The organism is Schlesneria paludicola DSM 18645 (assembly GCF_000255655.1).
GTDB lineage: Bacteria > Planctomycetota > Planctomycetia > Planctomycetales > Planctomycetaceae > Schlesneria > Schlesneria paludicola.
This window is the reverse complement of sequence record NZ_JH636434.1, coordinates 108,977-224,319: the sequence shown is the minus strand read 5'-3', so window position 1 is coordinate 224,319 and position 115,343 is coordinate 108,977. Positions and strand designations below refer to the sequence as shown.

The 115,343-nt window shown below is 55.9% G+C and carries 77 protein-coding genes (1 of these 77 cut by a window edge); 37 read left to right on the top strand and 40 right to left on the bottom strand.

Features of this window, described 5'->3' with window-relative positions; translation table 11 throughout:
- The 9 genes from OSO_RS0101220 to OSO_RS41660 all read right to left on the bottom strand — a co-directional run.
- Positions 1-491, bottom strand: partial view of a metallophosphoesterase family protein gene (locus OSO_RS0101220; RefSeq protein WP_029246529.1) — the 5' portion only. It extends 253 nt beyond the left edge of the window; only the first 491 of its 744 coding nucleotides appear in the window; it begins with the start codon at positions 489-491; the stop codon falls past the left edge of the window.
- Between the two features lie 695 nt (positions 492-1,186).
- Complete coding sequence (gene rpoN / locus OSO_RS0101210; protein WP_010581764.1) at positions 1,187-2,671, bottom strand: RNA polymerase factor sigma-54; 1,485 nt, start codon at positions 2,669-2,671, stop codon at positions 1,187-1,189.
- Between the two features lie 237 nt (positions 2,672-2,908).
- A complete protein-coding gene (recR, locus tag OSO_RS0101205) occupies positions 2,909-3,532 on the bottom strand; it encodes a recombination mediator RecR (RefSeq protein ID WP_010581763.1) in 624 nt (207 codons plus the stop codon).
- 26 nt (positions 3,533-3,558) lie between these two features.
- Complete coding sequence (locus OSO_RS0101200; RefSeq protein WP_010581762.1) at positions 3,559-3,915, bottom strand: YbaB/EbfC family nucleoid-associated protein; 357 nt, start codon at positions 3,913-3,915, stop codon at positions 3,559-3,561.
- A gap of 5 nt (positions 3,916-3,920) precedes the next feature.
- Complete coding sequence (dnaX, locus tag OSO_RS49335) at positions 3,921-5,699, bottom strand: DNA polymerase III subunit gamma/tau (protein ID WP_010581761.1); 1,779 nt, start codon at positions 5,697-5,699, stop codon at positions 3,921-3,923.
- Between the two features lie 415 nt (positions 5,700-6,114).
- Positions 6,115-6,957, bottom strand: coding sequence for a ParA family protein (locus OSO_RS0101190; protein WP_010581760.1), 843 nt, complete (start codon positions 6,955-6,957; stop codon positions 6,115-6,117).
- 404 nt (positions 6,958-7,361) lie between these two features.
- On the bottom strand, positions 7,362-8,003 hold the full coding sequence (locus OSO_RS0101185) for a hypothetical protein (protein WP_010581759.1): 642 nt from the start codon (positions 8,001-8,003) through the stop codon (positions 7,362-7,364).
- A gap of 185 nt (positions 8,004-8,188) precedes the next feature.
- Positions 8,189-9,244 carry a protein arginine kinase gene (locus tag OSO_RS0101180; protein WP_040591764.1) on the bottom strand — a complete coding sequence of 352 codons (1,056 nt, stop codon included), beginning with the start codon at positions 9,242-9,244 and terminating at the stop codon, positions 8,189-8,191.
- A gap of 98 nt (positions 9,245-9,342) precedes the next feature.
- A complete protein-coding gene (locus OSO_RS41660; protein WP_040591561.1) occupies positions 9,343-9,867 on the bottom strand; it encodes a UvrB/UvrC motif-containing protein in 525 nt (174 codons plus the stop codon).
- Positions 9,868-10,342: 475 nt separating this feature from the next.
- Here OSO_RS41660 and OSO_RS0101165 point away from each other — a divergent pair, with 475 nt between their 5' ends.
- From OSO_RS0101165 to OSO_RS0101150, 3 genes are all read left to right on the top strand, one after another.
- On the top strand, positions 10,343-12,859 hold the full coding sequence (locus tag OSO_RS0101165; RefSeq protein WP_010581756.1) for an ATP-dependent Clp protease ATP-binding subunit: 2,517 nt from the start codon (positions 10,343-10,345) through the stop codon (positions 12,857-12,859).
- Positions 12,860-13,252: 393 nt separating this feature from the next.
- Positions 13,253-14,965 (top strand): hypothetical protein, encoded by a 1,713-nt coding sequence (locus tag OSO_RS0101155; RefSeq protein ID WP_010581755.1) that lies wholly within the window; start codon positions 13,253-13,255, stop codon positions 14,963-14,965.
- 74 nt (positions 14,966-15,039) lie between these two features.
- Entirely contained in the window at positions 15,040-15,738 is a 699-nt protein-coding gene (locus OSO_RS0101150) for a class I SAM-dependent methyltransferase (RefSeq protein ID WP_050985968.1), read from the top strand.
- 152 nt (positions 15,739-15,890) lie between these two features.
- Here the strand turns inward: OSO_RS0101150 and OSO_RS0101145 are convergent, their stop codons facing one another.
- The 7 genes from OSO_RS0101145 to OSO_RS41655 form a co-directional block, all read right to left on the bottom strand.
- Positions 15,891-16,412, bottom strand: coding sequence for a nucleotide exchange factor GrpE (locus OSO_RS0101145; protein WP_010581753.1), 522 nt, complete (start codon positions 16,410-16,412; stop codon positions 15,891-15,893).
- A 161-nt stretch (positions 16,413-16,573) separates the two neighbouring features.
- Entirely contained in the window at positions 16,574-17,713 is a 1,140-nt protein-coding gene (gene dnaJ, locus OSO_RS0101135; protein ID WP_010581752.1) for a molecular chaperone DnaJ, read from the bottom strand.
- A gap of 136 nt (positions 17,714-17,849) precedes the next feature.
- Positions 17,850-19,466 (bottom strand): chaperonin GroEL, encoded by a 1,617-nt coding sequence (gene groL / locus OSO_RS0101130; protein ID WP_010581751.1) that lies wholly within the window; start codon positions 19,464-19,466, stop codon positions 17,850-17,852.
- 143 nt (positions 19,467-19,609) lie between these two features.
- Positions 19,610-19,900 (bottom strand): co-chaperone GroES, encoded by a 291-nt coding sequence (gene groES / locus OSO_RS0101125; RefSeq protein ID WP_010581750.1) that lies wholly within the window; start codon positions 19,898-19,900, stop codon positions 19,610-19,612.
- Between the two features lie 159 nt (positions 19,901-20,059).
- Positions 20,060-21,769 (bottom strand): chaperonin GroEL, encoded by a 1,710-nt coding sequence (gene groL, locus OSO_RS0101120; protein ID WP_010581749.1) that lies wholly within the window; start codon positions 21,767-21,769, stop codon positions 20,060-20,062.
- A gap of 354 nt (positions 21,770-22,123) precedes the next feature.
- Positions 22,124-22,960: an enoyl-CoA hydratase gene (locus OSO_RS0101110; RefSeq protein WP_010581748.1), complete on the bottom strand. Its 837-nt coding sequence runs from the start codon at positions 22,958-22,960 to the stop codon at positions 22,124-22,126.
- A gap of 181 nt (positions 22,961-23,141) precedes the next feature.
- Positions 23,142-24,602 (bottom strand): DUF3748 domain-containing protein, encoded by a 1,461-nt coding sequence (locus tag OSO_RS41655; protein ID WP_010581747.1) that lies wholly within the window; start codon positions 24,600-24,602, stop codon positions 23,142-23,144.
- Between the two features lie 619 nt (positions 24,603-25,221).
- On the opposite strand from OSO_RS41655, the gene OSO_RS0101090 reads away from it, so the two are divergent.
- Positions 25,222-25,815 carry a sulfotransferase family protein gene (locus tag OSO_RS0101090; RefSeq protein ID WP_010581745.1) on the top strand — a complete coding sequence of 198 codons (594 nt, stop codon included), beginning with the start codon at positions 25,222-25,224 and terminating at the stop codon, positions 25,813-25,815.
- Between the two features lie 227 nt (positions 25,816-26,042).
- Here the strand turns inward: OSO_RS0101090 and OSO_RS41650 are convergent, their stop codons facing one another.
- Both OSO_RS41650 and OSO_RS0101070 read right to left on the bottom strand, forming a co-directional pair.
- Positions 26,043-27,620, bottom strand: a complete 1,578-nt coding sequence (locus OSO_RS41650) for an efflux transporter outer membrane subunit (RefSeq protein ID WP_010581744.1) — start codon at positions 27,618-27,620, stop codon at positions 26,043-26,045.
- 608 nt (positions 27,621-28,228) lie between these two features.
- Positions 28,229-29,350, bottom strand: coding sequence for an HlyD family secretion protein (locus OSO_RS0101070; protein WP_029246526.1), 1,122 nt, complete (start codon positions 29,348-29,350; stop codon positions 28,229-28,231).
- A 1,775-nt stretch (positions 29,351-31,125) separates the two neighbouring features.
- On the opposite strand from OSO_RS0101070, the gene OSO_RS47290 reads away from it, so the two are divergent.
- The 13 genes from OSO_RS47290 to OSO_RS0100990 all read left to right on the top strand — a co-directional run bounded on the left by OSO_RS47290 (position 31,126) and on the right by OSO_RS0100990 (position 58,339).
- Complete coding sequence (locus OSO_RS47290) at positions 31,126-40,488, top strand: type I polyketide synthase (RefSeq protein WP_010581741.1); 9,363 nt, start codon at positions 31,126-31,128, stop codon at positions 40,486-40,488.
- Positions 40,485-45,767 carry a type I polyketide synthase gene (locus tag OSO_RS47285; RefSeq protein WP_083842748.1) on the top strand — a complete coding sequence of 1,761 codons (5,283 nt, stop codon included), beginning with the start codon at positions 40,485-40,487 and terminating at the stop codon, positions 45,765-45,767. Before OSO_RS47290 ends, OSO_RS47285 begins: the two co-directional genes overlap by 4 nt.
- Positions 45,768-45,818: 51 nt before the next feature.
- On the top strand, positions 45,819-46,097 hold the full coding sequence (locus tag OSO_RS0101050; protein WP_010581739.1) for an acyl carrier protein: 279 nt from the start codon (positions 45,819-45,821) through the stop codon (positions 46,095-46,097).
- A 92-nt stretch (positions 46,098-46,189) separates the two neighbouring features.
- Entirely contained in the window at positions 46,190-47,794 is a 1,605-nt protein-coding gene (locus OSO_RS41635) for an alkaline phosphatase family protein (RefSeq protein WP_010581738.1), read from the top strand.
- Positions 47,795-47,887: 93 nt separating this feature from the next.
- Positions 47,888-48,772 (top strand): alpha/beta fold hydrolase, encoded by an 885-nt coding sequence (locus tag OSO_RS0101040; protein ID WP_083842747.1) that lies wholly within the window; start codon positions 47,888-47,890, stop codon positions 48,770-48,772.
- A complete protein-coding gene (locus tag OSO_RS47280) occupies positions 48,769-51,177 on the top strand; it encodes a hypothetical protein (RefSeq protein WP_010581736.1) in 2,409 nt (802 codons plus the stop codon). The genes OSO_RS0101040 and OSO_RS47280 overlap by 4 nt, the downstream gene beginning before the upstream one ends.
- An 11-nt stretch (positions 51,178-51,188) precedes the next feature.
- Complete coding sequence (locus OSO_RS0101030) at positions 51,189-52,085, top strand: class I SAM-dependent methyltransferase (protein WP_010581735.1); 897 nt, start codon at positions 51,189-51,191, stop codon at positions 52,083-52,085.
- Positions 52,082-52,915, top strand: a complete 834-nt coding sequence (locus OSO_RS0101025; protein WP_010581734.1) for an SDR family oxidoreductase — start codon at positions 52,082-52,084, stop codon at positions 52,913-52,915. Before OSO_RS0101030 ends, OSO_RS0101025 begins: the two co-directional genes overlap by 4 nt.
- The gene (locus OSO_RS41625; RefSeq protein WP_010581733.1) at positions 52,912-53,706 is read left to right on the top strand and encodes an SDR family oxidoreductase; all 795 of its coding nucleotides are present in this window, start codon (positions 52,912-52,914) and stop codon (positions 53,704-53,706) included. The genes OSO_RS0101025 and OSO_RS41625 overlap by 4 nt, the downstream gene beginning before the upstream one ends.
- Before the next feature lie 59 nt (positions 53,707-53,765).
- Positions 53,766-54,719 (top strand): CE1 family esterase, encoded by a 954-nt coding sequence (locus OSO_RS41620; RefSeq protein WP_010581732.1) that lies wholly within the window; start codon positions 53,766-53,768, stop codon positions 54,717-54,719.
- Between the two features lie 330 nt (positions 54,720-55,049).
- A complete protein-coding gene (locus OSO_RS0101000) occupies positions 55,050-55,982 on the top strand; it encodes a tetratricopeptide repeat protein (protein ID WP_083842746.1) in 933 nt (310 codons plus the stop codon).
- The gene (locus OSO_RS0100995) at positions 55,979-57,418 is read left to right on the top strand and encodes a hypothetical protein (protein WP_010581730.1); all 1,440 of its coding nucleotides are present in this window, start codon (positions 55,979-55,981) and stop codon (positions 57,416-57,418) included. Before OSO_RS0101000 ends, OSO_RS0100995 begins: the two co-directional genes overlap by 4 nt.
- A complete protein-coding gene (locus OSO_RS0100990; protein WP_010581729.1) occupies positions 57,419-58,339 on the top strand; it encodes a tetratricopeptide repeat protein in 921 nt (306 codons plus the stop codon).
- A gap of 6 nt (positions 58,340-58,345) precedes the next feature.
- Here the strand turns inward: OSO_RS0100990 and OSO_RS0100985 are convergent, their stop codons facing one another.
- Together OSO_RS0100985 and OSO_RS0100980 are read right to left on the bottom strand one after the other, a co-directional pair.
- A complete protein-coding gene (locus tag OSO_RS0100985) occupies positions 58,346-63,418 on the bottom strand; it encodes a DUF5724 domain-containing protein (protein WP_010581728.1) in 5,073 nt (1,690 codons plus the stop codon).
- Positions 63,419-63,420: 2 nt separating this feature from the next.
- Entirely contained in the window at positions 63,421-63,843 is a 423-nt protein-coding gene (locus OSO_RS0100980; protein ID WP_010581727.1) for a hypothetical protein, read from the bottom strand.
- Between the two features lie 434 nt (positions 63,844-64,277).
- Between OSO_RS0100980 and OSO_RS0100970 the strand changes: the two genes are divergently transcribed.
- Positions 64,278-64,715, top strand: a complete 438-nt coding sequence (locus OSO_RS0100970) for a dual specificity protein phosphatase family protein (RefSeq protein ID WP_010581725.1) — start codon at positions 64,278-64,280, stop codon at positions 64,713-64,715.
- 33 nt (positions 64,716-64,748) lie between these two features.
- On the opposite strand, the gene OSO_RS0100965 is transcribed toward OSO_RS0100970, so the two are convergent.
- From OSO_RS0100965 to OSO_RS41615, 3 genes are all read right to left on the bottom strand, one after another.
- On the bottom strand, positions 64,749-66,350 hold the full coding sequence (locus tag OSO_RS0100965; protein ID WP_010581724.1) for an ABC-F family ATP-binding cassette domain-containing protein: 1,602 nt from the start codon (positions 66,348-66,350) through the stop codon (positions 64,749-64,751).
- A 438-nt stretch (positions 66,351-66,788) separates the two neighbouring features.
- Entirely contained in the window at positions 66,789-67,283 is a 495-nt protein-coding gene (locus OSO_RS0100955; RefSeq protein ID WP_010581723.1) for a hypothetical protein, read from the bottom strand.
- Between the two features lie 305 nt (positions 67,284-67,588).
- Positions 67,589-68,668, bottom strand: coding sequence for a DUF1559 domain-containing protein (locus tag OSO_RS41615; protein ID WP_010581722.1), 1,080 nt, complete (start codon positions 68,666-68,668; stop codon positions 67,589-67,591).
- A gap of 1,394 nt (positions 68,669-70,062) precedes the next feature.
- Between OSO_RS41615 and OSO_RS0100930 the strand changes: the two genes are divergently transcribed.
- Both OSO_RS0100930 and OSO_RS0100920 read left to right on the top strand, forming a co-directional pair.
- Positions 70,063-70,341, top strand: a complete 279-nt coding sequence (locus OSO_RS0100930) for a hypothetical protein (RefSeq protein WP_029246522.1) — start codon at positions 70,063-70,065, stop codon at positions 70,339-70,341.
- A 311-nt stretch (positions 70,342-70,652) separates the two neighbouring features.
- Positions 70,653-71,114, top strand: coding sequence for a hypothetical protein (locus tag OSO_RS0100920; protein ID WP_010581719.1), 462 nt, complete (start codon positions 70,653-70,655; stop codon positions 71,112-71,114).
- A gap of 84 nt (positions 71,115-71,198) precedes the next feature.
- Here OSO_RS0100920 and OSO_RS0100915 read toward each other — a convergent pair whose 3' ends face one another.
- Positions 71,199-71,549 (bottom strand): hypothetical protein, encoded by a 351-nt coding sequence (locus OSO_RS0100915; RefSeq protein ID WP_010581718.1) that lies wholly within the window; start codon positions 71,547-71,549, stop codon positions 71,199-71,201.
- A gap of 547 nt (positions 71,550-72,096) precedes the next feature.
- On the opposite strand from OSO_RS0100915, the gene serS reads away from it, so the two are divergent.
- From serS to OSO_RS0100895, 3 genes are all read left to right on the top strand, one after another.
- Positions 72,097-73,374 carry a serine--tRNA ligase gene (serS, locus tag OSO_RS0100905; protein WP_010581716.1) on the top strand — a complete coding sequence of 426 codons (1,278 nt, stop codon included), beginning with the start codon at positions 72,097-72,099 and terminating at the stop codon, positions 73,372-73,374.
- 157 nt (positions 73,375-73,531) lie between these two features.
- Positions 73,532-74,560 (top strand): L-threonine 3-dehydrogenase, zinc-binding type, encoded by a 1,029-nt coding sequence (gene tdh / locus OSO_RS0100900; protein ID WP_010581715.1) that lies wholly within the window; start codon positions 73,532-73,534, stop codon positions 74,558-74,560.
- Between the two features lie 2 nt (positions 74,561-74,562).
- Positions 74,563-75,174, top strand: a complete 612-nt coding sequence (locus tag OSO_RS0100895; RefSeq protein ID WP_010581714.1) for a trimeric intracellular cation channel family protein — start codon at positions 74,563-74,565, stop codon at positions 75,172-75,174.
- A gap of 172 nt (positions 75,175-75,346) precedes the next feature.
- Here the strand turns inward: OSO_RS0100895 and OSO_RS0100890 are convergent, their stop codons facing one another.
- The 4 genes from OSO_RS0100890 to OSO_RS0100870 form a co-directional block, all read right to left on the bottom strand.
- Positions 75,347-76,285, bottom strand: coding sequence for a phytanoyl-CoA dioxygenase family protein (locus OSO_RS0100890; protein WP_010581713.1), 939 nt, complete (start codon positions 76,283-76,285; stop codon positions 75,347-75,349).
- Positions 76,286-76,422: 137 nt separating this feature from the next.
- Positions 76,423-77,172 (bottom strand): leucine-rich repeat domain-containing protein, encoded by a 750-nt coding sequence (locus tag OSO_RS47275; protein ID WP_010581712.1) that lies wholly within the window; start codon positions 77,170-77,172, stop codon positions 76,423-76,425.
- 201 nt (positions 77,173-77,373) lie between these two features.
- Entirely contained in the window at positions 77,374-78,843 is a 1,470-nt protein-coding gene (locus tag OSO_RS0100875; protein WP_010581711.1) for a DUF1501 domain-containing protein, read from the bottom strand.
- Between the two features lie 8 nt (positions 78,844-78,851).
- Positions 78,852-81,650, bottom strand: a complete 2,799-nt coding sequence (locus tag OSO_RS0100870; protein WP_010581710.1) for a PSD1 and planctomycete cytochrome C domain-containing protein — start codon at positions 81,648-81,650, stop codon at positions 78,852-78,854.
- Between the two features lie 328 nt (positions 81,651-81,978).
- On the opposite strand from OSO_RS0100870, the gene OSO_RS0100865 reads away from it, so the two are divergent.
- Together OSO_RS0100865 and OSO_RS47270 are read left to right on the top strand one after the other, a co-directional pair.
- Positions 81,979-82,818 (top strand): TIGR03067 domain-containing protein, encoded by an 840-nt coding sequence (locus OSO_RS0100865; RefSeq protein WP_010581709.1) that lies wholly within the window; start codon positions 81,979-81,981, stop codon positions 82,816-82,818.
- Positions 82,819-82,855: 37 nt separating this feature from the next.
- Positions 82,856-83,482 carry an HdeD family acid-resistance protein gene (locus OSO_RS47270; RefSeq protein WP_010581708.1) on the top strand — a complete coding sequence of 209 codons (627 nt, stop codon included), beginning with the start codon at positions 82,856-82,858 and terminating at the stop codon, positions 83,480-83,482.
- A 146-nt stretch (positions 83,483-83,628) separates the two neighbouring features.
- On the opposite strand, the gene OSO_RS50530 is transcribed toward OSO_RS47270, so the two are convergent.
- The 5 genes from OSO_RS50530 to OSO_RS0100835 form a co-directional block, all read right to left on the bottom strand.
- The gene (locus OSO_RS50530; protein ID WP_157604924.1) at positions 83,629-83,958 is read right to left on the bottom strand and encodes a hypothetical protein; all 330 of its coding nucleotides are present in this window, start codon (positions 83,956-83,958) and stop codon (positions 83,629-83,631) included.
- Between the two features lie 361 nt (positions 83,959-84,319).
- Entirely contained in the window at positions 84,320-85,426 is a 1,107-nt protein-coding gene (locus OSO_RS51540; protein ID WP_010581706.1) for a leucine-rich repeat domain-containing protein, read from the bottom strand.
- Positions 85,427-85,545: 119 nt separating this feature from the next.
- The gene (locus OSO_RS0100845; protein ID WP_010581705.1) at positions 85,546-86,340 is read right to left on the bottom strand and encodes a class I SAM-dependent methyltransferase; all 795 of its coding nucleotides are present in this window, start codon (positions 86,338-86,340) and stop codon (positions 85,546-85,548) included.
- Positions 86,341-86,537: 197 nt separating this feature from the next.
- Positions 86,538-87,731, bottom strand: coding sequence for a PepSY-associated TM helix domain-containing protein (locus tag OSO_RS0100840; protein WP_010581704.1), 1,194 nt, complete (start codon positions 87,729-87,731; stop codon positions 86,538-86,540).
- Between the two features lie 115 nt (positions 87,732-87,846).
- The gene (locus tag OSO_RS0100835) at positions 87,847-88,818 is read right to left on the bottom strand and encodes a DUF1559 domain-containing protein (protein WP_010581703.1); all 972 of its coding nucleotides are present in this window, start codon (positions 88,816-88,818) and stop codon (positions 87,847-87,849) included.
- 365 nt (positions 88,819-89,183) lie between these two features.
- On the opposite strand from OSO_RS0100835, the gene pyrE reads away from it, so the two are divergent.
- The gene (gene pyrE / locus OSO_RS0100825) at positions 89,184-89,741 is read left to right on the top strand and encodes an orotate phosphoribosyltransferase (RefSeq protein WP_029246516.1); all 558 of its coding nucleotides are present in this window, start codon (positions 89,184-89,186) and stop codon (positions 89,739-89,741) included.
- A gap of 248 nt (positions 89,742-89,989) precedes the next feature.
- Here the strand turns inward: pyrE and OSO_RS41590 are convergent, their stop codons facing one another.
- From OSO_RS41590 to dacB, 3 genes are all read right to left on the bottom strand, one after another.
- The gene (locus tag OSO_RS41590) at positions 89,990-91,573 is read right to left on the bottom strand and encodes a M81 family metallopeptidase (protein WP_010581701.1); all 1,584 of its coding nucleotides are present in this window, start codon (positions 91,571-91,573) and stop codon (positions 89,990-89,992) included.
- Positions 91,574-91,656: 83 nt separating this feature from the next.
- A complete protein-coding gene (locus OSO_RS0100815; RefSeq protein WP_010581700.1) occupies positions 91,657-92,082 on the bottom strand; it encodes a DoxX family protein in 426 nt (141 codons plus the stop codon).
- A 158-nt stretch (positions 92,083-92,240) separates the two neighbouring features.
- On the bottom strand, positions 92,241-93,854 hold the full coding sequence (gene dacB, locus OSO_RS41585) for a D-alanyl-D-alanine carboxypeptidase/D-alanyl-D-alanine endopeptidase (RefSeq protein ID WP_010581699.1): 1,614 nt from the start codon (positions 93,852-93,854) through the stop codon (positions 92,241-92,243).
- 263 nt (positions 93,855-94,117) lie between these two features.
- Between dacB and OSO_RS0100805 the strand changes: the two genes are divergently transcribed.
- The 4 genes from OSO_RS0100805 to hemL all read left to right on the top strand — a co-directional run bounded on the left by OSO_RS0100805 (position 94,118) and on the right by hemL (position 97,546).
- Positions 94,118-94,642 carry a hypothetical protein gene (locus OSO_RS0100805; protein WP_010581698.1) on the top strand — a complete coding sequence of 175 codons (525 nt, stop codon included), beginning with the start codon at positions 94,118-94,120 and terminating at the stop codon, positions 94,640-94,642.
- A 139-nt stretch (positions 94,643-94,781) separates the two neighbouring features.
- Positions 94,782-95,252, top strand: a complete 471-nt coding sequence (locus OSO_RS0100800) for a hypothetical protein (protein WP_010581697.1) — start codon at positions 94,782-94,784, stop codon at positions 95,250-95,252.
- 231 nt (positions 95,253-95,483) lie between these two features.
- On the top strand, positions 95,484-96,131 hold the full coding sequence (locus OSO_RS47265) for a hypothetical protein (RefSeq protein WP_010581696.1): 648 nt from the start codon (positions 95,484-95,486) through the stop codon (positions 96,129-96,131).
- A gap of 119 nt (positions 96,132-96,250) precedes the next feature.
- The gene (gene hemL / locus OSO_RS0100790; protein ID WP_010581695.1) at positions 96,251-97,546 is read left to right on the top strand and encodes a glutamate-1-semialdehyde 2,1-aminomutase; all 1,296 of its coding nucleotides are present in this window, start codon (positions 96,251-96,253) and stop codon (positions 97,544-97,546) included.
- An 86-nt stretch (positions 97,547-97,632) separates the two neighbouring features.
- Here the strand turns inward: hemL and OSO_RS0100785 are convergent, their stop codons facing one another.
- On the bottom strand, positions 97,633-98,568 hold the full coding sequence (locus OSO_RS0100785; RefSeq protein WP_157604922.1) for an MBL fold metallo-hydrolase: 936 nt from the start codon (positions 98,566-98,568) through the stop codon (positions 97,633-97,635).
- A 712-nt stretch (positions 98,569-99,280) separates the two neighbouring features.
- Between OSO_RS0100785 and OSO_RS0100775 the strand changes: the two genes are divergently transcribed.
- A complete protein-coding gene (locus OSO_RS0100775; protein ID WP_162130501.1) occupies positions 99,281-101,077 on the top strand; it encodes a hypothetical protein in 1,797 nt (598 codons plus the stop codon).
- A 17-nt stretch (positions 101,078-101,094) separates the two neighbouring features.
- On the opposite strand, the gene OSO_RS0100770 is transcribed toward OSO_RS0100775, so the two are convergent.
- Both OSO_RS0100770 and mch read right to left on the bottom strand, forming a co-directional pair.
- Positions 101,095-102,060 (bottom strand): ATP-grasp domain-containing protein, encoded by a 966-nt coding sequence (locus OSO_RS0100770; RefSeq protein ID WP_010581691.1) that lies wholly within the window; start codon positions 102,058-102,060, stop codon positions 101,095-101,097.
- 123 nt (positions 102,061-102,183) lie between these two features.
- Positions 102,184-103,137 carry a methenyltetrahydromethanopterin cyclohydrolase gene (gene mch / locus OSO_RS0100765; RefSeq protein WP_010581690.1) on the bottom strand — a complete coding sequence of 318 codons (954 nt, stop codon included), beginning with the start codon at positions 103,135-103,137 and terminating at the stop codon, positions 102,184-102,186.
- A 622-nt stretch (positions 103,138-103,759) separates the two neighbouring features.
- On the opposite strand from mch, the gene OSO_RS0100750 reads away from it, so the two are divergent.
- Positions 103,760-104,044: a hypothetical protein gene (locus OSO_RS0100750; RefSeq protein ID WP_010581688.1), complete on the top strand. Its 285-nt coding sequence runs from the start codon at positions 103,760-103,762 to the stop codon at positions 104,042-104,044.
- 254 nt (positions 104,045-104,298) lie between these two features.
- On the top strand, positions 104,299-105,042 hold the full coding sequence (locus OSO_RS0100740) for a class I SAM-dependent methyltransferase (RefSeq protein ID WP_010581686.1): 744 nt from the start codon (positions 104,299-104,301) through the stop codon (positions 105,040-105,042).
- Between the two features lie 254 nt (positions 105,043-105,296).
- On the opposite strand, the gene OSO_RS0100730 is transcribed toward OSO_RS0100740, so the two are convergent.
- Positions 105,297-107,495: a tetratricopeptide repeat protein gene (locus OSO_RS0100730; RefSeq protein ID WP_237729239.1), complete on the bottom strand. Its 2,199-nt coding sequence runs from the start codon at positions 107,493-107,495 to the stop codon at positions 105,297-105,299.
- A gap of 341 nt (positions 107,496-107,836) precedes the next feature.
- On the opposite strand from OSO_RS0100730, the gene OSO_RS0100720 reads away from it, so the two are divergent.
- From OSO_RS0100720 to OSO_RS0100705, 4 genes are all read left to right on the top strand, one after another.
- A complete protein-coding gene (locus OSO_RS0100720) occupies positions 107,837-109,168 on the top strand; it encodes an MFS transporter (protein WP_010581683.1) in 1,332 nt (443 codons plus the stop codon).
- The gene (locus tag OSO_RS0100715; protein WP_010581682.1) at positions 109,165-109,740 is read left to right on the top strand and encodes a peroxiredoxin family protein; all 576 of its coding nucleotides are present in this window, start codon (positions 109,165-109,167) and stop codon (positions 109,738-109,740) included. Before OSO_RS0100720 ends, OSO_RS0100715 begins: the two co-directional genes overlap by 4 nt.
- A gap of 525 nt (positions 109,741-110,265) precedes the next feature.
- Positions 110,266-113,349, top strand: a complete 3,084-nt coding sequence (locus OSO_RS49590; RefSeq protein WP_010581681.1) for a redoxin family protein — start codon at positions 110,266-110,268, stop codon at positions 113,347-113,349.
- Positions 113,350-113,371: 22 nt separating this feature from the next.
- Positions 113,372-115,276 (top strand): RDD family protein, encoded by a 1,905-nt coding sequence (locus OSO_RS0100705; protein ID WP_010581680.1) that lies wholly within the window; start codon positions 113,372-113,374, stop codon positions 115,274-115,276.
- Positions 115,277-115,343 lie beyond the last annotated feature (67 nt).

The following is a 115,343-nucleotide window of genomic DNA, read 5'->3' as shown; positions in this document are numbered from 1 at the left end:
GTGAACACACCGGGAATATGCGTATGCCCCTGAAAACAGTACTTCTCGACCAATGAGAAGATTCGCTCCATCTTCCGCTGGTTGTAGATGTCTTCGGGGAAGACATATTCATTCAGTGGATTGCGGGCAGAACCGTGTACGAACAGGTAATTCGGTTCACGATGAACTCGAGGTAACTCACCCAAGAAATCCCAGCGTTTATCCGCATCCGGCCCCGAACTCGATTCGAGGGTTTTTCGGGTCCAAAACACCGCACGCTCGGCACTGGCGTTGAATCCTTCTGGATCGAACAAGGCGGCCTGATCATGGTTCCCTAGCAACGTCAACTTGCAGGTCGACATCACCCGATCGATACACTCGCACGGATTGGGGCCATAACCGATGATGTCTCCCAGGCAGTAGATTTCGGAGATATTCTGCCCCCGGATGTCGGCCAGGACGGCTTCCAGCGCTTCGAGATTCGCGTGAATATCGCTAATGATGGCGCGCAACGCTGATTCCTCGCTGGATCGCAAAGGGACGGTGTAAAACTCGTGGCACAGCCATCCTGTTCTGACAGGTTCGTACGAATCGCCCGCAGGCTCATTGGCCTGCACGTTGCGAGTTCATCAACGTGTCAATTCAGGTTTGCAGCTCCACTTCAATGCGTGTAATTCGGTTGCTCGGTCCTGCAGGTATGCTCGCGTTGGAGAAGCCCTCATTCGCAACCGTGGGCTTTGACACAATTCAGAGTCCGCCCACCCTGATGACCAGATTCCGATTGATTGGCATCGCTTCAATCAGAATTTTTACTGTGCCCCGCCGCGCCGTCTCATGGCCAGCGTAACGCACCATCAATGAAAAATGGACGAGACCCTTAAAATGGATCATAAATCTGCCTGACACTCGCGGCAAGCAATGTCCATAATTTGACTTGCAATAAGTGAACTTCGCCGCCGGAAATTCCGACTGCGCATCCTGGAAAAGCGAGAAGTTCAGTGCTGCAACCACACGGCGAAACCGTCATTGCAGGACAACTTTGCCGGTGGCGACGGCAAGAACGCGCGTCAAACTCGGCACGATCGGCAACGTCAGAGAGCTGACGGGGTTCGCGCGATCGGGAAGAGAGAAGAAATCCGTCGGACGAAGCGAATTTCCGCTTCGCCCAACTGTCCATGCCGCGAGGCGGGACCTTTGGGAGAAGCCGTTAGTAGGCCCTGCGCTGGCGCGACGAAGGAATATCCAGCGCCTTGCGGTACTTTGTTACCGTTCGCCGTGCCAGAGTGTAACCAAATTTCTGCAGTTCATCGACGAGGGCATCGTCGCTCAGTGGATCGTTCTTATCCTCTTTATCAACGATTTCTTTCAGCTTAATTCTGATGATGTCCCAGGCGACTTCTTCTCCGCTTTCCGTGACTGTGCCCCCGCCAAAGAACCGCTTGAGCGGATAAAGGCCGCGTGGGGTTTGAATCCATTTGTCGTCGACGGCACGCGAGACGGTTGTCACGTGGACTTTCACGACGTCGGCAATCTCTTGCATTTTAAGCGGAACAATCGCTTCGGGGCCAAATTCGAGAAACGCCGTTTGCTTGTCGACGATCGATTGCGCCACGCGTTTGAGCGTGTTATGGCGCTGCTCAATGCTCTCGATCAACCATTTGGCGGAATCGATCTTCCGTTTGATGTATTCCTTCGTCTTGGGGTCAGCGCCGTCGCGAAGGATTTGCTGATACCGCTTGCTGATCCGCAATCGCGGGGTGTATTCATCCATCACCCTGACGATCCATTTGTCGTCCCCATTTTGCTCGACGAACACATCAGGCTTAACGGCTTGGGCTGGCCTCGCTTCGAATCCGCGGCCCGGAAACGGATTCATGTGACGCAGTTCTTCGTACGCCAACTTGATCGTCTCGATCGAGTACCCCGTCTTGCGCTCGATCAATGGCAAGCGATTTTGTGCCAGATCTTCAAGGTGCGAGGCAATCAGCGTCGCGAGGACATCTCGATAAGGTGCTTCCTCGCGCAGTTGCAGCAGCAGGCATTCTTTCGCATCGCGCGCTCCACAACCCGGTGGATCAAGGCGTTGAATAAGCTGCAGTGCCGCCTGCGCGTCAACGTCGGCGATCGACTTCCCATAGACCTGAATCAGGTCTGGCAGGCTACCCGGCAAGCGTCCGTTGTGATCCAGATTCTGAATGAGAAATTGCCCGAATTCGCGCACTTCGGCCGGAACGCTGAAAAATCCAAACTGTTCCAGCAAATAGTCATTCAGCGACTGCGGTCGGATCGCGATATTCGAGATCATATCGTGCTGCCGATCGCCGTCCTCTTCCATGCGATTGGATGACGGCTTACTACCCGACGTGTAATTGTCTTCGGGCCAGTCCTGCGACATCTCGAGCAGCCGTTCGAAGTCCGCTTCATTGTTGTGAGCGTCGTCGACTTTCAGCTCTTTTTCGGCAATATTCTTTTCGGTGGCTTCTTCGCGCGCTTCTTCGAGATTGTGCTGCAATTCCGGAGCGTCACGATCAGAACTCCGCATCTCCAGGCAGGGATTCTCGGACAGTTCCTGTTCGATCCTTTCATCCAGTGCCATCGTGGGCAACTGCAGGATCTCCATCGATTGAATCATTCGTGGAGCCAGCTTCATTTGCTGGCTCATCTTCATTTGTTGGGAGAAATTCAACTGCATATCGAGTGTCTCAATCGTTAGATTGGGTTTTGCGTTCTTCCGTTCTGCGAAGCCATTGGACTCCTTCGCATGAAACGACCTTTGGCACTGACAACGAGTGGCACAGCCACTCAGCCCTGGCAGGTTCGCGAGCGTCGCCCGCAGGTTCGTTGGCCTGCTCGAAGCGAATTCTTCGACTTGTCAAATCGGGTTTGAAGCTCCACAAGTCCTTATCAGGGAATCAAAGAGGTCAGGGAACTAAAAAGATTGTCTTCCTCGAATGGCATCCGCCAACATTTCACGATTAGCAAACTCTAACACACTCCCGGAGGCGATCCCGCGAGCAAGTCGCGTGATTTTTACCGGATCGTTCGCCAGCAGGTTTGAGATAAACAGTGACGTGCCGTCCCCTTCCAGAGTCGGGTTCGTCGCCATCAAAATCTCTTTAACCCCTCCCTGCCGAACACGTTTCACCAACGCACCAATATTCAGATCTTCAGGCCCCACGCCATTGAGTGGCGCCAGACGCCCTCCCAAAACGTGATAAACCCCATTGAAAATCGACGCCGCCTCGAGCGCAAGCAGGTCGCGAGGCTGCTCGACAACGCACACCGAGTGATGATCTCGACGGGTGTCACTGCAAATATTGCAAACGTCATTCTCAGTCAGATTGAAACAAACGGAACAGGGACGGACGACCGTTTTGACGCGGCGAATCGCTTCGGCCAAGGAATTGGCTTCTTCCTCTGAGCAATCCAATAAATGATTCGCGAGTCGCTCGGCAGACTTACGTCCGACCCCCGGCAATGTTGCGAGTCGTTCGATTAAGTTTCCCACTGCGGCCCCATAAGGATGCCGTGGAGGCTCCTCAATCCGTGCCATCAATACGTCTCCTGAACCACATTATTTCACGATTTTCCCAACCCCATACCACCCAGCATTTCACCCAGGCCGGGAAGATTCATCCCGCCGGTGATCGAACTCATCTCGGCCGCCTGTTGTTCCAACAGCTTTTCCATGGCCTGATTCGTCGCCGCAACCACCAGATCTTCAAGCATTTCCGTGTCGCCAGCCTGAACAAGCGTTGGATCGATTCGGCATGACAGAACGCGCATCGTGCCGCCCACTGTCACCGCGACCATCCCTCCCCCAGCGCTACCTTCACACTTCAGGTTTGCAATCCGTTCTTTCGACTCTGCAATCTTTCCCTGCATCCCTTGTGCCTGTTTCATCAAGGATGCAAATTGACCGAGTTCTTTGAACATTTTTGCTACTCCACACTCGTTTCGGCACGCGGATTGTCCGATGGCTCAGCAAGAAGCTCTCTGACCTTCCAGTTCTTGACACCAAACGTTCGCGTTACATCTTGGAGATAGGGATCTTCCGGATCTTCAATAATCTGGCTTCGCTGCATCGGCGCTGATGTGGCCGCGGCCTTCACCTTTGCCGCCGACTCCACAGCCTCGACCGTTCGAAATCGGATGCGAATTGGAATTCCCACCAATTCTTGGATGACAGACTCAAGTCGAGCAATCGTTTCGGGCCGGTCTAATGTCTTCCTCTCCACATCATAGTTCATGGGGAGCGAAAACTCCAATACATTTGGCCCAATAATTGCTAACGCTGTGCTGCGACGAACGGACGCACCGGTCATATCGTTCAGTCTGTCCGCGATGGCCAACTGCAAGTCATTGCCACACCCCTCTTTCCACTCGATCGTCGGCTGAATCGAGAGCGTCGGCGGAGGCGAAATCGCTTCGAGCGGTGCTGACGGACGCGTCAAGACGGCGAGTGGCTCACTTTTTTTTTGACCGGCGCTGGGTGCGGAAGGCGATGGGAGCTCTGTCGGAGCTGAAGAATTCGAGTGAGCGGGAGCACGCTGTGCCACAAGGGCGGGGGCCGAAACGACCACTCCTGCCTTAAGTTGAGAAATCAGATCGTCCAATCGATCCAAATCCTCCAAACACGAGATTCTTACCAGGGCCAGCTCGGCCAAGACTCGCCCATACGAAACACGCTGCATTCGACTTTTGGCTTCCGCCAGGATTTGCATTGCAGTTGTGATTGTCTGCAGGCCCCACCGCTGCGCCTGCTGTCGCAGTAGATCGCGGCAATCGGAGCCAACAGCCAGCAGCGGAATGGATGTCGCCTCGCACGCCGTTACCATCAGATCCCGAAAATACGCTACGAGTTGATCGGTAAACGCCTCAAGCTGGACACCCTCTCGCATTGCGGCGTCCAACCGCATCAAAGCATCCCCCTGGCGTCGCTCGATGAGCGCATCCACCATGCCCGTCAAACGGTCATCAGGGGCTGTGCCGAGCAGTCGATGGACGTCGGCGCTCGAGATTTGCTTCGAACCGAACGCCAGCAGTTGATCAAACAGCGACTGGCTATCACGCATCGAACCGGCGGCACGGCGAGCGACAAGTTCCAGCGCCGCCTCATCAACCTGAAAGCCTTCGGCCTCAGCCAGTTGCCTAAGCCGAATCGTAATATTGTCGGTCGAAATCGTGCCAAAGTCGAATCGCTGACAGCGCGACAAAATGGTGTCAGGAACCTTATTCGACTCGGTGGTGCAAAAAATGAATTTCACCATCGGCGGCGGTTCTTCGAGCGTTTTCAGCAAGGCGTTGAACGCCTCCTTCGTCAACATGTGAACTTCGTCGATGATGTAGATTTTGAATTTCGACCGCATCGACTTGATGTTGACGTTCGCCCTTAGCGATCGGATGTCATCAATCCCACGATTGGAGGCACCGTCGATCTCAGACACGTCGACATCTTGGCCAACCGAAATCCCTCGACATTGCTCACAGACATTGCAGGGCACGCCGTCGACGGCGTCCGGACAATTGAGTGCCTTGGCAAAAATCCGCGCCATGGACGTCTTGCCGACTCCGCGAGCCCCCGTGAATAAGTAGGCATGCGCTACGCGTCCGTCGTGGATGGCATTGCGCAATGTCTGAGCAACGCGTTCCTGCCCAACCACCTCAGTAAACGTCTGCGGGCGAAATCGGCGTGCAAGAACTGTGTACTGGGGCTCCATGGCGTAATTCTCAAGGTTGAAAGAATGACTTCTCGTCGAAAAGGGATAATACCCGACGGCAAGTCCGTTTAGCGACCATCGAATGCATTCTGGGCCTGACGATCGGCGAAACGGCCAACAAACCTGAGGATGCCAGCGCTTCGACGGCGAAGATCGCCCGGAATCCGCGCCCAGAAGGCTTCCAGGCGACCGGTGAACACGTCGTGTTCGTGGCAGATCTGGCGGTAAAGCGTGCCCGCGAAGAGCCGCCGAGAGGACAATCGACCGAGGGCACGCGACTATCGACCGCGCGATCTGAGCGCACGCTCGACGCCGGCCCCCTCCCCATTGATGGCGGGAGGGGAATGCGAGGCACCATCGCACGGCGATCGGCCACAGCGTATATCGTCTGGTCCGCCTTGGGCAGTCGTGCAAATTAAGCGGCGATCGGACCTGACGCTGGATCGACGGACGGGGGTGCAATCGCGACTTCGGCCGCAACGACCTCCGAGACGAGCGCGGCGTAATCCAGTGCTCCCGGGCTTTTTGCGGCGTAATCGAAGATTGACTGCCCGAAACTAGGAGCCTCTGCCAGCTTGATATTCCGGCGAATTCGGCTTTCGAAAATTCGTGCATTCTTCCAGGGGGCTTTGGGATCGCTCTGCTCGAGAAACCGCATCAAATCGTCGGTGATGTCGGCCGCAAGGCGTGTCGACGTTTCGTACAGGCACAGCACGATTCCGCTGACGACGAGATCACGATTCAATCGTCGTTTTACCAGCGCGGTGGTCTCGAACAGTTTGGACAAACCTTGCAACGCCAGAAAATGGGGCTGCAGCGGAATGAAGACCTCTTTCGCCGCGGTAAGTGCATTTACCGTCAAGACCCCCAGTGAGGGCGGGCAATCCATGACGATGTAGTCGAAAGGCTGCTGCTGGCAAAGCCGTTCAATGGCGCCACGCAGGATCATCTCTCGTCCCGGGGCATCAACCAACTCCACCTCGGTCGCCGCCAGATCCAGGTCCGACGGAACAACCCAGAGGTTGTCGACGGCGAGTTGTTTTACGTCTGCCAACGACTTCCTGCCCGAAAACACATCGTAAACGGTCGGTGTTTGCCCAAACGCGTCAACCCCCGTGTGCAGCGAAGCATGCCCTTGCGGGTCAAGATCGATCAAGCACACTTTGCGGCCCAGCTTGGCCAGGCCAGCGGCCAGATTGACACTGGTGGTCGTCTTTCCGACGCCACCCTTTTGATTCATCACACAAATGCTGCGCATCGGGCATCCTTTCCCGGACAGTCGAAATTCAGAACCCGGATTCAGTGTCGTCTAAGGACATGACGAGCAGCACACTCACGCGTCACTCCTCGCACAAACGACGAACGATCAACCGAGAGTTCCTCGCTTGCACTGCGGGCTAATATCAATCCATGAATAGTTCGGGCTACTTGAAGTTTAATGCAGGAATGAAAACCAGGAAAGACGGCTTTTTTTCAGAATATTGACGGCTCACCAGTCGCGAAAACCCAATACGCCAATCTCCGCAAAATGAGGGGAATCCACGTGCCCGCCGGTCGCCACTTGTCGAGCAGCATGGCTGAGCGGCCACGTCGAGGAATTCGCTGCGGGTCTGCGAACGATGCTCGTCAACGTGTCAGGGCAGGGTGGTTGGTCACATCTGCTCAGCCATCGACAGCCAACCCTTTCTCAATACGAATCCTGCGGACTTCTGCCAAAATCTGATCCACGACCTGCCCGTTTTGCTCAAGAGCCCGGAATTCCAGCCAATTCACAAGCAGATTGACCCCAATCGTTGCCATGGCAGCGATGAGATGAAGGTTGGCAAGCGAGACGCCTCCCCAGCTTTTCGCTTGCATCGGCGATGCCGGGTCGGCAGCCGCGCCAAACGCGCCGGTCACCACCAGCATTATGAAGCAGATCACCATCAGTGGAATCGTGCGGTACTTGATTCGGGCGCTTCTGGCATGAAACTCAGGGTTAAGCCGATACGCCTGGCTGGTCTCTTCGATCCACCGACCAGTTCCCATGAAATAGGTCAGCACAATGGCGTGAACCATGGTCGCCAGCACCAGCCCGGCCAGTGCGGCAAGAAAGTGGTACTGCACCCCCGCCTGAACCGCTGCGGATCTCACCTTGGGGTCATCGATCATCAACCCGAGCACCATTGCGACAATCAGCGAGGCTGAACTGATGAACGACAACGGCAGAAAGATTCGATCCACGATCACGACCACCTGAGTGAGGGTTGACGACGAATCCTGGCCACGATGGGCCGTAAGAGAGGTCTTGACGAACTCAATCACAACGATTCTTCACTCAGCACCCGCCCCGAGGACACCCTCAGGCGCTCCATCGCGGCGGAATGATCTCAATGGAACAATCGCCGGTGCCAATCTTCGCTGTGCAGGTCAACTTCCGTCAACCACGACAGGTCAGCATCCCGCTCAGATGCACTTTTGCGAAGCGATCGCCAGGAAACGAGCGAGATTTAGTTGCGCTCGTTCAATCGCTGCCGAATGTAATCGGCACGCGCAACGTTCCGATCAACGGTATCGAGCTTCTCGTGGCGAATCTTTTGCAAATGGGCAGGCTGAGTATGGATGAACAGCGCATTCACAGTCGGAATCTCGAGATCATCGATCAGGCCAAGGTTGATTCCGAGTCGAACGCTCGATAGTAAATCCATCGTTTCTTCGGAGCTAATTGTGCGTGCCGTCTTCAGGATGCCATACGCCCGCGACACCTGATCGTGCAGTCCCTGTCGCTTTTCGCTGACGAGGGCCTGGCGTACGCGGCGTTCATAAGAAACAATATTCGGCACCACGTCCTGAATCGTGCGAATCAGTTTGGCTTCGCTTTTGCCCAGCGTCACTTGATTGGAGATTTGATAAAAATCGCCCATCGCCTGACTGCCTTCGCCGTACAGGCCCCGAACCGCCAGATTAATCTTCTGCAGCGCCTGAAACACCTTCTGAATTTCTTTGGTGTGAACGAGCGCCGGAAGATGCATGAGCACGCTGACTCGAATTCCTGTGCCGCAATTGGTGGGGCAAGCCGTCAGATAGCCCAATTTGTCGCTAAACGCATATGTTCGCTCTGACTCAATTGCGTCGTCGATCGCGTCGATCTCGCTCCAGCACTCATCGAGCGCGAATCCGCTTCTTAATACCTGGATGCGTAGATGGTCTTCTTCATTGACCATCACGCTGATGTTTTCTTCGTCGCTGATGCCGACGCCGCGTTGCCCGTGGGACTCCGAATGCTCGCGGCTAATCAGCTGTCGCTCCACGAGCATTTGCCGGTCGATCAACTCCAGGGCACTGACCGAAATGTAATTCAGCTTGCGTCCGGCCGGATTCTTTTCAATGAGCGTGCGAAGCGACTCTTCAATTTCAGCTCGTACGGAATCGTCCGCGCGGCTGGGAAACGGATACTGAGCCAGATTGCGGGCAAGCCGAATCCGACTCGACATGACAATGTCAGAATCGGGGCCGGTCGCTTTCAGCCATTCGCCGCTGGTACGGGTCAAGGACTCAAGGTCCACATTGGTCCCTTCGATCAAACGCGTATTGGAATTTCTTTTGCGATCGCACCAGGCCGCGGGGCGGCGAGGTGTATCAATCTCGAGTCAGTCGTTACCTGTTACGGCTCAAACTCTTTCGGAATCTGAGTCGGCTCGGATTCGACTTCGCCTTCTTCAAGCTGGCGGATCGAATCACGAATCCGCGCAGCGTCTTCGTAGCGTTCTTCCTCAATCGACGATCGAAGCTCATTTCGCAGCTTGATCAACCTGAACTGCAATTGGCTTGACTGCGGCGATCGTTTCGGGATCTTTCCGACATGGTTCGTCTCGCCGTGGATATTTTCCAGCAGCGGCAGCAGCTGATCCTCAAACACAAGGTAGTCGTGTGGGCAGCCCAGACGACCTTGTGCGCGAAACTCTTTGAAGGCAATTCCGCAATTCGGACAGAGCTGCAGCTCCAGATCGTCCAAACTGGCCTCGTCACCGTCACTGTCAGGCTCGGGGACCGCGTCGGGCTTCGAGGGCTGTGCGTGGCTGAGATACTCTTTCGCGCAGCTCTCGCACAGATGCAACGCCTGGACTTCGCCTTGGCGCAGTTCGGTAATATGCAGTACAGCAGGTTTGGAGCAACGTCCGCATTTCATAACTGGCACGCGAGGCTGGAATGAGGATCGACGAAACCAAGGCGATTCTAGAAGCGAACCTCTGGAAAGGAAAGCTAGACCTTGTCGGCATTTCTGATGGATGACGGAGAACGCCCAACCGTCACGATTGCGTGCTTCGACAGGAGCAAGACGGGAAGCGACGGGGATCAGTCCCCGCGAGCCAAAAGAAAGCAAGCCCGTTCCCAGCCACTCGATGAGGAGATTGTGGTCTCCTTGCCCGAGAAGAGACACGCTACTAGAATTCGGCACAGGCTTGGATGGCCTGATGCGATTGCAACGTCTGGTCCAGTTTTACGGATTTTACCCTTCGTGATAGTCATTGATTCGCGACCGAATTTGTCCGTACCTGCCCAAAGTCGCGATCGAGCCTATGATCTGAACTAGATTTTCGAGTGACACCCCCGTTCGAAATCCGAGAGATGTTTCCGTCTCCCACAACCCTGGAGGCTTCGTGATGTACGAGCGATTCACTGATCGCGCCCGCAAAGTCATGCAACTGGCCAATCAAGAAGCCCAGCGATTCAACCACGAGTACATCGGCACCGAGCACATCCTGCTTGGTCTGGTGAAGGAAGGTTCCGGCGTTGCCGCGAACGTCCTGAAAAACCTCGAGGTGGATCTGCGAAAGATTCGGTTGGAAGTTGAGAAGATTGTTCAATCGGGACCTGACATGGTCACGATGGGCAAGCTGCCACAGACGCCGCGGGCGAAAAAAGTTGTTGAGTATGCCATGGAAGAGGCACGCAACTTAAACCACAACTACGTCGGTACCGAGCATCTGTTGCTCGGACTGATTCGAGAACAAGAAGGCGTCGCCGCCCAAGTCCTGATGAACCTGGGGCTGAAGTTGGAAGACGTCCGCGAAGAAGTCCTGAACCTGCTGGGCCATGGTGTCGAAGGAGCCGGTGAAGGCTCGTCGGAACGTGCGGGCAGTGGCCAGGCCGGTCCGTCAGGGAAAACTCCCAAAAGCAAAACGCCGGCACTGGACAGTTTTGGTCGCGACCTGACCGAGCTGGCTCGGCAGACAAAGCTTGACCCAGTCATCGGTCGATCGAACGAGATCGAACGCGTGATCCAGATCCTGTGCCGTCGCCAAAAGAACAACCCGGTGCTGCTTGGTGAAGCGGGCGTCGGTAAGACCGCCATCGTCGAAGGGTTCGCCCAGATGGTGGTCAACGGAGAAGTGCCAGAACTGTTGCGCGACAAGCGAATCGTGGTCCTCGACCTGGCGATGATGGTCGCTGGAACCAAGTACCGTGGGCAGTTCGAAGAACGCATCAAGGCCGTGATGAACGAAGTGAAGCGTGCGAAGAACACGATTCTGTTCATCGATGAGTTGCACACATTGGTCGGTGCCGGTGGTGCCGAAGGGGCCATCGACGCGTCCAACGTGCTGAAACCCGCCCTGAGCCGCGGTGAGATCCAGTGTATCGGTGCGACAACCCTCGATGAATACCGCAAGTACATCGAAAAAGACGGGGCGCTCGAACGACGATTCCAGACGGTCATTGTTGAGCCGCCGTCACCTGCACAGACCATCGAAATCCTGAAGGGACTGCGCGACCGCTACGAGCAACACCATCGGGTTCAGATCACCGACGATGCATTGGCCAAGGCCGTCGAATTGTCCACCCGGTACATCACAGCTCGCTGTCTGCCGGACAAGGCCATCGACGTCATCGACGAATCGGGCGCCCGCATCCGCTTGAAGTCGATGGTCCGACCGCCCGATCTCAAGGAGCTGGAAGAAGAAGTCGAACGCCTGAATACCGCGAAAGAAGAAGCGGTGGCGAACCAGGACTTCGAGAAAGCTGCTTCGCTGCGCGATCAAGCGGATAAGCTGAAGAAAAAGAAGGAAAATATCAACAAGGACTGGCGTGAGAAGTCCAAAGAGAAAGAGGGCGTCGTCGACGCGGAAGTGATCGCGGAAGTCGTCGCCAAGATGACGGGGATTCCGCTGACGCGTTTGTCGAGCGAAGACGCGGTCCGACTTCTCAAGATGGAAGAAGAGCTGCATCGTCGCGTTGTCAGCCAGAACGAAGCGATCAAGCAGGTTGCGAAGTGCGTTCGACGCAGTCGCAGTGGCCTGAAAGATCCGCGTCGTCCGACAGGGGTGTTCCTATTCGCCGGCCCGACCGGTGTGGGAAAGACCCTGACTGCCAAGACGCTGGCTGAGTTCATGTTCGGTGATCAGGATGCCCTGATCCAGATCGACATGAGCGAATATATGGAGAAGCACAACGTCAGCCGTCTGATCGGCGCTCCTCCTGGCTATGTTGGGTTCGAAGACGGTGGGCAATTGACGGAAAAAATCCGCCGACGACCTTACTCCGTCGTTCTGCTAGACGAAATTGAAAAAGCCCACCCGGACGTTTTCAACATGCTCCTGCAGATCATGGAAGAAGGGCACTTGACGGACAGCTTTGGCCGGAAAGTCGACTTCAAGAACACGATCTTGATTATGACCACCAACGCAGGTGCGGTTGCGATCAATAACGAGTTCGGGTTCGCTCCGAAGGACAACGACACCAGCTATGATCGCATGAAAGAACGTCTACAACACGAACTCGAACGTGAATTCAAACCTGAATTCATCGGTCGATTGGATGAAGTCGTCGTCTTCCGTTCGCTCACCGAAGAGAACCTGAAACAGATTGTTGAGATCGAGCTTGCCAAGGTTCGCGAACGCCTCACCGAAAAGGGTCTGTCCCTGATTCTGAGCAACGAAGCCAAGCAGTTCATCATCGAGAAGGGCAATGCCACGGAATACGGAGCTCGTCCGCTTCGTCGCGCTGTGGAGACCTATATCGAAGATCCAATGTCCGAAAACCTGTTGCAGGGGCTGTTTGAGGGCTCTAACACCATCACCGTCAAGGTGAAGGAAGTTGGCGACCAGAAACAGCTCGATTTCGAAGCCTCGACACAGGAAGTTGCACCGCCGACTGAACTTGTCGAAGCCGAATCGACTTAATTTCTGCCTCACACTGACTGCGGTTCGCTCAAATGGCGAAGAGCCCGATCGAGAACTCGATCGGGCTCTTTTTTTATTGCGACAGTAACTTATTGTGAATTCAGCAGATGGAACGATCCGACAATCGTCGTAGATTTACTTCGAGAAGGGTTGGACTTTGATTTGCGAGAGGGAAACAGAAACACCAACGCGGCTTCCCCAATTTGCCCTGCGTAGTTAGAATCCCGCGCGAACTTCGTGTGGCAAGATTCAACGAGGAGTCTCGGCGCGAAGGGTGTTTGGTGAAAGTTTATCACTGAATCTGGAAGAGGTTGCAGCAAGTTTCCTCAATGGAACTGAGGCGCTCTCAGGCTTGACGAAATCATTGCTGACCAAGGGATAAAGGAGTTCATAGTGGTCGTTCGAAAGCTTGCCCTGGTTCTCGGCTGTTTGCTAACGCTTTTCGCCGGCAGTGTTTCCGCACAGTCGGAAGCGAAAATCCGCGTTGTCGCGCCTAGTATCTCTCAAATTTACGACGACCTGCAGTGGCTCATCGAACAGAGTCCTACGGCCGATTTGAAAAAGCAATGGGCTGAACTCAAGAACAACCTGTTGGATGCCTTCACCCAAGGGGTTGATCTCAAGAAGCCGCTGGAAATCGACGTCGTTTTTCGAAAAAGCGATCTTTCGTACGACTGGCGCGTTCCAATCGACGTCTTGACAAAAAAGAATGTCGGATTCCTCGAAGGCATTGAGGGGATGGGTTTCAAGAAGAAAGAAATCACCCCAAAAGTTTATTACGAGTTCGCCGAGAAGAACAAGAAGCCCTATTACCTGCGTCACGACAAGGGTTACGCCTGGATTTCGATGGAGAAATCCGCCGTTCCCGGCAATCCGCCTCTTGCCACCCAGGACATGGCGGCCCTGCTTGCGCAGAACAAGGACATCGTTGCCGAGCTGAAAAACGACGCCGCTAGCATGACGAGCCGTCGCGACACCTTCAAAGAACTCCGTAAGCAATTTGAAGCGTTGATCAAGTTTCAGCGAAACGAAGACAAGAACGCCTTCGAACTGCGGAAGCTGGCCCTGATCCAGCAACTCAACGAAGCCGAGCGATTCATCGTTGAATCAGACACACTCGCCGTGGGCTGGACCACGACGACCAGCGGACCGAAGCCCACCGGCCGGGGTGACGTATCGGTGACCGCATTACCTGGGACCGATCTGCAAAAGAGCATCGAACAGTTCGCGGTCAAACCGAGCTACTTCGCGAATGTGGAATTGCATCCTGACGCATTGGCAACTGGCCGAATCACGTTCCCACTCGATCCAATGCGGATCAAACACGCCAAAGACTTCTACGCGGCTGTACGACCGACGTTGGAGATCGAGATCAAGGCTCGTGAGGGAAAGACCGACGACGAGAAAGTCGCGTTGAAACAAGGGATGAACAAGTTCCTTGACATGCTGGACGTCGGTGCGGATCTCGGTGTGGTCGACGCCTTTATTGACGTTCACGCCACGGCTCCCAAGAAGAATGTGATGGTTTGCGGGATTCGTGCGGCGGATGGCAAGGTCGCCGATGAGATCATCAATCTGCTTCCAAAGATGAAGTCCGACTGGCAGGTCAAGCCGCTTGAAGAATACGGCGGTGTCAGCATTTTCGAACTCACCATTCCTGAGACTCGGAAGGCTTCGTTCCAGCGAATCTTTGCCGGTGAAACGGCGTTGTACGTCGGAACGAGCAAAGACGCTGTGTGGGGTGCCGCCGGTGCTGAAGGCCTGGCTCAACTGAAGGTCGCCATCGACAAGACTGCCGCCCCCGCTTCGGAAAAGGTCGATCCGATCGTGATCAGCTATCTGTTCAACGTCTCGAAACTGATGACGCTGATGGAGATCGTCGAGAAGGAAACACCAAAACCAGTTGGCAAAGAGCAGATTCAGCGTCAGAAGGACCTCGAAAAATATCGCAACCTGGCGGACGCGTCGATGAAGGACTGCACCCCCTTGGTGACTGGCGAACTGAAGCGTACAGACAATAAGATCGAAGGATTCCTCGAACTGAACGAATGCGTGCTGAAATATATTGGCGCGATGATCGCCGATGGCACGAAGGCCCTGCAGTAACGGGAAACCTTAAAGGACCAGAGTCTGTGGCAAACTCGGGCGGTTTTTTTAATGATCTGAAAATCATTTGGCACATGGCCGTGACGGGTGGTCGCGGCCAGACCCATGAAGAACGGCTTGAGAATTTCTATTCCGGCCAGGCAGCGGGATACGATTCATTTCGCAAACGCCTGCTGCATGGACGCGAGCAACTGTTTCAATCGCTGCCCGCCCCCGCGGGCGGCGTCTGGGTCGATCTGGGAGCCGGAACCGGTGAGAACGCCGAGAACTGGGGCCCCCGGCTGAGTGAATTCTCAAACGCCTATCTGATCGACCTTTCATCCTCGCTCTTGAAAGTCGCAGAACAGCGGATTCAGGCGCGGGGCTGGAACAACGTCCACGCCGTTCACGGCGATGCGACGCAATTTGTCCCGCCCGAGGGTTCCGCAGACGTCGTCACCTGCTCGTACTCGCTCACGATGATTCCTGACTGGTTTTTGGCCATGGATCACGCGCTGCGAATCCTGAAACCTGGTGGAACATTCGGCGTTGTGGATTTCTTCGTTGCCCGGAAATGGCCCGCAGAGGGGCTGATCAAGCATGGCTGGTCGACACGAACGCTATGGCAGGCGTGGTTCGCCAACGACAATGTGTTCCTGAACCCAGACCACATTCCTTATCTGCAGAGCCACTTCGAAACCGTGTCGCTGAACCAAGAGCGAGGCAAGGTTCCCTATTTGCCATTTGTTCGAGCGCCCTACTATCGATTCGTCGGGCGGAAGCCGCTGAACTGACAATTCGATCAGCGCGGCTTCAGAACATCATCCGCTTCGGGCAAGATCTGGCACTCGCCGTTTCAAGCGAGTTGACCGACGACAAGGCGGAATTGTCCGTCGGTCAATTGCCCGCCAATCTCGCGCAACTCAAGCCGTCACCACAACAGCAGCTACTCAGTCGGCGGGGCCGCAGAGACCACAACCTTACTTGGCCGAATCACGCGGTCATGCAACGTATATCCACGCTCAACATCGTTCAGGACGGTCATCGGTGGATGGTCGGCTGACGGAACCTGACTGATCGCTTCGTGAAGGTTCGGATCGAATGGTTGTCCAACCGCAGTGATCGGCTTTGCTCCATGGCCCGCCAGAATCGATTCCCACTGCTTGAGCGTCAATTGCACGCCATTCAGAAGGTCATCAAAGTTCTTCGCCTGCGATGCCGCAAAGATGGCACGGTCGAGGCCGTCGAAAACTGGCAATAGCGATTTCAGAATCGGTGCGGCCTGGTACTTGCGCTCGTCGTCCATCTCACGATAAACGCGTTTGCGGAAGTTCTCGAGATCCGCCATGGCGCGGGCCCACTTATCCTTGAACTGATCACGCTCTTCATTGGCCGCCTGCAGTTGCTCTTTGAGCGTGGCGGGGGCAGAGGCATCAGCGGGGGTGGTTTCGTCTTTGGGTTCGGTCATTTTTATGAATCCTTTTGAGCGATATTCGAATGACGGAATGCTGTTGCTGACAACGTCGTGCAAAAGGCAGAGGCAGTGTCGATCTGGGCAGGCATCATGGGACCGGTTCCAATTGCGACCGACACCCTGATTATGATCTTTTGACGTGCCTCATCCTTTGCTCATTCCGCCTCTTCGTCCTTGGAAAAGAATGTTTTCAATGAGTCAAAAAACGTCTTACGCTGCGGTGAAACCTGCTTGTCATCCAGTTCCGCGAGCTGCCGCAGCAGTTCTTCCTGCTTCTTGTTGAGTTTCTTAGGCACTTCAACATGAAACTGAACGAGCAGATCACCGCGTGGTCCGCCGTGGGGATCGGGCATTCCCTGGCTTTTCAGCCGAAAGACTTCGCCCGGTTGGGTTCCGGGCGGAACCGTAATGTTGTGTTTTCCCGTCAGAATTGGAATATCGAGCTGGGTTCCGAGAGCGGCTTGAGCAAACGTGATCGGCACGTCACACATCAAGTTGCGTCCATCGCGGTTGAACAACGGATGCGTCTTCACGCGAATGTCGACGTAAAGATCTCCCGGTGGACCGCCACTTTCGCCGACTTCGCCCTCACCGCGAAGCACCAGTTGCATTCCGTTATCAATTCCGGCGGGGACTTTCACTTCCAGCTTGCTGGACTGGCTGATCACACGTTGGCCACGGCAATCAGGGCACTTCTCTCGGATTGACGTTCCGCGTCCGCGACATGACGGACAGGTCGTCTGAACGCGAAAAAAGCCCTGCGATTGAATGACCTGCCCTCGGCCATCGCAGTAGTCGCATTTGACCGGTTGCGTCCCCGGCTTGGCTCCTGAGCCATTGCAGGTGACGCACGAGACATGCTTTTCGATTTCGATCTCTCGGGTGCAACCGACGGCGGCGTCCAAAAGTTCGATGGTCAGCGACGTCTGAAGGCTGTCGCCTTTTCGTGGCCGCGGACCACCGCCCTGGCGGCGCCCACCGCCGCCGAAAATGTCGCCAAACATGTCTCCGAAGGCTTCGAAGATATCTCCGACGTCCTGAAAACCACCTCCGCCACCGGCCCCCATTTCGACGCCGGCATGGCCGAATCGATCGTAGCGGGCTCGCTTGTCGGGGTTGCTCAGGATATCGAACGCTTCGGCGGCCTCTTTGAATGCCGTCACCGCGGACGCATCACCTGGGTTTCGATCCGGATGGTACTTTCCGGCAAGCTTACGATAGGCGCGCTTGATCTCGTCGTCCGACGCCGACTTGGCAACACCCAGAACTTCATAAAAATCACGCTTGGTCGCCATCACGGCTCCGCTCCAAGTCCCTGGCCGACAGAAACACGCCGCCCCACATAGACAACGAACCGCCGGAGAATGCTCCGGCGGCTCGATCATTGTCATTCATTATCCAGATCGGACAAGTCGATTCGTCCGGTTCAGATTATCGAACCGAACCTTCGACCTTGGACTTTGCCTTACCATCGGTATCTTCGCTACGTGTCACGAGAACCTGAGTGGTCAGCATCAGGCCAGCGATCGACGATGCGTTGCGAAGTGCACTCTTCACAACCTTTGCGGGATCGATGATCCCGGCCTTGTACATATCGACGTACTTGCCGGCATTGGCATCATAACCCGTGTTCGTCGGCATGCCGCGGACTTCGTCCGCGATCACGCTGCCGTCCAGACCGCAGTTTGCGACGATCTGTCGAATCGGGCCTTCTAGAGCCTTGGCGATGATGTGAACGCCGATCTTCTCGTCGCCCTTCGCCTTGACTTCATTGACCGCGGTGATGGCTCGCAGCAATGCAACACCACCACCGGGCAGAATCCCTTCTTCGACGGCGGCACGGGTCGCATGCAATGCGTCTTCCATGCGGGCCTTCGTCTGCTTCATTTCTGCTTCCGTGGCCGCTCCGACCGAAATGATGGCGACACCGCCGGTCATCTTGGCCAATCGTTCCTGGAACTTTTCGCGATCGTATTCACTCTCGGTCGCTTCGATCTGTCGACGAATCTGATCAACACGAGCCTTAATCTGCTCTTTGTCGCCAGCGCCGTCGATGATCGTGCAGGTGTCCTTGGTGACTTCCACTTTCTTGGCGCGGCCAAGTTGTGACAGTTCCACGGCTTCCAGCTTGATTCCGAGGTCTTCGGAAATCAGCGTGCCGCCCGTCTGCACGGCCATATCACCCATCATGGCCTTGCGGCGATCGCCGAAGCCAGGTGCCTTTACGGCACAAATGTTGAGGACGCCACGCAACTTGTTGACGACCAGTGCCGTCAATGCTTCGCTGTCAACGTCTTCTGCGACGACGAGCAACGGCTTGCTGCGCTGGGCCACCTTCTCGAGCAGCGGAACGAATTCACGCAGGCTGGAGATCTTCTTTTCGAACAGCAGGATGTAGCAGTCTTCCAGGACGCACTGCATCGATTCCGGGCTGTTGACGAAGTAGGGGGAGATGTAACCCTTATCGAACTGAAGCCCTTCGGCCAGTTCGAGCGTCGTGGTGTTTCCCTTACCTTCTTCAACGGTGATCACGCCATCACGGCCGACCTTTTCCATCGCATCCGCGATCAAGTCGCCCACGACGCGGTCGTTGTTGGCCGAGATCGAACCGATCTGAGCGATCTCTTCCTTCTTTTCGACAGGCTTCGCCATCTTTTCGACGAACGCGATCGCCGCATCGACGGCCTTTTCGATTCCCTTGCGGACCACGGTGGGATTTGCACCGAGTGTCAGGCTGCGAAGCCCTTCGCTGTAAATCGATCGAGCAAGAACCGTTGCGGTTGTCGTCCCGTCGCCGGCGACGTCGCTGGTCTTCGAAGCGACTTCGTTGACGAGCTTCGCGCCCATGTTCTCGTATGGGTCTTCGAGTTCGACTTCTTTCGAAACCGTGACGCCGTCCTTGGTAACGACGGGGTTGCCGAACGATTTGTCGATGATGACGTTACGTCCAGTTGGACCCATCGTCACGGCAACAGCCTTTGCCAGCGTTTCCACGCCATGCAACAACTTGATGCGTGCACGATCTTCAAACAACAGTTGCTTAGCCACGACGGGGCTCCTGTGGAAAAATGAGTATGCGAAAATTCGTATGCAAGGACGTCCGCAACGGAATGGACTTCAAAAACGGTTCATGCGAGACAGTTTTCGGTCCTCGCATGAACCGCTCGAGTCAGTTGCGACTTCGTCCGTAATCAGGCGATCACCTTGGCGAGAATGTCCGACTCGCGCAGGATCTTGATATCCTTCTTGTCGACTTCGATTTCGGTCCCGCCGTACTTCGCGAACAGGACTTCATCGCCAATCGCGACGGCGATTGGTGATCGTTCACCACTGTCGAGCAACCGACCGGGACCGACGGCGATCACCTTTCCGCGCTGGGGCTTTTCCTTGGCGGTATCTGGCAGCACGATGCCGCCAGCGGTCTTTTCTTCGGCGGTCAGCGGTTCGACAACAACACGATCATCCAAAGGCTTCAATTTCATCGTTGACATCTCCTGCGTTTCGTTGGAGGAATTCCGTATCGAAAAGTCTGCGATCGATTCAGTCATCCGCAGACAGCGAAAATAGCGAACTGGCACATTGCGGGACATCCGGCGACTGGCCAAGGTTGCCCCGCATTCGCGAACGAACAGCACAACGGCTTAGAAGCCGCCCATGCCACCCATTCCGCCCATGCCTCCCATGCCCATTCCGCCCATGCCACCCATTCCCATTCCACCCATACCGCCGCCATCGTGATGGTCGTCGTGGTGGTGGTCGTCTTCTTTCGGCTTTGGAGCTTCAACAACGATCGAATCGGTCGTCAGGAGCAGGCAGGCCACGCTGGCGGCATTCTGCAGTGCGGAACGCACAACCTTCGTTGGGTCTACAACGCCGAAGTCAAACATGTCGCCATAGCGTTCGTTCAACGCGTCATAGCCGTAGGACTTTTCCTTCGACTTCTTCACGTTGTTCGCCACCACAGCACCATCCAGACCGGCGTTTTCAGCGATGGTTCGCAGCGGCATCTCAAGCACGCTCTTCACCAGCGTCACGCCGTGTTGTTCGTCGCCAGCCAGCTTCAGCTTTTCGACGGCGCCCAGACATCGCAACAGTGCCACACCACCGCCGGGAACGATCCCTTCTTCGATGGCAGCACGCGTTGCGGCCAACGCATCGTCGATCAGATCCTTGCGTTCCTTCATTTCGGTTTCGGTGTGAGCACCGACACTGATCTGAGCAACGCCGCCCGCGAGCTTCGCGAGACGTTCTTGGAGCTTTTCGCGATCGTATTCGCTGTCGGTCTTCGCGATTTCGGCGCGAATCAACGCAGCACGACCTTCGATTTCCGCCTTCTTACCGGCCCCTTGAACCACCGTGGTGTTCTCGGCGTCGATACGAATCTTCTTTGCGACACCCAGGTCGCTCAGTTCGACGTTTTCAAGCTTCAGCCCCAGGTCCTTGAAGACGGCCTTACCGTTTGTCAGCACGGCGATGTCTTCGAGCATGGCCTTACGGCGATCGCCGTAACCAGGAGCCTTCACGGCGGCGACCTTCAGAATCCCGCGCATCTTGTTGACCACGAGCGTCGCCAAGGCTTCGCCTTCGACGTCTTCGGCGATGATCAGCAAGGGCACGCCGGCCTTCGAGGTCTTTTCGAGCAATGGAACCAGCGACTTGGCGCTGCTGATTTTTTCCTCGTAAATCAGAACACGGCAGTTATCCAGCTCAACCGTCTGGCTGTCTTGATCGGTGACGAAATGCGGCGAGAGATAACCCCGCTCGAACTGCATCCCTTCGACCAATTCCACTTCCGTGGCGATCTGGCGGCCTTCTTCGACGGTGATGACGCCGTCTTTGCCAACCTTCATCAACGCTTCAGAAAGGATCTTGCCCACTTCTGGATCATTGTTTCCAGCGATGCTCGCGACTTCTGCCACGGCCTTCTTGTCGCTGGCATTCACAGACTTGGCAAGCTTCTTTAGCTCTTCGGTGACGGCGTCAACCGCCTTCTGAACACCCCGGCTGAGTGCCATTGGGTCCGAGCCACTGGCGACGAATCGCAAGCCATTCTTATAGATCGCTTCGGCCAGCACCGTCGCCGTCGTGGTGCCGTCGCCAGCTACATCGCCGGTTTTCGACGCCGCTTCTTTCACCAATTGCACGCCCATGTTCTGGAACTTGTCTTCCAGATCAATGTCTTGTGCAACGGTTACGCCGTCCTTCGTCACCTTGGGCGAACCCCACCCTTTATCGAGAACCGCGTTACGACCGCGAGGGCCGAGCGTGCTCTTCACGGCGCGCGACAACTTCGAAACGCCTTCCAACAGACTCTTACGAGCCTCTTCATCAAAACTGATCAGCTTGGCCACAGCGACTCCTCAACCAACAAGACAGACTTGGTGGGGCGACTCAATTTCCACGCAACACACCCACAGCGACACTACTCACGCCAAATTGCGGAACACGTCACCAGAGTGAAGTGAGCCGAACCATGCCAGCCCCGCCAACACGGCCGACAATTCGACACAAAGGAGCACTTAGCAAGCTCTGTGCCGACTGCACAAGAAACGTCGTAACTCATTTGTTCAAAACGAGTTTTAAATGTCGTGACAATTTCGGCATTTTGGAGCCCTGCCATGTTGGCAGCGAAATCGAGATTTCAGCAGGGGGGCGATGGCCCGCGAAATCAAAATACGTTGACGCCCAGACGCCGCGAATCGGTGTCAATTTCCCGTGAAGTTCGGTGGTCGTTTGTTCACAAAGTGCGCCACGCCTTCTTTGAAGTCGTCACACTGAAAGCTTTTCAGCATCTCCTCATTCGCGACATCAATCGCGACCTCCAATGTCTGAAACTGCGCTTCGTAAACCTGTCGTTTCATCACACGCAGTGACCGCGGCGAGACCTTATCCGCCAGTTCGCGCGCGTAGCTGCGGACTTCGGCCAGGAATTCAGATTGAGGCATCACTCGGCTGATCAAACCCATCCGAAGAGCTTCTGCCGAGTCAATAAGTCGCGCGGAGTAGAGAAGATCCAGGGCGTTTGCCATGCCGATCAACCGCGGCAGCATCCAACTGATACCGTGCTCTGCAATCAGCCCGCGACGTGAGAATGCCGTGCTGAACTTCGCCTGGTCGGATGCAAATCGCAGGTCACAGTAAAGCGAAATGGCAAACCCCAAGCCGACTGTTGGCCCGTTGAGTGCCCCGATGATCGGCTTCGAAATTGCTGGGAAGTACGAGTACGTCTTTCGAAAATCCGCACGAACGTCTGGCTGAGACAACTCGCCCGGCCCCGCCGCGAGCTGCGCCTTCAGCTGCGTCAAGACGTCACCACCTGTTGAGACGGCGTCAAGACTCTGCAGGTCGGCGCCCGCACAGAATCCGCGACCTGCGCCGGTCAGAATGATGACGCGTACGCCGGGATCGCAATCCGCCTGCTTGAGCGCTTCAAAGACCTCCGACTCCATGACCGGAGTCCACGCGTTCAACCGATCGGGCCGGTTCAGGGTGAGCGTGGCAATCCGTTCCGACACGTCGTACAGAATCTGTTCGTATGCCATGTGAATGGGCTCGCTTTGATGAATTGGCCGATGCAAGAGAGGATGGTGTGATTGAATCACTTCGTGCCGGACAGCACTGAATCGGCGTCCAGGCAATCGCCAAGCTATCGGTCTGACCAGCGTTCAGCAAGCCGTTCGAGATCATCGTCCGAAACGGTCGCGATTCGACAAGTGATCCACCCTATTGATGTCGATCCGTTCCGTTCAGGGACGCATCGAGGTCAATCACGCAGATTTGGTTTGTCGTCGCATCGCCGTCTCCCTTTGATCGCACGAAGGCGATCTGCAAACCATCGGGGGAAATGACGCTGGCCTCTTTTCGAACTTCGCCCAAAGGATGCGGCAATGCAGGCTTGAGTTCGGCTTCCACATCCGACTCTGCGGATTGCTTGGTTATCGGACGCGTTTCTCCTGTTCGCGAATCTGTCAGGCAGACATGGCCTGCCATACTGTGGGCGATCCAACGACCATTACGGCTCCAGGACATGGCAGAGCTGATGTCAAAGGCATTTCGTGTCAGTTGTTTCATCTCACCCGTTGCGGGGGAGACCGTCCAGATCTGCGAAACACCCGTGTCATCTTTCATCAGGAAGGCAATTCGAGAACCGTCCGGTGCGCTGCGCAACCAGTGTCGAGTCCCTTGAAGCCCCGGAAAACGACGATCGGCCGTTCGCGTTAAACGGCGCTGACTCACCCCTGGCAGTGTTTCTAGACGTCCTGCCCCGGTGAGTTGATTGAGCTTCGAGACATCGACGGGCAGTTGATCGGGAAGGTCGACCACAAAGACTTCCGTCACCTCCAGCCCGGCTTGCGTGACGACCTGGCCCTGGAACGCGATGGAGCGCTGCTGGCGTGTCCCGTCGGCGCGAACGTAGCCGCGGTTTCCAATCCAGCCTTCCTCGTTGGCTCGTTTGATTTCGTCCGAGCCAGGACGTGGGTTGGGAACAGTCTGAGTGACCAGGGTACAGAACCAGTCGGCGTCATGATTCCGCGGGTGTCCTGGTTTGACCTGCACCTTCTGATTCGGGACCGCCACACCAATGTCGCGTAGTCCGGGTTCCGTCAGGGCGTCATTATATGTGAAGGCGACCCAGTCTCCGTCCGAGTCCCAGACGTGAACATGGCTTCCCCCGCGCAGGGCACCGGGAGTCGGCGGCGCAACGAGATCTCGGGCATCCAGTCGCGAATACACTCCCGGTCTTCGAGTATCCACGACAACACCCTGTCGATGATTCGGTCCGTACCTCCAGTCAGCGGTGGGATGTTCGGGCCCCAGAATGAATACGACGAACGGTTGATGAGGATGATACGTTGCGACCCCGCACTTCGCTCCGTTCTGAGACTCGTAGACGACTCGCACATCCCCCGATTCGACATGCACCGCTTCAATGCGTGCACCGTCGAACTTGTCTCCTGCGGGGTCCGAGCGGACGTCATAAATCAGCCACTGGCTGTCGGGCGACCAGACCCCCGTGTTTGTGAGAATGCGTCCACCGGCACCGCGTGTTATCTGCCGTTCTTCGCCAAAGATTGGATTCACGTAATCAGCACCAGAGGTCGAGTGATTTGCCAGCACCACGAGTAAGAACCCCACACATCTCGCGGCGATCGATTCGTCGCACCGATCAGATCGTCGCCACATCCGCATCAATCCTGCATTCGTGATTGGTTTCCGCGAAGCATCGTTAGATCGACATTGCTTCCATAAGTTGACGGCAGGCCTAATTCACGCGGGGATGATGTCAGACTCATTCTGATCGTGCAACAGTCGTCCGAGGGGTGAGCGGATCAAAGATCGTGGCCCGTTGAAATATGGGGATTGGCTCCGCCCAAATTCGAAAACATCACGACGTTGTCTGAACCAAAATCCCCGTTTCTCATATTTCAAATCCAAGATCCCGAAATCAGGTCATTGACCCAAAAATCGTTGTTGACATCGCTGGCGCACCGTGGCTAGTTTTGTTTATCTACACGACCAGAGGCACTCTGCCGCGATTCATCTATGAATTCAGGTCATTCGCAGCGAACTGTATTCCATGAATCTGATCGCCTGCAGCCCATCAAATCAGACCGCATCGTCCATCCTAAAGATTCCCTCGTTGCCTGTTAAAGCAAACAAGTCAGGCACCTTGGAATGCGCAATAACATTACCACCATCATCACCGCGTTTTCGAATCTGGCCAGCGCCAGTTCCCGTGACTTCGATCACCATTCCAATGGCACTATAGCCCTCAACGACAATTTCTTTGTGGAGACATCGCATGCACACAACTAATGAGGTCATTACGATCGTAAGCGGGCTTCCTCGTTCCGGCACATCCATGATGATGCGAATGCTGGAAGCGGGGGGCCTTCCTCCGCTCATCGATCATATTCGCATCGCAAACGAAGATAATCCTGCGGGCTACTACGAATTCGAGCCCGTCAAACGAACCAAGCAGGATCCATCGTGGTTAGCGAAAGCGCCAGGGCACGCCGTCAAGATGGTTTATCGACTGCTGTACGATCTGCCTGCGACGAATCACTATCGAGTCTTGATGATGCGACGCGAGATCAGTGAAGTGCTTGCTTCACAGCGTACAATGCTCAAACGAGAAGATTTGGACGATCACGTTGCTGACGAGCAAATGGCCGCGGTGTTCAAAGCTGAGCTGGCCCGCACCGACAAATGGTTGGCACTACAGCCAAACTTTTCGGTGCTGAACGTCGATTACAATCGGATCGTGCTGGAGACGGGACCTGTTGTGGCGGAAATCGAAGCGTTTCTCAACGTGGGATTGAATCTGGACGACATGTGCAACGTCATCGATATGGGCTTGTATCGCAATCGTCGAGAGACGTCCGTGACTCGCTAGTCGTCCGGTGATATCGGGGGAAAGGGGGAGGGGGCCTTGTTTTTCACGATGTCATGGTGTTGTACCGCTCACAGTCCGAAGTGAGGGGGATTGTGAACGGTTACCCTGGTGTATTTGACTCGGTACGGAGCGAGCCCCCGTGGTATCAATAGGCTGCTCAAATGCCTCCATGAAGGCAGGGCCCTTTGCCTTCAATCTTGCTTGGATCGCTGAACACGGACTTGTTGTCACGGTTGGCAATCATATTCGCTTTCACCTTCGATATCGCCATCGGGATTGCGCAGTCGAACCTTTCCACATCGAAGTTCTTCCGTCTGGTCCACACCCAGTTCCCAACCGCCGCCGAGTGCTTGATAGACTTTCACCATTCCCAAAGCGATATTTCCCTGGGCACTGGTTTCTTCAATCTGTTGCTGCATCAGATTTTGCTCGACCAGCACGACACGGTTGAAATCAACCGCCCCGTCTTCGAACTGTGCAAGGGAAATCTCGACGGATCGTTTCGACGCTGCAACGGCCCGATCAAGATCTTTGGCGCGCTGCCATGATTTGATGTGTAAAATCAGTCCGTCTTCAACTTCTTCCTGTGCGAGTAAAACAGTTTGCTGGTAATTGGCGATCAACTCTTTGAACTTCGCTTCATTCTGCAGAATACCGTTCTTCAATCGACCGTAATTCAAAATCGCCCATTGAAACTCAGGTGAGATCGTCGACATGAATGATGGGGATGCCAGAAAGTTATTCAATCCTTTCGACGAATAACCAATCGAACCTGCGACACCGAGGTGTGGATACAGTTCGGATTCGGCGATCCCGATCAGTGCGCACTGCGATGCACACAAACGCTCTGCCCGACGGATATCGGGTCGTCGTTCCAGCAATTCGGCGGGGATTCCTACGCACAGTTGCGGCGGAGCCACCGGAATTTCACCTTCCCCAATTTGTTTCAGCATGTCTTCGGGAGGAGTGCCGTTCAAGGTGCATAGTCGCAAAACGCTTTCGCGCAGCACGATTTCGAGTTCTGGAATCGTCGATGACGTCCGCGAGAGATTTGCCATCGCCTGATCGACATCGAGTTCGCTGGTCGCCCCTTCCTCGTAGCGTGCTTTGGCCAACTCGTAGGTCTTTCGCTGAAGTTCGAAATTTTCCTTGGTGAGTTTCAGGGCTCGCTGGTAGGTTCGAATATGGACATAGGTTGCGGCCGTTTCTCCAATTAATGTCACGAGCACGTCGTCAAAGTCGTCGACCGATGCGTCGAGATCTGCATCTGCAGCTTCGACCCCGCGACGAAATCGGCCCCAGAAATCCAGCTCCCAGGCCATATTGAAGCCTGCGTCATACTGATTATAAAAGCGGTGTTGGATATTTCCCGTATTGGCTCGATTCTTACTATAGGCATTGTGTTGATAGTCGCCATACATGCCCTGCTGCTGTGGAAACAAATTCCCCGCGCGAATATTGCGTGTCGCACGTGCTTGCAGAATTCGAAAACCAGCCTGTCGCAAAGAGAGATTCTGACAGTAGACCGATTGGATCAAATCATTGAGGACGGGATCATTGAAAACGGTCCACCATGCCGCCGCCTCCGCTCGGTCGGTGGCAACGCGTTGATCGTCACCGTCAATCCAGTCAACCGCAACGGGTGAAGAGGGCTCGCAGTATTCGGGCCCGACCTTCAGCCCCTGCCGAAAATAACGCTTTACGCCCGTCGTGCACCCCTGAGGAACAAATGCCAAAAGGATTGACGCGACGAGGAACCGTCGTAATGGAGACACGAAGCTCGAATGGGTGGATACGTCAGCCACAATGGCTGGACTCCTTTCCAACGAATGCAACTGATTGTGGGTGGTAAGTCAGGAACAGGCAGGCGCGAATGCGGTGAAAGGAGTCGAATGCCCTTTCGATGGTTTGTCTACTTCGAAAGATCGGTCGAAGAGTGACTCAAATTGATCGCGCAAATTCAGTACGTAAAATCACATACAACCGGTTGAATTCGGCATAACGCGAAGAGATCGACGAACCCGCAAACCTCAACGAATGCGTCGGCGGAAGCCGCCGCACATCGCCGCATTGGAACGGGAGTCATCGAATTGTCGAGAAGAGACTTGTCGATTGAGGCAAGTACGACAACGCGCATTGGCCGAATTTTGGAAGATCGCCATCGCATGTCGTCGTTCGGCAAATTCAGCCTGCTTCACTTTGCGACGTCGTCAGTGATGACTTATCAAAGCCAAATCCCCCTGTGAGACACTCATTCACTTCCGACGGGTGCGTGCGCATCGCCGACAGGTCCTCTGGAGCTTCGTTGGGGCGAATGATCCAGCGACGAAAGTGGGGGCAGCCACCTTGTCATTCACGATGTCATGGTGTTTTTTAGCCACGGCGGATCCCGTTCCTGTGACTTCAGCGGCTGCTACGGCAACCATGACCAGACTTCGACGAGCACCAGTCGCCCCAGGTCCCGTGTCAACGCTCCCCAAAATGAATCTTCTGCAACAACGATCCGCGCTTCGCCGGTCATGCCTGGCATCAGTGATTCGCGTGCGGCGTTCTCGTCGAGTTTGACCATCACTTGAATGTATCGCCAATGGCTGTCTGGATAGCGTTGTTGCATCAACGTCGACTCGCGATCGGTACGAAATCCTTCTGTCGCCAATTTTCCTTCGTCGACGGCCGTCGCCACGATTCGTTCGACTCGGCCCGTAATGAGCCCACCATAATTGCCCCACAACCGTATCTTGACGGGCATCCCTTTCTTCACGTGATACGCCGCGGCCTCGTCCGCCATCACTTGAACCAAGAGTTGCTCTCGATCCTGAACGACGGCAATCAGATCTCCCGGAACCACGGTGTGTCCCGCAATGGCCTCAATCGCTGGCTTGCAGATTGTTCCGCGAATCGGACTTTTGATTTCTTTCAGCGCATTCTTTTTTGTCTGCAATTGCAGCTCCGCCTCAGCCTTCGCCAGTTTCGCCTTCGCTTCATCGATTTCTTCCTGGCGATAGCCTGCCTGCAATTTTGAAACGTTCTCTTTCACTGCCGCCATTTCGGATTTGAGTGAGTCACGACTGCTGATGCTCTTTTCATAGGCACTTTGCGCGACAGCCGACTTTCCCAGCAAGTTTGAGTTTCGATCGACTTGCTGTTCCGCATATGACAATTGGCTTGTCACGCTCTCCAGCTTGGACACGGCTGCCGCAATATCTTCGGGACGATACCCAGACTGCATTTGCTTGAGAAACGCCGTGGCGTATTCGACGTCTGCTCTGGCTTTTGCGAAATCCGCATCAACGTCACGTCCCACGAGTCGCGCGACAACCGAGCCGGCATCGACGAGATCACCGTCCCCGACGTAGACCATTGCGATCTCATCGGTCAATTGCGACCTTAGCCCTGCTTCGGACCTGGGAACAATGTGGCAGTGCCCGCAAATCTCGAAATTGTAGGGCAAACATCCCGCCGCAACGCCACCAAGGGCAACTGCGATTCGTACAGGATAGTTCAACCACTGTGTGCCGCCAAAACGTAGATTCATGGCAAAATCTCGCAAAGTCGTGGATGATTGATTGTTGATGGAACGTTGGAGCGGATACGACTGGACGCGACAGGTCGTCGCAGTTGCCAATGGCAGGAGTTGCGTCCGCTGAACAACGTGACGCGGCAGGTGACTTCGATGTCCCGCGCAGGAAGGTCTGTATAGTGTGAATAGAAGGTTGATGCACAGTCAACTGGAATCTATCAGTTTTTTATTTATAAACTCCTGTTACTACAGCACCTCATTGTTTTGATTCTCTTTGCGACATTGCTTTTCATTGAGCAACCGATCCCCGTCGAAGAACGGAGGAAGCAACCGTTCACGGACCGAAGAGAGGGGGACACGAAGAGAATTCGGACAGGCACATATTCTAAGTAGAATTGGAAACCACAGTTCATTGACGAGGGTAAACCTTTCCTTTAACGCGAGAACATGTGCCAGCCCCCGTTCTTGTGAACGGTGTCCCAGACCAGATGTGTCAATCCCCGTGCTGGATGTCAATTTCCACGTGGCGATGTCTACAATCGGAAACGCACATGTTTCGCATTTGCAACATCGGAAGCGCCGGCTACGCCTAGGCATGTGCAGAACACATTTGTCTGTGCTAGGTCTCTTCCTTTGCAAAATGCATTGCTGCATTGCACTTCCGGCATCTCGTCTGCGGAAGACCTTGCGCAAATGGACGTGCGGAGTGCGATTTGGCACGCCAACTGCATTTTCGCATTGCCACAGAGACCTCGCATCGCGACATGCGATCAAACACGGGTCACTGCCCTTCTCCAATCTGCCTTCTTCGCTGCTAACGCGACCATCCCCACGCTCCGCCAGTCGATTCGAACTCTCTCCAGTTCTTCGTTTCGCATTCCACAGCTGAAAACTCGGCCTGGCTGTCCTGGTCCGGCTTCATGAGACCCACACCGACTTCCACGCAACCACGCTCGTCATATTCGTTTTACCATCGCTTTTATCGATCGGATTGCTCTCGTAGGAAACTGGAGGGGCCAAATGCGAACGCAACTCCGCGCCGGCCTCACGAATGAATTCTCTTGTCGACGGCTAGAGACGTCGTACCGACACATGTCGCTCTCGCCAGCATTTATAAATGGTTCGGCATACGTACTCATTGTTCTTTTTGATTCACATATTGTTTATCGAGTCCTCGCGACAATTCAAAACTAAGCACTTGACTCAACAAGTGCGATCTCGTTGATGTTTCCATCATCGCTTCGTTTTACAAATCGTATTTAAGCAAGCTATTTGTCTGTTGCCGACACAATACCGTTGTGTTGAGGGCACTCGTTCGCCTGATTTCGAGTTAAACATCGCTGTAGCAAGGTTGCATACCCATTTAACACGCTGACATGCAATCAGATCGCGTTTGAACGAATCCTCGCCTCGCAACGGCAACGATGAATCGTATTTCGAAAGCCCTTCCAACCGCAGCGCTCGGCGGTTTTCACCATAAGACCATTTCATCCAGTCGCAACATCCGAGTCCTTGAATCAATCCGACAACCACGTTTGCCCAGCCAGATGTCCACTCACGAGTCAAAGTAAGTGACAGGCGTCCTGGTCGCACGACGTCATGGTGTTGCCGTATCGGTGCGGTTCCAGTCCTCGTGAGTGCAACAGGTGGTTGGCACACAGGCAGAAATCAACTCGTCAGTGGTTTGATTGGAACGCACTGCCGTTGCGCTGTGACGTACCGACACAACGAACCCCGCCGTCAGAACACCAGCACTCACTCTGTCAGCCCCACAAGGAAAGGCTTTGCCGATGCGAGCAGCGTCCCCGAATGCACGCCGAACATCCACTGAGTTTGAGTTTCTTGTCGCGTCCCTTCCGGGACAGGTTGCCGCGAGCTTGCCACTCGTTGCCGCGCGAGCGGGCGCCACTGGACTTCTAAATCTTTCTGCGGGGGTCGATTGGTCGCAAGTTCCCGTCGCAGTGGATCAACTACTTTCTGCGGGCCTCACCAATCGAATTGGAGTTATTCTTCAGTGTCCCTTGAGACAGCCGGAGGAATCCGTTCTCTCGCAACTGGAGACCAGCGAGGTCAACCAGAACAAGGCGACCTCTGAGTCGCAGCCGGCCCGTTATTGCGACGTGATTCTTCTTGCGCCAAATGAACCAGACACGGATTGCTCTGCCAATGTCGTCCGCTGTCGCCGTGTGTCCTCGCGGGTTGGAATTGTTGTCCGCAATCTCGGCGAGGCTCTAGCTGCACAGAACGCTGGTGCCGATTTGCTGGTCGCGAAAGGCTTTGAAGCGGGTGGATTCGTCGGGGAAGAGACGACGTTCGTTTTGCTGCAGCGTCTGCTTGCCGCTACGGATCTTCCAGTCATTGCCTGGGGCGGGGTTGGCTGGAATACGGTTTCCGCCTGTCGCGTGGCTGGATGCGAAGGTGTGATGCTCGATTGGCAGTTGGCGCTGATGCGTGAGTCATCCCTGCCTTCAAAGCTGCGTCGTCGTCTGGCAACGGTCGATGGTAGCGAGTCGACTGCGTTGACGCTGACATCAGGATACTACTTTCGTTTCTACTGGCAGCCAGGACAGCCCGCCAAGCCGCATCTTGAGGCAGCCATTGAAACGGCTCGCGCTGCCGACCGATCGGTCTTCGTGGCCTGTAAGGACGCACTGTTGCAAGAGCCCGACCCGGCGAATGGCGCGACGACGACGGAGCAGGTTGGGACAAGTGCGGTCGAGCCCGTCTGGCTGGCGGGCCAGGACATCGGATTCGCACCGCTTTGGGCCGCGAAATCGCCAAGCGTTGGACGCGCGCTCAGGCTGCTGCGATCCACCATGGACGAGCAAGTCTCTGCAGCGAGCCTTTCGAACGCCCTGGCGGCGGGATCACCTTTGGCCGCATCGCATGGCACACAGTTTCCGATAGTGCAAGGCCCAATGACCCGCGTCAGCGATGTGCCGACATTTTGCGATGCCGTGGCGACCGAAGGCGCACTACCGTTCCTGGCACTGGCTCTGATGGGCGAAACGCAAGTCCGGGAACTGCTTGAATCCACTCGCGACCGGCTGGGTACTCGCCCGTGGGGAGTGGGCATGCTGGGTTTCGTCCCGCAGGAGATCCGCGCCCAGCAATGGCCGGTGATCGAAGCCATTCGGCCACCATTCGCACTGATTGCGGGTGGACGTCCAGATCAGGCCGCGTCCCTTGAACGATGTGGAATTGCGACGTACTTGCATGTCCCGTCCCCCGGAATGCTGCATTCGTTTTTGCAAGACGGAGCGCGGCGGTTCGTCTTCGAAGGACGCGAGTGCGGCGGTCACGTCGGTCCCCGTACCAGCTTTGTGCTCTGGGAACTGATGATCCAGGTTCTGGCCTGTGCCAAACTGAGTTCTGAAGAATGCGCGAAAGTTCACGTGCTATTTGCTGGCGGAATTCACGACGGCCTCGGTGCGGCCATGGTCGCCGCCGCAGCTCAACCGTTGGCCGACCGTGGAATGAAAATTGGCGTATTGATGGGAACCGCTTATCTCTTCACCTCTGAAGCGGTCACCAGCGGTGCCATCATGCCTGCCTTTCAAAGCATCTGCCAACAAACGGCCAAATCCGTCGTCGTCGAGAGTGGCCCCGGACACGCAATCCGCTGTGCCGATACTCCATTCGTCCAACTGTTCGAAGTTGAAAAACAGCGATTGAAGGCTGAAAAATGGCCTCACGAAGAAATTCGCGAGCGACTGGAACACCTGAATCTGGGACGACTGCGAATTGCTGCAAAAGGCGTCGCACGCAGCAGCGAGCCGAACAGCTCACTGAATCAATTGGACGAAGCCGCACAGATCGAACAAGGCATGTACATGCTGGGCCAGGTCGCGGCCCTACGAAACGAAGTGTGCTCGATCCGAGATCTGCATCATGAGGTCAGTGATGGGGCGACCAGTCTCTTGTCGACATTCACGTCACAGCGGCAGATCCCACGCATGACGGCCAAAGAGCCACGCCCGCTCGACATTGCCATCATTGGCACCGCCTGTTTGGTCCCGGGAGCGGACGATCCCTCCATCCTTTGGCACAACGTCCTCTCGAAACTCGACCCCATCAGAGAAATTCCTTCCGATCGTTTCGACCATCAGAAATGGTTCGATCCCGATCGGAAGGCCCGTGACAAGATTTACAGCAAATGGGGCGGTTTCGTCGCAGACCTCGCGTTCGATCCCTTGAAGTACGGAATCCCACCGGCATCGCTAAAAAGCATCGAACCGATGCAGCTGTTGGCGCTGGAACTGGTCGCACGCGTCTTACGGGACGCTGGTTATGACGAATCAAACCCCTTGCGCGATCGAACCAGTGTGATATTGGGTGTTGGCGGTGGATCGGGAGAATTGGGTGCATCGTATTCCTTCCGCGCGATGGCACCCCGGTTTCTCACAAACCCCGATGAATCGCTCATGCAGCAACTGCCTGAGTGGACTGAGGACAGCTTCGCGGGAATCTTGTTGAACGTCGTCGCGGGACGAGTGGCCAATCGCTTCGACTTGGGAGGGATGAACTTCACCGTCGATGCGGCGTGTGCCTCATCACTCGCCGCGGTCTATGCGGCCTGCAATGAACTGGTGTCCGGGAACAGTGACATGATCGTCGTCGGTGGCTGCGACACGATTCAGAACTCGATGGGTTATCTCTGTTTCGCCACCGCCGGAGCACTCTCACCTCGAGGGCGTGCACGTGTCTTCGATGCGCAAGCCGATGGAATCGTCATCAGCGAAGGGCATGGCGCCATCATTCTCAAGCGTCGCGAAGACGCGGAACGGGACGGCGACAAGATCTATGCACTGATTCGTGGTATGGGTGCCGGCTCGGACGGCCGCAGTAAAGGAATGACTGCTCCCCGCCTGGAGGGCCAGATTCGCACATTGCAGCGAGCCTACGAGTCATCGGGTGTCGACCCCAAAAGTGTCGAGTTGTTCGAAGCACACGGGACCGGCACCGCGGTTGGTGACCAGACCGAATGCCAGGCACTTCAAACATTCTTGCAGTCGGCGGGTGCCGCGCCGCGTTCTGCTGCGGTCGGCAGCATTAAAAGCACGATCGGCCATACAAAATGCGCAGCGGGTGTCATCGGGCTGATCAAGATGGCCTTCGCACTGCAGCATCGTGTCTTGCCGCCGACGATGCATGTCGAACAACCCAATCCCAAAGCCGGGTTTGGTGAAGGCCCCCTTTACGTCAACAGCGAGACGCGAGCCTGGATCAAAGCGACCGGACCACGCAGGGCCGGAATTTCCTCGTTCGGATTCGGCGGAACCAACTTTCATGCCATCCTTGAAGAATACAGCCCTGAAGCACCGGTACAGGGCCGAAGCACTCGCCAGCAACTGCCAAGCGAATTGTTCGCATTCGGAACCGATTCGGAATCGACTTTACAATCGGTCATCGGGGCTTACGCAGATCAACTTGAAACCGCTCTCGCTGCCGGTCATCAACCGGCGCTGCATCGCCTGGCCTATGCCTTGCACTTGCGATACGGCAGCCTGAATAGTCGTTGGCGTGCCGCCTTCGTCGCGGCGGATACAGCAGAGTTGTTGAGCAAGCTCCGCGCATGGCAGGCGGCCTTTTCAGACGGGAAATCCCCGACTCATAAACTCCCGACGGGCATCTTCTATACTCGCGAACCGATGGGACAGGCGGGAGTCGCATTTGTATTTCCCGGGCAAGGCTCGCAAACGCCCGACATGCTACGCGATGTGGCGGTCGATTTCCGTGAAGTCTCTGCGACGTTCGAAGAAGCGGAACGGGTGTTGGCTCCGTTGTTTGGCGAATCGCTTGTCAATCGTGTGTTTCCGCCACCACCATTCTCCGACGTCGAAAAGACGCTCGCGGTCGAACGACTCAAAGCCACCCAGTTCGCTCAGCCCGCTCTTGGAGTCTGCGGGGTGGCGATGTTGAGATTGCTACGAGCGTTCGGTGTCCGGCCCACTGTGGCACTCGGTCATAGTTTTGGCGAACTGATCGCCCTGTGTGCCGCCGGCAGCCTGTCCGCCGGGCAACTGCACCGCCTCGCGGCAGCCCGTGGTCTGGCGATGTCGCAAGGCGCCACCTCGGATGTCGACACACCTCGATCTCGGGATGCGGGCCAAATGCTCGCGGTTGCTGCCGACGCCGCGACGGTTCAGAAACTGTTAGGGACGATTCCGGATGTCTGGCTGGCCAATCGTAATAGTCCGCGACAGACCGTCGTTAGTGGCACGCGAATCGGAATCTCGGCGGCCACGAACGCGCTGACCGACGTCGGAATCACAGTACGTTTACTTCCCGTCTCGGCGGCATTCCATAGCCCATTGATGGATGAAGCTCGACATCGATTCCGGACGGAACTCGAGAATGTCGCGTTTCAGGCACCCAAGTTCCCGGTTTACAGCAATATTACGGCCGAACAATATCCCCATGATCCCGTACAAATTCGCGAACTGCTTGCAGATCAGTTGCGACACGATGTGCGCTGGGTCGACGAAGTTGAATCGGCATACCGTGACGGCGCGAGGATCTTTGTCGAAGTCGGGCCCAGGTCCGTTCTCACAAACCTCGTCGGCGAAATTCTTGGTGATCGGCCCCATCTGGCGGTGGACACACAGCGCTCAGGAATTCATGGCGTCACAGCGCTCTGCCAAGCGTTGGGACAATTGTTCGCACACGGAGTCCCCGTCAATCTTGAGCGATTCTACGAAGATCGGAACATTGAACCTCTGAATCTGAAGCAACTGCCCGCCTCGGTGACGCCCGTTTACGCATCACACGTCTGGTTGGTCAATAGCGCCTACAGCCGGCCCGCCTCAGAACCACCGCGCGTTCCTCGACCGCAGTCTCAGTTAATCGAGTCCTTCGACGACTCAACGCCGATCACGGCAACATCCACTCGAAACCGCGTTCCGCAATCTGTCTCGAACATCATCCCATTGCCAGTGGGGGGAGATGGTGCGAGCGTTGCGGGGCCACTCGTTACTTCAACGAGCTCTGACGCAGGCCCCAATGACACTGACATCATACGCCTTCACCAAAACTCTCCAAGTCACATCACCGTTCATAACGGAGCGCAATCGATCGTGAATGCATCCGAACTTTCCCACGAAGCCGTGTCGAATTCGCCACCTCCTGCACCTAGTTCGACACCGGCATCAAGCAACTCGACGATCAGCGATGCCAGCGCTCCGACGCCCACGATGGAATATGTCGTGGCGTCAACCGATACCGCGTCGAATGAAGCAGATTCAACGAATCACCTGTTTGATCCCGATGCCTACGCTCTGTTTCAGAAAACGATGCGTCAATTCTTGACGACCCAAGAATCGGTCATGCGGACGTTACTAGGTGGCACGCCACAAACGGTCATCCCGCCACAACCGCCTTTCGATAGACCAACATTCGACACGACATCGCCTCAGTTGCCCGTCAATTCGAGTCCCTACGAGGTGAGCGAGAAGGGATCACTGACTCCAGTGTCCGTTCCCACTGGCATGAAAGGCTCCACACTCGTCTCGACCCCTGCGGCGTCCATGACAATCTCACCATCGGTCGAATTGAACTCCGCAAGTCCTACCGCGGCCCCAATCGCACCGACCGAAACGAAGCCGAAATTCTCGCTGGAGCGACTGACAAATTCGCTGTTGCAAGTGGTCACGGATCGGACAGGTTATCCGACTGAGCTACTCGATCTGGACGCCAATCTCGAGGCCGATCTAGGTATCGATTCGATCAAACGCGTCGAGATCATTGGCAGTTTCCGCCGAGACTCGCTTGTGGACGTGGTCGAACCACCGGCCAACTTCATGGAACGCCTGACGGCCTCGAAAAGCCTGCGGGCCATCCTTAACTGCGTGGTGGATCTGGTCGCCTCACCTGCATCAGAAGAAGCGGCTCAGACGTCTTCCGAGGCAGCGGCTGCCTCGACAGCGAAATCAGGATCGGCGAGCGGCAACGTCCTCTCGGCCGACACTCTCTTCGCAACTCTCGTACAAATCGTCGCGGACCGCACCGGCTATCCGGTGGAAATGCTCCCACCCGATGCGAACCTGGAAGCCGACCTGGGAATCGATTCCATCAAACGCGTTGAGATCATCGGTGCCTTCCGTCGCGAGGCATTGCCGCAGACAGCAGGGGGTGCCAGCGACTTCATGGAACAACTGACGGCATCGCGTTCGATGAACGACATTGTCCAATGTGTCCTGCGAGTGTTGTCGTCGTCGAATTCGAATGTTGCATCGGCTCCGCTACTCCCCGTGGGCGGTGCGGATGTTCAAACGGATTCGGCGGCGGCACTCGCGCTGGATGCGGACGATCTGCTCTTGGCGCTGGTTCAACTGGTCGCCGATCGGACCGGCTACCCCGTGGAGATGCTGGACGCCGCTGCCAAGCTTGAGGCTGATCTGGGAATCGATTCGATCAAGCGAGTCGAGATCATTTCCGCATTTCGCCGGTCGGCCCTGCAACATCTTCCCGACCCCGGAGACGGATTTGTCGAAAAACTGACAACGGCACGTTCGATGGCAGAGATCGTGCAATGTGCGTGCGACGCGTACAAGACATCTTCAACACCGAATACGGCGAATGCCGCCAAACCAGACAATGCATCAGCGTCAACCGTGCAAGTTCCTGCGTCTGCGGGAAAGAACGATGTCAACGAGCCGAAGACCTGTCCACGTTGCGTGGCCGTCTGCGTCGAAGTCCCGTTCCCTTCCGAGTTGGTCCCATGCGGTCCCGGTGCGATCCTGATCACAAATGACAATCGGGGATTCGCCGATGCCCTCGCGACGGGCCTTCAGCCAGGTCCTCACCCCGTGGTCAGGTTAACTGCTGACGACCTTCTCAATCGCGACCAACTTCAAAACACTATTGCTACGGCGCGAGCGCAGTACGGCCGAATTGCCGGGATCTTCCATCTCGTCGCAGCGGGCGATGCCCCCACCTTTCCGTCGATCTCGCCGGATGACTGGCAGTCCATTTCTGGCATTGAAGTCAAAGGTCTGCTGCACTTGCTGCAATCAATTCTTCCGGAACTCGGTGAGCACGACGGCCCCTCGATCCGTGTCCTGGCGGCGACCTATGGAGGTGGAGACTTTGGAACAAATGAGGATCATGAGAGCAGTCGTCCCTGGCGAGGTGGTATTGCAGGATTACTGAAAGTCGCCGCGGAAGAGTGGCCACGACACGCCTTTCGCGCCGTCGATCTCGACAACAGCGTTGATCCATCACTGCTGCTGCAAGAATTTTCCGCCGCAGGGCCTGTTGAGATCGGTCACCGCAATGGCAAACGCATGACCGTCATCGCCGAGCCAAGAGATTCCGCGTCCGCAGACGTTGGCCAACCTGCGATCACCAGTAACAGCATCGTGCTGGTCACTGGTGGGGCGCAGGGCATCACCGCCGAAATTGTCAAAGAAATGGCCCGCGACACTCCGGCGACGTTCATCCTGCTTGGCCGATCCGCAATCCCTGATTCCGTCGAATCGGCATCCACATCATCGATTACGGGTGATCCCTCGCTCCGTGCCAAGATCGTCGCCGACTTCAAGTCGCAAGGGCGTGCCCTGGCGGTCAGTGCAATCGAAAGTGAACTCAGTCGGATCAAGAGCGGTCGTGCCATTCGACAGACGCTCGCAGATCTCACCAGATGCGGAGCGAAAGCCGAGTATCACTCGTGCGACGTTCGCAGTGCGACAAGCCTCGGTCAGATCATTGCAGATGTGCAACAACGGCACGGCAAGATCGACGCGGTCATCCATGGCGCCGGAGTCATTGAGGACCGGCTGATCAAGGACAAGGCGACGGAATCGTTTGATCGGGTTATGGCCACGAAAGTGGATTCACTGATTCAAATCTTGAATGTCCTGCCGCCAGACCAGTTACGACTTGTGGTTCTGTTCGCGTCTGTCTCGGGATTCTTCGGGAATAGCGGGCAATGTGACTACGCTGCCGCGAATGAAATCCTGAACCGTTGCGGGCGGCGGCTGCAACTTCGAACCAACGCAAAAGTCATCTCGCTGAACTGGGGCCCCTGGGCCGATGTGGGAATGGTCACGCCTGAGGTCGCTGACAAGATGCGAGGTAACGGCGTCGCTTTGATCGATCCGGCGGCGGGACGATCTGCCGCATGGCGTGAGATTCAGTCGACTCCACGCGATGGCGCTCGCATCATTCTTGGTCCCGGGCCATGGGTCGCCAGTTCTCAATGGAATCACGCCACTGGCGCGGCGCCAAAGGACAGACCATCACTGACTCACGAACGCGCCCCAGAACTCTTGAAGGTCAAGACACCTCTGTTGGCCGGGCAGCACGTGGAACGCCACGCCGATGGCCACATCACGGCGCGAGTCGTGTTGAAAGCTGACGAGCAGAAGTTCCTGAGCGATCACGTGATTGACGGTCATCCTGTCGTTCCATTGGCAGTGGTTCTCTCGCTCGCCGCCGAAACAGCAATGGCGGGGCAACCACAGTGGCATGTTTCGAGTGTCGATGATCTGCACATGCTGGCGGGAATCATTCTGAAACAGAATCGGCAGGACATTGTCGTCAACGCAGAACGAATTGCGTTCGAGCAGGACACGGCGGACTGGAAGATCCTCATCACACTTGATGAAAGCCCTCGCACGTTCTATCGAGCACAGGTTCGAATGAAGCGAGCGGCTCGCGAGTCGCCCGTGGCGCCGGAGCTGGCATCACTACTGACCCCGACTCAGGTGACCATCTCCGAAGTCTACGAGAACATGCTGTTCCATGGCCCGACTTTCCAAATCATTGATGAGCTGATTGGTGGCGATGAGCAAGGGTTTGACGCCATCGTTCGACCATGCGGTCCTTCTGATGCCGTTGGGCATGTCACGAAAGAACCCTGGCTTATCGATGGAATCGTCATCGATGCGGGCGCCCAACTCGCGCTGGTCTGGTCGCAGCTCGTACACAAATCGCTGATGCTGCCCGTTCGAGTGGGACGCTATCACGCGTACGAATCGATCGGAACGGAACCGGTGACCCTGCGTCTACGTATGCGAGGCACAAGCGATCCTCATTCGTATCAAGCCGATCTGTGGATCGTGCGAAACGGACGATTGCTTGGACATGTGTCCGGTCTCGAGGGCGTCGGCAGTTCGAAGGTCGGTGGCATGATTGCTGGGGGTGTACGATGAACTCACTAGTAAGCTCAAGTCTCAATAGCCCCGAAGACATTGCCATCGTGGGGATGTCGTGTATGTTTCCCGGAGCCGACAGCCCAGGGCGGTTTTGGCAGAACGTGATTCACAAAGTCGATTGTGTGACGGATGCCCCTCCTGAATGGAATCCCGATTTCTTCTACGATCCAAGTCGTAAAGGGTTCGATCGGACGTACACGACGAAGGGTGGGTTCCTGGGCGATCTTTGCCGTTTCAATCCGATCAAGTACGGTGTGCCGCCGACGAACATTGAAGGGGCCGAGCCAGACCAGTTCATCGCGTTGCGCTGTGCCTACGAAGCGCTCGAAGATGCCGGAGTCCCCGAACTGGCACTGAATCGTCACAAGACTGGTGTGATCTTCGGACGCGGGATCTTCCTCAACCGCGGTTGGGCAACGGTTTATCAACGATCCATCTCTGTCGAACAAGTCATCCAGGTTTTGCGTCATCTTGAGCCGCAGCGGGATGAGCAGGATTTTGACTATATTCGTGGGGAACTGAGACGAGGTTTGCCTCCCTCGACTTCGGACACTTTTCCGGGTCTGGTGCACAGTGCCCTGGCCGGTCGGATTGCAAACCGCTTCGACCTTATGGGGCCTGCCTACAATGTTGACGCGGCCTGCTCGTCGACGTTGATTGCGGTTGAACATGGGATTCGCGAGCTACGCGCCGGAAGGTGTGACGCGGTGCTTGCCGGTGGCAGCCAAGTTTCGACACCCGGCCCCGTCCATGTCATGTTCTGCCAACTGCAGGCACTCAGCCAAACGGGCAAGATTGCACCGTTTTCTGCTGAGGCAAACGGCACGCTGCTTGGACAAGGCTGCGGACTGGTCGTCCTCAAACGCCGAAGCGACGCCGAGCGCGATGGCAATCGCATCTACGCAGTGATCAAGTCGATTGGAATCTCGTCGGACGGAAAAGGGGTCGGCTTGCTGGCTCCTCGTACCGAAGGACAGCAACTCGCGATCGCTCGTACGTACGGGGAAGCCAACGTTTCGACACAGACCGTCGGTTTGATCGAAGCACACGGCACGGGTATTCCCCTTGGCGACGCCACCGAGATTGAATCGCTGCGAGCAGGATTTGGTGCACCAGCCGATGGTCGTCCAGATATCGCGCTTGGAAGTGTCAAATCGATGTTGGGGCATCTCTTGCCGGCCTCTGGTGTTCCCGCACTCATCAAGACGGCACTTGCTCTGTACCATCGCGTGATTCCACCGATGCTGCACGCAGAAACTGCACAGGCGAGCCTGAAGCTTTCCGAATCGCGATTCTACCTGGCAAACGAAGCACGACCCTGGTTGCACCATCGCACCGATACCCCACGCCGGGCGGGTATCAATGCATTTGGTTTTGGCGGCATCAATGCCCACGCACTCTTGGAGGAAGTTTCGCACGACGAATTGCAAGCTCCGACACTCGAACGTGACTGGCCTTGTGAACTCGTCGTCGTGAGCGCCGCGTCTCGAGAGGCTCTCATCAAGCGACTTGTCGAACTGGCAACGTGGTTGCGAGCCGCATCCGGGGCGAGCCTGCTGGATATCGCGTATAGCTGCGCAATGCATGACCTTGATCGTGTCCGTGTTTCACTTGTGGCGAAGGATGTTCCTGACCTCATCCAGAAGTTGGATCACGCAGCCAAACTTTTGGCGCAACAGGAACGTTCACGAATCAATGACCGAGGCGGCGTCTTCTGGCAGGCAGAACCGCACGCCACGCAGGGACGTGTTGGTTTCATGTTCCCGGGCGAAGGTTGCCAGTATGTGAACATGCTGGGCGACCTGTGCCGCCAGTATCCGGAAGTGCGTCAAGAGTTTGAACTGACGGCGCGTGCACTCGGTGAGCGAGGTCGCCCATTCTCCCACTTGATCTATTGCCAACCGAACAATGCCGGCCAGGCAGAGTCAGAACTCTTCAAAATGGACACGGCTGTCGCGGCCGTCACCGCCGCGGCGCGTGGGCTATTGCGGCTGATGGATCGATTCGAGGTGCGAGCCGATGCGATGGTCGGTCACAGCAGCGGTGAATACGCCTCGTTGCTGGCGTCCGGTGCATGCGGTACCACCACTGCGGAAGGACTAACTCGAATCGTGGCCGAGGGAGTTGACTCGGCCTGCGAGCTTGAGAAATCAAAAATCGTTCCTGAGGCAACATTATTTTCGGCAGGTGGAGTGCCGGAAGACGAATTGAACCGCGCAGTCCAGGCGAGCGACGGACAGGTCGAAGTCGCGATGGACAACTGCCCAAATCAAAAAATTCTCGTCGGTTCCGAACGCGCCGTGGCAACGGTCCTCAATCGCCTTCAAGGTAAAGGGGGATTGTGCCAACGACTTCCGTGGAACCGGCCGTATCACACGGCTGCCTTTCGTCCCGCCGCCGACATCGTGGCGCGCTACATCGACATTCTCGATCTGAAGACTCCGAAGGTTGAGCTGTGGTCTTGTGCCTCCGCCGCGCGTTTTCCGAATGACCCGGCGGGAATTCGAGAACTGGCCGTTCGGCAGTGGTACAGCCCGGTTCGGTTCCGCGAAACGATTCAAGCGATGTATGACGCCAACGTCCGAGTTTTTGTCGACGTTGGGCCACGCGGAAACCTTGCGGCGTTCATTCCCGACATCTTGGGGGACAAGCCGCATACCGTTGTCTCGTTGGGCGCGACGAATAAGCCCGATTTGCTTCAGCTTTGTCACGCGATTGGACAATTGGTTGCCGCAGGCGTCTCGGTCAAACTCGATGAACTTTACCGTCGACGGTCGCCGCAACTATTTGATTTGACTGCGCAGCCACCTGTTGCACCACGTCCCGAACCTGTGCTTCGAACCGATCTACCGGACTTCCAACTGACGGACGAAGTGACCGATCGGTGGCAATCAATCGATCGCAATGTGCAACCGCACACCGAAGCTGGTGCATCACCCGTGTCGGAAACGCGACCGGCCCTCTCTGTTCCAGCCTCGAATCCATCCCGCTCGAACGTGAGTCACGCGGAAGGCCGGCCGGTGATCGATCGGCAAGTCCCACTCCATTCGAAGACGGCTGCGACGACCAACCTGGAGGCGGTGTCTGCCGCTTCAAACGGAAAGCCGCTTGCGGTACGAGCAGTCGAGCCCGCCCGGCAGGCCTTACCTGTTATTGCGACGTCGCGGAATCACGTGCACGACACTCGGACGAGAGCCATTTCTGACTTCCAGGCAACGATGTTGCAGTTTTTGAAGACACAGGAAGTCGTCACGGCTGCGTACGCGCAGCATCGAGTTGCCGGGAGGTTACAGGTCTTGAGTCAGCGGACCGTAGATGCGCCGCGTCCACGCATCGCCGAAGTCTTGAATCCGCAGACGACAGTTTCTCAAGCATCGTTGGCCCCCATCACACGGATTGAACCACGAGAAACGTCCCGCAAGAACGTCGCACAAGTGGAGTCACCCCGCGCCATCGCCCAGGCGCCAGCGGTTTCCCCTCCAGTTGCCGTTCCCACTCGCAACGCTCCTCATTCGAACCAGGGCCCGTCTCGCGCCTGGCCGTTCATTGAAACGGTTCTCGAGTTCAAATCAGGTGAACGACTTGTGGCCGAAGCGGAACTCAGCATTGCCAAGCATCCCTTCCTGGGGGACCACACATTCTTCGGTCGAAAGGTCTCGAAGAACCACCCCGAGTTGCGGGCGCTGCCCATCATGCCAATGGCCATGACATTTGAATTGATGGCGGAAGGGGCATTGACGCTGTTCCCAGACGCAACGGTTTCGGCGGTCACCGATATTCAGGCGATGAAATGGCTGACCTGCGCGAAACAGTCTCGTCGCGTGAGAATCGAAGCGACAACGATCGAAGAAGGACTTGTGCGCGCCACAATCTTCGTGGCGGATGTTGACGGTAACGAGGAAGTCGCCTCGGGCCATGTCGAACTGCAGCCTCGTCCACGCACACTGGGTGCACCTCGCTTCCCAGACCTCCAGCAGGCACCTGCACCTTGGGCGTCGAACGATGTCTATGATCACCTTATCTATCACGGGCCTTCGTTCCAAGGGATCGTCCACTTCGAAGACTTCGGACCGAATGGACTTCGCACGCAGGTTCGTCAACCAAACGTTCAGCTTCTGCGAGACTGGCCAAACAGCGCCCTCGCGTTACCCGTCGGACTGATTGATACGTCATCACAGATCGCGGGATTGGTGAACGCCAATTACCGACGGATTGGTCGGTACACGACGCTGGCCTTTCCGAACACGATTGAGCGTCTTGAGATCTCTGATGCCGCCTGGTTGGACGAACCAATGATCGCGAATGCCATGGTCGACCAGTCGACGGACAAGCTGATCTCGAACACCGAGGTTCGTCTGGCCAGCGGACAAGCGGTCATGCGATATCTGGGACGTGCCGAAGAGAAAGTTGACTTTCCACTGGAACTCTACCTTTATGCGTTGACCGAGTGGCCGATGCGATTGGCGACATCCCGAAACGAATTGTTTGCGGGCGTGCCTGGTATCGATCGCTGTCAGATCACGGAAGTCACAGGTGCCGGCGACACAATGCTCGTTCGATCACACTGGGCGCAGGTCCTCGCCGGTTTGGTCCTGAGTCCCGCTGAGCGACGCGCCGTTGAGCAACTTCATTTGGCTCCGGTTCAACTGGCGACCTGGCTTCTTAAACGCGTAGCCGTCAAAGAGGCGGTGGGACAGCTTGTCGACTCCAAACGACGACTCGCCGATATTGACGTGTCCGAAGATCCCACAGGCCCATGGCGGGTGAGCGACTCTGAGGGCCCCAAGTTGCAGATTCAGGTTGCAAACGAACTGTTTTTCGTCGTGTCCGTTGCGGCCCCCACGACGGAATTCCACGGTATTGGCCTCGCCGTCGAATCGCTTCGTCCAAGTGACGAAACGTGGATCGAGCAGAAGTTTACTCCCGACGAACAAGTGAAACTCTCCGCAATCGCGGTCCGCGATGGGGTGTCGCACGACCTGTTCTGGAGGGCTGCCCACGCCGCGAAGTTGGCATTCCTTCAGGCATGCCCTTCGTTGCAATCAAAGGGGAGGGACCACGTTCACTTCCACGGCTACTCGTCTGAAGTGGGAGCGTTCACCCTCAGCATGCCCGCCGTCGCCTCGTCCGCGGCAGTGTCCAAAAGCAAAACCGATGGTGATTCGAATCCACCCGTTACCGCGGTTGCCGTGGCGAGCGATAGCCGCGTCACGATCTCTGATGTCCATTACCGAGTGCACAACGGTCGCGTGCTCGCACTCTGCTTGCGCCCGTAGTCCTGTTTGATGTCCGATTCCTTACCGAACTGAAATTGAGAAAGACTATCCATGCCATCGATCGCTGAATGTGAACAAGACACCATCGCCACCTTGAAGGACCTGACTGAGGGTTGGGACTCCGCCGCCACAAGCAACATCCAAACGAGCACCTCGATCATCAACGATCTGGGATTTGAGTCATTGGACGTTGTCTATCTGGTCTCGGCCATTGAACAGCGCTATGGGCGACGTGATTTGCCCTTCGAACGCCTGTTGATGACGGAAGGCCGCTATGTCGACGACCTCAATGTTCATCAGATCGCACAATTCCTTCATCAGCATCTCTGAAAGAATCGCGGTCTTCCAACGCTCCGCGCTAGCGGCCCTTCTAATACGCAACATGATTCACTCCCCCTACCCGACAACGAGAGGTTGACTTCATGCGAACGGTACTTTTCGGTCTGGACGGTGCCACGTACACCGTGCTGGACTCACTGATGAAACAAGGCGTGATGCCGAATTTGAGTGCCTTCTGTCAACGTGGCGCTCGCGCAAACCTGACGTCGACTCCGCTGCCCATCACGCCGCAGGCGTGGACATCTCTCGCGACCGGGCGCAGCATGGGGCATCATGGCATCCACGACTTCGTGAGAATGGAGCAGACGGACCAGGGGGTGTTCTTGCGGTTCAACAATGCCCGCGACAACCACTGCCCAACGATCTTCAAACGCTTGTCAGATCAGGGAAAGCGTGTCACTGCGCTTAACTATTACGGAATGGCTCCGGCCGAACCGGTCAATGGGCACATCATGCCCGGATTCGTTCCGGGGCGCTATTTGAAACGGTCTAGCTATCCAGCGGATCTCTTCAACCGGTTGCAGAAGGTTCCACATTTTGACGTCTCGATTCTGGGCCTTGACCTGGACGTCGAGAAAGAAGGTCTCGCCGAGATGCCCGCCGAGCGCTGGGCCGAATGGATTCACCATCATATCGAACGAGAACGCGCCTGGTTCTCGACTCTTGAGTACTTGATGGAGCATGAGCCCAGTGACTTGACAGCGATCGTGTTTGACGGCGTCGATAAGATTCAGCACCTGGCATACCGATTCCTTGACCCGGCACATGCTCCAAAGAACCCCACGTCCTGGGAGGCCGAAGTTACGCAGTTGTGTCATGACTATTTCCGCCAGGCAGACGACTTTCTCGGTCGTACGTGTGAAATTGTCGGTGAAACCGGCCGAGTCTTCATCGCCTCAGATCATGGTTTCACGGCCACAACGGAAGTTGTCTACATCAACAAGTTTCTCAATGACATGGGCTACATGCATTGGAAAGGGCAGTCTGCAGAAGATCAAAAGGAATCGATCGTTGTCGAACGCCTGACACAATTTGTCGGAACGTATGACTGGGAGCGGACTCAGGCTGTCGCGTTGACAGCCAGTTGTAACGGCATCTACATCGTGAACGTTCCGGCTCAGCAATACGAGCAGTTCCGTGAGAGGCTTATCAATCAGCTTCATGCCCTTCGCGGTCCTGATGGCGGCAAGGTCATTACGGAAATCAAAAAGCGCGAAGAATGGTTCGCAGGACCATTCATGCACCGCGCGCCAGATCTGACGCTGACCTTGCGTGATTTTGGATTTATCTCGTCATTGAATGCCGCACAACAGGTCGTGACCCGCAAGTTGCCCGCGGGCACACATCATCCCGTGGGTGTTCTCCTTGGCGCAGGCCCAGGAATCAAGTCGGGCTGCGATGTGGGGACATTCAACATTCTCGATGTGGCCCCACTGCTGATGCACAGCGTTGGTGCAGGCATTCCAAGTGAGTTTGAAGGAGTCTTCCCCGACGCGTTCTACGAGCCGGCCGCCCTGGCGCAGGATCCCGTACGTGTTTGCTCTCAGGAGGGAGATACCGCACCGGGTTCATTTGCGGAAAGTGACACGGTCATCAGTCCGCAAAAAACCAGTGCTGATCCAGGAATGGATGCCGAAGAAGAGATGATGCTGACAAATCGGTTGCGAAGCCTGGGATACATCGACTGAGTCGCCACATCCAGAACACAGGTCAGCCGATTGCGTGTTGCAGGCTCGCTACGCATTTTGTCCTCGCATAACTCACAGCAGGCCCCGTTCAACATGTCTGTATTTCAGTGTTATCGAAACCGAGTCCGGTTAAGCGGACGCACCGTGGGCGACGAGACCACGGCGCGCACCGCGCTCTTGATTCATGGCTTGAATACCAACATGGCGTTTTGGCATCAGTGGTTGGTTCGATCGCTGAGTGCCTCACATCGACTGGTCATGTCCGATTTGCGTGGTCACGGATACAGCGACCTTTCCCCCGATGGCTACACCTGCGGAGAACTTTCCGATGATGCTGTCGCAATCCTGGATCACAATGGAGCCACAGTCGTTGATGTGATCGCACACAGTTTTGGTGCGGGCATCGCCTTACAACTGGCCCGGCGGTATCCCGAGCGCGTACGCAGCTTGACAATTCTGGACGGGCGACTGCGATGTGTTCAGCCCGATTTGCGCCTGGGCGAGTGGAACTGCTTTCCACGCTGGGCAGAACACTTCGCAAGAGGCGGGGTTCACCTCGATCCCAATTGGGAACTCGACTGTACCTTGCCGATGCGTCTGGACGGACTCGATTTGACGCAGGTCGATTCGCGCCTGGCTGCAGACGGTTTCTTCGTCGCGGTCTATAGCAAGCGGGCGATGGCCAAGTACCGTCAATTGCTGATGGAAACGACCGCGCTTGCCGATTTTCGAAACCCATCAGACCTGACTCGCGAGCAACTTCGCGAGGTCAAATGCCCCGTGGGACTGGTGTATGGAACGATTTCACCGTTCCTGGCGACCGGTGAGTGTCTGGCGGACGAATTCAACACCACCTTGGAGTTGGTCGAGGGATGCGGACACAACTTCCCATTCAACCACCCCGAACGGACGTTCGAGGCTATGGTCAAAGCGGGATGGCCTAACGCAACACCTTCCATTAAGGAACCCATCCGATGACCACCGCAACGGTGTCCTCCATGCCATCCACTTTCTCACCATTCGCCCCGTCCACGACCAAATCACCCGCAAAATCGCCACTGAGCCTTGGCAACTTCCGCCGCGTGGCCGAAGGGGGATTTGGCGATGGGAGCAACTCGTACGCGTATTCTTCGTGCTGGTTCGACGATCACCTCTATATCGGTTCGAATCGTGACATCCTGCCGCTGTTGATTTTGCGATTGCCCTTCGAACCACCCTTTAGTCAGCAACCTGTTCCCGTTCCGCCCGACCACTCGGGACTCGACCTGCGAGGACAAATCTGGAGGTACAGCCCGCGCACAAAAGTCTGGCAACGAGTCTACCAGGCACCGCTCGTCCCCGGTTTTGAAGGCCGCATGGTTCCCGAGGCATTCGGATTTCGTTCAATGGCCGTCTATCAAGGCGCCAGCGATGAACGTCCCGCGATTTACACTCTGCCGTTCGTCGGCCGCAACGCCATCGACGGCGTCGCCCTGCGTTCAATCGATGGCGTAACGTTTCATCGCGTTCCCGCACCACAAGTTCCGGGACTCGACGAATTGTTCGGTTCGTTTCGCTCGATGGTCGCCTTCAAAGGACGACTGTTCGCGTCACCTGCCAGTAGCAAGCCGGCACCCAAAGCGTCAGGTGTTACGGCAGATGGACGAGAAATCCATGTGACACTGGCCAACACCTCGCGCTGTTCCGCGGTCCTTTGCAGTTCCGATCCGGCCAATGGCAAATGGGAACTGAGTTCGCTGCCGCTGTTTGGCGATCGCACCAATTCCAGCATTTTCGATATGACGATTTGTGGCGATTACCTTTACTGCGGTGCCTTCAATCTTCGCTTCGGTTTCCAGCTGTATCGAACGCGCGCGGAAGGTCCACCGCCTCACGACTGGGAACTGGTATTGGATCTCGGCGCGGATCGCGGCGCATTGAATCAATCCGCGATTTCCATGGCCGAATTCCAGGGGTCGCTCTATGTCGGGACGTGCATTCAAAACAGCGGATATGACCAGCTTTATGAAGTCGGCCCGGCCGCCGGTGAAGTCATTCGTGTTCACCCCGACAAGACCTGGGATCTGGTCGTGGGCGAGCCTCGCATGACACGTCAAGGATTCAAAATCCCCACGAGCGGGATGCGTGCCGGATTCGACAATCCGCTCGCTGGATACTTGTGGCGAATGGGTGTTCACGATGGAACTTTGTACGTCGGTACCTGCGACAATAGTTCGTTCATCCCGTTTTCCAGAAACGACAAGTGGCCCGAGCATTCCAAGTTTCTGCTCGATTCGCCGTTTCTTGATCGTTACATGTCGATGGTCGGTGGTTGTGAACTCTGGAAAAGCACGAATGGTGACAACTGGACTCCCATTACGCGTAATGGCTTCGGAAACCGTTACAACCTCGGGGTACGCACCATTATCTCGACGCCAGCCGGACTATTCGTCGGAACGGCGAACTTTTTTGGCCCAAAGGTGGCCGTCCGGGGGCCGTCCGGCTGGCACTTCGAAGATAATCCTCGAGGCGGGCTAGAAATCTGGCACGGTTCACTCGAGCATTCCGATGAGCCGCACGAGAACCGAAATTTTCCAGTGGGAGTCTTCCAGGGTGAAACTCCCGACGCCGGTCCCTTCTATCGCTGCCGTCTGGCAACCTTCGAACCCACCATCTCACCGAATGATCCGATCCTGCGCCTTGCGGAAACTCCCAGCGATCTGGTTGGGTTGAGCGAGACCATCAGTGACGAATTGCGAGAGTACTTCACGGGAGAGTTGCAAAATGTCGGGTACTGGCCGACCAGAACGATCACCCCGTTCTCTGCAACGCGTGGGCTGATTGCGGAACTGTGCCGCATGTTGCCTTCGCCGCACGAAGGCGAATCGCGAAATTCGGTGCTTGCCATCGCAAAGGGCGAGTCAGAGCTCGCATCAGAACTGAGTGCCCATTTCACGGATGCGACGATCTGCTGTCGCCAGCTAGACCAACTACAAACCGTCGCGGAACGGCGATTTGACGTCGTGATCTGGATTGAAGGCCTGGAGCGTGCCGGACGAACGTCCTCGCTGGCGACTGCGATGACGATGCTTCGTCCCGGTGGATACCTGCTCATCGCTGACGGGCTTTCCAGTGCGCGAAGCAACGTCGTGCCTGAACCGTTGTCCGATCCGCTCGCAACCTACAAGACCGACCTTGACCAAGCGGGATTCCGTGAGCACCGCATCCTTGATGTCACCACCGAGACCTGGGTGCCCTTCTTTGCCCATAGCCGAAGCTTCTGGCTGGCCAAACTGCTGCTGCAACAGATCGACAGTGCTACTCAAGCCAGCATTCTCGCCGCCCTGCCCGGGGGCAACTCGCCGATTGTCCATTACGTTCTCGCCTGCACCTCCAAATCTTAGGAAACGCTTCGATGATCGAAATCTTACCAGTCAACACCACGTATGAACCATTTAGCCACGAACCGGAATATGTTGCGGCCAATCAAGGATTCGCCACACGAGTTCCACTGGGACACGTCAAAAGAATCCTGGACCTCGCATGTGGTACGGGGACCATCAGCGAAATTCTGATCAGTCTCGCTCCCGGAGCTCACCTGAACGGTGTGGATTACGATCCCGTCCAGATTGAACTCAGCTCAGATCGCTTCCGAAAACTCGGATTTGATGTGAGAACGGGCTTCGCGCTGACTGACGATGTCGTTGACGGTAAACCAGCACTGGTCTTTGGGTGTGGATCGGCAACCGACTTGCCATTTCCAGATGAAACATTCGACTGCATCACCATCGCCAACGCGATCCATGTCATTGACGATAAGGAAAAGTTGCTCAAAACCATTTCGCGACTTTTGAAACCAGGAGGCCTCTTCGGATTCAACTCGACGTTCTATTCTGGGTCCGTTCCCGAAGGAACCGATCGAATGTACATGGACTGGCTGATTCTGGCGGCGAAGTACATCGAAGAGAAAAACAAGAAGCTGGCGGCCGCGGGGGCACCGACGATCAAGCGTGTGCGTGGCACAACGCGCAAGGCGTTCACCAATCGCTGGTATAGCCCCTCCGAATGGTCCGACATGTTGGACAATGTGGGCTTGAAGACGGTGGATACCAACGAACGTCTGGTCGAACTCTCGGAACGATCCTTCACCTATGTTGGCGCGTACGGCGGACTTGCCGAAGTACTGATGAGCGGTTTCCCGGTCGAAGAAGCGGCCGAAGCCCTGCAGAATGCGGCCGGACCTGCGATGCGGGGCTGTGGAGCAACCGTGGCCCCACGAAACTATCTTGAAATGTGGGCGGTCAAATCATGACCTTCAGACCATTCGCGGACGCGGACAACGGCCCATCGGCTGCCGAATCATCCTTGGTAGGTCAGGTGGCCGTCGTCATCGGGGGAACGAGCGGAATCGGCCGTGCTCTGTCGTACGTCCTTTCTCAGCGAGGCTGTCGCGTCTATGCAGCAAGCCGATCAGGAGGCCGATCGGCATCAACAACGCAAGTGGACATGGATAACCGCTCCCAGAGAGAACCCGATGTTCCCATGATCACGGAATTGACGTGCGACGTGGCAAACCGCAGTGACGTTGATCGACTCTTTCAAAACATCGTCCATTCGCAAGGAACACTCGACATTGTTGTCAACAGTGCGGGCATTGGACGAGGCACACACAGCCGCAATGCGGTTGCAGCGGCCATGCATTTAGAAGAAAGCGAATGGCAGGAGGTCTGCGACACGAACATTCGGGGTATGTTCCTGGTTGCTCGTGCGGCTGCGGGATACATGATTCCGCAGGGGCGAGGTCAAATCGTCAATATCTCGTCGGCGCGATCCGCCCGACGTGGCCAGCCATTCGCATCCGCTTACTCTGCAACAAAAATGGCCGCCCTCGCCATGGTTCAGGCCCTGGGCGAGGAACTTGCCCCCTATGGAATTCGCGCCTGGTCGATGCTGCCCGACGCGGTCGCGACAGACCTGATCGCGAAGACGAATCTTGCAAAGCGGGGTGCAATGAACCCCATCCACCTGGGCCACGCGATCGCAGACCTGTTGAGTCTACCGTTCGATGCACGGTGGACCGAGCCGTTGTTGGCTCCATTTGGCTCAGAGTCTTTACCACATTCAACGGGAGTCATGTCGTGATCTCTTTTCAGAATATGTCCGTTGTCGTCACGGGCGGAGCCAGCGGCATTGGCCTGGCAACGGCTCGACTTCTGCTTGAGCAGGGGGCCAAGGTCCTCTTGGCGGATCTGCGCCAGAATGCCGTCGCCTTCGCGATGGCCCAACTTGCGGAATGTGTCCCGAACTACGAGGAGTCCCAGCTCTCAGGACAAGCATGCGACGTCCGTAATGCCGCCGACTGTGATAATCTGGCCGACAAGGCCCACGAACGATTCGGAACAGTCGATGCGGTTGTCCATTGTGCGGGAATTCTCCGCATGGCCAACAGCCGCCCATTACCTCTTCATGAACTGGAAGATTCGGAATACAACGCGGTCGTCGATACGAACCTCAAGGGAACGTTCCTTTGCAATCGAGCTTTCTTGCGAGGCATGACGAGTCGTCGGCATGGACAGATCGTCAATGTGTCGTCGACAAGCGGCCGTAAAGGCCGGGCGTTTGATTCTGTCTATTCCGCCTCAAAAGCAGGGGTGATTGCCCTGAGCGAATCGATGGCCGAAGAGGTACGCCCGTTTAATGTCCGCGTTCAGGTCATTTTGCCCGACGCCGTCGATACGCCTTTGTGGCAGCAGAACAATGTCGTGCAGTCGGCACCGGCGGGCGCACTTCCTCCCGAACGCGTGGCACAGATGATTCTCTTTTGCCTGAGTCTTCCACCTGACACAATCTGCGAGAATCTGGTGATCTCGCCGTTCCGATCGCGACTTGGAAAGCGTTCAGCCGGCGCTGCCCCGACGAGCAATTCCCCATGACGCGGCAACTGAGGACAAATTGAAGCCCGGAGATGTCACGACGTCAGGAGACTCTTCAAATGTCGAAATCACTGTTTCTGCTTGGACTCATTGTCGTGTCCTTCATCGCGTTTCGATCGTATTTGCGTGCTCAATCCCCGCGCGCCAAACAATCTGATTTCAGTCATTCGTTGAATCATGATGGCCGGACGCGGACTTATGAGGTCCATTTGCCCAGCCAGTATGACGCGAAGACCCCGTTACCGGTTGTCGTGAATTTGCACGGCGGAGGCGGAAATGCAACCGCCCATCGCAAGCAGACGCAGATGGATGCCTGTGCGGACAAGAATGGATTTCTCGTCGTTTATCCCGAAGGAACATCCGGTGGCGGTCGATTCTACACCTGGAACGCGGGGCTCTGCTGTGCTTATGCGGTGAAGTGGAAAATTGATGACGTCGGCTTTCTCGACAAGCTGCTTGATGATTTGCCCAAACAGTACGCCGTCGACACGCGTCGTATCTACCTGACGGGCATGAGCAACGGGTCGATGATGGCGTACCGATATGCATGCGAACGGCCTCAGCGTGTGACCGCGTTATGTGGTGTCGCGACGACATTGGGAGTTGACGGCCCAATGCCAACACGTCCGGTGCCGTTAATGCACATACACGGCCTGCTCGATCCCAATGCGCCGTTTGCTGGCGGTGTTGGCCCAAACGCGTTCTCAAAGATCAATCACCGCGCCGTGAAGGATGTCATTTCCTGGTGGTGCGGCGTAAATCATTGTGCCGTCAAGCCGTCGCTGACCGAAGACCAGCCCGACTTCCTCCACGAGCATTTTTCTCCACCTGAGGGTCAGACGGGCGCTCCGATCGAGCTATATATGTTGCGTGAAGGGGGCCATACGTGGCCTGGGGGAATCGATGTCACCCCGCGGTTGGGAACAGGAAAGCTGATTACCAACTTCGATGCCAACACACGCATGTGGAACTTTTTTAAGCAGTTCACACTGGATCAGCCGGGCTCCATGTAACCGACGGTTGAAATGAGAAGGGACAGCCACCCAGGTATCCAAAAGGCCAAGGTGCTATCTGGGTCTGAAAGGAGTCGATCGCCGTTTTCAACAGGCCGCTCTGGTTGCGAGATGGCCACCGAGAATCTTGATTTCCTGCATATTCACTACACCCGATACCTCGCCTCGTCGAAACGAGTGGTGATCTCACAAAAAATGTTGCGATCGAGTTTGCTTGCTCACTAACTTGGAACTCTTCATCGCTGACTCCAAGCAATCGACGAACCGACTCACAATCCACTCCGTAGTGTCAACTCGTTGAAATTCGAGCCCTCAAGTTCGAACCCTTCCATGCCGACAAAAACAAACTCCACAACACCGACCGCCGAGGTGGCGCAATCCGACTTGCGCGACGCGGTTCCGCACATCACCAGTCTATCGGGCTCGTCGCCGAGCAATCGACTAGGGATGGCGACCGCGCTCTTCCGCGATGGACAATTCGATCATGCGCGGGAAGAGTTATCGCGAGCCCTCGACGAAAATCCCGAGCTGGCGGAAGGCCAACTAGTGAAGGGACTGATGCTGGCGAGCTGCAAGCAGTTCGCGCGTGCCGTCGAACCGCTTCGGTTCTCGATTGAGTTAGATCCAGAGGCAGATATTCCGTACCTGGTGCTTATCAGCACTTACGACGAATTGAACGAGACCGAACTTGCCCTGGCCACTGTCAAGGCATTGCTGAACCGCCAGCCAGATCATGCCGCGGCCCTCGGATGGCAGGGCAAACTTTTGCAGAAGCTCGGCCGAAATGACGAGGCTCTTGCTGCCTGGACTAAAGCAACCCAAACATCAAAGCCAGAGGCACAATTTCATTTCGGTGCGGCCCAGATCCACCTTACCGCTAGCCGTTGGTCCGCGGCGGAAACAGAACTTGATTGTGCCCGTGCGCTCAATCCACGAGATCCAGAGGTTCTCACGGCACAGGGTGACGCGCTGTATGCCCTCGGCCGCAGTGACGAGGCGGCGGCGATCTATCGAGACGCGCTTTCGCATTCTCCGATGCACGCACCACTTTATCATCGTCTGGCCCGTTGGTTCTGGGAAAGGCACCACAAACCCGCTGCGATCGCGCTCCTCAGATCGGCCGTACAACTCGATCCCACTCTGAAAGAAGCCCACGCGCTCGTTGCCGACTACTATCAGTCATTCGATCGAGTGAATGAAGGAGTTCAATTCGCGGCCAGCTCACAAGTGGTTCGTTCCACATTTGATGCAGGTGGACAATGACACACATTCGCTTACCTGTCTCGTTGATTGCCGAAGCAGACTTCTTGCGTGATGGTCCGCGTAGTTTTCGCCTGCTGAATCGCCGGACAGGAACGCACTTTTCACTCGAAGCGCCTGAACGCTACATGGTTGGATTGCTCGGTAAATACGATTCGCCTGCCGACATTGCCCGAGAATACGAAGCGAAGTTTGGGGTTCCCTTGTTGGAAGAGACCATTTGGGAATTCGTAGGACAATTGCAACGTCTGGAGCTATTAAACCTTGCATCAATCCCAGCAGTTCCGAGGACATCTCTGACGGGGAATCCGAGCTCCACAGACGCCAGGAACGGCATCGAATCATCCAACAAGGTGGCGTCGTTGCGGCTGCCGGCTGGTACAGCATGCGTCGAATCGTCTGCTTCGCCAACCGGCGAATGCACCGTTCCGACACCGATTGCTCCTTTAGAAATTGATCCTGCAGAGACTGCCCGCGTCAACACCGCCTTCGATATTCTGGTGATGTTGTTCGGCTGGATTTTGCATCCGATTTGGCTGGTGCCAATGGTTCCGATTGTGATCATTGCCATTTGCATTCTGGTACGTCATTGGAATCAGCTCGGTGAAGAATCGACAATTTTCTGGGTGAGGTATCCGTTTGTGGAGCTGTTTCTGGCGAGTTACGTCCAGACGCAGTTTCTGATGAACCTGCCACTTGCCATCTTGACGGGGATGTGCTGTCGCTTGAATCGTGGCCGTATTCGGACATTCGGCATCAGCTATGGGAAATGGGTTCTGCCCACGGCATCATTTTCGATCGACATCGGCGATGCCTTCGTATTGATGGATTCACGTGGTCGTCGGATGCATATTGCGATCAGGCTGCTGACGCCACTCATACTGGGGGCGATCTACACCATTGCCTGGAAGGCGGGTAGCCGCGCGTCGCACATGTACCTGTTCTGGATGTGCATGGTCATGACGTCGATCGTCTTTTTCACATATCAGATCAACCCATTTTCACCCTACTCCAGCACTCATGCAGCATTGTCCTGGTACCTGGATGATTGGAAACTGCACGAGCGTGCCATGGACGAAACCTGGGCGTGGCTCTGCGGCATCCGTTCTCCTGAACCACTTGGATGGCGTGAACGTGTCAAATTGCGAACGTACGGAACCATTGCGTTTCTGATTCGTTTTTCGACCGACGTCGCGCTGTCAGTCATGGCTGTGTATTACTTGACGCGTTGGTTTGGCTCCGTCGGATTCGCCACATTTCTACTACTTGCGGGATGGTGGAATCGTGAACATCTCCGTCCAATTTGGGATTGGAGCGGATCGAGTCCACAAGAGCTGCATCGCCAGTTCACTTCCCTGCTGCACCGAAGTTCGATGGCCATTCATTCAAATGCCTCAACATCTGATACACCACACACCCACAACCAATCGTTCACCTAAATGATTGACCCGCTCTCCTTTCAGAATGTCTGCGGACAGACGGCCGCTGGCCACCTGCTGTTGGCCAAGGGGTTGTTTGAGTCTGGCCAGATTTCGGCGGCAGTCGTCGAAATGGATCGTGCGATCGAACATTCTGCGGAATTCGGAAAAGCCTACTTCTGGAAAGGAGTCATGCTGTACCTGCTCGCGCGACACGACGATGCACAAGCCTGCCTGGAACGGTCGATTTACCTGGAGCCAGAAGAGGCAACGGGTTGGTTTGCACTCGCACTGCTCCAACATGAACGCGGTCAAACCACTGCGGCCCTGCAATCCATTCGCCGCAGCCTGGCTCTCGACCCGAACAATCCTCGCGCTCACAACATGCTCGGCACGATCGCACAGAGCCAGGGAAACACTGACGAGGTCATCGCGGCCGATCGACAAGTGCTGAGACTGTCACCGGGACAGAGCCAGAATCGCCTTCGACTCGCCCATTCTCTCCAGAGTCAGGGAAACGAATCCGCCGCAATTGCAGAAGTTCTGACTTGCCTGCGGATGCAATCAATCGATGTCAATACTCGGATCTGCCTGATCAATCTGCTGTTGGCACTTGGTGAGGTCCGCACAGCGATAGCGGAATGTCACGCCGCAGCATTGTTGTTCCCAAAGAGCCCGCATCCGTTGTTGCGACTCGCCCAAATTCATGCGGAACGCAATGAAGACGACGCGGCAATCGGCGCCGCAAATGCGGCGATCCAGCGGACCCCGAAGCACCTTGAATGTGAAATGTTGCTGGGCAAGATTCGCCTTAAGCAAGGCAACCCCGACGCGGCGATCACTCACGCCCAAGCCGCGCTGGCCATTGATGCGGAACTGTTTGAAGCGCAAGAACTCATCAAAGAGGCCGAAGCTGCGGCAGCAACGATGCAATCGCAGTGACACACTTCAGCGACGCAGTTGTTCCAGGATCGAGGGATCTTGAATTTCTTGGTCCTTAGCCAAGAGAAGGACTTTGGAAACGATTTCGGCCGTGCGAGGGTCATCGTCGGCAAACGGTAGAAACAGACGTCCGCGATGCTGAGCCTGTACAGGGATGAGACACAGCGATCCACCGGGCATGCGATGTACGTTGCCGCTGCCCAGGTGGACCGCGTACTCGGCAAGTTGTCCCTTGATCAGCACGCGCGGTTGCTTGATCTTCACATTCTTGAGACCAAGTAGCAGGCAGGTTTCTTGTACAAGGGCTTCGCGCATTTCGACCGTCGATGCCGTCGCTTCTGGATCGACGCCGCCGCGATGCGCCACGCTGACGACAAGATCCAGATCGCGCATCACCTCGCTGAAGAGTCGCGGTGGCACATCGGCCAACTTGAGCGGCTTGACGTCGTCGCGGCGGTAAAACGAAATGAAATCGAGTGTCAGTCCCTCAACATCCAGTGGCGTCCCTGCCCCATACCGAAATGCGACGGACGTGGTGATGCCTTCTGCTGGAAACGCCTTAAAGACATCGTCCTGAGTGTGCCAGTTCCGCGCGTTCCAGAGCGCATTCGCCTGTTGCGGGTTTACTTGCTGCTCTGCATAACGGAACGAACGCGTTCCATCTTTGCGTTCCTGCTTCGTGACCACGTACAGTTCGCGAAAGACTTGTTTGAACGGTTGAACGCGTGCGGACTGAAAACAGTCGTGCTGCCACTTCGACCAGTCTCCGCGTTCCAGCAGGTCATGTGGATGAGCGATCCTCAGTTTGCTCCGTTTCTTGATTGCCGACGACTTTCCTGCAAAGTCGCGCAGCGCATTGCCACTTTTGTCCGGATAGCCGGCCTGAACCCCGGCAACCAGGATCAATCTCGACAGCAAGACTTTCAGCAACGCATGATCGCACAGTTGGACAAGTTCTTCTGGTTCGAACTCGTCGCCGCGACACATCGCCGCTTCGAGAGATTCCTTCATTCGAGACGCCTGCCGCCGAAGGTCAGTCACTCGTTCCAACAGCTCAACGATCCGTTTCTCTTTCTTGATTGCCGGTGGAATCGCCTTCAGTGGCTTCTCGTTCTTGACTGTCGTGACGACTGGACGCGCGAACTCGTCTAACGCGAGCGTCACAGTGACTCCCTCTTTACTGACCGAAACCGGTCCCCGTGCAAGGTCCTTCACCGCATCGGCTTCCATGGCCCATTCCAGACGCAGCGGATCAACAAACCCTGCAGTGCTGGCGAGATTTCGAAAGCCGATTTCCAGAGCCTGCATGGCCGCCGGTTTTGTGAGACTGCTCAATCCCTTTGCATACCGTCGATACTCGACCAGCATCTTGTATCGCTGAGTCAGGTCGGCGGCTTGCTTGGCCCCCGTGGCGAGCGGATAAAGCCCGATCAATCGAACCGACTCTTTCAGCTTCTTCTGTGTGACTTGGGCGAACAATTCCTTTCGGTTCGCCTTTCCCAGAAGGACCTCCCCCAGATAACTGGCTCGCTTCGCCTGGGCAGGATTTGCCGCGAACCGTGCGGCGAGTGCCAGCAAGTCCCAGCGTTTGGGTGTCAACTTCACATAGACCCGATGGAACCAGTCCACATCGATGGCACCATTGGCCCGTTCCTCGTCAGACAACGGTGTTCGCTCTGCGATCAACCGTTGCCAAGCGGATCGAGTCTGGCGATCGTCTTGCCCCTCTTGCGCCTGCTCGGCCTCGTACCCGCTGGCCGTCGCCGCCGATTCCGCATCCGCATTGATGTATTTCATGTGCGCCAGGAACCAGTACAGCCCTTCGCTGAGCCCCGACCATTGGAAATAACCCTCGACGAACTTGGTCCATTGCGGGGCAAGGAACATCAATTCAAGAATCGTTTGTTCGCGAAGCCCTGCTTTGAGACAGTCCGCGATGACGCGATTGAAATCCCCCTGCGTATCGCGTTCGAGTGGATAGGTGGAACGAACCATCTCCGTCAACGCGGGAAGTCGCGCCAATCGTGCGTCCGCCGAATAGCGATTCGTCACCTTGAATCCATTGGTGCCAATCAGTTGCAGGATTCGCCCAAGTGTCTCCACACCGAAATAACTCATCGACAACGCGGCTGAGGTCGCTGGGGTTGGTGTTTCCCCGCGTGCCAGTTCAATCTGCAAGACTCGCTCACGGCAGCGGTCTGCCAATGCCTGGATTTCTGGATGTGCCGCCAAGAGCTCACGCAATTCGCGACGCTGTTGCCGAGAGGTGATCTCGGCCAGTTCGCCAAAATGGATCGCTTGCCCACTTGAAATCCTCGGCCCCAACAACAAGTCTGTCAGATCGGTGAGCGTCGCCAATCCGGCCGCATAAGCGTGAATTGACATCTCGAGCCCCGGTCGCTGCTTTTCCGCTCCAGGAATTGGTTGGCTGTAGAAGCATGCCAAATTCCAACGTCGCTGAAATTGGGCGGGAGTTTCACGCACGTAAAGAAGCCGATTCGACAGAGCAGAATACCACTCTTCCGTCCCGTATTGATCTCTCCAATCAATCCGCACGCGATCGCGCTCGTACGGAGAAGGCGATTCGCCTGCCTCGGCGAGGATGACCAAGTCGTCATGACACGATTGTGGAACGAGCGCGAGATAGGTTTCCGCGGAATCCAGCAGATACTCTTCGACTCCTTCAGGGCGATGCAAGTAGTAGAGCCAACCTAACACGCTTTGAACAATTCCGTCATACTTCAATCGAACGGGCGATTTGCCGGATGAGATGTTCTTAATCCATTCTCGGCGATCAGGCTGTTTCGCGGCCCATTTGACCACGTCGTCCCACCAGTAGCCGCCAATCGAATCGACGAAGCGAATCGCACGCAAGAGTTCCAGCCCATCCTGGTCCTTCATCGACGAAGGTCGGTCGCGATACCACGTCTCCCAGACTTCGACAAGCGGTAGAGCCTCACGCTGCGTATCGATGGGCTCTGACAAGTTCGGCTGCGGCAGACCATAAGTCGCGCCCAGAACCTCTTCAGCCTCGACTCGATCCCAGCGTTTGTATCGAATGGGAGTCTCGCGATGCGCGTGTACCAATTGATCTAATGATTTAAGGATTTCCAACGTGGCATCAGTGAAGAACTGAACCGGCCTGACGCTGGGACGAGGCACCGGCGACAGCTCCTTCGGATTCATCAACCCGAAGGCGTCGTCAAGCGTCAGTCGCTCGGCGGGAGTCGTCAGGATCGCATCGAGTTGCGACTGTTCCTCTTTTGTTTTTTTAGAGTTCCACGAAGCATAGGCCTCGGCGCACTTCAAACAGGCCTGTCGTTCGCGGTTTGCGTCGAGCATCAGTCGAATCAGTTCGAGTCCTCCCAATCGGGTGAGGGCGTCCTTTGACTCCAGCAACCGCCCCGCAGTAGCCAATACCGCCTCGTCGGACTGATTTAAGAGCAACTTCAGTGCGCCGATCCGTAGATCGCTAGCCTTGCGAGAGAGCAAGCCCTCGATTCTCAATATCTCTGGTTCAGTCAACTCCGCACGATTGAGGGCGTCGATGGCCGCTTCACGAACATCGGGCGATGCGTTGCCAGTCAGTTCCAGCAACGTTTCGCGTGTCAACTTGTCCCACTTTTTCTGCTCCGCCAACATGCGAACAACGGCAACCCGATGATAACGGTGAACGGCCGAGAGATAGGGAAGTAAACGAGTCGGGGGAAGAGTTCCCAGAAGTCTGACCAACACGCCCGCAACATGCTCTCGTGTGGCCGCACGCCCTGTCCAAGGCCAGACAATGGGAGGCAGCATGACGGGCTTTTCGGGCATCCGGTGAAACAATTGCTCAATCAGCTCGAATCGCCTAGAGGCATGAGCTTCGAGTTCGACTGTGGCATCGTCCGCTTGAACATACTGACAACCGTCGAGCGCGACCAATGACACTTGCAAATCGTCATCGGCCAACATCGGTCGTAGAACAGATGCCACTTCGGGGAGCGCCAGTTGAAATAGAAGCTGGGCCGCCACAAAGCGCACTGTGGATGACTTGTGACTTCGAATTCGTTCTGCTGCAGAGATCGCAGCATGGGCGTCTTCGTACGCGACTGTCCAGAGCGCGAAATAGACCTCCTCGGCATCGTCGGACTTCAGGGCTTTCGACCTCGCGGTCGGTTGATCCATAAACTCGATGACACGATGAATCGCGGTGTTGATGGTTTTCAGTTGATCAGATTCATAGTTTAGTCCGCACCAGACATCGACTGCGCGTGCCACGGCACTGAAACGCGCCAGCTTCTCGTCATGGATCGTTTGCAGCATCCGCCGGAATGCCTGGGGATGAGCTTCGTCGACGGTTTCCAAAATGACCTGCCGAAGCCCTTCCTGCCTTTGGGCCGCCAGCAGCATCCGTTGCATCAAATCCCAGCCATCGGCTCGGTCCGACATCAGCAGCGCTCGCGCTGCCATGCGACTCATCCCCGCGATTTCGTGTTCGTTTCGCGCGGATTGACAAAGAATCTCGAAGACCTCATTCCCCTGAGCATCTCCGCGGTTGATGGCCGCGGCCAGAAACTGCGCCAGATAGCGATGCGAAAAGTGGTCCTCGAGATAGCTTCCCCAGATCGCCAACCATTGGGGCGTCAGCACATCAGGACGGATTCGACAGACACTGTTACTGAAGCTCTGCAGCCAATTCTTCCGGACTTCGAACGTCGACGACGTCTGATTTGGCGCCCGAAACGCACGTCGCTGATAACCCTCCTGGTAGGGTGACCGTTTCAATAGTTCCCAGGTCTCTTCCGCGATATCAGCCAGCGGTCCGAGCAGCGCCGTGAGCAGCTTGCGAAAGCGGGCCTGGGTCAGCTCGTCCAACAGCTTGAGCGTCTGCAAAGACCGTTTCTGATTCACTTGCCAGTCGGTGGTGAGAAAGCTTGTACCGTCTGCATTCCTGTCGAAAAATCCGAACCCAATTGCACGCAATTCTTTGGGAAGTTGCCGAATTGCGGCAAACACACGCGGTTCAGGCTGACCATTGTCAGACGAGGAAACCAAATATGGCTCTAAACGTTTGGCTACGACTTCCGCGGTCAGCATTCTCATCCCCCTGCCAAAAGCGTTAACCGTACGAACGTAATATGACTTTCGGGTTTCAGACTGCGACGTTCATCCAGCGACTGGACCTGCACGTCATCGATCACGACGAGATAAAGCCCATCCTGAAATGCCACGAGCGCGGTCTCGATGGCCGCGTCCACGTCGACGGGTTGCAGCGGAACGTCAGATTTCCCGGAATCGATCTTCCCGCGGTCGACTCCCGCGGAGATTTCCTTCTCCGTCAAGACGCGTAGAAACTGACCCTGTTGCTGACGATCTTCGAATTTGTGGACTTGTTCGCGTACGATTTGTGAAATCAACTCACGAACCGATTGCGGCTCGTCGGATGCCGAAGTGACCGGCACCCGAAAGTCATCAAACAGCGGACGTCGATGTCCCAATGACTTACCGTGAATGAATGGCATTCCATGCCTTCCTGAGTTAAGAGGGAGGACGAGCCAACGAACGATGCCTGCAGCTAAGTTTGGCGATTTGTATACACTGATCGCTAGCCGCGAGCAAATGACATTCAGTCTTCAGATTGACTGAGAACAGCGTTGTGTTGCACGCCATCCGATACAACTAAAAACAATTACGATCGTGCCAGCGGCTGTCCAAATTAAAGCACGATTGCCATTCGCATTCTTCAATAGTGCGAGGGTCGCTTCACGTTTGGCGTCGTCAGCCAATTCGACCGGTAGTAGGACTCGATCGAGCATGAAATGTGGCAGAGTTGGCTCAACGACGAGGCCGAAAAACACCAGAAATGCTCCCGTCGTTAACAGCCCAGCAAAACTTCTGCGTACAATGATGCCATTGTCAGTTTTCATGTAACGTCCTTGACTGAGAGAGGATCGCCATGCGAGAAATCATTCCGAATCTCCTCTGGCTCGGAAATGCTCGAGATATGCGTGATGTGTCGAAGGTCCTCGAACTGGAGATTATCGCTGTCGTCGATCTCGCTTTGGAAGAGGCGATGGTCAAGTATCCCCGAGAAATTGTCTATTGCCGTTTCCCGCTGTTGGATGGTGAAGGGAATTCGCATTCGATCCTACAGGTCGCAATCCAGACGATCGTGCTATTGATCAAGATCAAGGTCCCTACGCTTGTGGCCTGCGGAGCAGGCATGAGTCGATCACCGGCGATTGTCGCAACCGCGATCGCTCTAGTTCACGCAGTCCCCGCTGAGCACAGTCTTAATATGATCAGCGAGCATGGTCCACTGGATGTTGCTCCGGCACTATGGAATGAAGTGCAACAGTGCGTCAACGAAGCTTGGCACACGAATACGCAATAAATACTGACCGCGGTTTTCGACGAGTCTCAAGTCTCAAGTCAGCAGTTGCGGGGCGCGTGGAAGTTCGAGTCGTCGAGTGATTCCGATGGCGTTCAAAAACGGCTCGTCGTGGCTCACAACCAAAAGAGCGCCATCATAGGCCTGCAGCCCGGCTTCAACGGCTTCGATCGAGTCAATGTCGAGATGATTCGTGGGTTCATCAACAATCAAGAGCGGTGGAGGTGTCGCTCCGCCCAAGACACATGCCAGACCCGCACGCAGCAACTGGCCCCCGCTGAGCGTCGCCACATTCTGAAGTGCCGTATCGGCGCGGAACATGAATCGTGCCAGCGCCATTCGGCAGGCATTCTCATCAGACCCAGGGTTAAGCCGAAGATAGTTGTCACGAATCGACGTCGCAGGATCGAGAAGACACATCCGTTGATCCAGAATGGCATACGCCGTCAAAACCTCGACCGTCCCCTGCCACGGTTTCAATCCGGTCGAAGCGAGAGCGAGCACGGTTGTCTTGCCAGATCCATTGGGCCCCACAACGGCAATCCGCTCTGGACCGATAATACTGAATGACAAGTTGGTCAGGATCGGCCGATCAGGAAAATAGCCGACCGTGACCGATTCAAATTTCAGTACCGTTTTGCCAGCAGGCAAATGTGTTGGCGGTAGGCAGACCGTTAGCGGTTGGAGAATTTCAATCCGTTCACGAGCGACCTCTGCGTCATCCTGTGCTTGCTCACGACGTCGCTCGGCCAGACGCGCGTTCTCACCACTGGTTTTCTCGCTCCGGTCCTTTCTGGCACCCAGTAGGATTCGCGGTGCTCCACCTTTGGCGGCGTTGGCGTGACCAACTCCGCTGGTTCGTGCATGGCGTTCGGCGGTTGTCTGTGCAGTGCGGGCCACATCTGCCACACGCTTTTCCGCATCTTCCAGATCGTGTTTTGCCGCAGCGAGTTCTTGTGATTTGAGTTCACGGTAGGTACTCCAATTTCCGCCGTATCGCGTCGCGCCGAGTGACGTCAATTCGACGATCGAGTCCATGACTTCAAGCAGCTCGCGATCGTGGCTGACAACAATCACCCCTGACCGCCAGATGGTGACGAGATCAATCACCGCTTCGCGCCCTTCGCGATCAAGATTGTTTGTCGGTTCATCCAGTAAAAGAAACTGCGGCTCTTTAATGATGAGCGCTGCAAGTCCGACGCGCGTGCGCTGTCCACCCGACATCGTGGTCAGCAACGTGTCTGGCATTGCATCAAGTCCGACTCGCCCCAATGCGGCTGTCATCCGCGTTTCCAGGGTCCAGTCGATGTCAGCCAGTTCGTCGGCTGTCGCATCGCCACGCTCAGCGCGTTTCAGAATGGCCCAATCCGCCGTGACGCCGAAATGATCGGCAACCGTTTCGTTAGGGGGCACCTGAACTGTCTGCCGTAGGACGCCCAAGCTGCCATTAACGGAGATTCGTCCAGACAGCGGCTGCAGTTCACCGGATATCAGTTTGAGAAGTGTGGTCTTACCGACACCATTGCGACCGACGAGTCCTGTTCGGACCGGACCGAAGTTCAAACACAGTTTCGAAAAAAGCGGCGGCCTATCCGGTGCACACCAGGTGAGCTCTGACACATTGATGGAAGCGGGCATACGACGAATCCCTCCGATGACGAGGCGGCAGAACGTAAAACACAGCGAAGTCGTTGATTCGTCTTCATGATGTTGTCACAGCCTCCTCTCAATGGCAGGAATCGAACGCCGTCCAGACACGCAACCTTGATTCAGGTTCGCGCACTTCCGCGATGCCAATTTCGTCGTTTCGACGGGCCTACCTCGACTGAAATCCGACTTTTCTGAAGGTTCATGCGAGATTTGGCTCTCGACGCGGATGCCGACGCTGATCGCACAACCATCCGTCCAGCCATTGACGGCGGTTGTAACAGGCGCCAGGTTGTCGGTCGATTCCGGCGCGGCCGCTTCACGCCATCCAGGCGAAGGTGGAAACGAACAGGAGGGCTGACAGCCATTTGCGGCGATCAGCCCTCCTGAGTTTGTTTTTTAACAGCACCAAAAAGAACGGGGAGGTCGCTACTTGGCCCCTGCCTTGAAGGCTTCAGTCTCAAAGGCCGCGTTGACGTCGAACTTCGCTTGTGCAGGCGTTGCCTTGGGATCCTTGATTAGCGGGCCGGCCGACTTGGTCATCTGAAGTTTCAGCTGATTGTCATTGACCGCATCGACGTTTGCCTGGAGAGGCGAACTGCCGAAGTCTCCATAGATCTTGGGGTAGAGTCGCGGCGGCTCACCGGGATCGATTCCCACTGCCACCCGGTACTGTCCGGCGGGAAGTCCATCGCCTGTCTTGAGGGTCGTGAACGTAATCTTGCCCGACTTATCGACGGTGCCGACCGCCGAGCGATTTCCTTCCTTCAATGGGATCAATCGAATCGATGTGGGGCCGAATGGCTCACCGTCCAGCGATAGTTCGCCGGAGGCCGTGTAGATCTTGACGCCCCCACCCCCGCATCCCGCCATCGTCAGTAGCAGAGCGCATCCAAAAATCAACGAAATCGTTTGACGTTGCATTCTATATATCCATCTTGCAATAGAAACAGTTGGCAAAAACGGAACGGGCTCCTGGTCGCCCAGGAGCGTCTCGGTCATGTTCAAGTTCCGAGAGGGACCCATCCCGACTTTTGTGGGGGCCTCATGGCAATCGCTCGCAGCCTGTCGAAATAATGGGGATTGGCGGTGTACAGACTCAAAAACGCCATGGACTCTTGGATGCCAAGGTGCCTGTCCCCTTATTTCAACAAGCTGCTCGACGAAATTGATGCGATCGCAGTCGCCCGGGTGCGATTTCCGCTTGTGAAACCGATCCGGACCCACAATCAGAATTCCCCCGTCACTTCTCCGTTGTGGCTCGTATTGATCGAGTTCCACAGCACCCAGTCAATGTTGGCATTGATGAAACGGACCGACCCGTCGGACATGGTCACTTGAATCCCGCCAGTGTGAGGGCTCGATGCGCCTGGCCATTCTTCATTGATCCCGCTTTGAGAATTGAAGAACGGTGAAAGCATATAAGGAGCGGCTTTGAACCAATCTGACACGGGCGTACCATCAGGATGAACATACGCCAGCCCATTCAAATCCATACCACCGGCTTGCTGCGCATAAGTGAATGTCGCACCGACAAAGGCCGCTCGGAAAACGGCTTCACCCGCTCCCTTTCGAGGAGTCCCGGTTCCGTTCGTCTGGCTAGGGCCGTTCTTGTAGCTGTTTGAGGTCACTTCACCCAAAAGGACGGTATTCGACGTTCCATCCGTAATGTCTTTGATTCCTTGATTGACCAATGGGGTGAAGACACCGCCAGACCAATAAGGATGGGCGGTCGCATCACCGTCGTGATCGCGTGAACCCCGTGACCACCAGTCAAATCCATGAGCCGCGGCGTAGTTCGTGATCGAGACACCCCATGTTTGTCCGGGAGCGGTGAATGAGGGGGCATCAGATGGGCACAAGAACGCAGGAAGTACGGTCCCTTTGTAGTTCTGTCCCCACACCGGCTGATTGAAGTCGATCGTGTTATACAGGTTTCCCTGATCAAGATAAGGCAGGATTGAGGCGACCCAGGTGTGATGGTAGGGGAGGTAAGTCGCGCCGTTCAGGTAGCCATAGGTCGCCACCTGAGGGAATTTTCCCTGGACATCGACGTAGTTGTGCAATGCCAATCCCAATTGCTTCAGGTTGTTCTTGCATTGCGTCCGACGCGCGGCTTCGCGTGCCTGCTGGACTGCCGGAAGGAGCAAGGAAATTAGCACTGCGATAATGGCGATGACCACCAGCAGCTCGATCAGCGTAAAGCCGAGGCTGGACTTCATACCACGAGATGAACCGCGTTCGGCGGACATCAGGCCCTCAGACTGAAACTGAGGCTTCCTTCTGGGGTGAAACAGCGATGTTTTCATTCAGATACCCATTCTTTAAAAAGAAACGTAAACAAGAGACCCAAAGCGATAGAAGGCGATGCTCGAAGCCTTCACCAGAAATGGCATGATCGCCATTGTGATAATCAGGCAACTTGGGCCAGCCGCACAGGCAACTTCCTGTCGATGCGTCTTGGCACCACGCCATTTCCGAATGCCGATGCGTGGAAAATCACTCAGCAACCTAAAAGAAAACGGGAATGCAGGATTGATAAAACTTGTAAAAAGCTTTTCCACGACGTCAGAACGAGTGCAACTCAACGAAATGCACTCGTAAAATGTCAAGCCCGCGAATGACACTCTGACATGGCGCGCACACTCACTGTGCGTAACAAGACCGGGACTGGCACGAGGTCGCTCAGGAAAATCTCATAATTTTCAAGCTGAAGGCCGCCAATCCCTGTTTTGTCAGGTCCTCTAAAAACCGTATTCAAACTCGACATTTCACGATCCTGAGAGCAATCAGAATCGATTCTTCTCACCACGAAACCGCGCGAGCTCCCGTCGGCCCAACCCGGAACCTTCGTTGTATCACTCGAATTTGAAGCCAGATTATGAAGAGATTGCCACAAATTTAGTATATCTACCAATTTGCACACGTCAATACTTGGCTCTATCAGCAATGTCCTGACATGATGTTATAGCAAATGTTCATATGTTTGTGCTGATGTGGGCAGTCTTTGTATAGGTGTTGTTCACGTCGTTGTTCTTGCCTGTGTGATGTTTGCGTTACGTATGTTCACGTTGTCTCCGCCTTAAAGAAGTGACATCTTCGCAAGTACCGAACTCATTCAATGGTAAGAAACTCGCGAGTGTCGAAAGTTGGGAGCATGCCCCCGGCGTGCTTGCCACAGAGATCCAGGATCGGGCTGATGTTTTCAAACAAATGAAAACGTGTCGCGATGCTCCGATCCAATCGAGAGTTCAATGTTTGACAAATCTGCAAGGGACCGCTGATGTATGCGGCGACGCAGCGAGAAGAAGTGGGAGTCGGTCATTTCATCGAATCCGCGGTGCCGCGCTCTGGTGCGACTCTGGGTTAGCAGTATCAACAAGCAAATGCGGCAAGATTGCGTCGTTGATTGTCGTGGCCTTGACCCTCTGTTCTCGGCGATCTTAAGCGGGGCAGATCGAGAACACTCTGTCACATCGAACTCGGCGAGTGGGTGATCCAAGATTCGAACACAACTGTGTACCGTTCCTCGACGATGCGGGACCAAGGAATCGGCTGGCAATAATCACCAAACAAGAAACCGCAATGAACCGAGAAATTGGTGAAACTTTTGCAACGGCTGCAGAAGGTAAATGAAAGCCGATTGGTACAATGCCCTCGCACGCATGGTTTGTACGAGACATTCGGTCAACGAGGGAGTATCGTGGATTTCATCTTTCGAAAGAATCGACGTGTCGGCATGACACTACTCATCATGACCGTATTTTACACGGCCAACTATGCATACCCTTCCACGCGCTTGGGAAAATATTCGAGAGCAGCGTTGATCGTTTCGATGATCGTGGCTGCCCACGCGCTGGTACTGCTGGGAATATGGCTCAGGCATACGCTGTCTGAGAGTGCTCAATATCGACGTGCGTCGATTGCCTGCACCCTGTTGGCAATGACGTTTCTAATGTTTACGGTATTTCAAGGGCCCTAGTCTGCCTTTGGGTGTCTCAAAGGGGCGATGCGACTGGTTGTGGACATTTTTTGAAATCAAGGGGATCGAACCGAGCAACAACGTCAACGAGCGAGCGTTGCGTCCGGTCTTGATTTGGTGGAAACTTTTGTCGGCAGACAGAGTAAGCGCGGAAGCTGCGTTGTGAAAACAATCCCGACAATTGTCGAGACCTGCGGGCAGCAAATCAGGAGCGGTTTCGCCTTCATCTCCGAAGCGGTTCAAGCGTAATTGGCCCAACGATCCGCGCTGTCACTGCCGGTGCGGATGTAATTGACGACTTGGGGAGCACGATGATCGATCCGGTTTTCGATGTCACAGCGGCCCATCGATTGTTTGCTGCGAACTGCTTTAATGAGGCTTGGGAGTTTATCGAAAAACGCGACCGGACTCGGGACGACGAAGAGCAGATGCTGCTCTTGGCCTATGCTTCAATGTGGCACTGGAGCAAACGACCTGATTGCACTCCAGCGAAGAAATCGATTGGATGCTGGCAAGTCTCTCGAATCCATGCGATTTTGGGCCGAGCCGATGAATCGCGCCGATATGCGCAACTTTCGCTGGAACACAGCAGCGAGGAAGATCCGTTCTTGGTCGGCTACGCATATGAGGCCTTGGCCCGGGCAGAGTTGGTCGCCAACAATCTCGCAAAGTCAATGGAGTATTTGGCGGAGGCAAAACGTTACGCCGAAGTCGTGACCGACACAGAGGACAAGGAGTTACTCGTCAGCGACCTGCGATCTCTAACGTCGTGAAAAGACCACCGTCCCAGATTGGGAACGATGACATGGCGCTGTGTCCCTGGTGCCCCTTTCGTTTTCATCTATGTTTAATCTCGCTCATTGTGGCTCGCTCCCTACGACTGGTCGGGGGTTTGGAGCCGATTGAGGTTTCGAGAGAAAGAGCCATGCGGAAAGCAGGAGCAAACCGCCCACCAGAGAAAGATAAGGAATCGTCAGATGAACGACGGACGAATATCCACGGTGGGGAAAGTACCCATCCAAGTAATATCGAGTCTCGAAGCGAATTCCATCGGGGGATGACACAACGGCCTTCCCTACTGTGTAATCATTGATTGCAAGCTCATCACTGACGTAAAAGCTTCGCACCCAGCCAGCCGCAATCAGGCACGCCGCCAGCAGCATCACAACTCCGAATTTTCGTTTCCAACTCCTGAAGAACTCTCGCATGGTCGGGTTCCTCGCGTATGTGTGACGGTTTGTCTGTAGTCTGGCAGCGCAACAGGAGGAGGGCAAGAGTTGGGACGTTCCGAGAACCGTTCGAAGGATCGGAAATGTACTGAGACTGCTATCGAATATGAGCGACCCGACGGTCAGCTAAGGTTTGTGGGGGGGGGATTCTGCTCAATTGCATGGCGTGCATCTGTGTCCTCATTTTTTTTTATCGTCACGGCAGGCCTTTGTGCTGCTTTAAGTGCCTGATCGAGAAGTCGCCGTCCTGGCAGCGGATCGATGTACGAAATGAAATCGTCGTTGGGAGCGTGAGACGCAGAGTTTCGGATCGAGTTCGTCGTCATTGACGCGTGCGACGAGCCCATTGACACGAACATCGCCAGCAATGGTTTTGTCTGAGGAACTGGCATCAAACTCCAACCGATCGGCGAATTCTTTGACAGGGGGCTCCACTGGGCTCACTTCCCCGAAGGGGGGGCTTGGATTAACCTATGTCCACGTCATAACTAGGCCTGGATGCCGCCCTTTCACTGTTGGATTCACGATGCTCGATTTGCAATTTGTCTGCGATAATCTGGAGACGGTTCGCAAGAACTGTCAGGAACGTCATGTTGATGTCAATCTGGATGGTTTGCTGGAATTGCGTGAATCGCGAAGCCAGATGATTGTGGCGCTGGATCGCGACCGGCAGCGGCAGAACGAAATCGCCCAGGCGATTCCGAAAGAGAAGACGCCCGAAGCCCGTCAGGCACTGATCGAACAAGGCAAGGCCCTGAAGTTGTCGGTGCCGGGCCTGGAACTGCAGTTGAAAGAGATCGAAGCCAATATTCGATCGGTTCTGGTCACGATTCCGAACCTCACTCATCCCGATGCGCCTCGTGGGGATGAGGCCGATTCGAAGGCTGTTCGCACCTGGGGTGAGATTCCAAAGTTCGGCTTCAAGCCGCTGGACCATGTCGCACTGGCCGAAAAGCATGACCTGATTGACCTTGAGGGCGGTGCCCGAGTGGCCGGGCACGGGTTCTATTTCCTCAAGAACGAGGCGGTTCTGCTCGAACTGGCTTTGACGCAGTACACCGTTCAAAAGCTGATCCAGCACGGTTTCACGCTGCACACCACTCCCGACATGGCAAAGATGGAAGTGCTCGAAGGGACCGGTTATCAGCCTCGGGGAAATGAAACACAAATCTATTCGATCGCCGGAATGGATTTGTGCCTGGTCGCAACCGCCGAAATCACGCTCGGCGGACTGCTCAAGGATCACATCCTCGATGCCAGCCAGTTGCCGATCAAGATGGCTGGGATTTCGCATTGTTTCCGGACGGAAGCCGGGGCGCATGGAAAAGCCAGCCGTGGCATTTACCGCGTGCATCAGTTCACCAAGGTGGAAATGTTTGGATTTACCGCTCCTGACGTGGAAGCGTCGGACGCGCTGCATCGCGAAATTGTCGCCATCGAAGAAGAAGTCTTTCAGGGGCTTGGCATTCCCTATCGCGTACTCGATATCGCCTCGGGAGACCTGGGTGGTCCCGCCTATCGCAAGTTTGATCTCGAAGCCTGGATGCCAGGGCGTGGTGAAGCAGGCGAATGGGGCGAAGTGACTTCCGCTTCGAATTGCACCGACTTCCAGGCCCGGCGACTTGGGATTCGTTGCAAGTCGCCCGATTGGAAGGGAACCAAGTACGTTCATACGTTGAACGGGACGACCGTGGCCGTGACCCGGGCGATTATCGCGATACTGGAGAACTATCAGCAGGCGGATGGCAGCATTATTGTTCCTGAAGTTCTGCGTCCTTGGGTTGGGAAGGATCGGATTGGCTGACGCCATCAGCACGATTCCCGTTGGAGACGCTCGATCAGGCGAACCCTGGTCGGGCGCCTGTGTCCAACCCCTGACGACCTTCCGATCCAGTGATCTGCCGCGCTCAACCGGTCACGATGCCTTCTCACTTGATTTGAAAGCAGCCCCATTGAAAACCATGAAGGCCCTGGTCAAAGCAGAAGCAGCGCGTGGCTTGAAACTCACTTCCGTTCCGGTCCCGACGATCGGCATCAATGATGTCCTGATCAAAGTGGATCGAACGGGAATTTGTGGCACGGATGTGCACATCTATAAATGGGATGCCTGGGCTCAGAAAACAATTCCGGTGCCGATGGTTGTCGGGCATGAATTCGTGGGCGAGATTGTCGAGGTGGGGTCCAACGTCACGGACTTCCATCCCGGAGAGGTGGTCAGTGGCGAAGGCCACGTGGTGTGTGGCCGCTGTCGAAATTGCCTTGCTGGCCGCCGCCATCTGTGTAAAGACACGAAGGGGGTCGGGGTCAATCGCCCGGGGGCCTTTGCGGAATATCTGTCTCTGCCGATGACCAACGTCTGGCATCACCGGGATGACATCGACCGGGACGTGGCTTCGATCTACGATCCATTCGGAAATGCGGTCCACACCGCACTCTCGTTTCCTGTGCTGGGGGAAGATGTCTTGATTACCGGGGCAGGCCCCATCGGGATCATGGCCGCGGCCGTCGTGAAGCATGCTGGAGCGCGGTACGTCGTCATCACCGATGTGAACGAGTACCGACTGGAACTGGCTCGAAAGATGGGGGCGACCGTTGCGCTCAACGTGACGACTGGAACGCTGGCTGATGTTCAGCACGAGCTCGGCATGAAAGAAGGTTTTGACGTCGGCCTGGAAATGTCCGGAAATCCTCAAGCGTTTCAGGACATGTTGGCTAACATGGCCCATGGTGGCAAAATCGCCATGCTGGGGATTCCCGCCGAGCCGATTGCCATCGATTGGAATCTGGTCGTCTTCAACATGCTGACGATCAAGGGGATCTATGGGCGTGAAATGTACGAAACGTGGTACAAGATGGCCGTGATGCTTGAAAGCGGTCTGAACATTCGCCCGGTGATCACACACCGCTTCCACTACACCGAGTTCGAGAAAGGCTTCGATGTGATGATGTCGGGCCATTCGGGCAAAGTGGTCTTGAACTGGAAGGACTAGGTGTGTCGATTCAGCGTGTCGTCGAGCATGTGGCGACAGCCGTCGCAGCGGTTGCGGGCGCCTTGCCGGGACGCGGAAAATCGATCGACTTGTTCGGCGTCATCGTCCTGGCACAGGTGACCGCGCTGGGTGGCGGGACGCTGCGTGATGTGATTCTCGATGCTCGTCCGGTGTTCTGGGTCGCAGATCCCAGCTACGTCTTGACCGCGACGTTGTCGGCGATGGTTCTGTTCGTCGCGGCCCGCTTTTGGCGGATGCCTGAAAAATTCCTGCTGCTTGCCGATGCGGGAGGTCTCGCACTCTTTACCGCCCTGGGTGTTCACAAGTCACTCGCCCTGGGGGTATCGCCGCTGGTTTCGGTGGCAATGGGCGTGATGACCGGCGTGGCAGGAGGCATCATTCGTGATGTCTTGACTCGTGAGATTCCGTTGGTCTTTCGCCATGAAGTAACGCTCTATGCTACGGCCTCGTTTTGTGGGGCTTCTGTCTACGCCGCGCTGTATGGTCTGATTGACGGATCGACCGTCTGGGCGTTGGGGATTGCCACGACACTGCTGATTCGGCTGGCGGCAATTCAGTGGAAGTTGAAGTTGCCGTTGTTTCACGCCAAGTGACGTGAATTGTGCGGCGTCCGCGACCTGATTTGCTGAGCTGCGATCCGATGCGGATCGCGGTTTTGAGTCTCACGGAGCCGAGTTCGAGGTTATTTGAATGCGTGATCTGTGCGGGGGCGTATTCGCACCCTGCACCCCGTCGCCCCTTGGCTTCGAGTTCAACGCTTTGTGGTTAGCAGATCCGGCCGCGGCGCTGTGACGTCGCATGTCCGGGTGGAGTTTGACCGATCCATCGCTCGTCGATCGGCTGACTGGCGAGCTGATAGCGCGTGTCGGTTGAGAGGCGGATGCGGTCTGTTTGGTTGTCGAGGCTACCGTGAATCAACTTCATGTTGAAAATGACGGCGTCGCCCATCTGGAACTCGGGCGATGTCAACCAGCGTCCGCCAAGGCTTTTCTGCAGCCACACGGCATTCCTGGTGAGCGTGCCGTCCCACCACTTCCGGCCGGATGCATACTCGTCGGCGTCAGGGCGGTTGCTGCAATAGTTGTCCACGTCGCGTGAGAGATACGGATTCAACCGTTCGCTGTGATGATGCGATCCCTCGAGAACAAGCAATCCGCCCAGATCCAATTCGACATCCCCCAGCGGTACCCAGGTCGTGTAGAGGTCGTGTGTTCCGCGGCCCATGTAGACCAGATCACAGTGAATCGGGCTGCCCAGTCCCGGCCCCTTCGTTCGAAACCAGATAAAATCAAAGTGGGCGACCGGCCCTCCGAGAAAATTGTGAAAGAAGTCGGTGATGCGTTCGCCGAACACTAACTCGCGCAACACGGGATCATGTTGATTCAGGGGATTTCCCATGGCGCGACCGACCTCGCGATCACTAAAACGGGCTTCGTCAGTCGGCGTTCCCGGTCGCAAGAAGCCAAGGTCGTGCAGTTGTCTGGTGATGGAGTCCCGTACGGCCTGGACCTGCGCTCGATCCCAGAATTCACGCAAATAGAGATAGCCATCGTGCTCCATCTGCTCGCGCAGTTGCTCAACGGGAACGTCCAGATACGTTTCGCGAAGGAAGCCGAAACACGCGGGAGAGAGATCCAGCGGCTTACCCAGCGTGAACAGGGGTTTCGGTTTCGGATCGGCCGCCGGTTCCACAATCAGAGACATGGCGCGTTTTAACTTTCCGCAGCGGGTTGGGTTGGTGTTCGCATTCGCCGATGGCGGACTTGGGAGTGTGATGTTGGGGATGGCGAACAAAGCGTAATGTTGAGGGACTCAGAGAGTTTAGCGACTCACAAATCCATTCAGAAAACGCTCATCGGCAAGTGCATGTCAAATATGACGGGCAACTCGCAATTCGGCAGTGCTTGACGGAGTGAGACAAATCCTCGACGCGTCACGCGCGATTCGGCCAAATTGAGAATTTGCAATTCGTGCAGGTCGAACAAGACCTCAACACCAGCATCGCTCACCAGCGTATTCGACAGTTTTAGTATCTGAAGATGCGACATGGATTGCAGGTGTTTGACTCCTGCATCCGTGATCTTTGTCCCATCCAAGTGCAGTCCTTGCAGGCCCGTCAGTGGTCGCAAATAGCCGAGTCCAATGTCTGCAATCCCTGTGTGATTCAACCCCAGGCCGCGGAGTTGCGACAATCGTCCGAGTGACTTGAGACCTTCGTCGCTGACATCCGAAAGTTCCAAATCCAGCGTCTCGAGATGCTTCAGCAGGCACAAGCTGGGAACGACACGGTCGGTGTTCTTCCCACGGTTAAGATTGACGACGGTGATTCGATCAAACAGGGGGAACTGTGTTCGAAGCGATGGCGTCAGCCATTCGGGGCCGAAATATTCTGTACTGAAGGTTCCCCCCATCGATTCAACGTGTCGGGCCACGCGGCGTTCACTGAGGAAGGGAATCAGAATCGTCAGTGCGAGAAACACCGGAATCAACAGGACAACGCCCACGGTTCCAAACATCAAGGGCATGCGCCGCCGTGCGAGCCACGCAATCACTCGATTCGGTTCCACTCGGTTGAGATCTTCCCGTGACAATTCAACCTTCTTTCGTTGTCGATATTTTGAACATACCAAGGAGTTTAACAGCCTGTTGAAGCAAGGGGGACAGGCAACTTGGCGTTCACGATGTCATGGCGTTTTTTCATCTGGCCGGAGCCGGTCCCCGTTACTTCAATAGGCTGTGAAGCGGTGCCTCGCGACACGCAATCCACGCGACGTCGAAGATGTTTCCTGGTTTTATGAATGCGGCTCAATCAAATCATGAATCACTTTCGCGGGTAGGACGCCCGTCAGCTTTTCGCGGAGCCCGTGTTGATCGACGGACAGTTCATCATGATTCAGGCCAAGCAGGTGCAAAATCGTCGCATGCCAGTCGGGGACACTGACACGGTCTTCGACGGCGGCAAACCCCAATTCGTCTGTCACGCCATACGTGAAACCTTTTCGCACGCCGCCGCCCGCCATCCACAGGCAACCCGCGTTTTTATTGTGGTCACGGCCTGATTTTCGCTCGTCTTTATCGGCCGACAATTGGGCGATCGGAAGACGTCCGAACTCACCGCCCCAGATCACAAGTGTGTCCTCGAGCAAGCCGCGTTGTTTAAGATCCTGCAACAAGCCTGCAATGGGAAGATCGGTTCGATCGCAGGCCGCCTTCATATCGGTTGCCAATCCGGTGTGATTGTCCCAGATCTGGGCATTGATAAACAATTGGACGAACCGCACTCCGCGTTCAACCAAGCGTCGGGCGATCAGGCAGCGGCGGCCGTAGGAGTCGGTTGTCGGCTGTCCGATCCCGTACAGCGATTGAGTCGCTGCCGTTTCGGCGGATAAATCCAACGCTTCACTTGCTGAAAGCTGCATTCGCGCGGCGAGCTCGTACGTACTGATTCGTGCCTGAAGTTTGGGCTGATCGGGGCGACGACTGAGGTGCATTCGATCGAGCCGCCGCAGCAAATCACGCTGCATGTCTACCACGGCCCGCGGTTCTTCCTGTTCCGGGCGAAGATTGAGCACGGGCGAGCCGGTCGAGCGAAAGCGTGTTCCCTGATAAATGGGCGGCAAGAATCCCGAGTGCCAGTTCTCAGTTCCATTGATCGGCAATCCCAGCGGATCGTCGAGCACCACATACGCGGGCAGATTCTGCGATTCACTTCCGAGCCCATATGTAATCCAGGAGCCGAGCGTGGGATAGCCCGAGACCATGCGGTTCGTTTGAATCAGGTACAGAGCTGGCTCATGCGTGATATTGGTTGTATACATCGAACGAACCAAGGTCAGTTCGTCGACGTGTCGGGCGATATGAGGAAGTGCGTCCGAGACCCACATTCCAGATCCGCCATGTTGAGCAAACTTGAACGGGCTGCGCATCAGCGCGCCGGCATCCTTCACATTTTCGACTTCCCCTGCAATCTTGTCGAAATACGATTCACCGTGATGTCGATCCAGCTCAGGCTTTGGGTCAAACAGATCCATCTGACTCGGCCCGCCATTCATAAAGAGATGAATGACCGATTTCGCACGTGCGGGCAACGGCGGTCGACGAGGCCGCAGGTCCGCGACTTCCGAGGAGTCGTCTGAACGCAGGTCCTGTTGCAGGAGGTGTAGCAACGCCGCACCGCAAACACCTGTCCGGACGTGTGAAAAGAAGTCGCGCCGTGAAACAGGACAATGACCCGATTCAAAGATTCCCAAGTCGCGTTCCATTGAGGGCCTCAGTCGAGGTAAAGGAAATCGGCGGAGTTCAAAATCGTATGACACAGGGTCGCCAGGGCGCGGCGGGATGCCTCATCACGATTGGAGATTTTGTCTGACGTCGCCGATGATCGCCAGTTGTCGCGAAGCTGCGCGAGTGCCAGTTCGCACGCCGCAAGTTCGTCAGGGCGAGGCGTCCGAGTTAACGCGATGCGATAGACTTCCACGATTTGATCGGCGTCCGAGGCATTCGGATTCCGGTCATACACGTTCCGCCAGACGCGATCTGCAAACTGTGTGGCCAGGCGTCGAATCGCGGCATCGTTCCACAGATGGAGTGCTTGGGTGGGGACCAGAGAATCGGTTCTTTGCAGGCAATTCGGATTCATGGCGGGAAGATCGAAACTCTCCATGAGCGATGGCGGGTGCTTGCGAAGCTGTTCCGCGTAGATGCTGCGACGACGGCCGCTCAACACGAGTCCGTCCCCGCGAATCAGAACGGGCTCAGAAGGTCCGCCACCAGTTTCAATCAACTCTCCGGCAAGCAAGGCGATTGAATCTCGCAATTGTTCGGCATCGAGCCGCTGCAGCGGCATTCTTGACAGCAACCAGTTTGCCGAGTCAGCCACTTTGGCCACGGAGGAAATTGATGAACTCTGGCGATAGGTGGTCGTTGACACCAGTTCGCGATGCACGGATTTGAGGGACCATTCGTGACGAATGAAGTTGAGCGCGAGGTGGTCGAGTAATTCTGGATGCGTTGGACGATCACCGGTCTTTCCAAAATTTCCCAAACTGCGAACGATTCCCTGGCCGAAGTGATGTTTCCAGATTCGGTTGACCATCACTCGCGCGGTGAGCGGCTGTTGCGGTGCGATCAGCCACTTCGCAAAGGCCAGACGCCGTCCAGTCGATTTGGCGCCGGGCCAGGGGGGAGTGATTTCGAATGGAGTATCACCATTCAAAATGGCAGGAACGCCTGGAGCTACAAACGAACCGGGTGTCAGGTAATTCCCACGGCGGTACATGTAGGTCGGCGAAGGCTCGCCCCGATCCCACAGCGCCATGATCCGCGGTTCGGGTTGCCGTTTTGCTTCGAGATCTTTGATCTTCTGCTGTACGTCGGGTGTCGAAGGAGACTTCGCAAGTTCGTCCAGTTGTCGTTGAATTTCGGCTTGATGTGCCTCCCAGCGTTGCCGCTCGTCCGTGGTGACGTAGGGGAGCAATCGCTCGCCCATCCCGGCACTCATCGCACCGCCGAACGACTTGAGCTGTGGCTTCAGCCAGTCGTGTTCATCGTACGCCCCTTTAAAAATCGCGACCAGACGATAATAGTCGCGCTGGGGAATCGGATCGAATTTATGCGTGTGGCAGCGGGCACATTTAAAGGTCATTCCCATCACGCCGGCCGTCAGCACATCAATGGAATCGGCCGTGACTTCCAATCGATCCGGCACGAAGCCGGTCAAATTGGCCCAGGTTGGATCGGGAGCCAACCGTAGAAACGCCGTCGCGACCAGATTGTCTTCCAGTTGCTGCGTGATCCGGGGGGCGTGCTCGTAATCTGCCAGTTCATCTCCGGCGATCTGTTCGAGCAAGAAGCGATCGTATGGTTTGTCGTCATTCAATGATCGGATGACATAGTCACGATATCTCCAGGCGGCGGGACGAGGCAAATGCTGCTCGCGCCTTCCTTCGCAGTCGGCGTAACCCGCGACACCCAGCCAGTGCGTTCCCCACCGCTCGCCGTATCGTGGCGATGCCAGCAAGCGATCGATCAGTCGCTCGTAAGCGTCGGCCGACTGATCCGCAAGAAACTCATCGGTTTCTTCAGGGGTTGGCGGCAGACCGATCAGATCGAATGTCAAGCGTCGCAGCAGCGTCGCTCGGTCTGTGGATTCCGAGAGCGAAAGTGCCTTGGTTTGAAGTTGCTGAGCCACAAGTACGTCAATCGGTGACCTCAAAGGATTCGTGGCCGAGACGTTCGACAGACTACGCAAGGCGGGGATTGTGACGGGCTGGGGTGGGCGGAAGGACCAGAACTCTTTGTCCTGTTGGCGAACGAGTGGATCTTCTGGTGTTGCGGCGAGGTCAGGTGGTTCGTCAGCCAGCGGTGCGCCCGACTCAATCCAGCGCGTGATTATTTTGAGCTCTTCGAGTTCCATCGGTTTGACGGAAACTTCGGTTAAACGCTGATGCGGCGGCATTTCTTCAGCGCGGACTCGTTTAAGCAAGAGACTCTCGTCGGGCTTTCCCAAGACGATCGCGGGCCCCGATTTCCCCCCCTTAAGCATCGCCGCTCGATCACGAAGATCCAGTCCCCCCGATTGTTGGTGGCGCCCATGGCAGGCCGTACACCGCAGGAGCAAGATCGGGGTCACATCGTGCTGGGTGACGGCCCGCGGTTGCGTGGCCGCTTCCTGGCCAAATGATGCCCCGTCATCGATCCATCGGCGAATCAATTCCACTTCTGCTTCGGAAAGCGTGCCCTGCTGGTCGGGAGGCATTTCTCCGTGCTTCACGACCTCGAACAAGCGGCTTCCCGCCGAATTGCCGGCGAGCACCACCGCACCCGATTCGCTCCCTTTTTCGATCATCGCTGGCGTGTGCAGTGCCAGCTCGCCTTTCTGAGTCTGAGCGCCATGACACTTCCCACACTTGTCTTTGAGCAATGGCTGAATATCGGCGGAGAACGAAGGGGAATTTGCTGTGGCGGCTTCAGCTGACTGCTGCGCCAGCGCAAACCCTGACGACGTCATACCTGTGGCGACGACGATCAGTCCGATGAACACCAGATGGCTTTTCGGGCGAAGTCTCATAGGTCGATAACCAGGAAAGAGAATCAAAATCCCGACAGAGAATCGTAGTCGATCGTGGCTGGATTAGGGAATCGGAATCAGAATTGGGGCGACCGCAAAAGATTAACATTCGACGCGCGTGCTGCCGCGAGCAGAATTTTATGTGTGATCCACCTCGTAGCACTTTGGGACAAAGTGGATGTTCTGGTATACATTGCGTCTACTCGTCGGGAATTTGCGACGAGTGGGATTTCGGGATGGGCTCGTTCATGAATCAGGCATTCGTATTCGATCCCTCACGAACCCGTCGAAGCTTCAAATATTCTCATTCTAGAATGGAGTCTGACGAATGAAACGCGCTCTACAAATGTGTCTGATGTGCCTCGCGCTGGTGACGTCCCTGCGTGCCGCAGAGAATGACGCCGAACTGAAACCATTTCAGGGACACTGGGAGGTGATCGAACTAGTCGAAGATGGTCACGTCATTCCTCCCGATGCGATCCGAGAATGGCTTCCCTCCGGTGGTCGATTTGAGATCATCGACAACTCACTGACGTACAAGTCTCCCGAGGATGGAAAAAAGCACGCCCGAGTTTTTGAGATCGATCCCACGCAGTTCCCGAAAGGGATTGACCTGTTGAGCCGGGACAAAAAAGAAGTCCTGGGAATCTATCGATTTGATGAAGGCAAGCTTGTTGTCTGCCTGTCCGACGCCGCCGACGGTGCACAGCCAACAGAGTTTTCGGCCAAAAAGGGATCTAAGCGAATGCTGATGGTCCTGAAGAAAATGTCGGTCGCGGACGCGAGCGCGAAAGCACCGCACTCACCACCGCTGACGGGCGGCTCAAAAATTCTGTCGGACGAAGAACTGACGAAGATGCTGCCGGGGGCATGGCGGTATCGCGACGACATTGGATCGCTTGTGCTGACAATTCGCAGCAACGGCACCTGGTCGACGATCCGTGAAGTCCAAGAGTTGCGACTTTTCCAAAAGGTCTTCGTGCGAACGCCAGTTTCAAACGGAACTTGGGTGGTCAAACGAGGGACGCTGAGTCTGCTTTGTACGGCTTCATTGCATCCTGATCGCGTGAATCACACGATGCCATTTACGGTCCGCTCAATCTCTGAGAACGACTTGATCTTCGTGGACTACATGGGGCGACTTGGCCGCGCGTCGAAGGTGGAATAACTATTCGTGACGGTATTGAAATTTCAGGGAGAGGCCCATGTCGGAAGCTCCATTGCCAGATGATCCGATTGTGGAACACCGCGAAAAGCTGCGACAAGTGGCTTACGTCGCCAGGGAACGCGTCGGCGAACGCCTGAACGACGTGTGGTGGTGGTTCCTGATTCGGGGTGTGCTGGCGGTGGGGTTGGCGGTTGTCGCGCTGTTTTGGCCGCAGAAGACGATCAGTGTCCTGGTCAATATTCTGGGGGCATACTTCCTGTTCGACGGACTGCTTGGCGTGATCGGGGCATTCCGCTCGGGTGGTCGCAACGGATTTCCCCTGTTCTCGATCGTCAGTTTGATGGTCGGCGCGATCTTACTCTTTTGGACGACGCTCAGCGTGAGGGTCTTCCTGACGCTCGTCGGTGCTTGGGCGCTGCTGCAGGGGATTGGCCTGTTTCTGTCAAACCGAAGTCAAGGCGAGGATGCCGAATCAAGTCGCTTGTTCGCGATCCTTGGTGCGGTTCTCGTCCTGATCGGGTTGATCCTGGTCATTTGGCCAAGCACGGGCGTCGTGGCCATTTCGTGGCTGATTGCGGTGGTCGCGTTGATCCTAGGTGGAGTCCTCTTGTTCGTCGCCGAGCGACTACGACGTCTCTCTCGTCGTATTGATCAGCGGGTATGACGGACACCGTCTTCGCACGTGGGACGCAATGTTTTCTGGAATCCGCCCCGTTTTTTTGAAGAGAAGTTACCGTGGGACTCATCAAGTGATGCGGGTGGTTTTGAATCCGTGCGGAACCCGAGTCCCGTAGCCGTGTCGAATCAATTTCAGATGCGGTTATAGAAAAGTTCCCACACGGGAATTACCCGTCCATCGGGGGTGACCCGATACAGATATTCGAGGCGATCGCCTCGACGCGTGTGCAACTTCAGCTTCACGACGGACTCGCCTTGATTGCCGCGTCGGTTGATAAAAAACTCGACGCGTTTCCAATCTGTCTTGTCACCCCACAACTGAAATTGTCGATTGAGCGCTTCGATGTCGTGCTGTTCGCGGTCTTCATCCGGAACGGCTGTGAAACGGGCCGATTCCATGCTGACGGGATTGTCACCGAAGAGAACCTCGAACTTGTCCCTCATCCGTTCATCGTTTTCCATGAGCTCATCCAACGTCAGAAAGACGGCACGTTTGAGCGGGGGTTCGCACCTTTTCGGAAAGACGACGACGTGGAAGTGGTTTCGGTTGATCTTTTGCGGACGTGTGCCTTCAAGTCGGATCGCAATTTGTCGAATTTCCCAAACGAGGCCGACGATTGCGATCAGGCATATCGCACAAATGAAGAGCAAAACAGTTCGGCACCCAATGCGTTTTGGTTGTTCCATTCGGCATTGTCCCCAGATCTCGCGCGCTCTGTGTCAATAAAGGCATAATCTTCCTGTCACTTGTCATCTGTTGGAAATGACACGTTTAACAAGTCGCCGATATCCAGCCGATGAACTTCTCACAACAGCAGGATCTTCATCCATGACCGTTCATTGGGCTGTCTTCGGAACTTAAAGGTTCCGAGGGAATCATTTCTGATTTTCCGTATTTGTCTCGCAGTTGCAGAAACTCTGCGTTTTTGCGCTCGCTACCGAAAAACGCGCTCGCCCGTCGAAGGTTTGGATTGTTCAGTACGGGTAGAAGCTGCTGAGGAATTTGCTTACGTCCGTCGATGAGAAAAAACTCTTTAAGAGCTGGTGCTGTTTCCAACGCCGTGAAATCATGAAGTGCCTTGAGGTTTTCGATTCCAACCCGCCGCAGGCTTCTTGAATCGCTTAGCCGAGGAAGCTGGGCGATGTGCGGTAGAGATTGTAGAAAGAAGTATTGAAGGCCCGGCAGCGTCGAGATGAACTGAATGTCGTGTAGATCGCGGATCTGCCATAGCTCGAGATACTGAATGCTCTGCATCCCTTCGATCGCTTTGAAGTTTCGAATTCCACCGAGTTTGATCGCGAGCGAACGGAGCGTGGGTAATTTCGACAGGTAGCCAACGTCAGGTGTCGTGATGGATCTTAGTGTGACTTTCTCAAGATCTGGTAAGTCACTGATGACTTCAATGTCTTTGCAGTGCCCCTCGAGATAAAGATTTCGGAGCGAGCGAAATCGCCTTAAAGGGGCAAGGCTCGGTTTCTTCGATCGAGTTGCGGTGAGGCTCAGGGACGCCAATTTTGGCGAAATGCTTTCGAGGACGTTGAAGTCGTGAAGTTCGAAGATGCCAAGTGACAATGTTTCCAAATTTGGAATTAAGGCGATGCTCTCGATGCCACTCGCTTGCATCAGGCAGTCTGCCGCAAAACGGCGAACGTTTGGCAACAGGCGTACGAAGTTAAGATCACAATTCGCCGAATAATGACCATAAACTCTTATCTGAACATCCGGTCGCACTGTGCAGAAATGTTCGTTTAGCACACTCCACACCGCGTCGCGTACGGGGGCCGAGCATTGTAAGACCTCGAGTCGTGGCTGCTTCGCAAGCTCGTGAAAATCGCGCACCGATGCAGACGATTCAAGCTCGGCGCGAGTCGCATCGTGCATCTTAATTCCGCCAATGCGCACCGTCGTATTTGAGCCGAATAGATTCATGGCAAACCTCATCCGATCACCTATCTTACAAAAAAAAATGCCGGAAGGTGTTCCACTGCGATTCGGATGCAATGCGGCGTGGGGCGGTCGGTGGTCCAGAATCATCCGTTGTCTCGTTTTTAGAACGAAATCGGCATTCGGCCCTTTACGGCATTGGCTCGCGCCTGATAGGTAATCTGGCCGGTCGCGTCTGCCGGCAGATGCACCTCCATGCGTGATTTGAGGCTCGCAAGCTGGTCTGGTGGCATCGCGGAAAGTTGTCGACCGACGCTTGGACCCAAGTGGATTGTCGACCAATAGTCGTCGAAATCGGCGAACGTCCGCTGAACGGTGATCGCGTGTGTTTCGACGGAATCGAGACCTTCACTGATCCACAAGTCTCGAAGGTTGTCGATCCGCGACGCATCCGTGCTGGGCGGTGCCGGAACGGCCACGCCCAGAGCACGCATTTCCGCATGCAGCGCGTCATAAGGAAAGCCGCCGCCCACCATGTCCCACGCATAGGCAGAGACGGTTCCGCCAGGGCTGACGACTCGAGCCATTTCCGCAACCCCCTTGGCCGGATCGGGAACGAAGAAGATCACGAGCGGCATAACCGCTGCGTCGAATGCGGCGTCGGGAAATGGCAGTTTCATCGCGTCGCCGATGCGAAACTGCGCTTGCTGCAACGCGGGACGTATCCGGGCGAACGCGAGTTGTTCCTCAGACGGATCAATCCCCTGGACAGAGCGGGGTGCACATTTCTCGACGAGCATTTCCGTAAAGGCGCCGTTCCCGCAGCCAACGTCCAGCCATCGTAAACCGGGTTTGGCAGCAAGCCAGTCGAGGAACGCAGCGCCGACAAGCTGACTCCATTTTCCCATGTATCGTTCATAGCCCGCTCCATCAGTGAAGCGGATCTCGGTGGTCGACATTCGTATGATTCCGGTCTTGAAGGATGGGTGGCGCGTACGGCCTGCCTGACGTCTTGACTCAAGCGACAACCGACGAGAGGCTCGGTGTCCTGAGCAGAGTAATGACCGAACCGAAAAGTATAAATACCACCGATGGCTTCAAGCGTGCGAAAGTACCTTCCGAGTCATTCGAGAGCGGATTGACACCGCGATGCGGGTTACCGTGTCGAGGTCGCTTCATTTGCTGCGACCAGTTCGGACGAGTCATGTGCCGAACTGGCGAGTTGAGCGTCAGCAATCGTACGACGTGCCGCGGGAGGTTTGGTTCGTCGTCGCCACATCATGAAACCTGTCACGTAGAGAGTCGCGGGGACCAGTCCGGCCAGGCAGAAGAGCCAGCGGCCCCCAATGCCGAACGCATCGCCTGAATGCAGTGCCAACTGGATTCGAAAGAACGTGTCGGACGCCGTGAATTTGTTCCAATCGCGCGTGGCCAGGCAGGTGCCCTGGTACTGGTCGACCCAGACCCGACCGACGCCGCGAAGTTGCCCCACTTCACCGACTTGCCGAACGGACACGCGATACGAGTCGTCGGACTTGAGGGGCAGATCGACGGACATCAGGCGACAGTCAGGCATCGTTTCTAGCGCCACTTGCGCGGCCGCGTCTGGGCCGATGGGTGGCGTGCGGGGATCGGGAACGGTTGATTTGACCTTCCCGGGCAACTTCGTGACGGGCGAAATCGCGGTCACCACCGGCTTGATCAAGTCGGGCAGAGTCAGATAGACGCCCGTTGTGACAATCAACAGGAGAATCGGAGAGAACGAAGCCCCAAGGGACTTGTGCGTGTCGAAGACCCTCATTCTCTTCCGGATGCCGAAGCCGGTCCATAGGCTCTTCCGAACCAAGGGCCACCACAGCAACAAACCACTGGTCAGTGAAACGAGCGCCAGCATTGCCAGTCCACCAAGTAGACCTTGCCCGGTCTCGCCAGCAAGCAGTTTTGAGTGAAGGCGATAGATGACGGCCACCAAGCCACTCTCTCGCGGTCGTTGACCGAGAATCTCGGCCGTGACGGGATCGACGAAGACTTCCGTCGTGTCGGCCTTTTTCGAATTGTCTGGCTCGCGAAAGTACAGCGTAAAAGTGCCGTTGGAGACGCGCGGATAGTAGATATTCACGGCGCGTCCCGGGGCAGCAGCCCCCTTTTCTGCGGCCGCGAGAATCTTTGACAGCGGTAATGGCGATCCTTGATTCCGCGTCAGCATGATGCCGGAATTGAGCCATTCGTCGATGGCATGATCAAATACGATCAGGCTGCCGGTCAGTCCGCTGAGCGCAAACAAGAGCCCCGCCGTCAGCCCCAGCCAACGATGCACGATCAACCAAACTTTGCGCAATTGCAGTCGCATGCGGGGCTTTCCATGATGATGCCAGCGATCGCATGGAGCGGTCCTGCAAGCGGGCGAGGATGGATGTCTAACGTTGCTCGTCTTTGCCGAAGCGTCTTAGCAGCCTGTTGAACGATCAGAATTCGCCGACGATCGCTCCGTCCTGACAGGTGGCGAGCCGGCACGCCGTTTGAAAATCGACACTCTCTGAGAGAAACCGTACAGAACCATCGCCCAGCGCAATTTGTGCTCCGCCCGTATGGAAGCTGAAGAGATTTGAGCCACCTGCACCGCCGAAACAATTCACGATGCAAGGATCGAGTGTCGTGTTGCTGGCCGTCCCGTCCTTTTTGTAGTCGCGAAACGAGATTCGATTCTGGCCCGCCCAATTATGAAAGCGAAGCTTTTGTGACGTGCCGTCCTTGGCTCTGTTCGGTGTATAGTTGTCGGCACCACCGCACACTTCCCCGAGCATCATCGTATTGGACAGACCGTCCGTCACGTCTTGAAATCGCTTCGAAACCTCGGCGGGATTGGCGGACGTGTTGTAGTTCATCATTCCAATCCCCGAGAGCGGTGGAGTCGCGGTGTCGGGTGTGATCTGCGAATTCGCGATGCACGAGTACTCGCAGATTCCCCCGGAGTACTTGCCCGCGACGTCCGACGTGAAGAGTTGAGGGTCAAGCGTTCCCCCGGCCGACGTCCAGAGGCCGATGATGGGCGCCGGTGACGACGGACACTTGTAAGCGGGAATCGGCGTTCGATTCAGAACCGCATTCTGGCCAATACTGAAATTCTGCAGGTCGTTCCAGTTGTTTGTGATCGTGGCCAGATCCAGTTGCGGGAAGATTGCCCGTGTCCAGCAGGTGAGTGTGAGGTAATCCCCGGCGGGCTGTGAGTCGTACTGCGTGATCGGCAGGCGGTTATAGATGTCGTGGTAATTGTGCAGTGCCAGGCCAATCTGCTTGAGATTGTTCTTACATTGGGTCCGTCGAGCCGCCTCGCGTGCTTGCTGGACTGCGGGGAGCAGTAGGGCAATCAGGACCGCGATGATCGCGATGACCACAAGAAGTTCGATCAGCGTGAAACCGTGGCGGGAACGAAGCATGCCATCACCATGTCAGGAGCAGAAAAGTCGCGTCAACAACCTGTCCGTCGAGCTTTGGCTGCGCCAAGAAGGCAATGGCTAATCGCAAGAGGAAGCAAAGTTGAGACCGAGTCTCAACTTCCTGCGGGAGACGATATCAGGGCGGACAACGAGAATCAAACGGTTCTTGACTGAATATACGCTTGAACGTGGTCGCCGAGGCGAAGTGAGCTGCAACACCTCGTTGTCAAAGGGCGATGCCAACTGACCGCGATTCATTGGGCGGTCGACGTCGTGTCACTGGGACGCTGTCGTCTCCGAACCCGGAAGATTACCATTGGCCGTCAGATTGGATTGTTGGTTTAGATCACTCGGAGCATTGCGGCATGTCGGATCGTGAGAAGTTGATTGCGTTGTTTCATGAGCGGGCCCTGAAGTTTGGTGACTTCACCCTGGCGTCCGGCAAAAAATCGACGTACTACCTGGATGGTAAGCAGATTACGCTGCATTCGATCGGGTTGCGGCTGGTGAGCTTGGGATTGCTGGATCTGCTGAAAGACGTGGACTACTCGGCGATCGGCGGGATGGTTATCGGCGCTGATCCGATTGTCGGTGGAGTCTTGGTTGCCGCCGCGGAACAGGGGCGATCACTCGATGGATTCCTCGTCAGGAAGGAACCCAAGGGGCACGGTACGCAGCGCTACGTCGAAGGTCCACTCAAGCCCGGTTCGAAGGTCGTCGTGATTGATGACGTGGTCACGACCGGCGGAAGTGCCTTACAGGCCGTCGATCGCATTCTCGAATTTGGATGCACCGTGGCCTGCGTGGTGGGAATCGTGGATCGAAAAGAAGGCGGAGCCGCCAATTTCGAGAAACGCGGTTTGCCGTTTCGATCGCTGCTCTCGATCGAAGATTTCGGGATTGCGGCGCCGGCAAATGGGTGAGAGACCGCGGATCGACTTGGCTTGATACGCGACATGGTCGCGCCGAATCGAAGGCGGGACCAGAGAACGCAATGAATTCACGCCCCGTGTTGGCTCGAACCGAGCGAACACGGGGCGTCTGTCTGTCTTGATTGGGATGACTCGGTCGTCATTGAGGCAACGGAGTGAAGTGGAGATGGTCTTGGATCGTGACAAGGCAATCGGTCTCTGCGGACCGACAGCCCAGCCTCTCCCAAAGCCCCGCTTGCTTAGTCCGCTGGACGTGATCGTTTTCCGGCGCGCGAGAACAGCTTTACCTTGGGGGAAAACTCAAGCTGAGGATCCAATGGAAAAACCGGTCGTCGGCAAATCTGGTGTCCCAGCGTCGGCAGGTTGGCACTCGTTGATCCCGCCGCGTCGACATGAATCAGCCGGGTGCACCATTCTGCGTACATGTGATGCTGGCAGTGCGGTGACTTGACGACAATCAGATCGAAGTCGCGCGGATTCTGTCCGTGAGCTAGAAACAAGGACCGATCAAACAGGTGCACCGGCCGGCTGGTCACCACAATCGTGAAACTTCCAGAACGCAGTACAGCCGTCGGGCCCGAGTACCATTGTTGGCGAAACGATTCGCTTCGGAATCGGCCGTCCGACAGCATCGTGATTTCGGCAGTCAGGGAAAGGGGTTGAAATCGCTTTGAATCGATGGAGCCTCCCAAAGTGAAGGTTGCGGTCTGCCCAACGCCGACCGCAAACGCCTTCTCGACTGCATGGGCGTCAACGATGGGAATGAGTGCCGGACGCGAATAGCCTGCCGCAATCAAGGCCCGCAAGATGACATTGCTGTCTCCGGACGCCCCGGAACTGGTGGCATCCGCCGCGTCGACCATGGCCACCGTTCCGGGCGTGTCGATCGCCAGTCGGACGCATTCGTCGACCGGTTGAAGTTGCGCCTGCATTTCATGGCGATGCGGCCAGAACGCGTTCGCCAGTTGCAATGCCGCCTTCTCGGCCAGATCCGGATCGTTGTCTGTCGCGACGATGCTGTAGGTTCGTAGTTCCGGAACGTCTGTAAACGGATTCCCGATGAAGTACCCAGCGGATAAGCCTTTGGGGCCTTGTTCGTATTGCTGCGCTTCACCGATGAGTTTGCCGAATCGCCCGGTGGCCGTGATCAATTCATCCCCGCGGACCAGTGCGGGAATCTCGACCTTGGCGGTGACGGGGGCGATTTCTCCGGCGAGACATCGAAGTAGGAGCCGTCCCGCTCGTTGGCCCGTCTGAAAGAAGTCGACGTGAGGATAGGTGTGGTAAGGAACAATCACATCCGCATGTTCCATCATCCGATCTGTCAGAATGCCGTGCAGATCGCAAGAAACGACGATTGGAATCTGTTCCCCGAGAATCTTTCGAGCCTCTTGAAGCAGATACCCTTCCGGATCCAATTCGTTTTCGGCTGCCATCGCGCCGTGCAGTGTGAAATAGGCGGCATCTACGGGTCCCGCTTGCCGCAGACTGCCCAGAAATTCGTCGGCCAGCCGGCGGAAATCCGCGGCGGGAATGACGCCACCCGAGGTGATTCCGCGTGCGCTGAACGTGGGTATCACTCGAAGATCTGCATGTTCGCGAAAGATCTGACATGCCCCCGCCACTTCGGTTCCGCCCCGCTGATGGTAGTCCAGCATCTGCTGACCGAAATTGACGAAGAAGTCCTCGTACCGAGTCGGCGCGGGATTAAATGAACAGACCTCGTGCAGACATTCCGCGACCAGGATCCGTTTCTCGTTGGGGTTGGCTGCAGCCAATTCAATCTCTTTCGCGAATAGGGGAATTCTGGCAAAGGTCGACATTCGAGAATTTCAATCAGAATCGGAGAACTCTGAGCAACGCCTTTGAGGCCGCTCACAGGAAGGGATCGTCCCGATCTGAACGGTTACCGAGGCCCGAAAATCATGGCACTCATCCGAGGGTATCGAAGGCAAAGTCCGCCCCAGACAATTGCGCCGATGATTGCAGGAAAGACGATCTCAAATGTGCTGTTTTGGACTCGCACATGCGTCGCCACCGCTCCGCCGAGGTAGCCGCACAACAGGACGGCCCCTAGGAGTGACGTGGCGGGAATCAGATAAAGTACTGTCGAAGTGATCAGTACGATTCCGAGCGGCATGATCAGGCTTTCGGGGTACCCGAGGTCGGTGGTCATCTTCACCACAATCTCTGGTTTGATGATTTTCATGCTGCCATCCATCAACAAGAACAAACCCGCGATTCCCGTCAAGATCCGGCCGGTCCACAGGCGGACGGATGAAATGCCCGGTCCATCAGATGCCGGTCGTTCAGAAGTTGCTACAGCAGTCATATCCGGGGCTTTCATGGAGTGGCGGTGGGGATCGAATCAAATAGGGTGATGGAGTCGAGCCATCGAAGGGGCATCAAACCGGAACGGAGACTTGCATCCGATTTTCGCGAGCGGCCAGCGTGGCCTGTTCGCGAACTCGTGACTGTCCCACCTACTTATTACTCATGAAGATAGACAGTTTCGCAGATTTTTCCCAAGTCATCTCCAAAGGTCTTTACCGTCACACCATGCCCAAGATGGGCGTAGTTGACGAACATCGCAAAGATCACCTGCCGTCCTTTGGCGGTCGTCATGTAACCGGCCAGCGCCTTGCTGGTCATGACCGACGAGCCGTTCATTGTATTGTCCCAGTAGAGCGAACCGGTTTTGGCGTGCACCTTGTCGCGGGCGGGGCTGTCATGAGCGATGTTCTTCGCGAGCGTTCCATCGACGCCAAGTCGAGGCAGTGCGCTGTGGAAGACCGGGAAGCTGGGCTGTGTTGTCATGTATCGCAGGAGTTGCACCGTCGCATGAGGTGTGATCAGATCGGCTCGAGACCCGCCCGCGCCTCCAGCAAGTGAGATTGTGTCCACGTCCACGTGCGCGTGTTTGAGGAACGCGTGCTGCTGCTTGAGTCCCGCGGTCAAAGTTCGTTCGCCATGCTTGCAGGCCACCAGCAAAGGCAATGTACTGGCCTGCAGGTTATGACTGACTTTCAGGATCAATTTGGCCGATTCAGACAACGGCAGCGAGCGATGGACGGCGACCTGCGGCAGCTGATGCACGTCGGCAACGCCAGGCAATTCGGACGTCGTCGCTTCACTCACCGTCGCGGCATCGACCGACACTCCGACGCGATGCAGAGCTTCAATAAACAGCGTCCTGGCAAACGCACGGGCATCATGGACTTCCTGCACCTTCAGAACCGGTTTATGTCCGTAGGGAATCTTTCCCGTGACCGAGATTCGTCCATGGCCCAGATCGCGAATCTTGATGTCCAGCGACTTGCCTGAATTCACGGTCGTCACTTTCGATTCAACCCGGACCCCTTCGGACTGTGGACGCCAGGTGCAGACGGCACGCTGGCCAACATCCGTGGGAGTAAAGAGGAGATCGATCAGATTGTCATTGACCATACAGGGAGTGACTTTGGTGGGACCGCTGCCTGAAGATTCCGCCTGTTCGAACAAGCGATCGTCGATCAGGATCTCGCCGTGAACATGTTTGATTCCTGCCGCGGCCACTTGCCGCGCCAGGTCGTTCAATCCTTCCAGCGGATCAGGGGCCGTCAGTTCCGCCTCCAGGTTCCCGTTGGCGTAGGTATGATCGACATTCGCAAAGGCCATTTTTCCATCGGGTGTGGTGCGGCCCCCGAAGCTCAAATCGCCCGAAGCGACAAGGATCAGGTCTCCTTTCAGTTCCCCGTGTTCATTGATCTCGCCCTTGCGAACGACGGGCGTCACGAACTGATAGTCCGGCCCGAGCGCCTCCAGTGCGCATGCCACCGTATAGAGTTTGGTCGTCGAAGCGGGAATAAACAGCTTTTCGTCATCATGTTTGTAGATGACGCGCCCCGACTGTTGATCGACAAACAAGGCGCCCCAATGCGCCTGTTTGAAATGCGCCTGGTGCGTGATGCGTTGAATGGCCCCTGGCAAACTGTCTTGAGCGCGAACAGGATGCCATGCACCGGAAGCCATCGCCACAATCAGGACGATGGGAATTCGTTTCCAAAGGCGTGTTGACCGTTTCAGGAAACACTCGAATGACACTTGACGGCAAGTGCTGGCCATGGAACTGCGGTCTCCGATACGGTTCATGCAAATCGACACTAACTTGAGGAAACGACGCGAGAAGATACCACCAATGTTCTATCGCGTCTCTCCCTTCTCGATAGACGTCGTCGCGTCGGGGTGGATCAGGTGAATTGACAGAATGCGAATTTGCAATGATCTCCTTTGCTTTTGACACAATGTCTTTGCGGCGTCAGAATGCGTCTTCGTTGCTGGCTTTGCATCACGTCTGACGGTTCGTGTCACGCAAGGGAGGAATTGGAATGTTCGTCGCATTTCCACTCGTGATTTCGCTTCTGGTCGGAATCGCAACATGGATCCTGGCTGTTCCCACGATCGGCCGTGAACTTGCACCCGGCTCGCCCCATGAAATCGGTTTCGCAATCGGTCTATTGACGTCCGTGTCCATTTTTTGCCTGTCGACATTGAGGACACCGCACAGCGTTGTTCCGACCACACGGTTGTTGACCTGTAGCACGATCTGCGTTGTTGCCTCATTGGCGTTACAGGCGTACGGGAACTCGCTGGCTTCTTCTCAGGCTGTACAAATCCTTGACGCGTTGCGTGATCGAGCAAACACCAATCGAGTCGCGGCGACGGCGGACGCGAATTTCAATGTGTCGGCAAGAATCCCTCAGTCGGTCGCTTCAGCAGCCTATCTGAGTGAGTTTTTTGGAATCTGGCTCGGTGCTGTTGGCGTCTGCGCAGCGATGACATCGTCAGCGTTCGCCCCGGTGCGTTTTTCGGCAAATCCCCCGCAAGGTGAAGTCCAGGCCGTCGGAGTCTGATGAAGGTGTGGCGATGGCGTACCGCGGATTCGATGCCCGCTTTCCGAGCGCCGTTCAATGTCTGCCGGGATGAATACGTTCCGTGCATTGGGATCTCTGTAGACTTTTCGAATCGGATCGATTCTCAGGAATCTGAATCATGCAGAAAAGACTCAGCTTGTTTGTGGTCATACTCTGGGTTTCTCAAGTGCTGGCTGCGCCACCCTTGCAAGAGTCTGTTGCCCCAGTGCTTGGCCCCAAGCTGTTCCGTGACGGAGATGTGATCGAAATTACGGACGTGATGTCGACGTCAACGAAACTGGAACAGGGCGATTCCATAACGGTCAAAGGGCGTGCCCGATTGCACGGTCAGGCAACGGCTCAACTGGCGCTGGAACTAACGCAAACTGTCGGTGATGGGTTGGACGAAGGAGATCGTTTCCAGCGGAAGGAAATCTCGAAAGAGATGACGGAGTTTGAGCTGAAGATCACAATCAAGCACCGTGGTGCCTTGCACATCACGTTTTACGATATGGTGCGCGGTAAACCCTTCGGTGGAGTTTACTTTGGAACCGCGAAGCAGATGAAAGAAATCGGTGATTGGAGTCTGGCGTATTATCTGGAAAAGTAGGGCTTCGATAGTGAATTCTCGGGGCTACGATCGCGTCGAGCGACTTTGTAGGTCTCGATCGCTGAATCATCTCCGGAAGAGGGCACCGCCTCTCCTTTGAAACAGATTTGGCGCTCATTCGGCGTGGTGCCAGCTTGATTTCGAAGGCCGGTTCTCGCAGAATTCAATGAACTCGGGTGCCATTGGAATGGGCCTGATACTGAATCCAACCGACTGCGGAGCGATATTCTTATGTCGATTGAACGCGCGGAGAAGCTGAAGGATCTGCTGACCGATAAGTTTGTCGTGGTGGATGTCGACGTTCCCGAGCTTCGTCGGTTCCAGAACTGGACCGGCAAGGTCAGGACCGTGAATATGAACTGCCGTGCCCTGGTCGAGTTCGATGGCCCTGTCGATATCGGCTGGTACGACATTGATCCAGACTATTTGAAAGTCGTGGACGCTCCGATCAAGCGTGCCCCAGCCCCGGCGGCCAAAGCCGCTCCCGCGGCGGCCAAACCGGCCGCGACCAAGCCCGCTGCCGCCCCCGCAGGGAAAAGCCCCCTGGATGCCATTCGCGCCCAACAGGCGGCCAAGTCTGGCGCGACTGCCGCACCGGCGCCAGCTCCCAGCGCGGCAAAGTTGTCGCCCCTGGATATGATTCGCAAGCAGCAGGCCGCCAAAGCCGCGGGGGCTCCTGCCGCTGCAGTGCCTGCCGCACCTGTCGTTGAAACAACACCTGTTGTTCCAACGGAAGAAGCGATCGCGGAAACACCTCCTGCGCCCGCGCCTGTCGCCGCTACTCCTCCAGCTCCTGTGGCGTTGCCGACAACGGGCCCCGATGGCAAACCGCTGTCGAAGCTCGATCTGATTCGCATGCAAGGGGCGAAAAAGAAGTAGAATCGGGACCAGGAACACGTCGCCGCAATTGCGACGACGTGTTCCGCTCGGATGCGACGTCAGCACCGAATTCAATCAGCCTGCCTCAGGCGTTTTAGCATTTCTTTGACTGCGACTTCATGGCCTTCACACAGCAAAAAAGCGAACTTCATTTTACCCGTGCACGAAAATCGATTCCGGGAGGGGTCAATAGTCCGGCGCGGGCCTTCGGGGCAGTTGGCGGAACACCGGTCGTCATGGATCGGGCAGAGGGGGCATACCTCCACGATATCGATGGCAATCGATACATCGACTACATCGGATCGTGGGGCCCTCAGATTCTGGGGCATCGCCACCCGGCCGTTATCGATGCGATCACACGGGAACTTGGAAAAGGAACCAGTTTCGGTGCCCCGTGCGAGCTCGAAACGGAGCTTGCAGAAATGGTGATTGAAGCCGTGCCGTCGATCGAGCGCGTTCGAATGGTCAGCTCGGGCACAGAAGCGACGATGAGTGCGATTCGCGTTGCGCGTGGATTCACCCGTCGCAATGTCGTCGTCAAATTTGCAGGTTGTTATCACGGACATGTCGACAGCCTGCTCGTGAAGGCGGGAAGCGGAGCACTCACGCTTGGAACACCTTCCAGTCCCGGTGTCCCGGCGGGATGCACGGCCGACACCTTGGCGTTGGAATTTAATGACGTACAACAACTCGAGGACGCATTCTCGAAACGCGGGGCTGAAATCGCGGCTGTGATTCTCGAGCCCGTCGTCGGGAACATGGGCGTTGTGGTTCCGTCAAAAGCGTTCCTGCAAGCGCTACAGACGGTCTGCAAGAAAAACGGTTCCGTGCTGATTTTCGATGAGGTCATGACCGGCTTCCGCGTTGCGTACGGCGGAGCTCAATCCTTATTCGGAGTTCGGCCGGATTTAACGACTTTGGGCAAGATCATCGGTGGAGGAATGCCGGTTGGGGCGTATGGCGGCCGAGCCGAAATTATGGACGTCGTGTCGCCCGTGGGACCGGTCTATCAAGCCGGCACCCTCTCTGGAAATCCGGTGGCGATGGCGAGCGGAATTGCTACGTTGTCGATCTTGAAGCAGTCGAATCCCTATCCGCGACTCGAGGCGATGACCAGAGCGCTGGTAGCGGGGCTGTCAGACCTGGCTCGCAAGGCGGGTATTGCTCACACGATTCCACAAGTGGGCAGCATGTTCACGTTGTTCTTCAATCCTGAGGTTGTCACGAATCTTGCCATCGCCACGAAGAGCGACACCAAAGCCTTCGCTCGCTATTTTCATGCGATGCTCGAACGAGGTGTCTATCTCGCCTGCAGCCAGTTTGAAGCGAATTTCGTTTCGGCCGCACATACAGACGACGATATTCGCGCGACGCTGGAAGCGGCTGAAGCGGCATTTCGCATTGTGACGAGCTGAATCCGTCGTGACTTCCGGCCCCCTGCAATCGATCACGGTGCTGATTCGCGAGCAGGGGGCTGGTCTGTTGTGTCGCGGCAATGCACTCACGTTTTCGCCGTCAGTTCTTTGTAGACGTGTTCAATATTTTCCGTCTGTTCCCGGACGCTCGCACCGGTCCATTCCTTGTACCACGGCAGATCGATCGTACGCTTGATTTCGTCGAGCGACTTTCCGGTGTTGATCCCTTCTTGAATCGCCTGACGCAGTTCGACGAAATAGCGCCGTTGCGTTCCCAGCAGTTTGGAATCGCTCATCTCTCCGTGACCGGGGCAAACGGTTTTGACGGGAAGTTTTGCCATTTCGGTCAGCACGGCAATCCAACTGGAGGTATTGCTTTCCCCGGTGTAGTTGAATGCGCCGTTCACGCAACTGTCGCCGGTAAACAAGAGTCCGTGTTGCGGCAGCCAGGCCACGGCGTCTCCTGCCGTGTGCCCGTGACCGAAGTGGATAAGCTCGACACGCTGACGGGAATCTTCGAGCACCATCTTCTTCGGAAAGTACACCGAAGGAATGCCATATTTCAGGGCGCCATATTCCTTGGGCTTTTCCTGCTTGAGCTTGTCAAAAGATTCAATTCCTTTTTTCAGGAACTGCTCACGACTCGATTCTGACGCGATCGCGCTGGCTCCCTCGGTTATGAAGATCGGATTGCCATCGGCGTGGTCACCATGCCAATGGGTGTCGAAGACATACTTGATCGGCTTGTCGGTGGTCTTTCGAATCTCTTTAATCAACTCTTCGGCCTGATTCGGAAAGCTGGCTTCGATCACCAGTACGAAATCATCGAAAATGATCCAGCCTTGATTGCAGCCGATGAATTCCGGCTTCCACTGTGCTTTTCGAAAGAAGACGCCTGGCGCCAGTTCCGTCACGGTCGTTTCGGTCGGTATCAGAAGTCCCAGGGCATAGCCAGTGACGCCGAACAAAACCGAGGCCGTTAGCAGGCCCACCATCAACGTACGGATTCGACGCAAGTTCATCTCGTTTCCTTCTGAAATGATCGGATCGAGTTCCATTGGCTGGAACGACCAAGATTTGCTGGGCGAGCACTCAGGCATCGTAAGAAATGTCGTGACATTCAGAAAGAAACCGACGGACAATTCATGACACGTTCCATTCATGGGATTCGAAACCGACGATGTGGTCAGTCCTCGTTCACCTTCGCATTTCTGAAATCGGGACGGGCTGTGACATGACGTCTGTAGACGGGCCCTCCTGTACCGCTTTACAATAAAACGGTCAAATCGTTTATCAGTCTCTCGTTGAATACTACGGAATGCGCAACTCAGACTGGGAATTCCAGCGGAGACGTGGAATGGTCAATGCGGGACAACAACGGGCCAAGATGTTCCTTGTTGCAGCAATTTTGCTCTCAATCTCAATCCCGTTTTCGGTGGTTGACGCCGCAATCGGTGTGGTTGGTCGCGCCGAGGGATTGGTTTTGCCCATTGACGACCCAACACTGACGAATCGTCGCGAGCTGCTTTGGCATTCGCTCAACTTTGGCGCTCTTCGGCCCGTCGCCATACGACTCTCGGAGTCGATCTGATGTGTCGCATTCGGTGGGGGATTGTTGGTGGGGACCTTAGAAAAGGCCTGTCCGAATTCGCACGTCGGCGTTGCCCGACGGGCCGCGCATCAGGTTTCGCGACCACGGTTACGACACGTCAAACGGTTACGACACGTCAATCAGTGCCTTTTTGGGCCTTGGGTTGCCTAGGAACGGTTGTCATCGGCATTGGTGTTGTCTCCTGCACATTGAATGTCAGCTACGGTGCCGATGCGTCGGGACCTGCGATTGCGAGATTGTTCAATGACACGGACGCAGACGCGATTCAGGACGTCCTTTATTTGACGCCACGGCAGCCGCTGTTGATCCGCCTGCATCTTACTGTGAATGGGGAAGGGTTCCGTGCTCTTCGTCGTCGCTGGGCGGACGCTGTATTCACACGACTCGACCGCGACCAGAATGGAAATCTCGAAGGTGAGGAAGCCAAATCCCTGCCGGCCGTCACATGCTTTCGTGCCCCTCTTGATGCGAGTGCAATTCTTCCGGCCGATAGTGCGCCGGCCGATGGCAAAATCTCGCGAGACGAATGCCTTCGATACTTGCTGACTGTGACAGGAACCTCGTTTTCGATCCTGACGGTCGACAGCCCCAGTGCAGGACAGCTCGGGAATGGACAGAACCCCCAGGTGAATCTGTTTCCCAAATTGGACTCGAATCACGATGGCAAGCTCTCGAAACAGGAGATGGAGTCGGCCGCAGTCAACCTGAAACGCTTTGACAAAAACGAAGACGACCTTGTCGACAACAGTGAGTTGCAACAATCTCTTCCCGACGAACTCATCGCATCACGTCAACAATTGACGGATACGCTCAGCGTGCTGCATGTCGTCGATCCGTTTGACAGCGGAATGAAGCTTTCACGTCGCCTGCTTGAATCGTACGACAAGGCTTCACGCGATCCGGCCGCGAAATTGTTCCGCAAAGACGAACGACTTTCGCCCACCGAACTGATCATTGAGAACGACGTTTTTCAACAGGTGGATCTCGATCGGGACGGAAAACTCGACCGCAGAGAATTGGAACGACTACCGTCTGTGATGACGCCTTGCCTGGAACTGGAAATTCAATCGCCCGCAAAGAATGGAACGTTTTCCATCACCCCAATCCCGGCGGTCACCCCCTCCCATACGGCCGCAATCGACATTCAACCCGCCAGTGATGGAAAATGGCTCTTGAAAATGAATGAGGCGACGTTTGCGCTTCGTGTCGAACCGAGTGACACCAGTTGTGAGCCTGTTCTTCGCAGCAACTATGCAAAGCGGTTCATGACCATGGACATGAACAAGAACGATTACCTTGAGCCCGAAGAATTGCGACGTTTTGGATTCGCAAACACGTTCTTTTCGCAGGCGGATTCGGATGGAAATGGAAAGCTCTTTGAAAGGGAATATCTGGAGCACCTTGAGCGTGAAATTGAACTTTCCAAGAGTGGCTTCCTGATGGAAGTATCCGCGGATGGCCCCAGCCTGTTTCGGCTGATCGATGTCAATCCGCCGTTCGGTCGACTGAGTCTGCGCGAACTCTCGGACGCTTTTATTCGTCTCAAAGAGCTCGACGCAAACAATGATGATCAGCTCACGTTGACGGAACTGTCGATTGAACTGAAAGCTGTGTTCAAGTTAGGAACACCACGAGTCAATGGCCCATTGAGAATGAATTCCATGGGGCCCGCCACTCAACGAGTGAATGTTACGGGAGTCACCGTCAGCGAACGCGTCAAAGGAAAAACGCCTTCCTGGTTCCTGAAAATGGATCGCAATCTGGACGGTGATCTCTCGCCCAACGAGTTTCTTGGTCGTCGAGTCCTGTTTGATCAAATCGACCTGAACCGGGATGGGTTGATCAGTCAGGACGAAGCAAGCACCGCCCACCGCGAAGCGGCCAATTCGAATCGAGACCGCGAATTCAAAGCGCCCTGATCCGCATCGTCGATTACTCAAATCGTACGACACACGCCTGTCGCAAGCCGTTTCAGCAACGCTTCCGCCACATCGATCCGGTTGACGCGGCCAAAGGCCTGCCATCCGGGCACTGCATTCACCTCGATGACGTAACAAGCCCCCTGTTGATCGTACAGCAAATCGATTCCCGCGATGAACGCGCCGGTCGCGGCCGCCGCACGCAATGCGAAATCGATTTCCAAGGCATTGGGTTCGTACGACTCGGCGATCGCATCGCGGGCGACGTTCGTGCGGAAGTCATGGGGCGAACGGCGACGCATCCCCCCGACGACCTGTCCATCGAGAACCAGAACTCGAATATCACAGCCGCCGTGATCGATGAATCGCTGCAAGTAAAGTACTGAGTCGAGCCGCATCAGTGTTCGGAACGTACGATGGGCCAGATCGGGATCGGTCACGCGGACGATTCCACGTCCCTCGGCACCAAACAGCGGTTTGACAACGACGTCTTCGCCAAGTTGCGTGAACGCCAACTGAGCGTCATCTTCGTGCTCGCAGACGATGGTTTCGGGGACCGGCAATCCCGCTGCTTGCAGCCGCGCTGTCGTCAGGAACTTGTCGACGGCGCACTCCAATGATTTCGGAGAATTGATCACTGGGATTCCCGTCGCTTCGATCCGCGACAGGGCGTCCATGCGATAGACGACCTGTTCCAGCGAACCGGGCGGCATCGTGCGAACCAGAATGACGTCATAGCTCTCGGCAATGTCCTGAATCGAGAAATGCGTCTCTTCAATCCGATTTCGAGATGCGCCTGTTTCGTCGTATGCCCGGTCGAGTTGTGCCAATCCCGCCTGACCAACGGATGCCGTGTTCGATCGCAGCGTCGCGACGAGTCGGCCAAATTCCAGCCGTTGACAAGTGTGGCCAAGGCCAGCCGCTGCGCGCTCCAGATCGCGGTAGTACCAGCTTCCCTCGCTGGCCAGTACGCCGAGCTTCACGGTCGAACTCCGCTATTACAACGAACGGGGCACCATGTGGCGTGGCCCGTTCGTCATCCTGATTTGTTGACCCGTGGATACGATTTGGTGACAAGCTGCGAATCGTAAGGAACGTTCAACCGGTCATTCGATCCCGAACGATTTTCTGAGAATCGCTTCGTTCACCTTGCCCGCAATGTGGACTCGTCCGGTATCGACGTTTTGAAGAATGACCTGCGCGGGGCTGAACAGTTGCGGATCGATCTTATAGAAGTCTCGACCTGCCGCTTCGAAGATTTCGAGGAACGGCTTTCCGTATGACGCCGAAGCCATTGAAGGAATCCGTTGCACGACTTCAGCGATCGATTCGTCGTCGCCCATCACCCAAAGCGTCACGCGGGCGCCATACAGAATGGCGTCATTGGTACGGCCGATTCCCTCCAGGTCATTATTCGCGACCGGCGGCAGCGGTGCGGTGCCATAGGCACTGCGAACGCGATTCACGTCGAAACCCAGTTCATGAAGCTTGTGCATCGCCGTCTCAACCGAACGAGCAACGACTTGCAGATTTCCCGCCATACTGGATGTTGGCGCCACACACAGCACAACGTCTTCTGGTTCGACATCCGTGGCTTCGGCGATGTACTCGAAGACTTCCGCATCGGGGAGCTTGCTGGATTCTAGCACTCCGACGACCTGATCAGCTTCTTCTCGATACCACAACTTGTCGAACAGCGGTTCCTTCGCCGCCACGGCTCGCATCGGGCCGGAACCCATGGCAAAGAACTTGCCGACATTGATCTTCCACCCGGCGTACTGGCTGAAAAGGCAAGCCGCCACGGGGGCATCGGTTTCCACCGCAATGTGCGGCCAACCAAGATCGCCCAGCATCCCGGGAGCGACAGACACATCTGCCAATCCCGCCATGCAGATCGCCGCGAGCGCGACACCTGCCTCGATACCGCCTTCGGTTGCGACTCCGAAATCGAGCAGCAGCCCGTTGTTCTCGACATCGTGCCGGCCGATTCGGTAATCCTCGGGGCTCTCGTTGATGTCTTCGATCAGTTGCGACGCCAAATCGTTCAGTTGAAGGTTCATTCAGCAGCCATCATTCAATTGTGCGGACACGGCCAGCTCATTAAGCCATCACGGCTCGATCTGAATTTGCCACGTTCTAGAATTGTTTCTTACTCGGGAAGAGTAGCCGGATGATCGACTGGCAACAATCGCACGCCCCGAATTCACACTTCGCATCTACTTATGCCGATTGGTTTTCCCCACCGATCGATCGGGCACGGCTAGATTATACGAGTGATTCGCCATACGAAAGCGAATCGAAGCGATTCGGTCATTCGTCGTTCTGATGTAACATGTTTCTGAAATAGTTCTTACGGCGATCTGTGTGCGTACTGGCGGTGATTGGCCTGAACACGGTTCAGTTCTCGGACAGCTTGGTTGTTTGACGTCCTTGGCTTCGCATGGGGATCTGATCGTCGATGCCGAAAGACTTTGCGACGAAACTGCGGCCTCGCAGCCTGTTCCGATCATACCGACTGGGAAGAATCTGAGGATTTTTTCTGTCGTAACGTCCAGGTTTCAGTCGATGAAAGGATCAAGCGGAGTCTCGTACTGTCAATCGGTGACGTTCGGCGAGATCGCGTCCAATTCCAAAAGTCGGTACCGACCGAACACAAACACCGTCAGTCAAGGAGGATAGGCGATGCGACGTGCGATTCAGGTTCTGCTGTTCCTAGTGGCGATTTCGACCTGCGGGAGCGCAGCGCGCGCCGCCGGAGAAGGTCAGCCATCCGATTGGAACCGCTTCAACTATTACCCCTACGTTTACTATCCCCACAATTTCCAAGCTCCCCAACAGTACAACAGCCTTTACAACCGCTATCCGCAACAGCGACAGATTCCGGTCTACAACAAGAACTGGTACAACTTCTATCCTGAAAAGAAGCCATACCACAGCGGACATCATTTCGTGCTAGACGTGTTCTAACCGTCGGTGAATTCTGTCCTCTCGCCACATCGCCGTGGGTGATGAGTGCAACCAAGCAGAATCAGCCTCGTTGTGGATCCACGATGAGGCTGACTTCGTTTTCCGGTGATTCGTAAGACCGTCGGGACTGCGGGCATCAGATCGTTGGTGAAGGCGTCCCCAAGGAAATCCTGCATCAACTGCAATAACATACCCCAACGCACGCTCTCACATTCGTTGGGGCGTGTCGAACATAATCGCGAAGGGGATCACCGATGGCTTTGGGCGATTTCTCGCATCAGGCGGATGCCTATCAGCGGTCTCGGCCAACATACCCGTCGGCTCTGATCGATCGCTTGGTGGACGAGGCGGACGTGAAACCGGGTGATCGCATCGCCGACTTCGGTGCCGGCACGGGCATTATGACGCAGATTCTGGTAGGCCGGGGTTTCCAAGTCAGTGCGATCGAACCGAATGCGTCGATGAGGAACAAGGCGGTCGTCCTTGCTGCTGACTGGATTGATGGCACGTTCGAAAACAGCCGGCTGCCGACATCCTCACAGGATTGGGCGATCGCCGCCCAGGCGTTCCATTGGGCAACCCCTGAAAAGGCTCTTCGAGAGTTGCGTCGAGTGCTCAAGCCCGGCAGGTTGCTGTCACTGGTCTGGAATGATCGAGTCAAATCCGAAAGCGAAATTCTCGCATGGACCGAAGACGCGATCCGACGAATCGTACCGGAATTTGATGAGGCGTACCGCCAGCTGCACTGGGATCAGATTCTGGAATCGACGGGCGATTTTCGGTTTGTCAGTCATTTCAACGTTCGGCATACGATCACGATGTCGCGTGAGCGATATCTCGAACTGTGGAAAAGCCACAATCGGTTGAACACACTCGCAGGCCCCGCGCGGTTCCATCAGTTCTGGCAGCAATTGGTCGCCCATCTCGATCAGCAGCAGTGCGAGCAGATCGACGTCCCCTACGATTGCAAAGCCTGGTCGGCTCGTCGGATCGGCTGAAATGCGGCGAGCGTCGATCCTTACCCCGTCGTTTGGCCATACTTCGCTTCACCGCGCCCCGTAAAAGAGCGAGTCTTTCCCCTCTCTCAACGGGCGCATCACGAATCGGCCGATGTCACGGAGGCCGATTGTTTGCCGCAAAGTATGCGATTTCACGTTCACTGCGTGCACATGGGCAAGAATCGCCTTCGTCGAATCCGACATTTCTCTTTTGCCCAGAATTCTCTGGGGACGATGGTCCATGACACTCGTTTTCAACGGGATTCCTTGGGGAGTTTCTCTGAGACCATTTGGCGATAGCAATGTTCCATCGATCGCGCGAGGGCTGCGGCATCGCAGACGGGTGAGGCACGCAATCGTTGCCGGATGTCGGCCCGTAGCGCCTCAAGCTTTGAGGGTGTGTCCGTGGAATTGGCGAGGCGAATGCAGAAGTCGGTATAGTCGCGCACGCTGCTTCTGACGAATTCATCCAGTCCGGCCGACTTGAGCAACGAGACACTGGTCCGGCTCACCCAGCGATCCCCGTTGAACGTGACGACCGGCACGCCTTGCCACAAGGCCTCCATCGTCGTGGTTCCTCCGCTATACGGAAAGCTGTCAACCGCGAAGTCGATTCGGTTGTATGTCGAGAGAAACTGGAGGTGCTCGGCTGGCCCCTCAAGAATCAGGCGGTCTCGCGAAATCCCCTTGGCCGCAAACCGTTGAGACAAATGTTCGCAATGTTCGGTCCGTCCAAGAGCTGAATTGCGAATCAGCATCTGTGCTTTGGGGCTGCCGCGAAGGATGTCGGCCCACGTGGCAACCACCTGATCGGTGATTTTGTACTGCGACGCAAGGCAACCGATCGTCAGTTGGCCGGTGGTAACGACAGGTGGTGGGGTGATGTCGGGCACGGGATGATCGACTTCAAACGCCAGATAGCTGTTCGGCAATCGCAGAATTCGTTCGGTGTAAAACGACTCTTCCTTTGCCGGAATGACGGACTCGTCCCCAATCAAGTAGTCAAAACAATCGAGACCTGTCGTGGCATACATATTGAACCAGGCCACGATGATGGGAGCCGGCCGGAGCGCAAAGAGGGGCAGCCGAGCCATATCGCTGTAACCGTTCAGATCCACCAGAATATCGATCCCTCGGGCGGCGATCCGCGCAGCTACGGCTTCGTTCGATTGGCCGGTGATATCATGAAATTGGTCACGTGGGTCTGGCCGGTATCCATGTTCGATCCGGTCAAGGCTCGCATCGGAAAATAGTTCGATTTGAAACTGCTCGCGGTCATGCCGATTGATCAGCGCCCAGACCGGCTTCATCCAGTTCGCACCCTGGAAGAAGGAAGAAACATAGCCAATTCGCAGTGGACCTGTTCCTGGATCTCGGAGATGTGGCCCTTGCGGCCGCGATACCAACCGACGCCCCCATGTTTGCCGGACTTCCAGGACCGTCCGATTGGTGTCTGTGGGATTTCCTGGAATCATGACGGCCATGTTTTGAAGCGCGAGCGTCTCGATGTCTTTCGAGCCTTTTTTTGTCGCCAGACGCAATGCTTTCATCGCCTGCTCAACACATCCCAGCTTAAAAAGGGTCTTCCCTTGTTCGTGGATCGCTGCGGAATGGTCCGGTTCCAATTTCAGGCATTTTTGAAATGCCTCAACGGCTTCGGTGAACCGCTTGCATTCCAGTTGGCACCGACCAATACCGAACCAGACGTCCGGCGCGTCGGGATGGCGTTCTGCCGCCTGCAGGTAACACAAAAGAGCCTCTTCAAACTGGCCGCAGTTCTGCAGCGCACCGGCCAGCCAGTAACGCGATTCACCATCGTCGGGCTTGAGTTCGAGAGCCCGTCGCAAAGGCCCCACTGAACTGCGGGTGTTACCTCGCTTCAGCAACGCTTCCCCCAATCCAGCCCAAGCCTCGGCGAGATTCGGATCGAGCGTCGCGGCGACGCGGAGAATCGGGACGGCATCGTCGAGTCGTCCGGCCGCGAGCAGCGCGCTGCCAAGATTAAACGACAAAACGGCGTTTTCAGCCGTCACGGTGACTGCCTGTTCATGATATTTGATCGCGTCGAGCGGACGCCCCATGCGCTTGAGCAGGCAGCCAATGTTGTTCAAAATCTCGGGCGAATTGGGTTTCAGTCGATCGGCTTCTTGCGTCTCGGCCAGTGCTTTGTCGAATTCGTTTAACTCCGCGAGCGACAAGGCGAATTCATGCCGCGCGGCGGCGTTCTCCGGTTCCAAGGCGACGAAACGTTCCAGATACCAGCGGGCCGCGCGACGGTGGCCTAACTGCACTTCCAAACGAGCCAGGCGTTGCAGTGCCTCTCGATGATCTGGGACTCGTGCAAGTAATTGCTCGTAGATCTTGACCGCCTCATCGAATCGGCCGCTGTCCTGGGCCTCGCGTGCTCGCAGCAATTGTTCCTGTTGCAGTTCCGCTTCCATCTCGATCGACAACTCCATTTCCGAAAGTGAACGTCGTGGCGTGGCGAACGGATCGGCGGGTCGACGATCGAGTCGAACTCGCCACGAATGTGTGTTGGGAGTCTGTTGAAACTGGGGGGACAGGCACCTTGGTGTTCACCAAGCCATCACGTCTTCGAATCTGAGTCGACGCCGTCCCCCTGCTTCCAACAGACCGTTAGAGAAATGCCAAGTTGTATCGAGAATGCGGAGCGAACGGCAGTTCGCGCTTTGGCGATTCAACTTCTTGACAATTTGAGATTGCTGCATATACATCTGTTGTTGACGTCTGTCAGTGATTCCCTCCCATTATTCGCCTGAAGCAACTGTATTCCATGCCGACACACACTCGCCGCCTGCACTATGCCTGGATCATTGCTGGCGTGACGTTTTTTGTCCTTCTGGCGACGGCGGGAGTCCGATCGGCACCGAGTGTATTGATCGTTCCTTTAGAGGACGAATTTGGGTGGAGCCGCGCGACGATTTCTGCGGCGGTTTCCATCAACCTCCTGTTGTATGGCCTGATCGGACCGTTCGCCGCCGCGTTGATGGAACGGATTGGCGTCAAGAAGACGGTTCTTATTTCGTTGGCGGTCATTGCGTCGGGAGTGGCATTGACGACATTCATGTCGGCCCCATGGCAACTGATGCTGTTGTGGGGAGTTGTTGTTGGTGGAGGGACCGGAATGACGGCACTCGTTCTGGCGGCGACCATCGTCAATCGGTGGTTTGTCTCACAACGAGGATTGGTGCTTGGCGTGCTGACGGCCAGCACGGCCACGGGGCAACTCGTGTTTTTGCCCGTCATGGCCTATATCGTGAAACAATACGGCTGGCGTCCGGCCGCTCTGTTGATCGCCGCAGTCTTGGCGATCGTATTTCCGCTTGTCGCGTTATTCTTACGGGATCGTCCTTCGGATCTGGGGCTACAGCCCCTTGGCGGCGATCCCGAGTCCGCTGAAACGTCGTTCGCTTCAACCGCCCCCGCAACGCCGCCGATCGGTGCACTGTCCGCATTGCGTGAAGGATTTCGCTCCCACAATTTCTGGCTGCTCGCAGGAAGTTTTTATGTCTGCGGTGCGAGTACCAATGGACTTGTTGGAACTCATTTAATTCCCGCTTGCCTGGATGTTGGAATGCCTGAAGTCCGCGCTGCGGGACTCTTGGCCATGATGGGGATTTTCGATTTGGCGGGGACGACCGCATCCGGATGGATGTCCGATCGTTTTGATAATCGTGTGCTGTTGAGCTGGTACTACGGTCTTCGCGGATTGTCGTTAATCTTTCTGCCATTTGCGTTGACGGAAGGATCATGGGGACTAACCCTCTTCGCCGTCTTCTATGGTCTCGATTGGATCGCTACGGTTCCTCCGACGGTTCGCTTGGCCGCCGATTCCTTCGGTCGTGCTCGGGCGAGTATCATGTTTGGTTGGATTGTGGCCGCGCACCAGATTGGGGCGGCCACCGCGGCGTTTGGCGCCGGTGCGATTCGTTCGTGGAGTGGAAACTACGAGCGGGCATTCCTGATTTCCGGGGCGCTTTGCCTGATGACCGCGGCCATGGTTTTACAGATTCGCCGTGGTCCTCAACCGACCGATGCGCCGATCGACACGGACGAGAACGATCCGGTGCCCGACATGAACTTGAGCTTGGAATCGGGGCAATGAATCGAATCGTGACGGTCGTGTTGCTCACTGGTGCCGTCTTGGCGCTGGTTGCCGCTGTTGTCATTCCTGCCCGCTTCGGTCATCCGGTGACTCCTGCGATGCAGCAGTCCGCAATCACCGCATCGGGACGGATCGTGTCCGCTCTGCCGGATCACGCGCCCGGTCGACCTCAACTCGTCATTTTCATTTTGCCGGGTTGTCTGTGCAGTGAAGACTATGAACCGTTCACTCATGCTCTGTACCAAGCGTATTCATCAAACGTCGATTTTGTGGGAGTCGTCGATGGCAGCGAGCAGGACGCTCAGGCGTGGAGAATGGTTCATCAAACCCCGTTCCCTTTGATCGCCGATCCCGATTGTTCCATCGCTGATCAATTCGACGCAAAACGTTCGGCCTACACAGCCGTTATTCTGGACGGCGAGACCATCCATCGGCTGTGGCCAGGCTATTCCGCACAGATGCTGAACGAATTGAGCGAACTTCTCGCGGCCGAATCGAACGTGCCTGTCGCCTTGATCGAGACATCCCGAGCACCGTCGAAACTGACCTCTGGATGTCTGCTTGGGCCGTAATGCGGTCCCCAATTCGGGACGCTACGTTTTGATGTCGCACCGTTCGGTTCATCGGCATCAAAACGTCTTTGCACAGTTGCGCGTTTCGATCGTGACGTTGGGGCACTGATCGTCACAGCACTCACCCACCCAGTCAGACAACGCCGCGAACGAGTTTTGCTCTCCAAACGAGGCCAACCTTGGTATCTCTTGCTTCCCCACGGCCCAATGATTCTACCCGCCCGTCGGAGACCTTGCGATTTACTTTTTGCTGGGCCTGCGGTCCGCAGGAAATGCCTCGATAGGTTCACATTGGACACGCGAGAATCTTTTCACGGCGTTGCCCGACATGACAACAAGTCACTGATGCGAGAAGCCCAATGGAATAGTCCAGGGCAGCGCGACCCAAAGCGAAATGATTATGAATCAGCCGTTATGTCTTTAATGTTCATCCTGTTTGAGTATGATGACGGTCGATTGGCCTACGCATCGTTCGCGCCACTCGCAAGATGACTTCGAGCAAACAGGGCTGATGGAGCAGTACTCATGCGCGTTTTTCAATGGAATTCTCGGAATTGCGGCTGGTCAAGTGCGATCGCGGGCTTGGCAATCTGGGTCGCAGTCGGTGCGGCAGTGATCGCAGACGAACCTTTGCCCGGCATCTCGGTTGAGATCCCCTCGTTTTCGGGGCCGGTCCTACTCAATGACGTCCCCGTCGACGCAACAGACACTGTTGAATTGGACGACGCTGAGCTGGACGATGGCGATTTGGATCTCAATTGGAATGGACTCGCAGGCAAGCAGAATCACGACATCACGATCGCTGGTCGGGCTTTGGACGAGGCTGGAAAGCCGATCGCCGGGGCTCGCATTTTCGTGGTTTCCGTCGCAGCATCGGGAATGCCATTGGATGATCGCCCGGTACTTGCCGAAACGAAGGCCGATGCAGAGGGGAACTATCGCTGCGAAAGAGTCAGGCTTACCGTACTCGAGTTCACACAGACCGCTGTGCCGAAACCTTCCGAGGGACTGTTCCAAGTCTTTGGTGTCGCCGAGGGATACGGATACACGTGGCGACGCACGGGTGCCTATCGGCCGGTTGCACGCCCGAAAGACGATGACGCAACTCCCCCCCCGCCGAACAAGAAGGGTTTGACGGTTCCAAGTAAGCCGCCGATCATTCTTGAAAGCGATGGTGATGGTGAAGACTTCGACACAGATGCCAAGTCCGTATTTTTCGCTGAAGAGCCGATCGCGATTGATCTGGCCTTTGCACCGGAAGTCAAACTGCATGGTACGATCCGCGACGATCTGGGGACGCCACTGAAGGGGGCTGTCATTCAAGCGGGACTGATCAGTTCCAATCGGTCACGCCCAGGTGCACTGCCTGACGGTTGGAGCGGCAGCTATCTGGAAGGAACGCCCCATGCCGCTGACGGCTCATTTTCCGGATACTTCGCACTTCCAGAAGAATTCCGCCAGACCACGACAGACGAGCAGGGACGCTACGAAATCCGTGGACTTCCCCGCGACTGTCGCCTGCTCGCACATCTCGACTACCTTCCTGAATTTGATCCCTGGACAGGGACACTCACTACGGGAGCAGCGACGGCGGCGGGGCAAGGTCCCCGCCAACAGGCTGTCGGCTACGAAGGGACATACAATCATGTTTTTATCGCGCCTGTCACAGTAAACGTCAAAGTCGTCGGGACGACTGGACAACCTGTTGCCAATGCCATTGTCCGACATGAAGCGAAGAATGGTGTCTGCCGGGCAGGGGGCCTCGATCGGACTGACGCCAATGGACTGGCGACGCTCAAACTTCGTCCCGGCAAAGCACGCGTTCTCGTCGAACCTGCCATCGGCGTCGAGTATCTTCCAGGGCAGGAAACGATCTCGTTCTCGAAAGTTCCTCGCGAGCAGCAGATCGAGATTGCTCTCGCTCCGGCAGCGGAGGTGATCTTCGAGGCCGTCGAGAAAGAGACCGGCAAGCCGATCGCCGATATCGGTTTCCTCAGCGAACCCAGTGAAGTTCCGGAACGTAAACCAGTACAGTCGCAAATTTCATTCGTCGACCATCCACGAACAGATCGGAATGGAAGACTGAGAGCGTTCTTCGCCCCGGGCGAACGGCGTTTCTTCGTCAAACTGCCATCGTCAGAATATGAACCGATCGCACCCACGACCGAACCCATCACCCTCTCCACGAGTCAACCGACTCACCTCCGTTTTGAATTCTCGCGCCGTCCGCTTGCGACAGTGAAATCCGACCAGGAACGGCCGTTTGCCGATGAACTGAAACCGTTGTCAGACCTGTTGCAGCAACAATCCGACCGCTTCGAGCAGTCACGGCGCGCCTGCTTTGAAGTCAGCCATACGAACTACATTCCTGCAAAGAAACGGCTGTCTCAAACGCAACTGACCAAACTTCTCGAATCATTTCCGTCCAAACCACTCGACGAGTGCCTGAAATCGCTGGGGATCACGGGCACGGCATTTTCAACGTTGACGACCGACGGTTTTCGCCGTCGAGTCGACAGCGGCAAATCCGAGCATGCGCACATCAATGCGTTCAATGGCGAAGAAACCATCATTTCGATGGGAAATGAACAACTCGACATCTATTCTGCGAGCAGCTCACCGTTTCACTTCCTCGATCATCGTGATCTCTGGCATTTGCCCAACCGGAAAGTGATCCTGGAAAATACTCCTTTGATAGCCGCGCAACTGGAACCGCAGCGAACCGTGCACCATGTCAATGGCACTTGGGATGTTGAGCTGCAAGCCGACAAGACACTCCAACGGTGGGTCATCGACGATTCAACCGGTTTTCTGCGAAGGTCGGTTGTCGCCTACAGTCAAACTTCTGGCAATGAGATCTGGCAGTTCTTCCCTGTGACGATGACGACGGGAATTTGTGTGCCCGGGCTCACCGTTAAGTTCCAATATCAGAATGGAAAAATCGTTCGCCAAGAGGTCTACGTCATTGAGAATGTGGAGATCCTGAGCGAACTTCCTGCCGAGACGTTCCTCGTGTCCGCACCAGCAGGGACGAACATTATCGACTATCGAGGCCTCGCACGCGAAGAAATGCATCTGCGACGGCCGCCGTCAGGAGTCGTCTCGTCCGATATTCCTGACGTCGTCGCGTATCGCAATCGTTTTGCACCGGCAGCGCCACCAGTCCTCAGGGTGGGCGATGTCGCCCCCGTATTCAATGTGGTGACCTGGCTGGATGCCAATGGCAGGACGGAACCTCCCCGATTCGACGGAAAGGTGGTCGTAATCGATTTCTGGGGCATTGGCTGCGGGCCTTGCGTAGCCGGGCTTCCCGTGGTCAACCAGGCCGCAAAGCACTTTTCGAATTCCTCAATCGTCATCGTTGGGCTACATGACTGCGGCAGCGATCTGGACGGAGTGGCGGCATTCGCAAAGAAGCGCGGCCTGACGTTTCCAATTGCCATCGATCAGCCCAATCCCAAAGCGCAGTCGTTCGGCACGACCTTCTCTGCATTCGGAATCGATGCGATGCCGACTTCCGTCGTCATCGACCAGAAGGGCAAGGTCGCCTACATCGGCGCATTTGAGAATGCGATTGAAGTTGCAAACGGACTGAACAAGCGCGAGTAATCCAAGTCACGAACTCCCATGAATGCCGCTTGGAGACACTTCATTGCTTGGAAAAACCAGCGATTCAGCGGCATTTGCCCGCAGTGGCTACGCGATGTCGCTGATTGTGTTGCTCAGCATCTTGCTGCCAGTCGGGATTGCGGTGATCTCGATCCACACCGCCATCTCGGGTAAGCCATTCGGATTTCCAACTCACGAATCCAAGATCTATCAGGGCCCTTTGATTGGCAGTGAGCTCTGGTTCACAGTCGCGAAGTTGACTGGGAATCCTGCGCTTCCCTCAAGTGTGCATTCGCGCATCAAACGTCTCGATCTCGAAACTGGGATCGAACGCGAGACGGGATTCGAAGTCGACGGAGACGGCGTCTTCCCGGTTCGATTGAACGAGGAAATCTATGGAGTCAGCCATACCGCTATCTATCGATTCGGCGCTCAGCCCATGGAAAAGATCCTTCGTCCGGCGCGTGCGCCTGGCTACTTTCCCGTTCCATTCCTTTACGAAGGCAGATTGACCGACATTGCGGAAACGAATCGTGGCGGGTTCCGACTTGTCCATTGGACGGGAGACCACTGGGTTGACGGACGCGCGATTTTGCTTCCAGATTTCGATCGAGTGTGGTGGCATGACCCACAACGCGAACGTCGAGTCCTGCTGCCTCGCTCGAGCGAAAAGCCTGCCGTGGGAGCGGGCACAGGACGATTGCGGATTATTCTCGTCCAGCCCTGCGAGCAAGAGTTCCATTTGTTTCTGACGGACTATGCTAAGTTTGCCGCATACCGCAAAGGATTTGAGTTCGCGGATCAAACGGAGGAAAACCTTGCTTCGGGTCTGACGCCAGAGAATGCAGCACCTGAAGTTTCGGGGTGGGAACCGATTTACCCCGACAAACCCGACACGCGCTGGGTTTCGATGGAACGCAATGATGAGAGTTTGATGTTCATCAGCTTCACGCATCCGCCGACCATCGCTCGACGAACGAGTGATGGACACTGGGGTGAAATCAAACCGACTCGACCAGACAACCAATTCGCCAAAGCAGATAACTGGCACTCCGTTTTGCTTTCTGATCCAGTCTGTCCCACAAGCTATCTGATTGAGGAAGATCAACTGTGGGGGGCAGCCGTGGTCCATCGAATACACGGAAATGGGATTCAAGCGGTGCACCTCACGTTACCTGGCGGCAGACCCGCGTACTTGAAACGATGGCAGTTCCTCTGTCTTGGGATATTGATCGCCTGGTTGACGCATCTCGTGGTGGTGGTGGTCGGCTTCGACTGGGCCACGCGGCGGTTGAAGCGTTCTCACTACCAGTTTGGGATGCAGCAGGCGATGCTCGCTTCGATTTTACGGCGGGCGATGGCATTAATGATCGATGGTCTATTGATGATGTCGCTTATTTTACCGCTTGTTTATGCAGACGTATGCACTTACGGCCCAGATTGGAAATCCCTTAGCGAAAAGCAACTTTGCAACCAACTCTTTGAACTCGAACGTTCCATCGACCAAGGGATGAAGAACGGCGCATTGAGCCCCACGTCGATCAACCTTCAGTCATGGGGATCGTTGTTGTTGCGACTGACCAGCGACCGGGGGACATTGATCCTGTTTGCGGCCGTGCTGCTGATTCTTTGCACCGTAAGACCGCTTGTGCGTTCCTGGTTTGGAATGACGGTTGGCGAATGGTTGGCTGGGATTCGCAGGATGCGAACGACGCTTCGCCCCGTTGAATTTCCGCGGGCCCTTTTGTGTGAGGCACTGTATTGCCTCGACATCCCTGGCTTGATGACGCCGCTGCCTGGGGCAATCTGCATGTTTGTTTCCCCCAACCGTCAACGAATCGGTGATCGCGTCGCCGACACGCTGGTCGTAGATGCTGGTTCGATTCGTGAGGCGAATGAGGATGTGACGCCGTCTCTGCAGGATTAAGACTTCGAGACAATGTCCGCGGTATCCGTGCGCGAAATACGTCATCCTGGTTCGTCGTTGCGTGACA

Coding starts and splice junctions, on each gene's coding strand:
- OSO_RS41660 (WP_040591561.1), bottom strand. CDS start 9,867: ATGAAATGCGGACGTTGCTCCAAACCTGCTGTACTGCATATTACCGAA.
- OSO_RS0100990 (WP_010581729.1), top strand. CDS start 57,419: ATGATTGACCCGCTCTCCTTTCAGAATGTCTGCGGACAGACGGCCGCT.
- OSO_RS0100740 (WP_010581686.1), top strand. CDS start 104,299: ATGGCTTTGGGCGATTTCTCGCATCAGGCGGATGCCTATCAGCGGTCT.
- OSO_RS47285 (WP_083842748.1), top strand. CDS start 40,485: ATGAACTCACTAGTAAGCTCAAGTCTCAATAGCCCCGAAGACATTGCC.
- OSO_RS0100985 (WP_010581728.1), bottom strand. CDS start 63,418: ATGCTGACCGCGGAAGTCGTAGCCAAACGTTTAGAGCCATATTTGGTT.
- OSO_RS49590 (WP_010581681.1), top strand. CDS start 110,266: ATGCGCGTTTTTCAATGGAATTCTCGGAATTGCGGCTGGTCAAGTGCG.
- OSO_RS0101110 (WP_010581748.1), bottom strand. CDS start 22,960: ATGGCATACGAACAGATTCTGTACGACGTGTCGGAACGGATTGCCACG.
- OSO_RS0101190 (WP_010581760.1), bottom strand. CDS start 6,957: ATGCGCAGCATTTGTGTGATGAATCAAAAGGGTGGCGTCGGAAAGACG.
- OSO_RS0100890 (WP_010581713.1), bottom strand. CDS start 76,285: ATGTCTCTGATTGTGGAACCGGCGGCCGATCCGAAACCGAAACCCCTG.
- OSO_RS47265 (WP_010581696.1), top strand. CDS start 95,484: ATGTCGATTGAACGCGCGGAGAAGCTGAAGGATCTGCTGACCGATAAG.
- OSO_RS0100995 (WP_010581730.1), top strand. CDS start 55,979: ATGACACACATTCGCTTACCTGTCTCGTTGATTGCCGAAGCAGACTTC.
- dnaX (WP_010581761.1), bottom strand. CDS start 5,699: ATGGAGCCCCAGTACACAGTTCTTGCACGCCGATTTCGCCCGCAGACG.
- OSO_RS0101200 (WP_010581762.1), bottom strand. CDS start 3,915: ATGTTCAAAGAACTCGGTCAATTTGCATCCTTGATGAAACAGGCACAA.
- groES (WP_010581750.1), bottom strand. CDS start 19,900: ATGAAATTGAAGCCTTTGGATGATCGTGTTGTTGTCGAACCGCTGACC.
- serS (WP_010581716.1), top strand. CDS start 72,097: ATGCTCGATTTGCAATTTGTCTGCGATAATCTGGAGACGGTTCGCAAG.
- OSO_RS0100800 (WP_010581697.1), top strand. CDS start 94,782: ATGCAGAAAAGACTCAGCTTGTTTGTGGTCATACTCTGGGTTTCTCAA.
- OSO_RS0100875 (WP_010581711.1), bottom strand. CDS start 78,843: ATGGAACGCGACTTGGGAATCTTTGAATCGGGTCATTGTCCTGTTTCA.
- dnaJ (WP_010581752.1), bottom strand. CDS start 17,713: ATGGCGACCAAGCGTGATTTTTATGAAGTTCTGGGTGTTGCCAAGTCG.
- OSO_RS0100920 (WP_010581719.1), top strand. CDS start 70,653: ATGATCGATCCGGTTTTCGATGTCACAGCGGCCCATCGATTGTTTGCT.
- OSO_RS51540 (WP_010581706.1), bottom strand. CDS start 85,426: ATGAATCTATTCGGCTCAAATACGACGGTGCGCATTGGCGGAATTAAG.
- tdh (WP_010581715.1), top strand. CDS start 73,532: ATGAAGGCCCTGGTCAAAGCAGAAGCAGCGCGTGGCTTGAAACTCACT.
- OSO_RS0100785 (WP_157604922.1), bottom strand. CDS start 98,568: ATGAACTTGCGTCGAATCCGTACGTTGATGGTGGGCCTGCTAACGGCC.
- OSO_RS0101165 (WP_010581756.1), top strand. CDS start 10,343: ATGTACGAGCGATTCACTGATCGCGCCCGCAAAGTCATGCAACTGGCC.
- OSO_RS41590 (WP_010581701.1), bottom strand. CDS start 91,573: ATGTCGACCTTTGCCAGAATTCCCCTATTCGCGAAAGAGATTGAATTG.
- OSO_RS47280 (WP_010581736.1), top strand. CDS start 48,769: ATGACCACCGCAACGGTGTCCTCCATGCCATCCACTTTCTCACCATTC.
- OSO_RS41655 (WP_010581747.1), bottom strand. CDS start 24,602: ATGTGGCGACGATCTGATCGGTGCGACGAATCGATCGCCGCGAGATGT.
- OSO_RS47290 (WP_010581741.1), top strand. CDS start 31,126: ATGCGAGCAGCGTCCCCGAATGCACGCCGAACATCCACTGAGTTTGAG.
- OSO_RS0100750 (WP_010581688.1), top strand. CDS start 103,760: ATGCGACGTGCGATTCAGGTTCTGCTGTTCCTAGTGGCGATTTCGACC.
- OSO_RS41635 (WP_010581738.1), top strand. CDS start 46,190: ATGCGAACGGTACTTTTCGGTCTGGACGGTGCCACGTACACCGTGCTG.
- OSO_RS0100980 (WP_010581727.1), bottom strand. CDS start 63,843: ATGCCATTCATTCACGGTAAGTCATTGGGACATCGACGTCCGCTGTTT.
- OSO_RS0101000 (WP_083842746.1), top strand. CDS start 55,050: ATGCCGACAAAAACAAACTCCACAACACCGACCGCCGAGGTGGCGCAA.
- OSO_RS0100840 (WP_010581704.1), bottom strand. CDS start 87,731: ATGCGACTGCAATTGCGCAAAGTTTGGTTGATCGTGCATCGTTGGCTG.
- OSO_RS0100815 (WP_010581700.1), bottom strand. CDS start 92,082: ATGACTGCTGTAGCAACTTCTGAACGACCGGCATCTGATGGACCGGGC.
- OSO_RS0100865 (WP_010581709.1), top strand. CDS start 81,979: ATGAAACGCGCTCTACAAATGTGTCTGATGTGCCTCGCGCTGGTGACG.
- OSO_RS0100705 (WP_010581680.1), top strand. CDS start 113,372: ATGCCGCTTGGAGACACTTCATTGCTTGGAAAAACCAGCGATTCAGCG.
- OSO_RS0101150 (WP_050985968.1), top strand. CDS start 15,040: ATGGCCGTGACGGGTGGTCGCGGCCAGACCCATGAAGAACGGCTTGAG.
- OSO_RS41615 (WP_010581722.1), bottom strand. CDS start 68,668: ATGAAAACATCGCTGTTTCACCCCAGAAGGAAGCCTCAGTTTCAGTCT.
- OSO_RS0100845 (WP_010581705.1), bottom strand. CDS start 86,340: ATGTCGACCACCGAGATCCGCTTCACTGATGGAGCGGGCTATGAACGA.
- OSO_RS0100965 (WP_010581724.1), bottom strand. CDS start 66,350: ATGCCCGCTTCCATCAATGTGTCAGAGCTCACCTGGTGTGCACCGGAT.
- recR (WP_010581763.1), bottom strand. CDS start 3,532: ATGGCACGGATTGAGGAGCCTCCACGGCATCCTTATGGGGCCGCAGTG.
- OSO_RS0101030 (WP_010581735.1), top strand. CDS start 51,189: ATGATCGAAATCTTACCAGTCAACACCACGTATGAACCATTTAGCCAC.
- OSO_RS47270 (WP_010581708.1), top strand. CDS start 82,856: ATGTCGGAAGCTCCATTGCCAGATGATCCGATTGTGGAACACCGCGAA.
- OSO_RS0101050 (WP_010581739.1), top strand. CDS start 45,819: ATGCCATCGATCGCTGAATGTGAACAAGACACCATCGCCACCTTGAAG.
- OSO_RS0101145 (WP_010581753.1), bottom strand. CDS start 16,412: ATGACCGAACCCAAAGACGAAACCACCCCCGCTGATGCCTCTGCCCCC.
- OSO_RS0100955 (WP_010581723.1), bottom strand. CDS start 67,283: ATGCAACGTCAAACGATTTCGTTGATTTTTGGATGCGCTCTGCTACTG.
- hemL (WP_010581695.1), top strand. CDS start 96,251: ATGGCCTTCACACAGCAAAAAAGCGAACTTCATTTTACCCGTGCACGA.
- OSO_RS50530 (WP_157604924.1), bottom strand. CDS start 83,958: ATGGAAAACGATGAACGGATGAGGGACAAGTTCGAGGTTCTCTTCGGT.
- OSO_RS0101070 (WP_029246526.1), bottom strand. CDS start 29,350: ATGAATCTACGTTTTGGCGGCACACAGTGGTTGAACTATCCTGTACGA.
- pyrE (WP_029246516.1), top strand. CDS start 89,184: ATGTCGGATCGTGAGAAGTTGATTGCGTTGTTTCATGAGCGGGCCCTG.
- OSO_RS0100715 (WP_010581682.1), top strand. CDS start 109,165: ATGAATCGAATCGTGACGGTCGTGTTGCTCACTGGTGCCGTCTTGGCG.
- OSO_RS0100915 (WP_010581718.1), bottom strand. CDS start 71,549: ATGCGAGAGTTCTTCAGGAGTTGGAAACGAAAATTCGGAGTTGTGATG.
- OSO_RS0100835 (WP_010581703.1), bottom strand. CDS start 88,818: ATGCTTCGTTCCCGCCACGGTTTCACGCTGATCGAACTTCTTGTGGTC.
- OSO_RS0101040 (WP_083842747.1), top strand. CDS start 47,888: ATGTCTGTATTTCAGTGTTATCGAAACCGAGTCCGGTTAAGCGGACGC.
- OSO_RS0100720 (WP_010581683.1), top strand. CDS start 107,837: ATGCCGACACACACTCGCCGCCTGCACTATGCCTGGATCATTGCTGGC.
- dacB (WP_010581699.1), bottom strand. CDS start 93,854: ATGGCCAGCACTTGCCGTCAAGTGTCATTCGAGTGTTTCCTGAAACGG.
- mch (WP_010581690.1), bottom strand. CDS start 103,137: ATGAACCTTCAACTGAACGATTTGGCGTCGCAACTGATCGAAGACATC.
- rpoN (WP_010581764.1), bottom strand. CDS start 2,671: ATGCAGTTGAATTTCTCCCAACAAATGAAGATGAGCCAGCAAATGAAG.
- OSO_RS0100870 (WP_010581710.1), bottom strand. CDS start 81,650: ATGAGACTTCGCCCGAAAAGCCATCTGGTGTTCATCGGACTGATCGTC.
- OSO_RS0101090 (WP_010581745.1), top strand. CDS start 25,222: ATGCACACAACTAATGAGGTCATTACGATCGTAAGCGGGCTTCCTCGT.
- OSO_RS0100805 (WP_010581698.1), top strand. CDS start 94,118: ATGTTCGTCGCATTTCCACTCGTGATTTCGCTTCTGGTCGGAATCGCA.
- OSO_RS41620 (WP_010581732.1), top strand. CDS start 53,766: ATGTCGAAATCACTGTTTCTGCTTGGACTCATTGTCGTGTCCTTCATC.
- OSO_RS0100970 (WP_010581725.1), top strand. CDS start 64,278: ATGCGAGAAATCATTCCGAATCTCCTCTGGCTCGGAAATGCTCGAGAT.
- OSO_RS0101025 (WP_010581734.1), top strand. CDS start 52,082: ATGACCTTCAGACCATTCGCGGACGCGGACAACGGCCCATCGGCTGCC.